This window comes from Asanoa ishikariensis (genome assembly GCF_900107455.1).
GTDB lineage: Bacteria > Actinomycetota > Actinomycetes > Mycobacteriales > Micromonosporaceae > Asanoa > Asanoa ishikariensis.
Genome location: NZ_FNQB01000002.1, coordinates 730,949 through 845,974 on the forward strand (window position 1 = coordinate 730,949; position 115,026 = coordinate 845,974).

Annotated in this window: 104 protein-coding genes and 1 tRNA gene (2 of these 105 only partly in view); 63 read left to right on the plus strand and 42 right to left on the minus strand. The window is 71.3% G+C overall.

Features of this window, described 5'->3' with window-relative positions; translation table 11 throughout:
• Positions 1–400, plus strand: partial view of a hypothetical protein gene (locus BLV39_RS17745; protein WP_090793421.1) — the 3' portion only. 488 nt of this gene lie to the left of the window's left edge; the window shows 400 of its 888 coding nt (coding positions 489–888); its start codon lies off the left edge, out of view; its stop codon occupies positions 398–400.
• 165 nt (positions 401–565) lie between these two features.
• Here BLV39_RS17745 and BLV39_RS17750 read toward each other — a convergent pair whose 3' ends face one another.
• Complete coding sequence (locus tag BLV39_RS17750; protein ID WP_090793425.1) at positions 566–1,153, minus strand: DoxX family membrane protein; 588 nt, start codon at positions 1,151–1,153, stop codon at positions 566–568.
• Positions 1,154–1,576: 423 nt separating this feature from the next.
• On the opposite strand from BLV39_RS17750, the gene BLV39_RS17755 reads away from it, so the two are divergent.
• The 3 genes from BLV39_RS17755 (at position 1,577) to BLV39_RS17765 (ending at position 3,651) form a co-directional block, all read left to right on the plus strand.
• Positions 1,577–2,005, plus strand: a complete 429-nt coding sequence (locus BLV39_RS17755) for a CBS domain-containing protein (RefSeq protein ID WP_176984961.1) — start codon at positions 1,577–1,579, stop codon at positions 2,003–2,005.
• A 283-nt stretch (positions 2,006–2,288) separates the two neighbouring features.
• Positions 2,289–2,792, plus strand: coding sequence for a flavodoxin domain-containing protein (locus BLV39_RS17760; RefSeq protein WP_090797476.1), 504 nt, complete (start codon positions 2,289–2,291; stop codon positions 2,790–2,792).
• A gap of 4 nt (positions 2,793–2,796) precedes the next feature.
• A complete protein-coding gene (locus BLV39_RS17765) occupies positions 2,797–3,651 on the plus strand; it encodes a universal stress protein (protein WP_143049798.1) in 855 nt (284 codons plus the stop codon).
• 202 nt (positions 3,652–3,853) lie between these two features.
• Here BLV39_RS17765 and BLV39_RS17770 read toward each other — a convergent pair whose 3' ends face one another.
• The 3 genes from BLV39_RS17770 to BLV39_RS17780 form a co-directional block, all read right to left on the minus strand.
• On the minus strand, positions 3,854–5,527 hold the full coding sequence (locus BLV39_RS17770) for a GAF domain-containing sensor histidine kinase (RefSeq protein WP_204082752.1): 1,674 nt from the start codon (positions 5,525–5,527) through the stop codon (positions 3,854–3,856).
• A gap of 203 nt (positions 5,528–5,730) precedes the next feature.
• A complete protein-coding gene (locus tag BLV39_RS17775; protein WP_090793432.1) occupies positions 5,731–6,369 on the minus strand; it encodes a response regulator in 639 nt (212 codons plus the stop codon).
• Between the two features lie 3 nt (positions 6,370–6,372).
• A complete protein-coding gene (locus tag BLV39_RS17780; protein WP_176984962.1) occupies positions 6,373–7,209 on the minus strand; it encodes a hypothetical protein in 837 nt (278 codons plus the stop codon).
• Between the two features lie 658 nt (positions 7,210–7,867).
• On the opposite strand from BLV39_RS17780, the gene BLV39_RS17790 reads away from it, so the two are divergent.
• The gene (locus BLV39_RS17790) at positions 7,868–8,869 is read left to right on the plus strand and encodes an Acg family FMN-binding oxidoreductase (protein WP_090793438.1); all 1,002 of its coding nucleotides are present in this window, start codon (positions 7,868–7,870) and stop codon (positions 8,867–8,869) included.
• A gap of 267 nt (positions 8,870–9,136) precedes the next feature.
• Here BLV39_RS17790 and BLV39_RS17795 read toward each other — a convergent pair.
• A tRNA-Arg gene (locus tag BLV39_RS17795) sits at positions 9,137–9,208 on the minus strand.
• A gap of 172 nt (positions 9,209–9,380) precedes the next feature.
• Here BLV39_RS17795 and BLV39_RS17800 point away from each other — a divergent pair.
• Positions 9,381–9,998, plus strand: coding sequence for a hypothetical protein (locus BLV39_RS17800; protein WP_143049799.1), 618 nt, complete (start codon positions 9,381–9,383; stop codon positions 9,996–9,998).
• A gap of 1 nt (position 9,999) precedes the next feature.
• Here the strand turns inward: BLV39_RS17800 and BLV39_RS17805 are convergent, their stop codons facing one another.
• From BLV39_RS17805 to BLV39_RS17815, 3 genes are read right to left on the minus strand one after another with little or no spacing between them, the layout of a single operon-like run.
• Entirely contained in the window at positions 10,000–10,671 is a 672-nt protein-coding gene (locus BLV39_RS17805) for a winged helix-turn-helix domain-containing protein (protein WP_090793444.1), read from the minus strand.
• A gap of 56 nt (positions 10,672–10,727) precedes the next feature.
• Positions 10,728–11,390: a DUF305 domain-containing protein gene (locus BLV39_RS17810; protein WP_090793447.1), complete on the minus strand. Its 663-nt coding sequence runs from the start codon at positions 11,388–11,390 to the stop codon at positions 10,728–10,730.
• Positions 11,391–11,393: 3 nt separating this feature from the next.
• Positions 11,394–12,215 carry a thioredoxin-like domain-containing protein gene (locus tag BLV39_RS17815; RefSeq protein ID WP_090793451.1) on the minus strand — a complete coding sequence of 274 codons (822 nt, stop codon included), beginning with the start codon at positions 12,213–12,215 and terminating at the stop codon, positions 11,394–11,396.
• 96 nt (positions 12,216–12,311) lie between these two features.
• Between BLV39_RS17815 and argS the strand changes: the two genes are divergently transcribed.
• The 3 genes from argS to BLV39_RS17830 are packed head-to-tail and all read left to right on the plus strand — an operon-like array spanning position 12,312 to position 16,671.
• Entirely contained in the window at positions 12,312–13,976 is a 1,665-nt protein-coding gene (gene argS / locus BLV39_RS17820; RefSeq protein WP_090793454.1) for an arginine--tRNA ligase, read from the plus strand.
• An 8-nt stretch (positions 13,977–13,984) separates the two neighbouring features.
• Positions 13,985–15,370 carry a diaminopimelate decarboxylase gene (gene lysA, locus BLV39_RS17825; protein ID WP_090793457.1) on the plus strand — a complete coding sequence of 462 codons (1,386 nt, stop codon included), beginning with the start codon at positions 13,985–13,987 and terminating at the stop codon, positions 15,368–15,370.
• Entirely contained in the window at positions 15,367–16,671 is a 1,305-nt protein-coding gene (locus BLV39_RS17830; RefSeq protein ID WP_090793460.1) for a homoserine dehydrogenase, read from the plus strand. The genes lysA and BLV39_RS17830 overlap by 4 nt, the downstream gene beginning before the upstream one ends.
• Here the strand turns inward: BLV39_RS17830 and BLV39_RS17835 are convergent.
• Positions 16,668–17,162 carry a tetratricopeptide repeat protein gene (locus tag BLV39_RS17835; protein ID WP_090793463.1) on the minus strand — a complete coding sequence of 165 codons (495 nt, stop codon included), beginning with the start codon at positions 17,160–17,162 and terminating at the stop codon, positions 16,668–16,670. The two genes, BLV39_RS17830 and BLV39_RS17835, sit on opposite strands and share 4 nt — an antisense overlap.
• Positions 17,163–17,263: 101 nt before the next feature.
• Between BLV39_RS17835 and BLV39_RS17840 the strand changes: the two genes are divergently transcribed.
• The 9 genes from BLV39_RS17840 to BLV39_RS17880 all read left to right on the plus strand — a co-directional run bounded on the left by BLV39_RS17840 (position 17,264) and on the right by BLV39_RS17880 (position 29,987).
• Positions 17,264–18,271 (plus strand): ArsR/SmtB family transcription factor, encoded by a 1,008-nt coding sequence (locus BLV39_RS17840; RefSeq protein ID WP_090793467.1) that lies wholly within the window; start codon positions 17,264–17,266, stop codon positions 18,269–18,271.
• Positions 18,272–18,335: 64 nt separating this feature from the next.
• Positions 18,336–19,385 (plus strand): threonine synthase, encoded by a 1,050-nt coding sequence (gene thrC / locus BLV39_RS17845; RefSeq protein ID WP_090793471.1) that lies wholly within the window; start codon positions 18,336–18,338, stop codon positions 19,383–19,385.
• A gap of 60 nt (positions 19,386–19,445) precedes the next feature.
• Positions 19,446–22,715, plus strand: a complete 3,270-nt coding sequence (locus BLV39_RS17850; protein ID WP_090793474.1) for an efflux RND transporter permease subunit — start codon at positions 19,446–19,448, stop codon at positions 22,713–22,715.
• A 35-nt stretch (positions 22,716–22,750) separates the two neighbouring features.
• Complete coding sequence (locus BLV39_RS17855; protein ID WP_090793477.1) at positions 22,751–23,977, plus strand: MFS transporter; 1,227 nt, start codon at positions 22,751–22,753, stop codon at positions 23,975–23,977.
• A gap of 31 nt (positions 23,978–24,008) precedes the next feature.
• Positions 24,009–24,857, plus strand: a complete 849-nt coding sequence (locus BLV39_RS17860; protein ID WP_090793480.1) for an SPFH domain-containing protein — start codon at positions 24,009–24,011, stop codon at positions 24,855–24,857.
• Between the two features lie 4 nt (positions 24,858–24,861).
• Complete coding sequence (locus BLV39_RS17865; protein ID WP_090793485.1) at positions 24,862–25,059, plus strand: type II toxin-antitoxin system antitoxin; 198 nt, start codon at positions 24,862–24,864, stop codon at positions 25,057–25,059.
• A 41-nt stretch (positions 25,060–25,100) separates the two neighbouring features.
• Positions 25,101–26,051, plus strand: coding sequence for a homoserine kinase (gene thrB / locus BLV39_RS17870; protein ID WP_090793488.1), 951 nt, complete (start codon positions 25,101–25,103; stop codon positions 26,049–26,051).
• A 239-nt stretch (positions 26,052–26,290) separates the two neighbouring features.
• Positions 26,291–28,372, plus strand: coding sequence for a transcription termination factor Rho (gene rho / locus BLV39_RS17875; protein ID WP_090793492.1), 2,082 nt, complete (start codon positions 26,291–26,293; stop codon positions 28,370–28,372).
• 235 nt (positions 28,373–28,607) lie between these two features.
• Entirely contained in the window at positions 28,608–29,987 is a 1,380-nt protein-coding gene (locus tag BLV39_RS17880) for a nitric oxide synthase oxygenase (protein ID WP_090793495.1), read from the plus strand.
• 122 nt (positions 29,988–30,109) lie between these two features.
• On the opposite strand, the gene BLV39_RS17885 is transcribed toward BLV39_RS17880, so the two are convergent.
• Positions 30,110–31,018 carry a phosphatase domain-containing protein gene (locus BLV39_RS17885; RefSeq protein WP_090797480.1) on the minus strand — a complete coding sequence of 303 codons (909 nt, stop codon included), beginning with the start codon at positions 31,016–31,018 and terminating at the stop codon, positions 30,110–30,112.
• A 159-nt stretch (positions 31,019–31,177) separates the two neighbouring features.
• Between BLV39_RS17885 and rpmE the strand changes: the two genes are divergently transcribed.
• Both rpmE and prfA read left to right on the plus strand, forming a co-directional pair.
• Positions 31,178–31,399, plus strand: coding sequence for a 50S ribosomal protein L31 (gene rpmE, locus BLV39_RS17890; protein ID WP_090793497.1), 222 nt, complete (start codon positions 31,178–31,180; stop codon positions 31,397–31,399).
• Between the two features lie 89 nt (positions 31,400–31,488).
• Positions 31,489–32,577 (plus strand): peptide chain release factor 1, encoded by a 1,089-nt coding sequence (gene prfA / locus BLV39_RS17895; RefSeq protein ID WP_090793500.1) that lies wholly within the window; start codon positions 31,489–31,491, stop codon positions 32,575–32,577.
• Here the strand turns inward: prfA and BLV39_RS17900 are convergent.
• A complete protein-coding gene (locus BLV39_RS17900; RefSeq protein ID WP_090793502.1) occupies positions 32,563–33,066 on the minus strand; it encodes an endonuclease V in 504 nt (167 codons plus the stop codon). The genes prfA and BLV39_RS17900 overlap by 15 nt on opposite strands.
• Positions 33,063–33,758 (minus strand): ATP-dependent Clp protease ATP-binding subunit, encoded by a 696-nt coding sequence (locus BLV39_RS17905; protein WP_176984963.1) that lies wholly within the window; start codon positions 33,756–33,758, stop codon positions 33,063–33,065. The genes BLV39_RS17900 and BLV39_RS17905 overlap by 4 nt, the downstream gene beginning before the upstream one ends.
• 95 nt (positions 33,759–33,853) lie before the next feature.
• Here BLV39_RS17905 and BLV39_RS17910 point away from each other — a divergent pair, with 95 nt between their 5' ends.
• Positions 33,854–35,320 (plus strand): DUF11 domain-containing protein, encoded by a 1,467-nt coding sequence (locus BLV39_RS17910; RefSeq protein WP_090793508.1) that lies wholly within the window; start codon positions 33,854–33,856, stop codon positions 35,318–35,320.
• On the opposite strand, the gene BLV39_RS17915 is transcribed toward BLV39_RS17910, so the two are convergent.
• Complete coding sequence (locus BLV39_RS17915; RefSeq protein ID WP_090793512.1) at positions 35,317–36,864, minus strand: GGDEF domain-containing protein; 1,548 nt, start codon at positions 36,862–36,864, stop codon at positions 35,317–35,319. The genes BLV39_RS17910 and BLV39_RS17915 overlap by 4 nt on opposite strands.
• Positions 36,865–36,916: 52 nt before the next feature.
• Here BLV39_RS17915 and prmC point away from each other — a divergent pair, with 52 nt between their 5' ends.
• Genes prmC through BLV39_RS17935 form a run of 4 tightly spaced genes read left to right on the plus strand, consistent with a single transcriptional unit; the run spans position 36,917 to position 39,768 of the window.
• Positions 36,917–37,831: a peptide chain release factor N(5)-glutamine methyltransferase gene (gene prmC, locus BLV39_RS17920; protein WP_373315265.1), complete on the plus strand. Its 915-nt coding sequence runs from the start codon at positions 36,917–36,919 to the stop codon at positions 37,829–37,831.
• Positions 37,831–38,475: an L-threonylcarbamoyladenylate synthase gene (locus tag BLV39_RS17925; RefSeq protein WP_090797482.1), complete on the plus strand. Its 645-nt coding sequence runs from the start codon at positions 37,831–37,833 to the stop codon at positions 38,473–38,475. The genes prmC and BLV39_RS17925 overlap by 1 nt, the downstream gene beginning before the upstream one ends.
• A 2-nt stretch (positions 38,476–38,477) precedes the next feature.
• On the plus strand, positions 38,478–39,098 hold the full coding sequence (locus tag BLV39_RS17930; RefSeq protein ID WP_090797484.1) for an arsenate reductase/protein-tyrosine-phosphatase family protein: 621 nt from the start codon (positions 38,478–38,480) through the stop codon (positions 39,096–39,098).
• A 10-nt stretch (positions 39,099–39,108) separates the two neighbouring features.
• Positions 39,109–39,768, plus strand: coding sequence for an L-threonylcarbamoyladenylate synthase (locus tag BLV39_RS17935; RefSeq protein WP_090793519.1), 660 nt, complete (start codon positions 39,109–39,111; stop codon positions 39,766–39,768).
• Here BLV39_RS17935 and BLV39_RS17940 read toward each other — a convergent pair.
• On the minus strand, positions 39,689–41,212 hold the full coding sequence (locus tag BLV39_RS17940; RefSeq protein WP_090793521.1) for an SDR family oxidoreductase: 1,524 nt from the start codon (positions 41,210–41,212) through the stop codon (positions 39,689–39,691). The two genes, BLV39_RS17935 and BLV39_RS17940, sit on opposite strands and share 80 nt — an antisense overlap.
• Before the next feature lie 158 nt (positions 41,213–41,370).
• Between BLV39_RS17940 and BLV39_RS17945 the strand changes: the two genes are divergently transcribed.
• The 12 genes from BLV39_RS17945 to BLV39_RS18000 all read left to right on the plus strand — a co-directional run bounded on the left by BLV39_RS17945 (position 41,371) and on the right by BLV39_RS18000 (position 51,154).
• Positions 41,371–41,811, plus strand: coding sequence for a hypothetical protein (locus BLV39_RS17945; protein ID WP_090793523.1), 441 nt, complete (start codon positions 41,371–41,373; stop codon positions 41,809–41,811).
• A 146-nt stretch (positions 41,812–41,957) separates the two neighbouring features.
• Positions 41,958–42,215 carry an AtpZ/AtpI family protein gene (locus BLV39_RS17950; RefSeq protein WP_090793526.1) on the plus strand — a complete coding sequence of 86 codons (258 nt, stop codon included), beginning with the start codon at positions 41,958–41,960 and terminating at the stop codon, positions 42,213–42,215.
• Positions 42,216–42,228: 13 nt separating this feature from the next.
• Complete coding sequence (atpB, locus tag BLV39_RS17955; protein ID WP_090793528.1) at positions 42,229–43,023, plus strand: F0F1 ATP synthase subunit A; 795 nt, start codon at positions 42,229–42,231, stop codon at positions 43,021–43,023.
• Between the two features lie 94 nt (positions 43,024–43,117).
• Positions 43,118–43,342 carry an ATP synthase F0 subunit C gene (locus tag BLV39_RS17960; protein ID WP_089246440.1) on the plus strand — a complete coding sequence of 75 codons (225 nt, stop codon included), beginning with the start codon at positions 43,118–43,120 and terminating at the stop codon, positions 43,340–43,342.
• Positions 43,343–43,376: 34 nt separating this feature from the next.
• Positions 43,377–43,904, plus strand: coding sequence for a F0F1 ATP synthase subunit B (locus BLV39_RS17965; RefSeq protein WP_090793530.1), 528 nt, complete (start codon positions 43,377–43,379; stop codon positions 43,902–43,904).
• Entirely contained in the window at positions 43,901–44,725 is an 825-nt protein-coding gene (locus BLV39_RS17970) for a F0F1 ATP synthase subunit delta (RefSeq protein ID WP_373315264.1), read from the plus strand. The genes BLV39_RS17965 and BLV39_RS17970 overlap by 4 nt, the downstream gene beginning before the upstream one ends.
• A 66-nt stretch (positions 44,726–44,791) precedes the next feature.
• Positions 44,792–46,435 carry a F0F1 ATP synthase subunit alpha gene (gene atpA / locus BLV39_RS17975; protein ID WP_090793536.1) on the plus strand — a complete coding sequence of 548 codons (1,644 nt, stop codon included), beginning with the start codon at positions 44,792–44,794 and terminating at the stop codon, positions 46,433–46,435.
• Between the two features lie 7 nt (positions 46,436–46,442).
• A complete protein-coding gene (locus BLV39_RS17980; RefSeq protein WP_090793538.1) occupies positions 46,443–47,372 on the plus strand; it encodes a F0F1 ATP synthase subunit gamma in 930 nt (309 codons plus the stop codon).
• A complete protein-coding gene (gene atpD, locus BLV39_RS17985; protein ID WP_373315276.1) occupies positions 47,369–48,814 on the plus strand; it encodes a F0F1 ATP synthase subunit beta in 1,446 nt (481 codons plus the stop codon). The genes BLV39_RS17980 and atpD overlap by 4 nt, the downstream gene beginning before the upstream one ends.
• Before the next feature lie 230 nt (positions 48,815–49,044).
• A complete protein-coding gene (locus BLV39_RS17990) occupies positions 49,045–50,268 on the plus strand; it encodes an LCP family protein (RefSeq protein WP_090793544.1) in 1,224 nt (407 codons plus the stop codon).
• A 142-nt stretch (positions 50,269–50,410) separates the two neighbouring features.
• Positions 50,411–50,692: a F0F1 ATP synthase subunit epsilon gene (locus tag BLV39_RS17995; RefSeq protein WP_090793546.1), complete on the plus strand. Its 282-nt coding sequence runs from the start codon at positions 50,411–50,413 to the stop codon at positions 50,690–50,692.
• Between the two features lie 12 nt (positions 50,693–50,704).
• Positions 50,705–51,154: a DUF2550 domain-containing protein gene (locus BLV39_RS18000; RefSeq protein ID WP_090793550.1), complete on the plus strand. Its 450-nt coding sequence runs from the start codon at positions 50,705–50,707 to the stop codon at positions 51,152–51,154.
• A gap of 5 nt (positions 51,155–51,159) precedes the next feature.
• On the opposite strand, the gene BLV39_RS18005 is transcribed toward BLV39_RS18000, so the two are convergent.
• Together BLV39_RS18005 and murA are read right to left on the minus strand one after the other, a co-directional pair.
• Complete coding sequence (locus BLV39_RS18005) at positions 51,160–52,014, minus strand: 3-hydroxyacyl-CoA dehydrogenase family protein (RefSeq protein WP_090793553.1); 855 nt, start codon at positions 52,012–52,014, stop codon at positions 51,160–51,162.
• Between the two features lie 1,456 nt (positions 52,015–53,470).
• Complete coding sequence (murA, locus tag BLV39_RS18010) at positions 53,471–54,799, minus strand: UDP-N-acetylglucosamine 1-carboxyvinyltransferase (protein WP_176984964.1); 1,329 nt, start codon at positions 54,797–54,799, stop codon at positions 53,471–53,473.
• Positions 54,800–54,866: 67 nt separating this feature from the next.
• On the opposite strand from murA, the gene BLV39_RS18015 reads away from it, so the two are divergent.
• The gene (locus BLV39_RS18015; protein WP_090793561.1) at positions 54,867–55,451 is read left to right on the plus strand and encodes a cob(I)yrinic acid a,c-diamide adenosyltransferase; all 585 of its coding nucleotides are present in this window, start codon (positions 54,867–54,869) and stop codon (positions 55,449–55,451) included.
• A gap of 687 nt (positions 55,452–56,138) precedes the next feature.
• Here BLV39_RS18015 and BLV39_RS18020 read toward each other — a convergent pair.
• Positions 56,139–56,960, minus strand: coding sequence for an ABC transporter permease (locus BLV39_RS18020; protein ID WP_090793563.1), 822 nt, complete (start codon positions 56,958–56,960; stop codon positions 56,139–56,141).
• On the minus strand, positions 56,957–57,808 hold the full coding sequence (locus BLV39_RS18025) for an ABC transporter ATP-binding protein (RefSeq protein ID WP_090793567.1): 852 nt from the start codon (positions 57,806–57,808) through the stop codon (positions 56,957–56,959). Before BLV39_RS18025 ends, BLV39_RS18020 begins: the two co-directional genes overlap by 4 nt.
• Before the next feature lie 177 nt (positions 57,809–57,985).
• On the opposite strand from BLV39_RS18025, the gene BLV39_RS18030 reads away from it, so the two are divergent.
• Positions 57,986–59,977 carry a protein meaA gene (locus BLV39_RS18030; protein ID WP_090793570.1) on the plus strand — a complete coding sequence of 664 codons (1,992 nt, stop codon included), beginning with the start codon at positions 57,986–57,988 and terminating at the stop codon, positions 59,975–59,977.
• Positions 59,978–60,019: 42 nt separating this feature from the next.
• Here the strand turns inward: BLV39_RS18030 and BLV39_RS18035 are convergent, their stop codons facing one another.
• The 6 genes from BLV39_RS18035 to BLV39_RS18060 form a co-directional block, all read right to left on the minus strand.
• Positions 60,020–60,709 (minus strand): hypothetical protein, encoded by a 690-nt coding sequence (locus BLV39_RS18035; protein WP_090793574.1) that lies wholly within the window; start codon positions 60,707–60,709, stop codon positions 60,020–60,022.
• A complete protein-coding gene (locus tag BLV39_RS18040) occupies positions 60,706–61,158 on the minus strand; it encodes a hypothetical protein (protein ID WP_090793576.1) in 453 nt (150 codons plus the stop codon). Before BLV39_RS18040 ends, BLV39_RS18035 begins: the two co-directional genes overlap by 4 nt.
• Complete coding sequence (locus BLV39_RS18045) at positions 61,155–63,776, minus strand: FtsK/SpoIIIE domain-containing protein (protein WP_090793579.1); 2,622 nt, start codon at positions 63,774–63,776, stop codon at positions 61,155–61,157. The genes BLV39_RS18040 and BLV39_RS18045 overlap by 4 nt, the downstream gene beginning before the upstream one ends.
• 1 nt (position 63,777) lies before the next feature.
• Positions 63,778–64,491: a hypothetical protein gene (locus BLV39_RS18050; RefSeq protein WP_090793581.1), complete on the minus strand. Its 714-nt coding sequence runs from the start codon at positions 64,489–64,491 to the stop codon at positions 63,778–63,780.
• Positions 64,488–64,748 carry a hypothetical protein gene (locus tag BLV39_RS18055; protein ID WP_090793584.1) on the minus strand — a complete coding sequence of 87 codons (261 nt, stop codon included), beginning with the start codon at positions 64,746–64,748 and terminating at the stop codon, positions 64,488–64,490. Before BLV39_RS18055 ends, BLV39_RS18050 begins: the two co-directional genes overlap by 4 nt.
• A gap of 78 nt (positions 64,749–64,826) precedes the next feature.
• Positions 64,827–65,411 (minus strand): DUF4126 domain-containing protein, encoded by a 585-nt coding sequence (locus BLV39_RS18060; RefSeq protein ID WP_090793587.1) that lies wholly within the window; start codon positions 65,409–65,411, stop codon positions 64,827–64,829.
• Positions 65,412–65,477: 66 nt separating this feature from the next.
• On the opposite strand from BLV39_RS18060, the gene nucS reads away from it, so the two are divergent.
• From nucS to BLV39_RS18085, 5 genes are read left to right on the plus strand one after another with little or no spacing between them, the layout of a single operon-like run.
• Positions 65,478–66,137, plus strand: coding sequence for an endonuclease NucS (gene nucS, locus BLV39_RS18065; protein ID WP_090793589.1), 660 nt, complete (start codon positions 65,478–65,480; stop codon positions 66,135–66,137).
• 37 nt (positions 66,138–66,174) lie between these two features.
• The gene (locus tag BLV39_RS18070) at positions 66,175–67,278 is read left to right on the plus strand and encodes a hypothetical protein (protein WP_090793592.1); all 1,104 of its coding nucleotides are present in this window, start codon (positions 66,175–66,177) and stop codon (positions 67,276–67,278) included.
• Positions 67,275–68,354 (plus strand): hypothetical protein, encoded by a 1,080-nt coding sequence (locus tag BLV39_RS18075; protein WP_090793595.1) that lies wholly within the window; start codon positions 67,275–67,277, stop codon positions 68,352–68,354. Before BLV39_RS18070 ends, BLV39_RS18075 begins: the two co-directional genes overlap by 4 nt.
• Positions 68,347–69,654 carry a hypothetical protein gene (locus BLV39_RS18080; protein WP_143049800.1) on the plus strand — a complete coding sequence of 436 codons (1,308 nt, stop codon included), beginning with the start codon at positions 68,347–68,349 and terminating at the stop codon, positions 69,652–69,654. Before BLV39_RS18075 ends, BLV39_RS18080 begins: the two co-directional genes overlap by 8 nt.
• Positions 69,655–69,659: 5 nt before the next feature.
• On the plus strand, positions 69,660–72,386 hold the full coding sequence (locus BLV39_RS18085; RefSeq protein ID WP_143049801.1) for a tetratricopeptide repeat protein: 2,727 nt from the start codon (positions 69,660–69,662) through the stop codon (positions 72,384–72,386).
• Here BLV39_RS18085 and BLV39_RS18090 read toward each other — a convergent pair.
• Entirely contained in the window at positions 72,355–73,863 is a 1,509-nt protein-coding gene (locus BLV39_RS18090) for an aldehyde dehydrogenase family protein (RefSeq protein ID WP_090793605.1), read from the minus strand. The genes BLV39_RS18085 and BLV39_RS18090 overlap by 32 nt on opposite strands.
• 137 nt (positions 73,864–74,000) lie before the next feature.
• Here BLV39_RS18090 and BLV39_RS18095 point away from each other — a divergent pair, with 137 nt between their 5' ends.
• From BLV39_RS18095 to BLV39_RS18110, 4 genes are all read left to right on the plus strand, one after another.
• Positions 74,001–75,053 (plus strand): alpha/beta fold hydrolase, encoded by a 1,053-nt coding sequence (locus tag BLV39_RS18095; RefSeq protein ID WP_373315262.1) that lies wholly within the window; start codon positions 74,001–74,003, stop codon positions 75,051–75,053.
• A complete protein-coding gene (locus BLV39_RS18100; protein ID WP_176984965.1) occupies positions 75,050–75,922 on the plus strand; it encodes an alpha/beta hydrolase in 873 nt (290 codons plus the stop codon). The genes BLV39_RS18095 and BLV39_RS18100 overlap by 4 nt, the downstream gene beginning before the upstream one ends.
• 50 nt (positions 75,923–75,972) lie before the next feature.
• Positions 75,973–77,754 (plus strand): 3-hydroxyacyl-CoA dehydrogenase family protein, encoded by a 1,782-nt coding sequence (locus BLV39_RS18105; RefSeq protein ID WP_090793611.1) that lies wholly within the window; start codon positions 75,973–75,975, stop codon positions 77,752–77,754.
• A gap of 61 nt (positions 77,755–77,815) precedes the next feature.
• Positions 77,816–78,094 carry a hypothetical protein gene (locus BLV39_RS18110; protein ID WP_090793613.1) on the plus strand — a complete coding sequence of 93 codons (279 nt, stop codon included), beginning with the start codon at positions 77,816–77,818 and terminating at the stop codon, positions 78,092–78,094.
• Here BLV39_RS18110 and BLV39_RS18115 read toward each other — a convergent pair.
• From BLV39_RS18115 to BLV39_RS18140, 6 genes are read right to left on the minus strand one after another with little or no spacing between them, the layout of a single operon-like run.
• Positions 78,085–78,903, minus strand: coding sequence for a serine hydrolase domain-containing protein (locus BLV39_RS18115; RefSeq protein WP_204082751.1), 819 nt, complete (start codon positions 78,901–78,903; stop codon positions 78,085–78,087). The two genes, BLV39_RS18110 and BLV39_RS18115, sit on opposite strands and share 10 nt — an antisense overlap.
• Positions 78,904–78,912: 9 nt before the next feature.
• Positions 78,913–79,728 (minus strand): glycosyltransferase, encoded by an 816-nt coding sequence (locus tag BLV39_RS18120; protein WP_244895842.1) that lies wholly within the window; start codon positions 79,726–79,728, stop codon positions 78,913–78,915.
• Between the two features lie 5 nt (positions 79,729–79,733).
• Positions 79,734–80,579, minus strand: coding sequence for a glycosyltransferase family 2 protein (locus tag BLV39_RS18125; protein WP_090793617.1), 846 nt, complete (start codon positions 80,577–80,579; stop codon positions 79,734–79,736).
• A 13-nt stretch (positions 80,580–80,592) separates the two neighbouring features.
• Positions 80,593–81,882 (minus strand): O-antigen ligase family protein, encoded by a 1,290-nt coding sequence (locus BLV39_RS18130; RefSeq protein ID WP_143049803.1) that lies wholly within the window; start codon positions 81,880–81,882, stop codon positions 80,593–80,595.
• A gap of 50 nt (positions 81,883–81,932) precedes the next feature.
• Positions 81,933–82,865: a Wzz/FepE/Etk N-terminal domain-containing protein gene (locus BLV39_RS18135; protein ID WP_090793622.1), complete on the minus strand. Its 933-nt coding sequence runs from the start codon at positions 82,863–82,865 to the stop codon at positions 81,933–81,935.
• A gap of 45 nt (positions 82,866–82,910) precedes the next feature.
• On the minus strand, positions 82,911–84,182 hold the full coding sequence (locus tag BLV39_RS18140; RefSeq protein ID WP_090793624.1) for a glycosyltransferase family 4 protein: 1,272 nt from the start codon (positions 84,180–84,182) through the stop codon (positions 82,911–82,913).
• Between the two features lie 345 nt (positions 84,183–84,527).
• Here BLV39_RS18140 and BLV39_RS18145 point away from each other — a divergent pair, with 345 nt between their 5' ends.
• The 3 genes from BLV39_RS18145 (at position 84,528) to BLV39_RS18155 (ending at position 93,143) form a co-directional block, all read left to right on the plus strand.
• On the plus strand, positions 84,528–88,211 hold the full coding sequence (locus BLV39_RS18145) for a PQQ-dependent sugar dehydrogenase (RefSeq protein WP_090793627.1): 3,684 nt from the start codon (positions 84,528–84,530) through the stop codon (positions 88,209–88,211).
• A 137-nt stretch (positions 88,212–88,348) separates the two neighbouring features.
• Complete coding sequence (locus tag BLV39_RS18150; RefSeq protein ID WP_239083574.1) at positions 88,349–92,035, plus strand: PQQ-dependent sugar dehydrogenase; 3,687 nt, start codon at positions 88,349–88,351, stop codon at positions 92,033–92,035.
• Between the two features lie 109 nt (positions 92,036–92,144).
• Positions 92,145–93,143 (plus strand): DUF2855 family protein, encoded by a 999-nt coding sequence (locus tag BLV39_RS18155; protein WP_239083573.1) that lies wholly within the window; start codon positions 92,145–92,147, stop codon positions 93,141–93,143.
• Positions 93,144–93,167: 24 nt separating this feature from the next.
• Here the strand turns inward: BLV39_RS18155 and BLV39_RS18160 are convergent, their stop codons facing one another.
• Genes BLV39_RS18160 through BLV39_RS18180 form a run of 5 tightly spaced genes read right to left on the minus strand, consistent with a single transcriptional unit; the run spans position 93,168 to position 97,236 of the window.
• Positions 93,168–93,677 (minus strand): FBP domain-containing protein, encoded by a 510-nt coding sequence (locus tag BLV39_RS18160; protein WP_176984966.1) that lies wholly within the window; start codon positions 93,675–93,677, stop codon positions 93,168–93,170.
• A gap of 43 nt (positions 93,678–93,720) precedes the next feature.
• Positions 93,721–94,593 carry a class I SAM-dependent methyltransferase gene (locus BLV39_RS18165; RefSeq protein WP_090793638.1) on the minus strand — a complete coding sequence of 291 codons (873 nt, stop codon included), beginning with the start codon at positions 94,591–94,593 and terminating at the stop codon, positions 93,721–93,723.
• 15 nt (positions 94,594–94,608) lie between these two features.
• Positions 94,609–95,757 (minus strand): galactonate dehydratase, encoded by a 1,149-nt coding sequence (gene dgoD, locus BLV39_RS18170; protein ID WP_090793641.1) that lies wholly within the window; start codon positions 95,755–95,757, stop codon positions 94,609–94,611.
• The gene (locus tag BLV39_RS18175) at positions 95,738–96,457 is read right to left on the minus strand and encodes a FadR/GntR family transcriptional regulator (RefSeq protein WP_090793643.1); all 720 of its coding nucleotides are present in this window, start codon (positions 96,455–96,457) and stop codon (positions 95,738–95,740) included. Before BLV39_RS18175 ends, dgoD begins: the two co-directional genes overlap by 20 nt.
• Before the next feature lie 8 nt (positions 96,458–96,465).
• Entirely contained in the window at positions 96,466–97,236 is a 771-nt protein-coding gene (locus BLV39_RS18180) for an SDR family NAD(P)-dependent oxidoreductase (RefSeq protein ID WP_244895843.1), read from the minus strand.
• 84 nt (positions 97,237–97,320) lie between these two features.
• Here BLV39_RS18180 and BLV39_RS18185 point away from each other — a divergent pair, with 84 nt between their 5' ends.
• The 7 genes from BLV39_RS18185 (at position 97,321) to BLV39_RS18215 (ending at position 104,224) form a co-directional block, all read left to right on the plus strand.
• Complete coding sequence (locus BLV39_RS18185) at positions 97,321–98,598, plus strand: ABC transporter substrate-binding protein (protein WP_090793648.1); 1,278 nt, start codon at positions 97,321–97,323, stop codon at positions 98,596–98,598.
• Positions 98,595–99,503 carry a carbohydrate ABC transporter permease gene (locus BLV39_RS18190; RefSeq protein ID WP_204082750.1) on the plus strand — a complete coding sequence of 303 codons (909 nt, stop codon included), beginning with the start codon at positions 98,595–98,597 and terminating at the stop codon, positions 99,501–99,503. The genes BLV39_RS18185 and BLV39_RS18190 overlap by 4 nt, the downstream gene beginning before the upstream one ends.
• The gene (locus BLV39_RS18195; protein ID WP_090793654.1) at positions 99,503–100,384 is read left to right on the plus strand and encodes a carbohydrate ABC transporter permease; all 882 of its coding nucleotides are present in this window, start codon (positions 99,503–99,505) and stop codon (positions 100,382–100,384) included. Before BLV39_RS18190 ends, BLV39_RS18195 begins: the two co-directional genes overlap by 1 nt.
• Positions 100,381–101,604 carry a cellulase-like family protein gene (locus tag BLV39_RS18200; protein WP_090793656.1) on the plus strand — a complete coding sequence of 408 codons (1,224 nt, stop codon included), beginning with the start codon at positions 100,381–100,383 and terminating at the stop codon, positions 101,602–101,604. The genes BLV39_RS18195 and BLV39_RS18200 overlap by 4 nt, the downstream gene beginning before the upstream one ends.
• Before the next feature lie 44 nt (positions 101,605–101,648).
• A complete protein-coding gene (locus BLV39_RS18205) occupies positions 101,649–102,422 on the plus strand; it encodes a GNAT family N-acetyltransferase (protein WP_090793659.1) in 774 nt (257 codons plus the stop codon).
• Positions 102,422–102,928 carry a GNAT family N-acetyltransferase gene (locus tag BLV39_RS18210; protein WP_090793662.1) on the plus strand — a complete coding sequence of 169 codons (507 nt, stop codon included), beginning with the start codon at positions 102,422–102,424 and terminating at the stop codon, positions 102,926–102,928. The genes BLV39_RS18205 and BLV39_RS18210 overlap by 1 nt, the downstream gene beginning before the upstream one ends.
• Before the next feature lie 72 nt (positions 102,929–103,000).
• Positions 103,001–104,224, plus strand: coding sequence for an MFS transporter (locus tag BLV39_RS18215; protein ID WP_090793665.1), 1,224 nt, complete (start codon positions 103,001–103,003; stop codon positions 104,222–104,224).
• A 7-nt stretch (positions 104,225–104,231) separates the two neighbouring features.
• Here BLV39_RS18215 and BLV39_RS18220 read toward each other — a convergent pair whose 3' ends face one another.
• Positions 104,232–105,098, minus strand: a complete 867-nt coding sequence (locus tag BLV39_RS18220; protein WP_239083572.1) for a winged helix-turn-helix transcriptional regulator — start codon at positions 105,096–105,098, stop codon at positions 104,232–104,234.
• Positions 105,099–105,198: 100 nt separating this feature from the next.
• On the opposite strand from BLV39_RS18220, the gene BLV39_RS18225 reads away from it, so the two are divergent.
• From BLV39_RS18225 to BLV39_RS18235, 3 genes are read left to right on the plus strand one after another with little or no spacing between them, the layout of a single operon-like run.
• The gene (locus BLV39_RS18225) at positions 105,199–106,008 is read left to right on the plus strand and encodes an ABC transporter permease (RefSeq protein ID WP_143049804.1); all 810 of its coding nucleotides are present in this window, start codon (positions 105,199–105,201) and stop codon (positions 106,006–106,008) included.
• Positions 106,005–107,009, plus strand: coding sequence for an ABC transporter ATP-binding protein (locus BLV39_RS18230; protein WP_090793670.1), 1,005 nt, complete (start codon positions 106,005–106,007; stop codon positions 107,007–107,009). Before BLV39_RS18225 ends, BLV39_RS18230 begins: the two co-directional genes overlap by 4 nt.
• A complete protein-coding gene (locus tag BLV39_RS18235) occupies positions 107,006–107,827 on the plus strand; it encodes an ABC transporter permease (RefSeq protein WP_090793672.1) in 822 nt (273 codons plus the stop codon). Before BLV39_RS18230 ends, BLV39_RS18235 begins: the two co-directional genes overlap by 4 nt.
• On the opposite strand, the gene BLV39_RS18240 is transcribed toward BLV39_RS18235, so the two are convergent.
• Positions 107,813–108,655, minus strand: a complete 843-nt coding sequence (locus BLV39_RS18240) for an SDR family oxidoreductase (protein ID WP_090793675.1) — start codon at positions 108,653–108,655, stop codon at positions 107,813–107,815. The genes BLV39_RS18235 and BLV39_RS18240 overlap by 15 nt on opposite strands.
• A gap of 102 nt (positions 108,656–108,757) precedes the next feature.
• Here BLV39_RS18240 and BLV39_RS18245 point away from each other — a divergent pair, with 102 nt between their 5' ends.
• On the plus strand, positions 108,758–109,120 hold the full coding sequence (locus BLV39_RS18245; protein WP_090793677.1) for a winged helix-turn-helix transcriptional regulator: 363 nt from the start codon (positions 108,758–108,760) through the stop codon (positions 109,118–109,120).
• Here the strand turns inward: BLV39_RS18245 and BLV39_RS18250 are convergent.
• Positions 109,102–109,971, minus strand: a complete 870-nt coding sequence (locus tag BLV39_RS18250; protein WP_090793680.1) for an SDR family NAD(P)-dependent oxidoreductase — start codon at positions 109,969–109,971, stop codon at positions 109,102–109,104. The genes BLV39_RS18245 and BLV39_RS18250 overlap by 19 nt on opposite strands.
• Before the next feature lie 56 nt (positions 109,972–110,027).
• A complete protein-coding gene (locus tag BLV39_RS44820) occupies positions 110,028–112,697 on the minus strand; it encodes a helix-turn-helix transcriptional regulator (protein ID WP_090797493.1) in 2,670 nt (889 codons plus the stop codon).
• A 73-nt stretch (positions 112,698–112,770) separates the two neighbouring features.
• On the opposite strand from BLV39_RS44820, the gene BLV39_RS18260 reads away from it, so the two are divergent.
• On the plus strand, positions 112,771–113,118 hold the full coding sequence (locus BLV39_RS18260; protein WP_090793683.1) for a hypothetical protein: 348 nt from the start codon (positions 112,771–112,773) through the stop codon (positions 113,116–113,118).
• On the opposite strand, the gene BLV39_RS18265 is transcribed toward BLV39_RS18260, so the two are convergent.
• Together BLV39_RS18265 and BLV39_RS18270 are read right to left on the minus strand one after the other, a co-directional pair.
• Complete coding sequence (locus BLV39_RS18265) at positions 113,102–114,358, minus strand: Coenzyme F420 hydrogenase/dehydrogenase, beta subunit C-terminal domain (protein ID WP_090793685.1); 1,257 nt, start codon at positions 114,356–114,358, stop codon at positions 113,102–113,104. The two genes, BLV39_RS18260 and BLV39_RS18265, sit on opposite strands and share 17 nt — an antisense overlap.
• Positions 114,355–115,026: the 3' portion of a polysaccharide pyruvyl transferase family protein gene (locus BLV39_RS18270; RefSeq protein WP_090793688.1), read on the minus strand. The gene runs 552 nt beyond the window's last position; 672 of the gene's 1,224 nt are visible here — the last part of the coding sequence; its start codon lies off the right edge, out of view; the stop codon is at positions 114,355–114,357. The genes BLV39_RS18265 and BLV39_RS18270 overlap by 4 nt, the downstream gene beginning before the upstream one ends.

Sequence of the window (115,026 nt, forward strand, 5' to 3'; positions counted from 1 at the left end):
TAGGCACGACAGGCTGTCGCTCTACGACTCACCGATGGCGGTCGTCGCGCTCGCCGCGGGCGGCGGCGAGCTGCCGGCCGAGGTCGCGCGCATGGGCTCTGCCTCGCCCGATCCCGCGGCGCTGTACGAGATCCTGCGGAAGGCGAACGCCACCATCACGGAGAACGGCGACGGCTCGCTGCACTTCGTGCTCAGCACCCAGGACCAGGGCGGCTCGAACGGGCTGTCCGGCGACATCACCCGCGATGCCGATGGCCGGATCGGCAAAGTCACGCTCACCAGCAACTGGAGCTCGATGCCGAAGATCCCCACCGGCACGATGAGCGCGACACTGGAACTGTTCGACTACGGCGTCGACGTGAAGGTCGAGCGTCCGACCGACATCGTGCCGTCCAAGTAGCGGATCTGCCGGTCCGGCGGGTACTCAGAACGTCTGTCGCGAGCAGCAGCGGGGAGACCACCCGAGCCGACCTCGTTCGTGCGGTTCGTTTGGACACCTCGACCTCCACGACGCGACATGAAATGCCGGACCGCTGGGCGGCGGTCCGGCACGTTTGGGCGGGGGTCAGATCATCCAGCGGTTGCGTTGCACGAGGGGTAGGCGGGCCCAGATGCGGCCGAGGCCCCAGGTGTGTCCGGCGTAGCTGGCGGCGAGGACGACCAGGGCGACTGCGTAGATGAGGTGGTAGTCGGTGATCGGGTTGGTGGAGCCGGATGGCTCGCCGGTCGCGGTGAACCGGTCGAGGGGGAACTCGGCGAGCCACATCATGGTCATGATCAGGGCGCCTGAGACTGCGGCGACGCGTAGGCCGATGCCGGCGATGAGGGCGATGCCGACGGCGGCCATGCCGGTCATGAAGAGTGTGTCGGCCCACCAGGTGCCGGCGATGGATTGGGCGATGGATTGGAATGGGCCGACCTCGACGTGGGAGAGGAAGCCGTTGGTGGGGGATCCGCCGTTGATCCATGCTCGATCGGCGGGGGTGGAGTAGGCGAGGCCGAAGGTCTTGTCGAGGAACGCCCACAGGAACACGAAGCCGGTGGCGATGCGCAGGACTGCCAGGGCGCGGGCGGCGGTAGTGGTCAGCATCGGGCCCGGGGAGGCCGCGTGTTCGAGTGCCGTTGCCCGGGTCGTCGCGGCGTTGGTGGTCATTCTTACCTCCGAGTGGGCTCTGTGTTGACACCCATACCTTCGCCCACGCAACGGGGTTGGCACTCGGGCCAGAACACCCGACCTTGGCGGGACCAACGTCCCGTCCATCCCACGGCCTTCTGTCCAACGGCTCCATGGCTGAGGGCGTGAGCGGAGGAAGAGTGGAGCGACGGGACTGAGGACCCACCATGACGGTCCGTTCGGCACTTCTGCGCTGTCGGCCTCGATCGCATGCTGATGTCGAACGTGACGACAGGTGATCCACGATGGAGGCTCGTTGTGGGTTCGCGTAGGCGCGGAGTTTCTTCGGGCTGGTCTTGCGTTCGGTCAGCCAGGGACTGGTTCGCCAGGCCGAAGGCCCGATCGCACAGGTACCCCACGGGCGCGGGATGCCGCCCACCGATGACCCACGAGGAGGTCGACATGAAGCAGACCTACGCGGCGCGAGGCCGAAAGGTCCCGCCGCTCCTGTCCCGACCGGTGCGGCATGTGATGGGCACACCGCTGGTCTGCGTCGCTGAAGGTACCCGACTGGGCGAGGCGCTGGCGGAGATGGTCCGGCATGGCCTGCGGCACCTCGTCGTCATCGACGGCCTGGGAACCTGCCGGGGCGTAGTGGCTGACCGGACGATCGTGGCCGCATGGGCCCGCAGCCCGGAATCATTGGACAGCCAGACGGTTGGATCCGTGCTGGAGCCCGGCTCGGCGATCATGGACCCGGAGTCTCCGGTCGTGAACGCGGCACGACTCATGCACACAACGCATGTGGACGCCGTCGTGGTCGCCGGCGCCGACCTGCGCCCCATCGGCATCGTGACAGGCAGCGATCTCATCGCATATCTCGCCGTGTGACCCGCACTCCCGTGCGTGGACATTCGGCCCACGACGAGTTGGCAGGCCCGCGACACGGGTCCACCAGGGCCACAGCGCGCCGACCGCAGCGATGGCGCGGTCGCTCGCGCATCTCGATCGGCCCGTCGGTGTTCGACCCGTAGCAGGCGTGCCGTTATCCATCCAGGTCGCGGCGGGTGACCCCGCAGGGCCATCCGGCCCGGCCCGGCGGGACCGTCGCCTCTGGATCGCGGCCCGCGGCGCGATCAGGCTGGACGTGGATGAGGGGTTGGAGGTGGGTGTGATGAGGGTCCTGGTGACCGCCGCTTCGAAGCACGGCGCCACGGTGCAGATCGCCGGCGCGATAGCCGATGAGCTCAGGCTGCGGGGGCATGAGGCCGTGCATCTTCCACTCGGGGAGGCCAGAGTCGAGGAGTTTGACGCCGTCGTGGTGGGCAGCGCGGTCTATATCGGACACTGGCTGAAAGAGGCGACCCAGTTCGTCCGGCAGAACCAGGTCGCCTTGCGTGCGCGCCGGGTGTGGTTGTTCTCCAGCGGACCGGTCGGAAACCTGCCGCGGCCGGACGAACCCGCCGTCGATGTCGAGAAAGTGGAACGGATGACCGCAGCTGCCGGCCACGTCGTCTTCAGCGGGCGCCTGGATCACGACCAGCTCACCTTCGGCGAGAAAGCGATCCTGTCCGCCCTGCGCGCCCCGGAGGGCGACTTCCGGGACTGGGCGGCCATCCGATCGTGGGCCGGATCCGTCGCCGACGACCTCACTTCCGCCGCGATTACGGCGAGGTGAGGACGTGGGACCGACAGTTGCCGTTGGCTTCGGCGGCATCAACGGCTGGTACGCCCTGTCGTGGGCAAGCGACTATGTCGGCAGGACCGGCGGCACGTTGGTGCTCTGCCAAGCGTATGACCCCGCGTCGTCGAATGACGGTGTGTGCCTCCCGACCGGCCCGGTGGGGGACACCGCCGTGGCACAGGGTGTCACGGCGGCGCGCAACCGGCTCGGCGCCGAGCACGTCCGGTTTCGACTGGAACCCGTCCCAGTGGTCGAACTGTTGTTGGATGCCGCGTCAACCGCTGATCTTGTCGTTGTCGGACCACCCGAGGCCAAACCGCGGCCCCGACACCCGAGCACCGTCCATGAGGTCGCCGGTCGCGCCCAGAGGCCGGTGGTCGTCGCGCGTCGAGGCGGCGGCCGCGATCACGGTGCCTTCGCCGGACACGTCGTCGTCGGCGTCGACGGACACAGCCGGGCCGCGCTCGAGTTCGCGTTCGTCACGGCGTCCACGTTGGGCACGCCCTTGGCCGCCGTACATGTGACAGGCGATCGTCGCCGGGACTACTGGTTCGACGAGGAGATGCGCACCACGCACGTCACCGCGCCGCCGGCGGCCTTCGAACTGCTGGCCCGCGAGATCGAGCCGTGGGAGCTCAAGTATCCCGACATCGCGGTCAAGCGCGCCGTCTTTGGCTGCAGTCCGGCGGCCGGACTCATCCGAGCGTCGCGGGGCGCAGCCCTGCTCGTGGTGAGCCGGTCCCGCCGCACGGTCGGAAGCGCTCCGCACGGCGGTGTCGTCGGCCGCGCCATCGAGTCCTCCGACGCGCCGGTCGCGGTGGTCGCCTTGGCCGAGGGAACGCGAGGTGGCTAGCGATTCTGGAGTGCAACACCGGCTGCTGGCCGCTGACGCGTCCGTCTTGCGGCCGGCTCGGATGAGGTCGCGGGCTGAAATGTTTGGCCGGCAGCAAGGACGCGCTGCCCGCACGTGACGCGATCGGTGAAGATGACCCGGCCGATGGCGCCGGTCGCCAGCAGCCACAGGCAGTCGGCGCGTTGCCGGTGGTCCCGGTGGGTCACACCTCGGCGAGCGGGACCGACCAGCACAGCCGGGTTCCGGTCGGAGTGACGTCGCTGACGGTCAAGGTGCCGCCGTGCCGCTCGGCCCGGTGGCGCATGTTGGCCAGCCCGCTGTCCCGGACGGTCTCGCCGAAGCCCACCCCGTTGTCGCGGACCTCCATCGTCACCCCTTCAGCGGCGATCTTGAGATCCACCTCGGCGGTGCGCGCGTGCGCGTGCCGTGCGATGTTCGTCAGCGCTTCGCGCAGGACGGCCACGAGGTCGTCCGCGAGGTCGGGCGAAACCGTGTCTTCGACGAGACCGGCGAACCGCACCGCGGGCTCGAAACCGAGCGCCGGTGCCACCTCGCCCACGACGTCGAGCAGCCGTCCCCGCACTCCGGTCCACGCAGCACCGGGAAGCCGTTGCAGCGCAAAGATCGTGGTGCGGATCTGGCTGATCGTCGTGTCGAGGTCGTCGATCACACCGAGAACCTTGTCACCCACCCGGCCTTGGCCGATCTGCCCCGCGACGCTCTGCAACGAGAGCCCGGCGGCGAAGAGCCGCTGGATCACATGGTCGTGCAGGTCCGCCGCGATCCGGTCCCGTTCGTCGAGCATCGCCGCCCGTTGCTGCTCGGCGCGCGCCTCCGCCAGCTCGATCGCCACAGCGGCCTGGTTGGCGAAGCTGGCCGCCATCTCCACGTCGTCCACGGTGAACGTCGGTCGGCCTTGGCCGCGGGCGGCCCACAGCACGCCGTGGATGCGTGCCGAGCCGTGCAGGGGGACCGCCAAGACCGGGCCGACCTGGACCAGGTCCGACGCCGTCATGGTGGTTTCGGCGGCCTCCGGGTCGGGTAGGCGCAGCGGTTCACCAGTGGTGAACACCTGACCCGACATGCTGCCGGACACCGGTGTGCGGGAGCCCGGCAGCCGGTCCGCGGCTAGGCCGACGGCGACGTCGACGCGGAGCATGCTGTCGTCGTCGGGATCCGGAAAGATGACGGTCACCAGGTCCGCGTCGGCGACGTCTTTGGTCCGCTCGGCGATGTACCGCAGCGGATGGGTGGCCGAACCCTCGGCCGAGAGCAAGTGACGGGTTATCGCCGCAGACGCTTGCAGCCACTCGCTGCGAAGCCGGGCCGATGCGTAGAGCCGGGCGTTGTCGATGGCCACGGCGGCCGTTGCCGCCAGCGCCTTGACCAACTCCTCGTCCTCAGCGCTGAACGCGCCGGATTCGGTCTCCGAGAGATACAGGTTGCCGAAAACCACGTCACGGACCCGGATCGGCACCCCGAGAAAGCTGTTCATCGGTGGATGCCCGGCCGGAAACCCGGTCGATCGTGGGTCGTCGGCGATGCGCCGTAGCCGGATCGGGAACGGATCGTCGATCAGCGCACCGAGCAGCCCCTTGCCCTCGGGCAGGTGCCCGATGACCTCGACCTTGTCGGCCGGCATGCCGCTGTGGATGAACTCGATGAGCCCGCCGCCCTGTGCGATCACTCCGAGAGCGGCGTAGCGGGCACCCACCAGCTCGCGTGCCGCCTCGACAATGCGGCGCAGCGCGGCGGGGAGCCCAAGGTCGCCGATGATCAGCTGGTTGGCGCGGAGCAGCCCACGCAGCCGCCCCTGGGTGGCCATCACCTCTTGGGCCCGCTCGACCAGCTGGCTCAGGAGCTGGTCGAGCTCCAACCTGGGCAGATCCGGAAAAGTCAGAGTATCTTCGCCCGGCTCGCGGTCACGCCCGACCGGTCTTGGATCGTCATGCTGCGAGGCGACGTCTGGTGTGCCGAGGCCCTCATCGTGGGACACCTCTCTTCGTACCACGGAAACCACGCTTTTCACCCGCCCCGATCCGTCGGGCAGTTCGGAGCCGCACCAGACCGTCGGCGCGTTCAGGGATGCTTTCCGATCAGGCGCGTCGCGAGGACGGCGGCCTGTGTCCGCCGCTCGAGCCCGAGCTTGGCCAACAGCCCGGACACGTAGTTCTTTACGGTCTTCTCAGCCAGGAACATCGCGGTCGCGATCTCCCGGTTGGTCAGGCCCTGTGCGATGTATTCGAGGACTCGGCGCTCCTGCGCGGACAAGGACTTGAGCTCGTTGGGCTGTTCCACGCCGTTGCGGATGCGCTCCAGGACCCGTTGCGTCACCGCCGGGTCGAGCATCGACTGGCCAGCGGCGACGCGGCGCACGGCGTCAACGAGGTCGGTGCCGCGGATCTGTTTGAGGACATAGCCGGATGCACCGGCCATGATCGCGGCGAAGAGTGCCTCGTCATCCTCGTACGAGGTCAGGATCAGCCCTTTGATCGAGGAGTCAACCGCCCGGACATCTCGGCAGACGTCGATCCCGCTGCCGTCAGGCAGTCGGGCGTCGAGAATCGCCACGTCGGGCTTGAGGGCTGGGATGCGCCTGACCGCCTCGAGGGCCAGGCCAGACTCGCCGACCACCTCGATGTCGCCCGGGCTCTGTAGGAGGTCAGCGAGTCCCCGCCGCACCACCTCGTGGTCGTCGAGCAGGAATACCCGGATCATCCCTCATTTATACGGGGTCCGGAGCGTATGACCACCATCGCATTTCGCGGCTGCTGCAGGACCGCTCCCGTCGTACGCGCCGCCCGCCTCCGTCGCGACGCCGGGCGACTGTGCACGACGACCACGAGCCAATTGCACGGTCTGCGGTTCGTCGACCGCGGGCACCTGATCCTCCGCGCGTGCGGCGACGGCCAGTCCGGCATGCCAGCCGGGTGCTCGGCCGCGAGCGGGCGGGACGAGGCGGCTGGTGTCATGGCCGCTGCGAACGAGCAACCAGGCGGCCAGTGAGTTGGAGTTCCACATGTCGCCGGTGTGTCGTTCGTCCCGGCCCCACGTAAGGGCGGGCACGGACGGCGCCAGCCGCAGCAGTAGCAATGCTTGGGCGAGGTCGTGACCCACAGACACAGGGCTGTCGACGGCCTCGGCCATGTTCGCGATGACGCCCGTGTGCCAGCGGCGAACTTCGTACCGGAAGGCCGCGAACCGGCCGAGCCGGCGCGAGCCGACCGGGCCTTCCCGCACGACACCCCGGTCGGTGGCCTTGGGACCCCACGCCGGAGTCATCTCGACAACGAACCGGTCGTCGGCGACGTGCACTTCGAGTGCGGAGTGGTAGAGATCTTGAACCGTTCGACGCTCGCGGCGTGCCATGAGCGCCTCGAAGAGCCGGCCGTTCCAGCGCACAACGTGACCACCTGCGCCGAGCGGTAACCAGTAGAGCAACACCTTGGCCGTTCCCGGATGCTGCTTCACCGGATGCGCCCCGGTGGCCGACGGTGCCTCGGTGCCGAGGCCGCGCAGCGTTCGTGCCAGGACGGTCGTTCCAGCCAGCCGAGGCATGGAAGGCTCGTCTGCGTCGTGGCGGGTGGGCATCGGACTGAGGTGGGTCGGCGCTCTGGAGACGAGCGGCATGAGGCGGGCCTCTCTGACGACCACAAGGCCGCCGCCGGCCGCGAGCAACGCGTGCCACCGGGGTCCCGAGCGACGACTCTCACCCTACGCGCTCTCGGCTCGACAAGCGCCGCGGAGGACGACAACTACGCACAGGGCGTGTGGTCCGGCTGCGTGGCAATCGAGCACAACGTGGATCGGCGTAGTGTGAGACCGGGATCGATCTCGCGGCTGCGTGCCTGCCAGCGCGTGGATCGACTCGCCTTCCTCCGCCGCCTGGACCTCGCGGCTACGACCAGATGCACGTTTCCTGGCTGCTGTGGCACGCCCTCACCCAACTCAGGGGAGGACCAACCCATGCACGTCGTAGACGCACAACCGGATCGACACCACGTCATGGACGACGCGGCCCTGCACTGCGCACGCGGGCTGGGCATCTGGGACCACGATCCAATGAGGATGGTGGCCTCGTTCGACATGCTGGTCCTCAACGACATGGACCACTTCCACCTCGTCACGGATGTCATCGATCGCACTCCGAAGACCTTCCCGAGCTCCGCGACTGGGTTTGGCCGACGGCATGACCGACACCGGAAAGAAGTCCACTATGTCCAACGACGCCCTGGCCCAGCCGATCGACGCCCTCGCAGAAGTCCACGCTCTCACCGAGGCAGCCACAACTGCCGGCTATGCGCCGTCGATCCACAACACCCAACCGTGGCGATGGCGGCTGACCGATCGCACCCTGGACCTGTTCACCAACCGCAGCCGCGTCCTGACGGTCACCGACCCCGATGCCCGGCTCGCGACGCTGAGCTGCGGCGTCGCACTCCACCACGCCCGCATGTCACTGGCCGCGCAGGGTTGGCGCGTCACAACCACGTTGATGCCGGAATCCGCCGACCCGGATCATCTCGCCCGGATCCACGTCGACGGCCGGGCCCCCGTCGACCTGCCGGCCACTCTGCACCTGCGGGCCATCCCGCTGCGGCACACCGACCGCCGGCCCGTCCAGGGCGAGCCGGTCGGGCAACAGGAACTGCGGGCCATCACCGCGGCCGTCGAGGCGGAAGGCACCTGGCTGCACACCCTGCGCCCGGAGCAGGTCTTCGAACTGGCCAGCGCCGCCGACCACGCTCAACGCACCGAAGCCGACGAGCCCGCTTGGCGTGACGAGCTCGCCTACTGGACCGGCGGCACCCGCCCAGTTGGCACCGGCATCCCCGACGCCGCCATCCCGACCCGAGCGACCCGGACCACTGTGCCCGGCCGCGACTTCGGCCACCACGGCGACCTACGCGTCAGCGCGGACCATGACAAGGCCGCGGTGTTCGTCATGCTCTACGGCCGCGCCGACGAGCCAACGGACTGGCTGCGTGCCGGGGCGGCGCTATCAGCCGGGTGGCTGACCGCGATCGAAAGCGGCGTGTCCGTGCTGCCGCACAGCGCCCCGGTCGAGGTCCTCGCCACCCGTCAGGCCCTGCGGGTCATGCTCGCCAGCGTCGGCCACCCATACCTGGTCCTGCGCCTCGGCACGACCGACCCGGCCGACGCCGGACCACCGCACGCGCCCCGGCTACCCGCCGACCAGATCATCGAACAGCCGTAGCCGCGGGTCGGCGTTCGACCACGCTGCAGGGGCTGCGAGATGGACAGCGATGCGGGGACCCCGTTGGCTGACGCCGCCTGGCCGTGACGCTTTGGAACTCGATGGTGTGGCCACGACCGCCGCCGCGATGACGAAGCGCTCAGACAGGGCCAAACGCCAGCGGGCTGGGCGGGGGTCCGGGGGCGGAGCCCCACGGCGTGGGGTCTGGGGCTCGGGCCCAAGGCGAGGAATAAGCACAATTTTTGCTCGCTCGCGAGCCGAAAATTGTGCCCCCGGCAGGATTCGAACCTGCGCCACCGCCTCCGGAGGGCGGTGCTCTATCCCCTGAGCTACGGGGGCTCAGCGACCGAGAAAGAGTACCAGGGATCCGACCCTGGGTTGCGCGGGCACCCGGGAGGTGCCGTGTCGGGGGGTCCGAGCTGCTGTTGAAGCTGTCCCTTTAGTGGATGCGCCGGGTGTCAGCCGCCGAGAAACATGTGTCGACCAGGGGACGTTCGGAGGCTGGAGGATCATGCGTTGGCGGCCTGCGCTGGCACTCGCCGCTTCGGTGGTGGGTGTTGCCCTGCTCTCCGGAGCCGGGCCGGCCTGGGCTGATCAACTCGCCGCGGCCCCCGGCGTTGGCGTGGGTCACCCGCCGCCCGCCAGCCCACCGCCGCCGCCGCCGGCCGGCACACCGAAGCTGCCGCCGGCCGACACGGACCCGCCGAGCCCGCCTCCGGCCGAGGTCGATCCGACCGCGTCGGACGACCTTCGACTGGACAAGACGCCGGTGCCACCGCCGCCGCCTCCGCCGGATGGGCTCCGGGCTGGGCCGCGTACCTCCCGCCACACGCTCGCGGACGGCGTCGTCGACGCGGTCCTCAAGGTCGCCACCGTCAGTGCGGTCCGGGTGGTCGATCGCTCGGTGGCGGGCAACGACGACGACGTCCTGCCGACCGGCACCGCGGTCGTGCCCAGCACCGGTCCGTCCGTGCCCGGCACCGGCGGTGGTGCCGACGAAGGCACCGATCCGAAGGCCACCGGCATGGCTGTCGGCAGCGTCCTGTTGATCGGCGTGGGGTTGATGGCCGCCGGCGTCGCCCTGGTCGGCCTACGCAACCGCCGCGACATGGCGGACCACACCCACTAGCTCAGCGGCGCTCGCAGCTCGGCATCGGGTGCAGGACCACTCGGCCCGAAACCCGCCTCGGTAGCTGCCACGTCGCCCAGGTGCCGTCCACGATGGCGTGTGCCGTGCGGTCCGGGCTCAGCCGTCCCAGGAAGTCGCGGGGGAGTGCCGCCGACGGGCCGCCTGGCGCGATCATGAAGCCGATCCGGGTCCGGCCCGCCGGTCCCGAGACCGCCGACACCACGTCGGCGGCCGGGGCCACGCCGCACAGCCGTGCCCGGCCGATCCAGTGGAGCTCCGCCCGGTGGGTGGCCGCTGTTCGGGCGATCAGTGGGTACGCCGTGGTCATCCACCGGCCGACCGCTCCCGCGCACATCGGGCAGGCGCGTTGGGCGGGGTCGCGGGCGATCGCTCCCCACGTCGTCAGCAGGCGGGTCACCCGGGCGGCGGTCAGTCTCACGCCGAGCAGCCCGGTGGCCAGGGCGATTACCGCCCGCCGGGTCCACAGGTCGCCGGGCAGGTCAAGGTCGGCGGGTGCGTGGCCGCGGATGGCGTCGATCAGGGCGGCTTCCTGCGTACGGGTGAGCGCGCGGGAGTCGGCGCGTGGCCCGGCCGCCAGCGCACCGTCGCCGCCGATGCGTTCTCGGCGGCACCAGCTCAGCGCCGAGGCGCGCGGGTCGAGAAGTGCCCCCATGACAGGTCAACGACCGTCATGGGGGCTAGGTAGCGCAATGTAACCAAGAAACTACGCTAAGCGCCGATCTTGGTCAGGATCTGCTGGATGAACTCGAGTTCGGCGCGCTGGTTGTTGGCCATCGACTGGGCCAGCCAGACCACGTCGGTCTCGTTGGTCTCGGCCAGCACGCCCTCGACCATGTGGATGCCGCCCAGGTGGTGCTGCTGCATCAGGCGCAGGAAGAGGTGGTCGAACTCGCTGCCGGTCGCGTTGCGCAGCTTGGTCATGTCAGCGGCGCTGGCCATGCCGGGCATCAGCCCGTCGTGCACGAGGCTGGCGCCGTCGGTCATCCAGCTCATCTGCGGCTGGTGCCCGGTCGGGCCGAGGTGCCAGTCGCGCAGCCAGGTCTGCATCATGCCGATCTGGGCCTGCTGCGCCTGGGCGATCTCGCCGGCCAGTAGGCGCAGGTCGGGCTGCGTGCTCTTGTCGAGGGCCAGCATCGACATCTCGACCGCCTGGGCGTGGTGGCTCGACATGTCACGGGCGAAACCGGCCTCGACCGAGTCCTCGCCGGGGTGGTTGCGCGAGTTCGCGAACCACCCCGCTCCGAAGGCAGCGATCACCACGAGCACGGCCGCGACGACGGCGGACGTGACGACTAGAGCCCTCCGGCGCGGAGGCGCCGGCGAGTACGTGACGTCGTCATCCACCGCGGCGTCGTCATAGGTCGTGCTCATTGATCACTGCCCCTGTGGCTGCTGCTGCTGGAGCTCCCGGGGAGTCGTCCCGGTAGCGGTCACGCCGCCCGAGCAGCCGACGCCAGGTTCGAGACTGGCGTTGAGTCGCAGCGCGCGGATGAACTCGTCGATCCGGTCGTCGCCGGCGTTGTCGACCTTGAGCTGGTAGCCCCAGGCCTGCAGCGAGATCGGCTTGTCGAGCCCCGGGAAGGGGCTCATCATGGTGAACTCCTGACCCCGCACCTTGGACGCGAGCGCGTCGATCTGGTCCTTGGGGAGGTCGGGGCGGTAGGTCACCCAGACGGCGCCGTGCTCGAGGCTGTGCACCGCGTTCTCGTTGGCGATCTGCGCGTCGTAGACGTCGCCCATGCAGTTCTGCCAACTGATGTTGTGGTCACCGGCCACCGGAGGCGCCTGCGCGTACTGGATCGAGCCGCTCTTGTGCGAACGCGTGTTGGTCAGCTTGGGGTCGGACTTGCGGAAGTCGCTGATCCCCGAGATGCCCGCGGCCATCTCCTTGTAGTCCTTCGGACCGACCGAGACGGCGTAGATGCCGTACCCGATGATCGCCGCGGCGATGACGCCGACCGCGCTGAACAGCGCGATCGGGCCCCAGCTGCGGCCCTGGCTGACCTTGACCGGTGTGATCGGCTTGCGGGGCTTGCCCCCGCCACCCGGCCGGGTACCTTTACCGGCGCCTCCGCCACCACCGGAAGGGCGGGCGCCGCGCGCGGCTGGGGGACGACCAGCGCCGGCCGTGGCCTTTTTGGCGGCGGGCGGCGAGGTCTGACGGCTCGAGTCGCCGGCCGGAGTGCTGATGCTCATGGTGCCTCGTCAGTTCGGTCGGTGATGGGGGGATGCATCATCGGGCGCGCAGGGTCGCCACCGAGTGACAGAGTCTACCCCCGCTAGCATGGATCAGTGACTCCCGCCAAGCTCGCCGAGGTCGTGCTCGCCGCTGCCCACGCCGTCTTCACCGGCCGTGGCCTTGATCTGTCCGCCCTGCCCCAGACCACGGCGGTCGAGCGACCTCGCAACCCCGAGCACGGCGACTACGCCTCCACGCTGGCACTTCAGCTCGCCAAGAAGACCGGTGTGCCGCCGCGCGAGCTCGCGTCGGCGATCGCCGAGCAGCTCGGTCGGACGTCAGGTATCAAATCGGTAGAGATCGCCGGGCCGGGCTTCCTCAACATCCGGCTCGACGCCGCCGCCGCCGGGCAGCTCGCCCGTGTGGTGGTCGAGGCAGGAGAGGCGTACGGGCACAGCGACCGGTTCGACGGTCAGCACGTCAACCTCGAGTTCGTCTCGGCCAACCCGACCGGCCCCGTCCACATCGGCGGCGTCCGCTGGGCCGCCGTCGGCGACGCGCTGAGCCGGCTGCTGCGGGCGGCGGGCGCCGAGGTCACCACCGAGTACTACTTCAACGACGCCGGCTCGCAGATCGACCGGTTCGCCCGCTCGCTGCGGGCGGCCGCGCGCGACGAGCCGACGCCGGAGGACGGCTACCGGGGTGCGTACATCGGCGAGATCGCGAACACGGTCGCCAAGGAGCACCCGGAGGCGCTCACCGCGCCCGAGCCGGAGAGCCTGGAGATCTTCCGGGTGGCGGGCGTCAACATCATGTTCGAGGAGATCAAGTCGTCGCTCGTCGACTTCGGCGTGCACTTCGACGTCTACTTCAACGAGAAGCAGCTCCACGACGAGGGCGAGCTCGAGCTGGCGCTGACCCGGCTGCGCGCCGAGGGCCACATCTTCGACGCCGACGGCGCCGTCTGGCTGCGCACCACCGACTTCGGCGACGACAAGGACCGGGTGCTGCGCAAGTCCGACGGCGACTGGACCTACTTCGCCGGCGACTGCGCCTACTACCTCGACAAGCGTCAGCGCGGCTTCGACCGGGTCGTGATCATGCTCGGCGCCGACCACCACGGCTACATCGGCCGGATGAAGGCGATGTCGGCGTGCTTCGGCGACAACCCGGACCACAACCTGGAAATCCTCATCGGGCAGTTGGTGAACCTCGTCGAGAACGGCGAGGCGCTGCGGATGTCCAAGCGGGCCGGCACCACGCTGACGCTGGAGGACCTGGTCGACAGGATCGGTGTCGACGCCGCCCGCTACGCGTTGGCTCGCTACTCCATCGACTCGCCGATCGACATCGACGTCGACCTGTGGACGCGGTCGACGAGGGACAACCCCGTCTACTACGTGCAATACGTCGCCGCGCGCACCGCGAGCGTCGGCCGCAACGCCGCCGAGGTCGGGCTGACCCGCGGTGCCGGCGCGGAGTTCCACCCCGAGCTGCTCGACCACGAGAAGGAGCTCGACCTCCTCAAGTCGCTGGGTGACTACCCGGCCGCGGTCACCGCCGCGGCCGAGCTGCGCGAACCCCACCGGGTGGCGCGCTACCTGGAAGACCTGTCCGGTGCATACCACCGGTTCTATGACAACTGCCGGATCCTGCCCCGTGGCGACGAAGAGCTCACCGACACGCACCGCGCGCGCCTGTGGCTCAACGACGCCACCCGCACCGTGATCGCCAACGGGCTGGGGCTGCTCGGCGTCACCGCACCTGAACGGATGTAACAAGGAACATGAGGGCGCACGAAGCTGGCGCGCTGCACGGGGAGCTCGGCAATCGGGGTCCCGCCTGGCTGCGTACCCCCGATGACGTCAACGCACTGGTGCCACAGCTCTGGCCGCGCGGCGTGGTCCGCGACAGCGACGGAGTGCTGACCGTCAGCGGGCTCAACGTAAAAGACCTCCGCGCGGAGTTCGGCACACCCGCGTACGTGCTCGACGAGGACGATCTGCGGGCCCGGGCCCGCGCGTTCCAGGCGGCGTTCCAAGGGCACGACGTCTACTACGCAGGCAAGGCGTTCCTCTGCCGGGCCGTGGTGCGGGCCATCGACGAGGAGGGGCTGTTCCTCGACGTCTGCAGCGGCGGCGAGCTCGCCACCGCGCTGTCGGCCGGCATGTCGCCCGAGCGGATCGGCTTCCACGGCAACAACAAGTCGGTGCGCGAGCTCGAGCGCGCGGTCGACGCCGGCGTCGGCCGGATCATCGTCGACTCGTTCGACGAGATCGACCGGCTCGCGGCGATCGCCCGGGAGCGCGGCAAGAGGCAACCCGTCCTCGTACGGGTGACCGTCGGCGTCGAGGCGCACACCCACGAGTTCATCGCCACCGCGCACGAGGACCAGAAGTTCGGCTTCTCGGTCGGCGGGGGAGCGGCGTTCAAGGCGGTCTGCAAGATCCTCGACGACGACGTGCTCGACCTGCGCGGGCTGCACTCGCACATCGGCTCCCAGATCTTCGACGCGAGCGGGTTCGAGGTCGCCGCCCGGCGGGTGCTGGCCCTCCAGGCCCAGATCCGGGACGCGCGTGGGGTCGAGTTGCCCGAGATCGACCTCGGCGGCGGGTTCGGCATCGCGTACACGACCCAGGACGATCCGGCCGCCCCGGCGGACCTGGCCGAGCGGATGCTCAAGATCGTCGACGACGAGTGCGAGGCGCGCGGCCTGGCCGTGCCGAAGCTGTCCGTCGAGCCCGGCCGGGCCATCGTGGGCCCCGCGGTGTTCACGTTGTACGAGGTCGGCACCGTCAAGGACGTCGACGGCCTGCGCACCTACGTCAGCGTCGACGGCGGCATGAGCGACAACATCCGCACGGCCCTCTACGACGCTTCCTACTCGGCGACGGTGGCCGGCCGGGCGTCGACCGCCGACCCGATCCTTGCCCGGGTGGTGGGAAAACATTGTGAGTCCGGGGACATCGTGGTGAAGGATGAATTCCTGCCCGCTGACGTGCAGCCCGGAGATCTTCTCGCCGTGCCTGGCACCGGTGCCTATTGCCGGAGCATGGCGAGCAACTACAACCACGTGCCCCGGCCACCGGTGGTCGCCGTCCGCGGCGGCGAGGCACGGGTGATCGTCCGGCGGGAGACCGAAGACGACCTCCTGGCATTGGATGTGGGATGAGTAAGAGTGTGCGCCTGGCCCTGCTCGGCTGCGGCACCGTCGGCACCGAGGTCGTACGCCTGCTGCACGAGCAGGCCACCGACCTGACCGCACGGATCGGTGCACCGCTGGAGATCGTCGGCATCGCCGTCCGGCGACCCGGGCGCGACCGCGGCGACCTGCCGGTCGACCCAGGCCTGTTCACCACCGACGCGCTCGGCCTGGTCAAGCGCGAAGACGTCGACGTGGTGGTCGAGGTGGTCGGCGGCATCGAGCCGGCCCGCACCTGGCTGGTCGAGGCCCTGCGCGCCGGCAAGAGCGTGGTCACCGCCAACAAGGCCCTGCTCGCCGAAGACGGCGGCACGCTGCACGACGCGGCCACCGAGGGCGGCGCCGACCTCTACTACGAGGCGTCCGTCGCCGGCGCGATCCCGCTGCTGCGGCCGCTGCGCGAGTCGCTGCAGGGTGACACGATCAACCGGGTCACCGGCATCGTCAACGGCACCACCAACTTCATCCTCTCGGCCATGGACGCCACCGGCGCCGGCTTCGAGGAGGCGCTGGAAGAGGCGACCGCGCTGGGCTACGCCGAGGCCGACCCGACCGCCGACGTCGAGGGCTTCGACGCGGCGGCGAAGGCATCGATCCTCGCGTCGCTCGCGTTCCACACCCGGGTCGGCGCGGCCGACGTCTACCGGGAGGGGATCACCGCGGTGTCGGCCCGCGACGTGGCCAGCGCCAAGCAGATGGGCTGCACGATCAAGCTGCTCTGCATCGCCACCCGGTCGGTCGACAGCAGCGGGCAGGCCTCGGTCGCCGTGCGGGTGCACCCGGCGATGATCCCCACCAGCCACCCGCTGGCCAGCGTCGGCGACGCCTTCAACGCGGTGTTCATCGAGGCCGAGGCGGCCGGCCAGCTCATGTTCTACGGCCGGGGTGCGGGCGGTGCTCCGACCGCCAGCGCGGTGCTCGGCGACATCGTCGCGGTGGCCCGCAACCACCTCGCCGGCACCCGGGCGGCCAGCGAGTCGTCCTACGCGGACCTGCCGATCCGCCCGATGGGCGAGGCGGTCACCCGCTACCACGTGAGCCTCGACGTCGCCGACCGTGCCGGCGTGCTGGCCGCCGTGGCCGGCATCTTCGCCAAGCACGACGTCTCGATCGCCACCGTCCGCCAGTCCGGCCGGGGCGACGACGCGGTGCTGGTGATCGTCACCCACGGCGCCCCCGACGCGGCGCTGGCCGCGACCGTCGAGGAGCTCCGCGGGCTGGAGTTCGTCCGGGCGATCGCCAGCGTCCTGCGCGTCGAGGGCGGGGTCTAGGGCTCGACCAGCAACCGGGCGTAGTTGGCCATCGAGCGCTGGTAGCGCGGCAGGTGCGGCGCGAGTGCCGCCACCGCGACCGAGACGGCCTCGCGCTCGCGTCCGACGTCCGTCAGCGCGAGCGCCAGCGTCGCGGCCACCGCGTCGTCGAGCTCGTCGTGGCCGGCCTCCCGCTCGGCCGTCAGCAGCACCACGCTCTCCTGTGCCCGACCGATGTTGCGCAGCGAGCTGGACATCTGGATGACCGCGCGGCGCCGCCGGATCCCGGTGAGGCCGGTCTCCAACGCCTCCTGGTAGAGCGGGACGGCCAGGTCGGAGTGCCCGGTCGAGTCCCACGCGCAGGCCCGCTCAAACGCGGCGACCGCACTGCCGGCCGGCAGCTCGTCGGCGAGCTCGCCGATCAGGCGCACGAAGTCGTCCTCGGCGTAGCTGTCGATCGCCGCCCACGCCTCGGCCGTCCGCCGCTCCCAGTCGGTGCTGATCTCCGTCATCGCTGCTCCATCTCGTTGTGCGGTTGTGCGGGCCCATCCTGGGAGGCGCGCTAGCCTCGGCACCAGTGATTCGGCCACGTCCGAATCTCCAAGGAGGAAGCATGGCGGCCACCCTGCGGTTCAGCGCCGCCGACCTGCTGCGCTGCCGCTTCGCGATCTCGCCGGCCTTCGAGACGCTGTCGGCGATCCGGCTGACCCTGCCCGAGGAGTCACCCGGGTGGCACCGGCCGTGGCTCGCCGCGGTCGCAGATCGGGTCGCCGCCCTCGACCTGCGGCCGATCACGCTGCTCCAGCCGCGCCGCGGCTACACGCCCGACTTCCTCGCTCCGCCGCCGACCGGTGCGCTCGCGACGTTCGACGACGAGCTGGCCCGGATCGCGGCCACCCCGCCCGACCGCGTCGCCGCCGAGATCGCCCGGTCGCTGCACGACACCCCGGGCGCGGCCGACAGCGCGATCGGCCGACTGCTGAGCGGTGACCCGGTCGACGTCCGTGCCATGCTCACCGGCCTGATCCGCACGGCGTGGCACGAGCTCGTCGAGCCGTTCTGGCCCCGGGTGCGGGCCCTGCTCGACGCCGACGTCAGCTTCCAGACCAGGCGGCTCGCCGAGGGCGGCCTGGACCGGCTCTTCGCGGAGCTGCATCCGGCCCTGCGCTGGCACGACAACACCCTCGTCCGGGCGCACGGCGACGACGACCATCGCGACCTGGCCGGCGCGGGGCTCGTGTTGCTGCCGAGCGTCTTCAAGTGGGACCAGGTGGTCGTCGTGCTGGACGAGCCGTGGCAGCCCACGGTGATCTACCCGGCCCGCGGCACGGGCGGCCTCTGGGAACAGCGGCCCGGCACGACCAACGCCGCCCTGGGCCGGCTCATCGGGCGCACCCGCGCCGCGCTGTTGACCGGACTGACCGAACCCGCGGCCACGACCACGCTCGCTCACCGGCACGCGCTGGCCCCGGCTACGGTCTCGGAACACCTCACGGTGCTGCGCGACGCCGGGTTCGTCACCGGCATGCGCCACCGGCACGAGATCCGCTACCGGCGCACGGCGTTGGGCACCGCCGCGGTCGAAGCGCCGGACATCCCGAGCGGTGGAAAGAGCCGATAGCCGCGGTGAAGATCACTTAGCGTGTGCCTACGCTAGCCGCGACGCCTGCGACGAGGAGAACGCCATGTGGCGGGGACTGATCGACGCCTACCGGGACCGATTGCCGGTCACCGACGCCACCCCGGTTGTCACGTTGCACGAGGGCAACACGCCGCTACTGCCGGCGCCGGTGCTCTCCGCGCGGCTCGGCGCCGAGGTCTACCTGAAGGTCGAAGGTGCCAACCCGACCGGCTCCTTCAAGGACCGTGGCATGACGGTGGCGGTGTCCAAGGCCGTCGAGGCCGGCAACAAGGCGATCATCTGTGCCTCGACCGGCAACACCAGCGCCTCCGCCGCCGCGTACGCCGCGCGGGCCGGGATCACCTGTGCGGTGCTCGTGCCGCAGGGCAAGATCGCGCTGGGCAAGCTGGCCCAGGCGCTGGTGCACGGCGCCCGGCTGCTCCAGGTCGCCGGCAACTTCGACGACTGCCTCGGGCTCGCCTCGAAGCTGGCGATCGACTACCCGGTCGCGCTGGTCAACTCGGTCAACATCAACCGGCTGCACGGGCAGAAGACGGCCGCCTTCGAGGTGGTCGAGGCGCTCGGCGACGCTCCGGACATCCACTGCCTGCCGGTCGGCAACGCCGGCAACATCGCCGCCTACTGGATGGGCTACCAGGAGGACGAGGCGGCCGGGCGGGCCACCCGTACACCCAAGATGTTCGGTTTCCAGGCTTCTGGAGCCGCGCCGATCGTGACCGGCAGCGTGGTGCGCGAGCCGTCGACGATCGCCACCGCGATCCGGATCGGCAACCCGGCGAGCTGGACCAAGGCGGTCGACGCCCGCGACGAGTCCGGCGGCCTGATCCACGCCGTGACCGACCGGGAGATCCTGGCCGCGTACCGGCTGCTGGCCCGCGAGGTCGGTGTCTTCGTCGAGCTCGGCAGCGCGGCCAGCGTCGCGGGCCTGCTCCAGAGCGCCGAGGCCGGGTTGATCCCGCGTGGCTCGACCGTCGTCTGCACCGTCACCGGGCACGGCCTCAAAGACCCTGAATGGGCCATTTCTACCGCACCTTCCCCCACTACCATCCGCAACGACGTGTTGGTGGCGGCACGGGCATTGGACCTCGCGTAGGCGTCGTTCTCTCGCACCCCGCGCGGAAGGGTGACAACCGGCTACGCCAAAATCTTCCGCATGTCGCTACTCGCCCGGCTCAGTCTTGCCAACCGGGGCCTCGTCGCGCTGATCGCGGTGGTCATCACCCTGTTCGGCGTCTTCACCCTGCCCCAGCTCAAGCAGCAGCTCCTGCCCTCGCTGGAGTTCCCGGGCGCGTTCATCATCGCCACCTACCCGGGCGCTTCACCGGAGGTGGTCGAACAGCAGGTCACCGAGCCCCTGGAGAACAGCATCCAGGGCATCGACGGCCTGTCGAAGGTCAACTCATCGAGCCGTGAGGGTTCGGCGACCGTCCAGGTCGAGTACGAGTTCGGCACCGACCTGGACAACGCCGTCAACCAGATGCAGACCGCGATCAACCGGATCCGCCCGCAGCTCCCCGACAACGTCGACCCGACGGTGTTCGCCGGCAGCACCGACGACCTGCCCGTGCTGGTGCTCGCCGCGACCGTGCGTGACGACGAGCGCGCGCTGGCCGACCGGCTGCGTACCCAGGTGGTGCCCGAGCTCGAGGGTGTCGACGGCGTGCGCACCGTCAACGTCTCCGGCGCCCGCGAGCAGATCGTCAAGATCACGCCCAACCCGGCGAAGCTGGCCGCGGCCAAGGTGAGCCCGCTCGCGCTCGGCACGATCCTGCAGGCCAACGGGGTGACCATCCCGGGTGGCTCGATCACCGACGCGGACAAGACGTACGCGGTGCAGACCGGCGGCCAGATCGACTCACTCGACGCCCTCAAGGACCTGTATCTGCCGGCCACGCCCCCCGCGCCGCCGGCCAGGCTGGGCGACGTCGCGGACGTGGTCGAGGACCTCGCCCCGGCGACCTCGTTCACCCGCACCAACGGCACCGCCAGCCTGGGCATCGAGATCTTCGGGACGCCGGACAGCAACGCCGTGGAGATCTCCCACGCCGTCCGCGACCAGCTCGGCGATCTCGGCACGACGGTCAACTCCGAGCTGAGCGTGGTCTTCGACCAGGCGCCGTTCGTCGAGTCGTCGATCGACAGCCTGACCACCGAGGGCCTGCTCGGCCTGGTGATGGCCGTGATCGTGATCCTGGTCTTCCTGCTCTCGGTGCGCTCCACGCTGGTCACCGCGGTCTCGATCCCGCTGTCCGTGCTGGTCGCGCTGATCGTGCTCTACCTGGGCGACTACTCGCTCAACCTGCTCACCCTCGGCGCGCTGACCATCGCGGTGGGCCGGGTGGTCGACGACTCGATCGTCGTCCTGGAGAACATCAAACGACATCTGGCGTACGGCGAGGCCAAACGCACGGCGATCCTCACCGGTGTGCGCGAGGTGGCCGGTGCGGTGACCGCCTCGACGCTGACCACCGTCGCGGTGTTCGCGCCGATCGCCCTGGTCGGCGGCTTCGTCGGACAGCTCTTCGCGCCGTTCGCGATCACCGTCACGGTCGCGCTGCTCGCCTCGCTGCTGGTCTCGCTCACCGTGATCCCGGTGCTGGCGTACTGGTTCCTGCGCCCGGCCGGTGCCGGCGCCGACGACGAGCGGGTGCGCGCCGCGGCCGAGGCCAAGGAGCGCGACAACCCACTGCAGAAGGCGTACGTGCCGGTGATCCGGTTCGCGACCGTGCGCCGGTGGACGACGGTCGGCATCGGCCTGGTCGTGCTGTTGGGCACGTTCGCGCTCGCCAGCCGGCTGGAGACCAACTTCCTCGACGACAGCGGTGGCAACACCCTGTCGGTGAGCCAGGAACTGCCGCTCGGCAGCGGGCTGGCGCAGACCGACCAGGCCGCCGCGAAGGTCGAGACGATCCTGAAGGGCACCGACGGTGTCGAGTCCTACCAGGTCACCGCGGGCGGGTCCGGGCTGCCGTGGGAAGGTGCGGCCGGCGGCCGCACCGCCACCTACTCGCTGACCCTGCGCGAAGGTGTCGAGTCCAAGGACGTCGAGGCCAAGCTCCGCGACGAGGTCGGCAAGCTGACCAACGCCGGCGAGTTCACCTTCGGCAACAGCGGCGGCGCGGCCGCGGACCAGCTCGCCGTCGTGGTCCGCGCGTCCGACCAGGACGCGCTGGCGGCCGCGGCCGAGCAGGTGCGGGCCGCGGTGGCCGGCACCGCCGGCGTGGTCGACGTGCAGACCGGGCTGGCGGAAAGCTCGACCCGCTTCGACGTCGTGCTGAACAGGTCGTCGGCCGCTCGCTACGGCCTGAGCGACGCGTCGGTCGGCCAGCTCATCGCCGGCGCGATGCGCGGCGCACCGGCGGGCCAGATCTCTGTCGACGGCCAGCGCGTGGACGTGGTGATCCAGGCCGGCACGGCACCGGCCACCATCGAGGAGCTCAAGGCACTGCCGGTCGGCCCGATCCGTCGGGGCGTCCCGGTGACCCTGGGCCAGGTGGCCACGGTGCAGTCGGTCGACGGCCCGGTGGCGATCGACCGGATCGACGGCGAGCGCAGTGTGACCGTCACCGGCACGGCGACCGGGTCCAACCTGGGCAAGACGACGGCCGACCTCACGAAGACGCTCGACGGGCTGAGCCTGAAGGGTGGCGCGACCTGGGAGATCGGCGGCGTCAGCGCCGAGCAGGCCGACGCGTTCCAGCAGCTCCTGCTCGCGGTGCTCGCGGCCATCGCGATCGTCTTCGTCATCATGGTGGCCACCTTCCGCAGCCTCGTGCAGCCGCTGATCCTGCTGGTCTCCGTGCCGTTCGCGGCGACCGGTGCGATCGGCCTGCTGCTGCTGACCGGCACCCCGCTGGGCGTGCCGGCCCTGATCGGCATGCTGATGCTGGTCGGCATCGTGGTCACCAACGCGATCGTGCTGATGGACCTGATCAACCAGTACCGCGAGCAGGGCATGAGCGTGCGCGACGCGGTGGTCGAGGGCGGCCGGCGCCGGCTGCGCCCGATCCTGATGACGGCGGTGGCGACGATCTTCGCCCTGCTGCCGATGGCGCTCGGCCTGACCGGCGAGGGCGGCTTCATCTCGCAGCCGCTGGCCGTGGTCGTGATCGGTGGCCTGATCAGCTCCACGTTGCTCACGCTGGTGCTGGTGCCGACGCTGTACACGATGGTCGAGGGCACCAAGGAGCGGATCCGGCTGCGCCGGGCCGGCCCGGGTCCCGACCCGTCGTCGAACGGGCACGGGCCGAAGAACTTCGACGACGTGGCGCCCAACCAGGTCGCCACGCCGGCCGGCTCGCCGCTGCAGCGCACCGCCGACCCGGACCCGAGCCGGCCCTCGGCGGCGCTCCTCGAGGGCACCGACCAGTTCGAGGTGCTGCGGCTGCCCCGCAACCGGCCCCGCCCGCCGAGCGAGGACTGATCATCGGGAGCGGCGCACGACGCTAACGTCTGCTCGTGCGTCCGCTCCTTTCACTCCTGTTCCGTTACCCGGACTTCCGCCGGCTCTTCGTCGCGGAGCTCGTGGTCTTCGGGTCCGACTGGTTCGTCATGGTGCCGTTGCTGGTGCTCCTGCCGGAGCTGACCGGCAGCGGCACCTGGGGCGCCTTCGTGCTGGCCGCCGACACCGGGATCACCGCGCTGGTGCTGCCGTACGCCGGGACGATCGCCGACCGGCTGGACCGCAAGAAGGTCATGGTCACCGCGAACCTGGCCTGCCTCGGCGTCCTGCTGCTCCTGCTGTTCGTGCGCAGCGCCGGCACCGCCTGGCTGGCCATCGCCGTGGTCGGCGGCGTGGCGGTGGCCAAGGGCTTCTACTCGCCGGCCGCGTCGGCGTCGCTGCCCAATGTGGTCCCACCCGAGCAGCTCGGCCTGGCCACCACGCTGGCAGGCTCGGCGTGGGGCACGATGGCGGTGGTCGGCGCCTCGCTCGGCGGCATCCTGACCGCGGTGTTCAGCCCGTACGCCTGCTTCTGGATCGCCGCCGCCGCTCTGGTCGGCGCCGCGCTGCTGGGCAGCCGGATCCGCGGGCCGCTGCAGGTGCCGCGGGACGCGGCCGAGCCGCCGGCGCGCGCGTTCGCGGCCATCGGCGAGGCGTTGCGCTACATCGGCGGACGGCCGACGGTGCGGGCGCTGGTCACGGTGAAGTCCGCGGTCGGCCTCGGCAACGGGGTGCTGACCGTGTTTCCGCTGCTGGCCGCCGTCTACGGGGTCGGCCCGATCGGTGCCGGCCTGCTCTTCGCCCTGCGCGGGCTCGGTGCGCTGGTCGGCCCGTTCGCGCTGCGGCCGCTGCTGACCCGGCGCGCGCTGCTGTTTCCGGGGCTGGCCCTGTCCATGTCGACCTACGGGCTCGCGTACCTGGGCGTCTCGGTCCTGACCTGGTTCCCGCTGGTGCTGGTGCTGGTGTTCCTGGCGCACTTCGCGGCCGGCAGCAACTGGACGATGTCCAACTACGCGCTCCAGACCGAGGTGCCGGACCGGCTGCGTGGCCGGGTGTTCGCGACCGACCTGATGCTGGCGACGCTCTCGATCTCGATCAGCCAGCTCGGCGTGGCGGCGGCGGTGGACACCCTCGACGCGCGGGTCATCCTGGCCGGCTGTGGCGCGGTGACGCTGCTGTACGCGGTCGGCTGGTGGCTGGCCACCCGACGGCTTTCGTTGACGAGCGCTCCTGCGGTATCGTAGTGATATCACTCTGATACTAGGGAGGGCATCCATGGAGAAACGTGCGTTCCGGCTGCCGGGTTTCCTCGCCCTGCTGCTGGTGGTCGTGCTGGCCGCGGTCGCGGTGGTGCTCGCTGTGGCGCTGCCCGGGCCGGCAACCGCCGCCGTGGCCGGCGTCCTGGGCCTTATCGTCGTGCTCGGCGCGACTGGGTTCGTCGTGGTCAACCCCAACGACGCGCAGGTCGTGCAGTTCTTCGGCCGCTACGTCGGCTCGATCCGGGAGGCCGGCTTCCACTGGACCTGGCCGCTGACCGCGCGGCGGCGGATCACCCTGCGGGTGCGCAACTTCGAGACGCAGAAGCTCAAGGTCTCCGACGCCGACGGCAACCCCGTGGAGATCGGCGCCGTGGTCGTGTGGCGGGTCGTCGACTCGGCCAACGCCGCGTTCGGCGTCGACGACTACGTGCGCTACGTGGCGGTGCAGGCCGAGGCCGCGGTGCGGCACATGGCCACCACCTATCCCTACGAGGCGCACGAGAGCGGTGCGACCAGCCTGCGCGACAGCGCGGTGGTCAGCGAGCAGCTCACCGCGGAGTTGGCGGACCGATTCACGCTGGCGGGCGTCGAGGTGCTCGAGTCGCGGGTGACCCACCTGGCGTACGCGCCGGAGATCGCCCAGGCCATGCTGGCGCGCCAGCAGGCGTCCGCCATCGTGGCCGCCCGCTACAAGATCGTGGAGGGTGCGGTCGGGATGGTCTCCAGCGCGTTGGAGAAGCTCAGCGAGCAGCACGTGGTCGAGCTCGACGAGGAACGCAAAGCGCAGATGGTGGCCAACCTGCTGGTGGTGCTCTGCGGCGACCGGGCCGCGACGCCGGTGGTCAACGCCGGCACGCTGTACTGACGGCATGGCCGAGCGCAAGAAGCTGCTGTTGCGGCTCGATCCACAGGTGTACGACGCGTTGGCTCGGTGGGCCGCGGACGACCTGCGCAGCGTCAACGCCCAGATCGAGTACGCGTTGCGACAGGCGCTGCGCGCGGCCGGCCGGCCGATCCGGCCCGCGGCGGAGGCGGAGCCGGAATTCCGCTCTGTGGACGATTCCTGACCCGCCGTTTGTCGTCGGTGGGTGGACCTAGAGTGCGGGGCATGGGTGTGACCTTCGTCGACGGTCCCGTGAAGGTGCGAGTGCCGGCGACCAGTGCCAATCTCGGTCCGGGTTTCGACGCGCTCGGCCTGGCGCTAGGCCTGCACGACGACGTGGCCGCATGGGTCACCGACGGCGGCTGGCACGTCGACGTGGCCGGTGAGGGTGCCGGCGAGCTACCGACCGGCGCCGACCATCTCGTTGCCCGCGCGATGGCGGCGACGTTCGAGCGGCTCGGTGGCCATCCGCCCGGCGTGGCGATCGAGTGCGTCAACCGCATCCCGCAGGCCCGCGGGCTGGGTTCGTCGTCGGCGGCGATCGTGGCGGGCGTCCAACTCGCCCGCGCACTCGTCAAGGACGGCACGACGATCCTCGACGACGCGGGCGCGCTGGCGCTGGCGGCGGAGTTGGAAGGCCATCCTGACAACGTCGCGCCCTGTCTGCTCGGCGGGTTCGTCATCGCCTGGTCCGACGAGACGTCCGGCGGGTTCCGCGCGGTGCGGCTGGCGCCCGACGAGCGGGTCCGGCCGACGGTGTTCATCCCGACCGACCGCGGGCTGACCGCCGAGGCGCGGGCGGCATTGCCGGCGTCGGTGCCGCACCACGACGCGGCTTACACCGCCGGGCGGGCGGCGCTGCTGGTGCACGCGTTGACCGCGGCCCCAGACCTGCTCTTCGCGGCCACCGCCGACAAGCTCCATCAGGGCTATCGGGCGCCGGGCATGCCGGGGACGGCCGCGCTCGTTGATGAGCTGCGTGGTCGAGGCGTGGCCGCCGTGGTCAGTGGGGCTGGGCCGACGGTGTTGGCGCTGACCAGGCCGCCCGAAGACGGCGATTTGGGAATAGGTTGGCGCGTCATCGAGTTGGCGATAGACGTAGTCGGCGCCAGGATTGGTTCAGGTAGACTCGGACACGCCGAGCGGGCCCCTGTTGCCGCAGGTCGGAAGAGTTGATTACGCTCTAGACCTAGCACAGCCGCGAAGCGTGCGATCTGCGGGGCGGCGCATCCCCGAAGCTATCGACGGTCGATCCGTCAATTTCCTGCCTCGGCTTACGCCGCACCACCTGAGCCCGCGATGAGTTGGCGTGCGAAACCCCGTGACGCGTCAAGCGAGGCGGGTGCACCGAGGCCGCCCGGCCACCTGATCTACCCATACCTGGGCAGCCCCGGCCTATCGAGGGAAGGAATCCATTGAGCGACACCACCGACGTGACGTCGGATGTCTCCAACGTCGCTGACGACGCCACGACCACCGGCACCCGACGCCGGCGGGGCAGCGGTCTGTCCGCGATGCTCCTGCCGGAGCTGCAGAGCCTGGCCGCGTCCCTCGGCATTTCCGGCACCGCCCGGATGCGTAAGGGCGAGCTGATCACCGCGATCTCCGAGCGCCAGAACGGTGCCCCGGCCGGCAGCACGCCGCGACCGCGGGCCGAGTCCGAGGCCAAGGCGTCGGAGAAGGCGGCTCCGGCCGGTTCGGCACCCTCGGGCGCTCCGGCGGCTGGCTCCGCGTCCGCACCGGCTACGGCGGGTGTGGCCGCCGCACCGGCCTCCGCAGGCGCCGCTGTCGCGACCATCGAGGCGCCCGCCGCCACCGTGGCCGCCGAGGGCGGCCAGCGGTCCCGACGCACCCGCGCCACCGCGTCCGCGTCCGCCTCGACGTCCGCCCCGGCCGAGCCGAAGGTCGACGGCGAGGAGCGCGACGACCGTGACTCGCGGGGTGACCGTGACTCGCGGGACACCCGTGACCGCGGTGACCGCCACGAGCGCACCGACGAGCGGTCCAGCCGCAACGACCGTGGCGGTGACCGCGGCAGCGACCGTGGCGACCGCGGCGAGCGCAATGACCGGAGCGAGCGCAACGACCGCGGCCAGCAGCGCGACGGTCGCCGGGGCGATGGCCACGGTGACGGCCGCCGCGACGCTGCGCGCGACGGCCAGCGTGACAACCAGCCCACTGGCCAGCGCGACGGCGGTCGTGACCTCGACGGCGACGACGACGACGAGAGCGGCGGCCGGCGGAGCCGGCGCAGCCGGTTCCGTGACCGCCGGCGTGGCCGTGGTGAGCGTGCCGAGGGCGATGCTGGTCGCGAGACGACCCGCGAAGGCGGCCGCGAAGGCCGTGACCCGCAGGTCAGCGACGACGACGTGCTCGTGCCCGTCGCCGGCATCGTCGACGTGCTCGACAACTACGCGTTCGTCCGCACCACGGGCTACCTGTCCGGCCCCAACGACGTCTACGTCTCCATGTCCCAGGTCAAGAAATACGGCCTGCGGCGCGGCGACGCGGTCACCGGCGCTGTGCGCCAGGCCCGCGACGGCGAGCAGCGGCGCGACAAGTACAACCCGCTGGTCCGGCTCGACACGGTCAACGGCATGGACCCGGAGGAGGCCAAGCGCCGCCCCGAGTTCTACAAGCTGACGCCGCTCTACCCGCAGGAGCGCCTGCGGTTGGAGACCGAGCCGCACATCCTGACGACGCGGGTCATCGACCTGATCATGCCGCTCGGCAAGGGACAGCGCGCACTGATCGTGTCGCCCCCCAAGGCCGGCAAGACGATGATCCAGCAGGCGGTCGCCAACGCGATCACCCGCAACCACCCTGAGGTGCACCTCATGGTCGTGCTCATCGACGAGCGCCCCGAAGAGGTCACCGACATGCAGCGCTCGGTCAAGGGCGAGGTCATCTCGTCCACGTTCGACCGTCCGCCGCAAGACCACACCACGGTCGCCGAGCTCGCCATCGAGCGGGCCAAGCGGCTGGTCGAGCTCGGCCATGACGTGGTCGTGCTGCTCGACTCGATCACCCGCCTCGGCCGCGCCTACAACCTGGCGGCCCCGGCGAGCGGCCGGATCCTCTCCGGCGGCATCGACTCGACGGCGCTGTACCCGCCGAAGCGCTTCCTCGGCGCGGCCCGCAACATCGAGAACGGCGGGTCGCTGACCATCATCGCCAACGCGCTGGTGGAGACCGGTTCCATGATGGACACGGTCATCTTCGAGGAGTTCAAGGGCACCGGCAACGCCGAGCTCAAGCTGGACCGGAAGATCGCCGACAAGCGGGTGTTCCCCGCCATCGACATCCACCCGTCCAGCACGCGTAAGGAAGAGATCCTGCTCGCGCCGGAGGAGCTGGCGATCACGCACAAGCTCCGCAAGGTGCTGCACTCGCTCGAGTCGCAGGCCGCGCTGGATCTTCTGCTCGACCGGCTCAAGCAGAGCCGCACCAACATCGAGTTCCTGCGCCAGATCGCCAAGTCGACACCGGGAGAGTGACCCGGGTCGCGTCCGCGGCCTGAAACCGGCCCTACCTTCGCAGGTGGGGCCGGTTTCATGTTTTCCCAGCCCAATGGGTGTCTCGCGCACGGACCAACTGGTCGCACAAGGTGTCCGATCCAGGCATGACCCCAGGTGAAACTCTGCTCACACTGCGCACCGGGAGCTGCCCCCCGACTGCGGCGGCACCACCGTGCGCGTGTGCTGTGAATACGTCATCAATCTGGGAGGCGCGATGACGACACCTGGGTACCGTGACGTGCCCCCGCAGTCCTGGGATCCGAACGCCCCGGTCGACTTCGCGGAGGCCGAGGACTTCCTGCGGATGTGCTACGGCGACAACAGCAAGCTGGGGTCGGTGGAGCCCCGGCTCGCCGTCGTACGGGCCCAGATCGCGGCGACCGGCACCTACGTGCACACCCCGGACGAGCTCGCCTACGGCGCCCGGGTCGCGTGGCGCAACTCCAGCCGGTGCATCGGCCGCCTCTACTGGCGCAGCCTGGTGGTGCTCGACCGGCGCCGCGCGCGTACGCCCGAGGAGATCTTCGCGCTGATCGTCCGGCATCTGTGCATGGCCGGCGGCACCGCGGCGGCCAACCGCGAGCCGGGCGCCATCCGCCCGGTGATCTCGGTGTTCCCGCAGGCCCAGCCGGGGCGCCCGTACGCGCGGATCTGGAACGAACAGCTCATCCGCTACGCGGGCTACCGCGACGTCAACGGCGGCGTGACCGGCGACCCACGGGTGGTCCGCTTCACCGAGTCGATGCGCGACCTGGGCTGGCGCGGCAAGGGCGACGCGTTCGACGTGCTCCCGGTCGCGATCGAGACACCGGCACACGGGGTACGGCTCTTCGAGCTCCCCGAGCGCGCGGTGCTGGAGGTGCCGCTGGCCCACCCGGAGTTCGGCTGGTTCGCCGAGCTCGGCCTGCGCTGGCACGCGGTCCCGGCGATCTCCAACATGCGGCTGACCATCGGCGGCGTGCACTACCCACTGGCGCCGTTCAACGGCTGGTACATGGGCACCGAGATCGGCGCCCGCAACCTGGCCGACCCGGACCGCTACAACATGATCCCGGTGGTGGCCCGCCTGATGGGCCTCGACACGTCCAAACCAGGCACCCTCTGGCGCGACCGCGCCCTGGTCGAGCTCAACCGCGCGGTCCTCTGGTCGTTCGAACGCGCCGGCGTGAAGATCACCGACCACCACACCGAGTCGGACCGCTTCCTGGCCCACATCCGCAACGAGGCCAAAGCGGGCCGCGAGGTCCCGGCCGACTGGAGCTGGATCGTCCCACCGATGTCCGGCGGAGCGACCGGGGTGTTCCACCGCTACTACCACGAGGCCGACGAACGCCCGAACTTCTACCTCGACCCGGAAGCCCGCGCCCTGGGCGTCCACGGCCACCGCGCCCACACCGCGACCGAGGACCCCACCCCCCCGACCCAAACCCGCCGCGAGCCGGCAACCGCACCGCAGGCGCCGGCCACGGCCAGCCCGTCCCTGACCACCCCGACCCCACCGCGGCGCATCCCGACCCAGCCCGTCCCACCGGCGGCCCCAACCCGGGTAGCCCCGTCCCCAACCCTCCGCCCAGCCTGCCCGGTCCGGCACTAGCGGACGCCCGGCCCTTGCTTCGCATTGAGGGCGCCCGGCCGCGGGCCTGGCGAGCGGAGCGGTCCCTCGCGGGAGGAACGGTCCGCACCACCGCGGACCCGAGTAAGAACGACCTTGATCGGCTAGAAATCGCCTTCGGCGACCTGGAAGACCGTGAGCCCCAGGTCTCGCCACATCTTCACTACGTGTTGGCGGTCGTCGAAGACGCCGACGACGCGGTAGTCGGCCGCGATCTCGCTCTGGAAGATGTCGCGTTTGACGACCGCGTCGCGGCGGGTGTCGCCGTAGGCGCGCATGTGCAGGGCCAGATAAGGCACCGCGACGTGGGCGGCGAGCCAGCGCTCGGTGTCGGCGCGGGCGCTTTCCTCGCGGCCCGTGCAGTAGATGACTCCGTAGCCCGCCGCGTGCATGGCGCGGACGGCCGCGATCACCGCGTGGTGGGGCTCGTCCTCGGCGACCAGGTGCAGGTCCAGGTGGTGGCGGTCGCCGAGCAGGGCGACCGTGCCGTCGATGTCGACCAGGACGATCTCGGGGGCGTCCGCGGGCGGCTCGTAGCGGTCGGTCGGCGGCGCGGCGGCCACCGTCGGCACCGGCAGGGGCAGGGTGCGGCCCGCCAGGTAGCGCTGGTGCATCGACCGGATCGCCGCCTCGCCGACCTGCTCGTCCTTGGGGCGGGTGGCGTCGCGGCGGACGCATTCGTCGACCGGCACATCAGTGAAGTCCCGGACCTCGAAGGTGGCGCCGTGCCGGGCCGCCAGTCCGGCCCAGTCGCGGGCGAGCCGGGGGATCAGGTTGGTGTCGTCGACGCAGACATCGACGCCGGCCTGGAGGAGGCTGTCGACCAGGGTGAACGAGGCGACCGAGACCTGGCGCTCGGTGCGGTCGGTCAGCAGTGGCTCGCCGTGCAGCATCCGGCGCAGGTCGTCGCGGTTGACCCGGACCACCCAGGGCTGGAGGCTCCGGGCGAAGGTGGTCTTGCCGGACGCGGGCAGGCCGCGGGTGATGATCAACCTGGGCGCTCGGTGCGGCATGGTGTCAATCATGGCCCACGGGAATGCGCACCTTGGGGGCCGCGTTACACCGGTCGGACCAGTGCATGGCAGACTGGTCAATCGGCCAAGGTTCCGGTTCACGTCCATGAAAGCTCAGCGACGGGCGACCCGGCGACCATCGATTGAAAGGACCGAGGCGTGAAGCCTGACATCCACCCGCAGTACGTGACCACCGCGGTCACCTGTTCCTGCGGCAACACCTTCAGCACCCGCAGCACCGCGAAGAGCGGTCAGATCCACGTCGAGACCTGCAGCGCCTGCCACCCGTTCTACACCGGCAAGCAGCGCGTTCTCGACACCGCCGGCCGCGTGGCCAAGTTCCAGCAGAAGTACGCCAAGGTCCAGGCCAAGAAGAAGTAGCGACGCCGACGGCGCCCCCCTCGCGGATTCAGCGGGGGCGGGCGCCGTCGTCTGTTCGGGGCAGGCACGGCCAGACCTAAGGGGCACAGATGAGCGTGGATCGACTCGCGGGGCTGCTCGACGAGTACGGCGAGCTGGAGAAGCGGCTCGCCGACCCGGCGATCCACGCCGACCAGAACACGGCCCGGCGGGTCGGCCGCCGGTTCGCCGAGCTGACACCCATCCGCAAGGCCAACGACGAGCTCGAGCAGACCCGGGCTGACCTGACCGCCGCGCGCGAGCTCGCCGCCGAGGACCCGTCGTTCGCCGGCGAGGTGGATGCGATCGCGGCCACGCTGCCGGTGCTCGAGGAGCGGCTCGCCGAGTTGCTCGCGCCGCGCGACCCGCACGACGCCAAGGACGTGATCCTCGAGATCAAGGCGGGCGAGGGCGGCGAGGAGTCGGCCCTGTTCGCGGGCGACCTGCTGCGGATGTACTCCCGCTACGCCGAGCGGCACGGCTGGGTCACCGAGGTGATCGACGCGCAGGACTCCGACCTCGGCGGCGTCAAGGACGTCTCGCTGGCGGTCAAGACCAAGGGCGTGCCCGAGGGCGGCAACGGCGTCTGGTCGCGTCTCAAGTGGGAGGGCGGCGTCCACCGGGTGCAGCGGGTGCCGGTCACCGAGTCGCAGGGACGGATCCACACCTCGGCCGCCGGCGTGCTGGTGCTCCCCGAGGCGGAGGACGTCGACGTGAACATCGAGCCGGGCGACATCCGGGTCGACGTGTTCCGTTCGTCCGGCCCGGGTGGTCAGTCGGTCAACACCACGGACTCCGCTGTGCGCATCACCCACCTGCCCACGGGCATCGTGGTGAGCTGCCAGAACGAGAAGAGCCAGCTCCAGAACCGCGAGCAGGCGATGCGGATCCTGCGCGCCCGGCTGCTGGCCGCGGCCCAGGAGCAGGCCGACGCGGCCGCGTCCGACGCCCGCAAGGCGCAGGTGCGCACCGTCGACCGCTCCGAGCGGATCCGCACCTACAACTTCCCGCAGAACCGGATCAGCGACCACCGGATCGGCTTCACGGCCTACAACCTCGACCTGGTGCTGGCCGGCGACCTCGACGGCGTGCTGGACGCGCTGACCGAGGCCGACCGGGCCGCCCGGCTCGCGGGGGAGACCGAGCTATCCCGGCACTGACCGGGCCAGCCGGTCGACGCGGCGCAGCGCGTCCGGGATCCGGTGTGCGCCGGCCATCGCGCCGACCAGCGCGGCGGCCTCTTTGACGGTCATGCCGGCCGACGTCACGTAGAGCGGCCGGGCGCCGCTGCCCCGGACCACCGGCACGGCGTGCGTCGCCGATCGGAACGCGGTCTTCGCGACACCCACCACGGGCCGGCCCGTCTCGGCGTGCACGCGAGCCCCGAGCCCCGGGCGCCCGTCGGGGTCTAGGTCGACGTAACCGTCCACCACCAGCACGTCGACCGGCGCCGTCGTGGCCAGCACCGCGCGGATCGCCGGGAGCTCACGTTCGAAGAAGAATCCCGGCTTGTACGCCGGCACGGTGTCGACGCGGGCCGACAGCTCCTCGACGAGCGTGGCGAAGCGTGGCTCCGTAGCGACGACGAGGGCGGCGTGGGCGCCGCCCTCGTCCGGATAGTGCGCGTCGACCGCGCCGTAGCGGGTCACCCCTTGATGCGGTGCGCAAGGCCGACCAGGGCCGTGCGCACGGTTTCCCTGGTGCGGTCGTAGGTGAAGCCCGCGTCGTGCAGCACCCGGCCGGCCGCCGTGTCCGGCATGCGCAGCAGGCCGAGCAGGATGTGCTCGGTGCCGACGTAGTTGTGGCCCAGGTCCAGCGCGCTCTGGGTGGTCTCCTCCAGTAGCTGCTTGGCCGAGGCGGAGAACGGCACGTGCTCGGGCACCGTCTCGGTCGGGCCGGGCAGGCCGGCGGTGACCGTGTCGGCCAGCGCCGCCGGGTCGGCGCCGAGCGCCACGACCAGTTTCGCGGCCAGCGCCTCGGTCGCACCGAGCAGCGCCACCAGCACGTGCTCGGGCTCGACCGACGGGTTGCGCCGGTCCCGCGCCAGGGCCTGCCCGGCGCTGACGACCTCGGCGGCCCGGGCCGTGAACCGGGAGAACCGGTTCGTGCCGCGCTGTTGCGCGGCCTGCTTGGAGACGCCCATGGCGTCGCCGATCTGGCTCCAGGACGCACCGGTCTGGCGGGCCGCCCGGACGAAGTGGTCGATGAGCTGGTCACCGAGGTCGCCGAGGGCACGCGCCCGGGACCGGGCCTCGCCGACCCGGGCCACTGGGTCCGCGTCGGGCAGGTCGCGGTCGAGTTGCGCGATGAGGTCGTCGACTGAGATGTCGAAGGGTGCCATGCCGTCAAGTGTGTGTTGACGCAGCGGCATCGTCAAGGCTGAGTTGACGCTGGATTCCGGAACTTTCGTCCCTTTATGGGGTTAATGTGGCGGGTGTGAAGGGGTTTCGGCTCGCCGTCGCGGCCGCCGTCGTGCCGCTCGGGCTGCTGCTCATGCTGCCGGGGCTCACCCTGGCGGCGCCGGCCCCGACACCGACCGGACCGACCGCGACACCGACCGGACCGACCCCGACCGGACCGACCCCGACACCGAGCGCCGTCGTCCTGCGCAAGCTGCCTCCGCCGACGCCTATCCCGACCACCGTGGACGTCGCCGTGACCGGCAAGGTCGTGCCGGCGGCGGTCCGGCCCGGGCAGGACGCCACGTTGAGCTTCACCGCCCGCAACGAGGGGATCCTGCCGGCGGGCGACGTGCGGGTGGCGGTGCCGCTGCCGGCCCAGATGACGGTCGTCAAGGCGACCGCGAGCCAGGGTACGTTCGACGGTCTGCTGTGGAGCGTCGGGGCGCTGCCCGTGCACAAGGCCGCGACGCTGACGCTGGTGGTGCGCGGCAGCACGCCCGCGTTCGTGACCGCGACGGCGGCCCTCGTCGGCTCGACGCCCAGGGACGGCGACACGCGCGACGACCTGGCCACCGCCGCGCTGCGCGTCGCACCGCCGGCCGGGATCCGTGCGCCCCGCGCCGACCTGGTGCTCAACGCGCGGGTCGCACCGGAGCTCACCGGACCGGGCGACCCGGTGACGTACGCGGTGACGGTCGCGAACAAAGGCCCCGACCCGGCGACCGACGTGGAGGTGGCAGATCCGGTGCTGACCGGCACCTTCCTCGCGTCATCGGTGTCCGCCGGCCAGGTGGTCGGGATGCCGGTGCTGACCGGTGGGCCGGCCACCGCTGCCCGCTGGCGGGTCGGCACGCTGGCGCCGGGTGCCAGCGCGACGTGGGGGATCCGGACGCTGGCGACGGTGGGCGTCCAGGGCGACCCGGCCGTGCTGGTGACCCAGAGCGGTGCCGAGGACCCGGTCGGCGGCGACACCGTGGCCCGGGCGGTGCCGAAGGTGAATGCCGCGGACCTCGCGCTCACCCGCGACGTCAGCAACAGCACCCCGAGCTTCGGACAGGAGGTCACGGTCACCGTGACCGTGAGCAACGCCGGTCCGGACCTGGCCCGCGGCGTGACCGTCAACGACCCGTTCGGCGCCGAGCTCGTGTTCGCGTCGGCCTCGATGGAGGTGGGCGACTACGACGACGGCCGTTGGGCGATCGGTGACCTGGCGGCCGGCGCCGCGGCGACGCTGACCCTGCGGGCGCGGGTCGTGGTGGCCGGGCCGATCAGGAGCCGGGCGACCGTGGAAGGGAAGCCGGGCGACCCGGACAGCGCCAACAACGTGGTCGAGACCCTGCTGGTCGCCGGCAGCGACTCGCCACCACACCTGCCGGTCTTTCGGACCGGACTCCCACTGCCGTACACCCAGATCCGGCTCTCCACGATGGAGGCGACGGTGGTCGGCGGCCTGATGATGATGTTCGGCCTGGTCTTACTGCTGCACCTGCGTCGCGCCTAAGAGGCCGCCCGCGGGCGGCGTTTGGCCCGCAGCATCTCCCGGTCCGCGATCTCGAAGGCCTGGCCGAGTGCGTCGCGCAGCGCCGGGCCTGATCCGTTGACCTCGGCGAAGCCGACGCTGACGCCGACCGGTGTGCCCGGGACCAGGGCGTGCCAGTCCTCGGCGCCCACCGCGACCGCGATCCGGCGAGCCACCTCGGCCGCCTCCGCCATGCCGGCGCCCGGCAGGACCACCACGAACTCGTCGCCGCCGTAGCGGGCCACGAAGTCGCCGCGCCGCATCACCCGGTGGATCACCCCGGCGATCCGTTGCAGCACCAGGTCGCCGGAGTGGTGGCCGTGCTCGGTGTTGACCGCCTTGAAGCCGTCTAGGTCGCAGACGCCGATCACGGCCCGCTCGCCCCGGGCGACCATGGCGGCCACGTAGCGCTCGAGCTGGCGGCGGTTGGGCAGGCCGGTCAGCGGGTCGGTGAGCGCCTCGCCCGCGTATTGCGCGGCGGTGCGCCGCAGTTCCTCGCGCTCGATCTGTGCCGCGATGCCGTCGACGTAGACGGTCTGCAGCCGGTCGCTGCGCTGGGCGGCCAGCCGGAACGCGTGCCGGTCGGCGCGGTGGGCGGCGGCGTGGTCACCGGCCACCGCGAAGGTCAGGCTGCGCAGCCGCTCGGGCTCGGCCGCGCCCAGGGTCTGCGGGGAGATGGTGATCGTGCCGAGCCGGGCCAGTGCCTCGATGGGTCGGCCGGCCGCGATCGCCACGCAGACGTCGCCGAGTTGGCGCAGGTCGCGGGCGCGGGCACCGTCGCCGCCGGCGGCCAGCAGGGCGAACACGTCGACCCGGTTGTCGATCTCCTCGCCCAGGGCGCCCCGGCGGGCGGCCGCGTAGCCGTAAGCGGTCACCGTGGACGGTCGCAACCGGACACCGCCGTCGGCGTCGAGGAACCGGCACAGGTCGACGCCGATGTCGCGGAGCACCCGCAGGCAGCCGTCGGAGTCGCCGGAGTGGTCGAGGGCGACCGCGTTGCGCAGCCGGATGCCGGGCGCCGCGAACAGCTCCTCGGGCAGCCCGGCGGCCGTGCCGAGCTGCCGCGCCCGCTCGATCGCGCCCAGCGCGTACCCGTGGAAGCTCAAATAGGAATAGGCCATCGCCAGGTCGTGCCAGCCCCAGGCGGTGTCGCCGTCCGGGTCCTGCACCCGGCCCAGGTAGCTGGCGCTCTGCACGAAATGGGTGACGCAGCGGTCGAGGGCGCCCTGTTGGTGTGCGGCGAGCGCGGCCAGGGCGTGGGCATGGCCGAGGATGTACGGGTCGCCGGCCTCGCGGGCGCACTCCAAGGCCTGGTCGACCGCGGCAGCATATTCAGCGGTGCGGCCGAGGTTGAGCACCGCGGAGAGCCGCTGGACCAGCGCGTCCGCGCGGGCGTGTGGCTCGTTGGTGGTCTCGAGCACTTGGTCCAGGACCAGGCAGGCGTCGGCCGATCGGCTCCGCATCATCAGTGAGCGAGCCTGCCGCAGCGCGTCAACCTGGTCGGGGACCCGGTCGAGCCAACCCACCGAGTAACCCCCTTCTGCAACCTTCGTGTGGTCGAGCGTCAATGATTATCGCGTGACGGGCCGCAGACAACAGCCGACCGAAGGGACGACCATCCGCGTGGCACCAATGATCGCCGATGCCACCGGCAGATTGGTATCCGCGGGGGTCGAATCCCCGCGAAACGACGCCGAGCTGCTGGCGGCCTTCGTTCTCGGCGTGTCGCGCGGTCGCCTGCCGATGGTCGACCGGTTCACCGCCGAGCAGGCCGACGCGTACCGCCGGCTGGTCCAGCGACGGGTGGATCGGGAACCGCTGCAGTACGTCATGGGTACCGCGGCCTTCCGCTACCTCGAGCTCGAGGTCGGCCCAGGCGCCTTCGTGCCCCGGCCGGAGACCGAGCTGCTCGCCGGTTGGGGCATCGACGTGGCCCGGGCGCTGCCCGCACCGGTGGTGGTCGACCTGTGCGCCGGGCCCGGTCCGATCGCGTTGTCGGTGGCGACCGAGGTGCCAACGGCGACCGTGTACGCGGTCGAGAAGTCGCCCGCCGCCCTGGAGTGGCTGCGCCGCAACGCCGCCGGCCTGGCACCGGACACCCACGTGGTGTCCGGCGACGTGGCCGACCCGGAGCTGCTCGGCGATCTGCGCGGCCGGGTGGACGTGCTGCTCAGCAATCCGCCGTACGTGCCGGCGGGTACCCCGGTGCCGCCGGAGGTGGGCCGGTACGACCCGGAGACTGCCGTGTTCGGCGGCACCGACGGCCTCGACGTGGTCCACCCCGTGATCGCCCGCGCGGCCGAGCTGCTCCGCCCCGGTGGGGCGCTGGCGATCGAGCACGACGAGGAACACGCCGAGGCGCTACCGGAGCTGCTGCGCGCCGACGGCCGGTTTGACCGGATTGACCGGCATGTGGATCTCACCGGCCGTCCACGATTCACCACTGCCCGCCGGAATCAGGCAGCGTCGGCGTGGCAGACTGGCTCACCGTGATGCTCTATGACTGCCGGTCGATCGGGGACCGTGACAAGGGGATCGCCGCGGCGATCGAGGCGGTCAAGTCCGGCGAGCTGGTGGTGCTCCCGACCGACACCGTCTACGGGCTGGGCGCCGACGCGTTCACCCCGCACGCCGTGTCCCAGTTGCAGACCACCAAGGGCCGGGACCGCAGCATGGCCCCGCCGGTGTTCGTCGGCTCCCGCCACACCCTCGACGGCCTGGTCTTCTCGCTGCCGCAGGCGGCACGCGACCTGGTCGAGGCATTCTGGCCCGGCCCGCTGACGATCATCATCGAGCACTCGCCGACGCTCCAGTGGGACCTCGGCGAGACCGGCGGCCAGATCGCCGTTCGGATGCCGCTGCACCCCGTGGCGCTCGAGGTGCTGCGGGAGACCGGCCCGATGGCGGTGCTCGCCGCCAACAAGGCCGGCCTGCCCGCGCCGACCACTGCGGAAGAGGCCCGCGAGCAACTCGACTACGCCGTCCGCGTCTACCTCGAGGCCGGCCCGAGCGCCGACCCGGTGCCGAGCGCGATGGTCGACGTGACCGGCAGCGTGCCCCGGCTGCTGCGGGCGGGCGGCATCCCGATCGAGAAGCTGCAAGACGTGGTGCCCGGCCTGGCCGGTCCGGGGATGTGACCGTGCCGCCGTTCACCGTCCTGCACATCTGCATGGGCAACATCTGCCGGTCGCCGATGGCCGAGCGGCTGCTCGCGCTCGCCGTCCAGCAGCGGCTGTCCCGCGTGCCGGCCGGCACGGCGACCACCGGCGCGGACGCTCTGGTGCTCAGCCACAGCGCCGGCACCGGAGGTTGGCACGACGGCGAGGAGATGAACCCGCCGGCGGCCCGCCAGGTGCGCGCCCGCGGCGGCGACCCGGCCGGCTTCGCCGCCCGCAAGCTGCTGTCGGAGCACATCGACGCGGCCGACCTGGTCCTCACCGCGACCGCCGACCAGCAGGAGTACGTGGTCGCGCTGCGCGCCGACGCCGAAGAGCGCACGTTCGTGCTCGGCGAGTTCGGCCGCCTGCTGGCCGTGGTCGACCCCGCGGCGCTGCCGGACGGCGGGCTGAACCCCGACGGCGTCTACGCCCGCGGCGTGGCGCTGGTCCAGGCGGTCAACGCCGCACGCCGGGGTGCCGCCGCACTGCCCGCTGACGACCTCGACGATCCGTGGGGGCGCGGCGACCAGACGTTCAGCCGGGTGGCCGACGAGATCGAGGAGACCATCGTCCCGCTCGCCCGCCTGCTCATTCCGTCCTGAGGGGACTGACATGGTCAACGCCCGTTGGCTGGCGCCGGGCTCCGCGTCCGGGCTGCTGCGGCTCGCCGACGCCGAAGACGTCGCGGCCGTGCTCGCCGGTGGTGGCCTCGCCGTGCTGCCCACCGAGACCGGCTACATGCTGGCCGCCGCCGCGACGATCGAGTCGGCCGTGCTCCAGGTGTTTCGGGCCAAGCGGCGCGACCTCGCCCACCCGATGCACATCGCCTGCGCGTCACTCGAGATGGCGGCGCACTTCGCGGTGCTCACGCCCGACGCCCGCAAGGTGATCGGCGCCTTCACGCCCGGCCCGCTGACGGTGGTGGTCGAGCAGAGCAGCGAGCTTCCCGACCGGTTGGTGACGCACGAGGGCACGGTCGGCATCCGGGTGCCGGACCACCCGGCCACCCTTCAGGTGATCGCCGCCGCCGGCGTGCCGGTCACCGCGACGAGCCTCAACCCGTCCGGCGCGGAGTCCCGCCCGGTCGACGCCGACGTGCTGGCCGAGCTCGACTGGTCGACCGACCAGGAGGTGCCGGTGGTGGTCGACCACGGCGCGATTCGGCACACCCTGGCCTCGACGCTCGTGGCGCTCACCGGTCCGGACGGTCCGCGGGTGCTCCGTGAAGGCCCGGTCTCGGCGGCGCAGGTGCGGGAGATCCTGGGTCGCTAGGGTTTTCGGCGCCCCGCGCGATGTTGCGGGCCATCCCGCCGAAGATCATCGCGTGGAACGGCGAGACCGCCCTCCAGTACGCGTGCCCGGCCAGCCCGCGCGGCAGGAACACCGCCCGCTGCCGGTAGCGCGACCCGTTCGGGCCGTCCGGCTCGGCGCGCAGCTCCAACCAGGCCCGGCCCGGCAGCTTCATCTCGGCGCGCAGCCGGAGCAGCTCACCCGGCACGATCTCCTCGACCCGCCAGAAGTCGAGCGCGTCGCCGACGTAGAGCCGGTTAGGGTCGCGCCGGCCGCGCCGCAGCCCGACGCCACCGACCAACCGGTCGAGCCAGCCCCGCACCTCCCAGGCGAGCGGGAACGAGTACCAACCGTTGTCGCCGCCGACCCCCTCGATCACCCGCCACAGCATCGCCGGGGTCGCGGCCACCTCGCGCTCGCGCACGTCCGTGTAGACGCTGCCGCCGGACCACCGCGGGTCGGTCGGCAGCGGGTCGGCCGGCGAGCCGGCGCCGGACCAGCGGGTCTCCACGTCGAAGTCGCGCACCTTGTTGAGCGCCAGCTGGACCGCGCGGTCGAAGCCGATCAGCCCGTCCGGCGGGTCGGGCACGTACTCGGCGATGTCGTGCTCGTGTGCCACGGCCTCGTGGATCAGGCTTTCCACCAGTGGCCGGGCGATCGCGTTGGGCACCGGGGTGACCAGGCCGACCCAGTGCGAGGAGAGCCCCGGGGTCAGCGGCCGGACCGGCACGATGATCCGGCGGGGCAGGCCAGCCACCTCGGCGTACCGCTGCATCATCTCCAGGAACGTCAGCACGTCCGGGCCGCCGATGTCGAAGCCCCGGTTGACGTCGGCCGGCAACGTCGCGGCGCCGATCAGGTAGCGCAGCACGTCGCGGACCGCGATCGGCTGGATCCGGTTGCGCACCCAGCGCGGGGTGACCATCGCCGGCAGCCGTTCGGTGAGATAGCGGAGCATCTCGAACGACGCCGAGCCCGAGCCGAGGATGATCGGGGCGCGCAGCACCGCGGTCGGGGTGCCGCTGGCGAGCAGGATCCGGGCGACCTCGGCCCGCGAGCGCAGGTGGGCGGAGACCTCGTCGCCCGGCGGCGGCTCAGGGCCGCCGAGGTAGACGATCCGCCGCAGGCCCGCCTCGCCGGCCGCCGCCGCGAAGGCGTTGGCGTTGGCCCGGTCGAGGGCCTCGAAGTTGGGCCGGCCGAGCGAGTGGACCAGGTAGTAGGCGACGTCGACGCCGTCGAACGCGGCGGGCAGCGAGTCGGGGTCGCCCAGGTCGCCCTTGGCCACCTCGACCCGGTCGGCCCAGGGCACGTCGCGCAGCTTCTCCGGCGAGCGGCTCAGGCAACGGACCTCATGGCCGGCGTCGAGCAGGCGGGGGACCAGCCGGCCGCCGATGTAGCCGGTCGCGCCAGTGACTAGGCATTGCACGCCTCTCACTATGCGGGTCGGTGCGGTCGTCCGCTTGGTATCCGGATCGTCACCCAGAGTTCGTCGCGAGTTTTCCGGACCCGCCGAAATTGTCCGGCTCTTTCCGAATCGGCTACACCTTTCGGACACCTGGCGCGACGCACGTAGACTCCGACGCGATGTCGACGACCTCTGCCCGTACCCCTGACGCGGCCGCACCCGATGCGGACCGCAACTGGCGGCTGCGCCACCTGCCACCCATCCTGATCGTCGCCGCGGTGATGACCGTCGGCGCGGCCGTTCTGGGCGGTGTGCTCGCGGGCGGCGTCGGCGCATGGGCCGCACCGCTGGGTGTGCTCGTGGCGACCGCCAGCTTCCTCGCGTCCACGTTGGCGATCGCCTGGGCGGACAAACTCGACTCCAAGCTGGTCATGCCGTTCGGCATGGGCGTTTACGTAGCCAAGTTGAGCCTGCTCGGCGGCATCATGCTGGTCGTCGCGACGACGGGCTGGGCCGGCATCAAGCCGCTCTCCGCAGGCATCGTGGCCGGCGTGTTGGCGTGGACAGCGACCCAGATCTGGTGGATCGTGACCGTGCACGCGCCAAAGTTTCGGCGTTAACGCGACCCCTGGGTGACCCCACATCGCGGGTCGGAGGAGTAGCGTGAGCGCAGAGGCAGAACCATCATCCCATTCCCCCCGCGCAGCCTGAGCGTGCGGGGGTCGAGTCTTCGCCTCCCTCTACCGGCTGATACGGTTCCCGCGTCATGGCCGGTGACCCACCCTCGCAACACTCCGACAAGGACCCCGACGCAACGCCGACGGGGGCCGACCTCGGCTGGACTGCGCTGTCCTACCTCATAGGTGGGATGTTGGTGTGGGGCTTCATCGGCTGGCTGATTGACCGTTCGGTGCATACCAACGGCGTGATCACCGGCATTGGCGTGGTGATCGGATGCGCTGGCGGGATCTACCTGGTCATCAAGCGGATCGGGACCCCACCACCGGGGTCCGGAAGTTCATGAGGGAAGGGACGCGGTGATCGGACAGGCGGTCGCTCTCAAGAGCGACGTTCCGTTTCCACCTGAGGTAGGCGACTTCTACCTGCCCTCGATCGTGCCGTGGGGTGGGCTCGACTCGCTGTGGTTCACCAAGATCACGGCGCTGGTGTGGGTCAGCACCGCGATCATCATCATCTTCTTCACCCTGGCCTACCGGAAGCCCAAGCTGGTTCCCGGCAAGGCGCAGTGGATCGCCGAGTCGACGTACGGCTTCGTGCGCAACAACATCGCGATCGAGATGCTGGGCGCTCGCGGTGTGCGGTTCGCTCCGTACCTCGCGACGCTGCTGCTCTTCATCGTCTTCAACAACATGTGGAGCATCGTCCCGGTCGCCCAGATCTCGCCGAACTCGCACATCGCGTTCCCGGCGTTCCTGGCGCTGATCAGCTACGTGCTCTTCAACTACGTCGGCATCAAGAAGTTCGGGTTCCGCAAGTACATGCGCAACTCGCTCATCCCGCCGGCGCCGTGGTTCGTGCTGCCGATCCTGATCCCGATCGAGTTCTTCTCCACCTTCCTGGTGCGGCCGTTCTCACTCGCGGTCCGGTTGTTCGCCAACATGTTCGCCGGGCACATGCTGCTGCTCGTCTTCACCCTCGGTGGGTTCGCCATGCTGCAGGCGAACACCGCACTGGCACCGATCTCGGTGCTGTCCTGGTTGATGACCATCGCGCTGACGCTGCTCGAGCTGCTGGTGATCTTCCTGCAGGCCTACGTCTTCACCGTGTTGACCGCGAGCTATATCCAAGGCGCGGTCTCGGAGGAGCACTGATCCCCGCCCCTCGGGTAGGTGGTCCACCGTTTCGCACCAACAGTTGTCCGTCCCGCGTGATAGTCACGCGTGATAACCAGGAGGAACCTCAGCAATGGACATCGCCGCAGTTGAGGGCAGCGTTGCCGCCATCGGTTATGGCCTCGCCGCCATCGGCCCGGGCATCGGCGTCGGGCTGATCTTCGCGTCCTACATCCAGTCGACCGCTCGCCAGCCCGAGTCGTCCCGCATGACCCTGCCGTTCGTCTGGATCGGCTTCGCCGTGGTCGAGGCGCTCGCGCTGTTCGGCATCGCGTTCGGCTTCATCTGGGCCGGCTGACCCCGCTGACCCGGCTGAATCCCAGGAGGTTTCCATGAACCTAAGCGCAGCAGTCGAGCACAGCCCGATCCTGCCGCTCTGGCAGGAGATCGTGGTCGGTAGCGTCGCGTTCGCGGTGCTCTGCTTCGTGCTCATGAAGTTCGTCTTCCCGCGCATGGAGGAGACCTTCAAGGCTCGGGTCGACGCGATCGAGGGCGGTCTCAAGCGGGCCGAAGAGGCCCAGTCCGAGGCCAACAAGCTGCTCGAGCAGTACAGGGCGCAGCTGGCCGAGGCGCGCACCGACGCCGCGAAGATCCGTGACGACGCGCGTGCCGACGCCGAGGAGATCCGTCAGGAGATCCAGGTGCGGGCCCGCGAGGAGTCCGACCGCATCATCGCCGCCGGGCGCGAGCAGCTCAACGCCGAGCGTCAGCAGATCGTTCGCGAGCTGCGGGCCGAGGTGGGCACGCTGGCCGTCGACCTGGCTGGCCGAATCGTCGGTGAGTCCCTCGCCGACGAGGCGCGCCAGCGTGGCACCGTCGACCGGTTCCTGTCCGAGCTCGAGTCGACCGGGAGTCGTTGATGCAGGGCGTCAGCCGGGAGTCCTTCCGCGCCGCCGCGGATCGGTTGGACTCGTACGCGACGTCGGCGCCCGCCGCCGACATCGCGACGACCGGTGACGAACTGCTGTCCGTGGCCGACGTGCTGCGCCGGCAGCCGCGGCTCCGGCGAGCGCTGTCGGACCCGGGCCGCGACGGGCAGGACCGGGCGGAGCTGATCCGCTCGCTGCTCGCCGGCAAGGTCGGCGACGAGACGCTCGAGCTGGCCAGCACCTTGGCCGGCGGCGGCTGGTCGGCCGCGTCCGAGTTGCTCGACGCGGCCGAGCGGTTGGGCGTCGAGGCGCTGCTGGCCAGCGCCGACCGCGCCGACGACCTGTCCGACGTCGAAGACGAGCTGTTCCGTTTCGGGCAGGTCGTCGACGGCTCACCGGGACTCTCCGGTGCGCTCTCCGACGTGGTCGCGCCGCCCGCCCAGCGGGCCGAGCTCGTCAAGGCCCTGCTGGACGGCAAGGCCAAGCCGGTCACCGTTCGACTGGTCGAGGTGGCGCTCGGCGGCTTCGGCGGACGGTCCTTCCAGTCGGCATTGAGCCGCATGGTGGAAATGTCCGCGGATCGCCGCGATCGCCAGGTCGCTTATGTCACCGTTGCCGCACCTCTGTCCGATGACGAGGAGCGCCGACTGGGCACAAAGCTGTCGCAACTGTACGGTCGAGACGTCAGCGTCAAGCAGACGGTCGATCCGCAGGTGCTGGGCGGCATGAGCGTGCTTGTCGGCTCCGACCTCTACGACGGCACGGTGCTGCGCCGGCTCAACGACACCCGCAAGGCGCTTTCCCAGCGCTGATTTCCCGCCCGCTTAGACCCTGACACCGCACCGGTAACTCCCGGGCCTGAATAGAGGAAGCAGAGGATGGCCGAGCTGACCATCTCGTCGGAGGAAATCCGCGGCGCCCTTGAGCGCTACGTCTCCTCCTACAGCGCCGAAGTCTCCCGCGAGGAGGTCGGCACCGTCGCCGACGCCGGTGACGGCATCGCACACGTCGAGGGCCTGCCCTCGACCATGGCCAACGAACTGCTGGAGTTCGAGGACGGCACGCTCGGCGTGGCGCTCAACCTCGACGCCCGCGAGATCGGTGTCGTCGTCCTTGGCGACTTCGCCGGCATCGACGAGGGCCAGCGCGTCAAGCGCACCGGCCGCGTTCTGTCCGTGCCGGTCGGGGACAAGTTCCTCGGCCGCGTGGTCGACGCGCTCGGCAACCCGATCGACGCTCTTGGCGAGATCGAGAACGAGGGTTTCCGCGAGCTCGAGCTCCAGGCGCCCAACGTGGTTTCCCGCCAGTCGGTTTCCGAGCCGATGCAGACCGGCATCAAGGCGATCGACGCCATGACGCCGATCGGCCGTGGCCAGCGTCAGCTGATCATCGGTGACCGCAAGACGGGCAAGACCACGATCGCGCTCGACACGATCCTCAACCAGAAGGCCAACTGGGACTCCGGCGACCCGAAGAAGCAGGTTCGCTGCATCTACGTCGCGATCGGCCAGAAGGCCTCGACCGTGGCGTCGATCAAGGGCATCCTCGACGAGGCCGGCGCGATGGAATACACCACCATCGTCGCCTCGCCCGCGTCGGACCCGGCCGGCTTCAAGTACATCGCGCCCTACACGGGTTCGTCGATCGGCCAGCACTGGATGTACGCCGGCAAGCACGTGCTGATCGTCTTCGACGACCTGTCGAAGCAGGCCGAGGCTTACCGCGCCGTGTCGCTGCTGCTGCGCCGCCCGCCGGGCCGCGAGGCGTACCCCGGTGACGTCTTCTACCTGCACTCCCGCCTGCTGGAGCGCTGCGCGAAGCTCTCCGACGAGCTGGGCGCGGGTTCGATGACCGGCCTGCCGATCGTCGAGACGAAGGCCAACGACATCTCGGCCTTCATCCCGACGAACGTCATCTCGATCACCGACGGCCAGATCTTCGTCGAGCCCGACCTGTTCAACCAGGGCGTGCGGCCGGCCATCAACGTCGGCACCTCGGTGTCGCGGGTCGGCGGCGCCGCGCAGGTCAAGCCGATGCGTAAGGTCGCCGGCTCGCTGCGGCTCAACCTCGCGCAGTACCGCGAGCTCGAGGCGTTCGCCGCGTTCGCGTCGGACCTCGACCGGGCTTCGCGCTCGCAGTTGGACCGCGGCGCCCGCCTGGTCGAGCTGCTCAAGCAGCCCAACTACTCGCCGGTTCCGGTCGCCGAAGAGGCGGTCGTGATCTGGGCGGGTGTCGAGGGCAAGCTCGACGACATCGCGGTTGGTGACGTGCGGCGTTTCGAGGCCGAGTTCCTCGACTACGTGCGCCGGCATGACAAGGCCACGCTCCAGGCGATCGACTCGGGTCAGTGGGACGACGACATCTCGGGCGCGCTCGACAAGTCCATCAAGGACTTCAAGGCGAACTTCCTGGCCCGGGGCGAGACGACCACGGTCAACGAGGTGCCGGCCGACGCCACCGAGGGTGACCTCGAGAGCGAGTCGGTGACCCGCTACACCGATCAGCCGGCAGAGAAGGCGTAGGCACCGCATGGCGGCCCAGGTACGCGTCCTTCGCCAGCGCATCCGCTCTGCGAAGGGCATGAAGAAGATCACCAAGGCGATGGAGCTCGTCGCGACGAGCCGCATCGCCAAGTCGCAGGCAAGGGTCGCGGCGTCGCTGCCGTACGCCCAGGCGATCACGGGTGTGTTGTCGGCGCTGGCGTCCAACGCCAGCATCGACCACCCGCTGCTCACGCCGCGCCCGCAGGTGCGTCGGGCCGGGGTGCTGCTCATCACCAGTGACCGGGGCCTGGCCGGCGGTTACAGCACCAACGCGATCCGGACCGCCGAGTCGCTCATCGCGCGGCTGCGCGAAGACGGCAAGGAGCCGGTGCTGTACGTCATCGGGCGCAAGGGCGTCGGTTACTACAAGTTCCGGCAGCGGCCGGTTCAGGCGAGCTGGACCGGCTTCTCGGAGCAGCCGACGTTCGAGGACGCGAAGGCGGTGGGTGACACGCTGATCGAGGCGTTCACCCACGGTGCGGACGACACCGACGACGGGCCGGGCGCTGACGCGGTCACCGGCGTCGACGAGCTGCACATCGTCTACACGCAGTTCAAGTCGCTGCTGACGCAGGCACCGGTCTCGCGGATCATCGGCCCGATGGAGGTCGAGGAGCGGCCCAAGTCCGAAGGGCTGCTGCCGGCGTACGAGTTCGAGCCCGAGGCGGAGGCGCTGCTCGACGCGTTGCTGCCGCGTTACGTCAACACCCGCATCTACGCCGCCCTGCTGGACTCGGCGGCGAGCGAGTCGGCGGCGCGGCGGCGGGCGATGAAGAGCGCGACCGACAACGCGGAAGACATGATCAAGACCTACACGCGCCAGATGAACTCGGCGCGCCAGGCCGGGATCACCCAGGAGATCAGTGAAATTGTCGGCGGCGCGAACGCGCTGGCCGCGGCGGGAAGTGAAGCCTGATGACTGCGACTGTTGAAACTGAGACCACCACGGCGAGCGGCCGTGTCGTCCGGGTCATCGGCCCGGTCGTCGACGCGGAGTTCCCGCGCGACGCGATGCCCGAGATCTACAACGCCCTGCACGTCGAGGTGAAGCTGGCCGGGGGCGACAAGACGCTGACCCTCGAGGTCGCGCAGCACCTGGGCGACAACATGGTGCGGGCGATCTCGATGCAGCCGACCGACGGTCTGGTCCGGGGTGCCGAGGTCAAGGACACCGGCGCGGGCATCTCGGTGCCGGTCGGTGACATCACCAAGGGCCACGTCTTCAACACCATCGGCGAGGTGCTCAACCTCAAGGAGGGTGAGAAGTACGAGGTGACCGAGCGGTGGCCCATCCACCGCAAGCCCCCGGCCTTCGCCGACCTCGAGCCGAAGACCGAGATGCTGGAGACCGGCATCAAGGTGATCGACCTGCTGACCCCGTACGTCAAGGGCGGCAAGATCGGCCTGTTCGGCGGCGCGGGTGTGGGCAAGACGGTGCTCATCCAGGAGATGATCACCCGTGTCGCCCGCAACTTCGGTGGCACCTCGGTGTTCGCCGGCGTCGGCGAGCGCACCCGTGAGGGCAACGACCTCATCACGGAGATGACCGAGTCCGGCGTGCTCCCTCAGACCGCGCTGGTGTTCGGCCAGATGGACGAGCCGCCGGGCACCCGGCTGCGCGTCGCGCTGTCCGCGCTGACGATGGCGGAGTACTTCCGCGACGTGCAGAAGCAGGAGGTGCTGCTCTTCATCGACAACATCTTCCGCTTCACGCAGGCCGGTTCCGAGGTCTCCACGCTGCTGGGCCGCATGCCGTCCGCGGTGGGCTACCAGCCCACCCTGGCCGACGAGATGGGCCAGCTCCAGGAGCGGATCACCTCGGTCCGTGGCCAGGCGATCACCTCGATGCAGGCGATCTACGTGCCCGCCGACGACTACACCGACCCGGCGCCGGCCACCACGTTCGCCCACCTCGACGCCACCACCAACCTGGAGCGGTCGATCTCCGACAAGGGCATCTACCCGGCGGTCGACCCGCTGGCGTCCTCGTCGACCCTGCTCGCGCCGCAGTTCGTGGGCCAGGAGCACTACAACGTCGCGTCCGAGGTCAAGCGGATCCTGCAGCGTTACAAGGACCTGCAGGACATCATCGCCATCCTCGGCATGGAGGAGCTCTCCGAAGACGACAAGGTGACGGTGCAGCGGGCCCGCCGGATCGAGCGGTTCCTCTCGCAGAACACCTACGCCGCGGAGCAGTTCACCGGCGTGCCCGGTTCGACGGTCCCGATCAAGGAGACCATCGAGGCGTTCAAGAAGATCTCCGAGGGCGAGTACGACCACTTCCCCGAGCAGGCGTTCTTCATGTGCGGTGGGCTCGAGGACCTGGAGCGCAAGGCCGCAGAGCTGATGAAGGACTGAGCGTCCTAACTCACAGCGATCCAGGCACCCCGGTGGGTGCCTGGATCGTTGCGTTTTGCCACCGTGATGTTGCCGCTCTGTAAACGTTTTGGCCCGTTTTCGCATGGCGACGGACCGGGGCGCACTTGTCCAGCGATGAGATATAGGCTCGCGGGCGCAACGGCGGGCCCCCCTGCACACGTCTCCTCTTCGGAATGCGGCACTCGGGGGATCGACGACAAGGAGTTCTGATGGCGAGAAGGTCGGGCAGCGGTTCATCGGGCCGCTCGACCGGGCGCGGTGCGACCGGAAAGGCCACACCCGGCGCCGCCCCGCCGGACTTCGGCGCACCTGCATCCGGTGCCAAGTCGCGCAAGCGGTCTGGCATCCCGCGCTGGGCCCGGTGGTGCACCGTCCTCGGTGCGATCCTGATGGTCGCCAGCGGCGGTCTGCTGGTCACGTCCGAGGCGCTGCTGGCCCGCTACGAGGGCGCGGTCGTCCAGGAGGACCTCTTCGGAGACGGCGCCAAGGTCGAGGCCAAGAGCGACATCAAGGGCCCGCTCAACATCTTGCTGGTCGGCATCGACCCCCGCAACGCGACGACGTTGCCGCTGGCGGACTCGGTCATGATCATGCACATCCCCGCGGGTCTCGACCGGGGCTACCTGTTCTCCCTCCCGCGCGACACGCTGGTCGACATCCCGCCGTTCCCCAAGTCCGGCTACCGCGGCGGTCGCGAAAAGCTCAACGCGGCGATGTCCCACGGGGCACGGGTTCAGGGGGGTGGCAAGCCCGACCGGGCCAAGGGTTTCGAGCTGCTGTCGAACACGATCTCCGACTACACGGGCATCAAGCGCTTCGACGCCGGCGCGATCGTCAACTTCGCCGGCTTCAAGAAGATCGTCGACGCGATCGGCGGCGTGACCATGTACGTCGACGAGGCCGAGGTGCTCTCCGAGCACCTGCAGCCCAACGGCAAGGCCCGGCCGAAGCGCGACTGCGACAACTGCGCGCACCCCTACTACGGACCGCAGGCCCGCTACACCAAGGGCACGCACAAGTTCCAGGGGTGGCAGGCGCTCGACTACGTGCGGCAGCGCTACACGGTCGACGGTGGCGACTACGGCCGGCAGCGGCACCAGCAGCAGTTCGTCAAGGCGATGGCGCAGCAGGTGCTGAGCAAGAACGTGATGACCGACCTGCCCAAGCTCGACAAGGTGCTCCGGGCGGCCGGTGAGTCGCTGGTGTTCAGCGGCCGGGGCAACAGCGTCGCCGACTTCGGCTTCGCCCTGAAGGGCATGCGGCAGGACTCGATCACGATGATCAAGCTGCCCGGCGGCGGGGTCAACGAGAACGGCAAGTACGCGGGTGAGGCCCTGCAGCCCGTGGCGAAGGACTTCTTCGCGTCCATCCGCAACGAGACGACAGACGCCTTCATCGCGTCGCACGCGGAGCTGGTCAACCGCGACAAGTGATCGACCTCTCGCCTGGGGTGCCTCCTGACACAGGAGGCACCCCAGGTCCGTTGAGAGCGGCTGGGCCGATTAGACTTCACTTCAATTCCACCGCGACACCGGGCGATCCCCCGCCCCGGTCCGGCGTCGAAGAGGAGCCATAGTGGCAAATCAGCTCCATGTCGAGCTCGTATCCGTCGAAGAGAAGGTGTGGACCGGCGAAGCCGAGATGCTCGTCGCCCGCACCACCGAGGGCGAGCTTGGTGTGCTGCCGGGCCATGCGCCGCTCCTGGGCCAGTTGGCCGAGCCGAGTCAGATCCGCATCAAGATCGACGGCGGCCAGACACTCGCCTACGACGTAGCCGGCGGCTTCCTCTCAGTCACCGAGACCGGCGTCACGGTTCTCGCGGAGAGCGCGACGCCAGCCGAATCCGCGACTCGCTGACGGAGCGGGCCGATGCAGATCATCGAGTGGATCGTCATCGGCCTCCTGCTGTTCCTGGTCACGATCGTCCTGTTGATCGCCCGCCGGGCCGTTTACGCCCGCGCCGGCGGCACCATCCGCTGTGACCTGCGCGTCTCGACCATGCTCGTCGGCCGAGGCTGGTCGCCGGGCTTCGCCCGGTTCGTCGGCGACGAGCTGCGCTGGTACCGGCTCTTCAGCATCGCTCTGCGCCCCAAACGCGTGCTGACCCGGAGCGGGCTGGCCGTCGAGAGCCGCCGCCTTCCGGAGGGGCAGGAGCGGCTGATCATGCCCGCCGACTGGATCATCCTCCGCTGTGTGGGCCACCAGGCTCCGGTCGAGATAGCGATGGCTCTTTCCACGGTGACCGGCTTCTCCTCCTGGATCGAGGCGGGGCCTCCGGACTACCAGAGCCCCCGCCTGTCGATGCCGCCGGCCGCCTAGGCTCTTCAGCTCTCGTAGTCGTAGAAACCCTTGCCGGTCTTCCGGCCCAGGTCGCCCGCGATCACCATGCGCTGGAGCAACTCCGGCGGGAAGAACTTCTCGTCAGCGGTGTCCGTGTAGATGTTCCGGGCCGCGTGCAGCATCACGTCGACGCCGGTCAGGTCGAGCGTGGCCAGCGGGCCCATCGCGTGTCCGAAGCCCAGCCGGCACGCGGTGTCCAGGTCCTCGGCGGAGACCACACCGGACTCGACCAACTTGATCGCCTCCACCGCCAGCGCGGCGATCAGCCGGGTGGTGACGAACCCGGCGACGTCGCGGTTGACGACCACCACGGTCTTGCCGATCTCCTCGGCGAACGCCTTCGCCGTGTCCAAGGCTTGATCCGATGTCTTGAAACCGCGGACGAGCTCACAGAGCTTCATCATGGGTACGGGCGAGAAGAAGTGCGTACCCACGACGTTCTCCGGCCGTTGCGTGGCCGTGGCGATCTGGGTGACCGGAATGGCCGAGGTGTTGGTAGCCAGCACGGCGTCGGCCTTGCAGATCTTGTCGAGCTCCCGGAACACGTCCTGCTTGATGTCGAGCCGCTCGAACACGGCCTCGACCACGATGTCGGCGTCACCCGCGGCGCCCAGGTCGGTCGTCGTGGTGATCCTCGCGAGCGTCGGCTCCACGTCGTCGCCGCTGATCGTCCCCTTGGCCGCGAACCGCTCCAGCGACTTCCGGATGTTGGCGACCCCGCGCCCGGTGGCCGCGTCGTCCAGATCCCGCAGCGTCACCTCCCACCCGGCCTGCGCCGCCACCTGGGCGATGCCAGAACCCATAAGCCCGGCCCCGATGACCGCCAGCCGACCCGCCATGCCGCACTCTCCCTTGAGTCGTCATCTGTATCTCCCAAGCAACTTAGTCGCCTTGGTGAACGATCGGTCAGCTCACGGCTGTGACCGAGTCCACGCCGCGCCCGGTTTCCGACTGTCAGACTGTGGCCATGCCAGTTCGGTGAGCGGCGGGGGGCCGGGGATGGGTGGGAAACCGACGAACGAGGGTCCCGACTTCGGTCTGCTGGTTACGGTCGCCTTGATCGGCACCGAGGCCGATGCTGGTGAGATCCGTCGTCGCCTGACCGCTAATGGGATCCGCTCTACCGTGGCTCCTGGGTCTGACGGGCGGACCCGGATTCTGGTCTTTCGCGAGAACGCGGCTCATGCGCGGAGGTTGGTGGGTGGCGGGGCTCGGGACGCTAGCGCTGATTGATCTTTCGCCGTCCCACGATCGGTCGCCCTTGGTTTCTTCGCTGCGGTCCTGGCTTGGTCGCGGTTTTGGGCGGGGGAGGGTGTTGTGGGCACCGACAGGCCGCAGAGAGCGCGACCTCTATTGTCGGTGCCCACAACACCCTCCCCCGCCCTGACCTAGTTCGGCCTTGGGCGCCTTTGGCGCCGGGTTTGGTGGGACACAGTCCATTGGCTGATCCTCGCGGTGGGATTTAGCCGCGCCACCGAATCAACCAGTCCGCCGCCAATCACGGCGTCGGCAGTGCCGGCCCGCGCCAGGACGCCCGGCAGCAAGACCAACGTGCCGGTCAACTGGGCGACGGACCGGCGACCGCGCCGGCCCGACGCGCTAGCAACGGGTCACCGACGCCCGCCGCCGCGCGCTAGTCAACCCGGATGCCGGACTCTTCTCGCTCATGATGCCCAACACGCGATCCTGATGGCGCTCGTGTGGCGGGCCGAGGTCGAGGGCTACGGGGCGAGCTTCAGCGCGCCGGCCATGATCAGCCGCCGGGGTTGTCGCTGCTTCGGCCCCGGAGCGCCCGAGCCGCCCGAGAGCCCTGCCTATTGGTGGAGGTGGCGCCCCAGCCTCGCTGGGGCCCACGTCTTCTTACATGTACGCACATGCAAATACATGTCCGCCCCGGCCGAAGGTCCACGCGGCCAGCGACACGGCCGCCGTGCCCGACACGCGCGGCGGTCGGTCGGGCGTGGCTAGGCAGGCCAGCGTTGACTGGCCAGAGGCCCGCGCGGCCAGCGACACGCCCGCCGTGCCCGACACGCGCGGCGGTCGGTCCGGCGTGGCTAGGCGGGCCAGCGTTGCTGGCCAAAGGCTCGCGCGGCCAGCGACACGCCCGCCGCGCCCGACACGCGCGGCGGTCAGTCGGGCGTGGCTAGGCGGGCCAGCGCTGCTGGCCAAAGGCTCGCGCGGCCAGCGACACGCCCGCAGTGCCCGACACGCGCGGCGGTCGGTCGGGCGTTTCTAGGCAGGCCAGCGTGGCTTGCTCTGATCGCGTGATGCGCGTACTGCTGGCGGCGTTTGGGGTTAGAAGGAGAACTGGGGGTCTTCTGGGGCTGGTTCGCGGTGTACTTCGACGCCTAGGGCGGCCAGGTCGCCCACGAAGTCGGGATAGCCGCGGTCGATGTGGTGGACGTGGGAGACCTCGGTGACGCCGTCCGAGCAGAGGGCGGCTATGACCAGGCCTGCGCCGGCGCGGATGTCGGTGGCTCGGACTGGGGCGCTCGAGAGGCGTTCGCGGCCGCGTACCACTGCGTGGTGGCCGTCGGTTTTGATGTCCGCGCCTAGCCGGGCCATTTCGTTGATGAACATGAAGCGGCCGTCGAAGATGTTCTCGGTGACCAGCGAGGCGCCGTCGCTGACCGAGGCCAGGCCGATGGCCATCGGCAGCAGGTCGGTCGCGAAACCCGGGAACGGCAGCGTGACGATGTCGACGGCCTTGGGGCGTTCGTCCATGCGTACGCGGAATGCCCCTTCTTGGGCCTCGACCACGCCGCCGGCGGAGACGAGCTTGTCGAGCGCGATCTCCAGGAACGCCGGGTCGACGCCCGTCACCAGCACGTCGCCGCGGGTCATGGCGGCGCCGAAGGCCCAGGTGCCGGCCACGATGCGGTCGCCGACGGTGGCGTGCCGCACCGGCGTCAGGGCCTCGACGCCCTCGATCCGCAGCGTCGAGCTGCCGACGCCTTCGATGCGGGCGCCCATCGCGATCAGCATCTGGCAGATGTCGACGATCTCCGGTTCGCGCGCGGCGTTGTCGATCTCCGTGCTGCCCTTGGCCAGGACGGCGGCCATGACCAGGTTCTCGGTGGCGCCGACGCTGGGGAAGTCGAGCCAGATGGTCGCGCCCTGCAGGCCCTGGGGGGCCGACGCGATCACGAAGCCGTGCTCGCCCGAGATCTCCGCGCCCATCCGGGCCAGGCCCGCTACGTGCATGTCCAGCCCGCGGGAGCCGATCGCGTCGCCGCCGGGGTGGGCCACCCGCACGTAGCCGCGCCGGGCCAGCAGCGGCCCGAGGACGGCGATGGACGCGCGGAGGCGGCGTACGAGGTCGTAGTCGGCCTCCGTGCCCGGCTCGTCCGGCACGTCGATGGTGACCACGACTGATGGCGCCGGCCCCTCGCGCCCCGCCGGCACCTCGTCAGCCGTGATCTCCACCTGACACCCGAGCCGGCGGAGCACTTCCGCCATGATCGCGATATCGGTGATGCGCGGCACGTTGGTGAGCACGCTGCGCCCCGGAGCCAGCAGCGTCGCCGCCATCAGCTTGAGCGCTGAGTTCTTGGCGCCGACCACGGCTACCTCGCCCGCCAGTCGTGCGCCGCCTTCGACCTGGATCAGATCCACGTCGGCCATCGTAGGAGTGACTGTCGGTGTCCCGGCCTCGAGGTCGTTCCGCGAGGGCGTCCGTAGGCTGTTCGTCATGGCCGTCCACCTCACCCGCATCTACACGAAGGCCGGCGACACCGGCTCGACCCGACTGGTCAACAACGAGCAGGTGGCGAAGACCCACCCGCGCATCACCGCGTACGCCGACGTCGACGAATGCAACGCGGCGCTCGGCGTGGCGCTCGCGCTGGGCGACCTCGCCGCAGAGGTGCGGGAGGTGCTGGGGCAGATCCAGAACGACCTGTTCGACGTGGGCGCCGACCTGGCGACCCCGGTGGAGCCCGAACCGGCGTACCCGCCGCTGCGGGTGACCGAGGAGTACGTGGAGCGGTTGGAGGGCTGGTGCGACGAGTTCAACGACAAGCTGTCCAAGCTCGACTCCTTCGTCCTCCCGGGCGGCACTGCGGGAGCCGCGCTGCTGCACGTGGCACGGACGGTCGCCCGCCGCGCGGAACGTGCCGCTTGGTCGCTGATCGCGGAGGATCCCGACCGAACCAGCACGCTCCCGGCAAAGTATCTCAACCGGCTCTCGGACTTGCTGTTCATCCTGTCAAGAACAGCCAATCCCGGCGGTGATGTGCTCTGGGTCCCTGGCGGGGGCGCTACCAGGAAAAACTGACGATCCTGGATAGCCCCAGATGGCCGATTCGGGCTGGCCTGGGCTCGCTTTCCTCCGGCCGCGGCTGGCTCGCCGCATAGGAGATCGACTTGGGTCGGGCGGGTCTCGGCCATCCCTGCCGTCTGGGACGGTCTATGCCATCAGGAGATCGATCTGTGCGGGCCTTGCCGTTTGCGACCGTTCGCGGCCCGAGGAGGTCGCAGCCGGCCCGCCTAGGCCTATGAAACCCCCGCGCGACCTTTCTCTGCCTAAGCCGAGCGAACCTGGCTTGGCTCGTCGGCTTGGGAGCACTCCTCCGGGTTCCGGACCGACCGCGCGCCATTGCATGGCGACGGCGCCCTCTTGCCGTGCCGCGCGCGCCCTGAGGGCGCCGAGCGACCGCGCCATCGCGTGGCGACGGCTCCTCTTGTCGTGCTGCGGGCGCCCTGGGGGCGCCGAGCGACCGCGTGCCATCGCGTGGCGACGGCGTCCTCTTGCCGTGCCGCGCGCCCTGAGGGCGCCTTCTCGACCTGGCCGAGCGTCACCCCGATCCCGCAGGGCGGCCCGGGGTCGCCTCTCCCTGGTCGAGGCCTGGGGCCGTCGCGCGGCGATGGCCTCCGTTCGTGCGGTCCACGTCTGGGCGCCGTTTGGACCCTGCGGAGGATCGCCCTGGCCGGAAAACCCGGGGTGCCCGGTCCAGAAGTGGGCCTAGCCGTCGCGCTTGGTTGTCCAGCGGAAGGTTGTGATGCAGAGGATCAGGCCGATCACGCACCAGGCGCCCAGGATCAGCGCGACCTTGCCTAGCTCCCAGGTGCCGCCGGGTTCCTGGGAGGCGAAGGAGTCCGGTAGGAAGACCGAGCGGAGGCCCTGGCACATCCATTTCAGCGGGAAGATCGCGGCGACGTGTTGCATCCAGGACGGGAGGCTGGTGAAGACGAAGAACACGCCTGAGATGAACTGGAGGATCAGGGCGACCGGGGTGACCACCGCGGGCGCGCTGCGGGCGGTGCGGGCCACCGACGAGAACGCGATGCCCAACAGCGTGCAGGCGGAGATGCCCAGGAGCGCTACCCAGAGGAAGGTCAGCCAGCGGGCGGCTGTGCTCGGTAGGTCCAGGTCGAAGAAGAGCGCCGAGACCGCGAGCAGGATCGCCGTCTCCACCACGCCGACGATGAGGACCATGATGATTTTGCCGGCGAAGTAGACCCACTTGGGCATCGGGGTGCCGCGTAGGCGCTTGAGCACGCCACGGTCGCGCTCGGCCGGGATCTGGATCGCGAGGCTCTGGAAGCCGACGGACAGCAGCCCGGTCGCGATCATGCCGGTGATGAAGTATTGGGTGAAGTTGACCCCGCCACCGATCTCGCCAGAGAAGATCGACGCGAAGATCACGATCATGATGGCCGGGAAGGCCATCGTGAAGACCACGGCCTCGCGGCTGCGGGCGAACTGCTTGACCTCGAGGCGACCCTGCCGCAGGCCGAGCGCCAGCGGACCCGGCGCGGCCGGCGTTTGCGTAACAGCGGTCATCGGTGTCCGATCATCGTCAGGTAGACGTCTTCGAGGGTCGGCCGGGTCACGGTCAGGCCGGGGACCTCGCCTCCGTAGCCGGCGGCGATCTCGGCGACCAGCGCCGTCGGTGTGGAGGTCTCCTTGCGCTCGACCGTGCCCTCGGCCGTGCGCCACGACACGGTTGCCGCCGCGTTCTGGCGGTCGCCCAGCGCCTGCGGCGTGGAGACGGCGACCAGCGAACCGTCGGCGATGACGGCCAGCCGGTGGGCCAGTGCCTCGGCCTCTTCCAGGTAGTGGGTGGTCAGCACGATCGTCGTGCCGGCCGCGGAGAGGTCGCGGATGAGATCCCAGAACTCCCGCCGGGCCTCCGGGTCGAAGCCGGTCGTCGGCTCGTCGAGGAAGAGCAGCTCCGGCCGGCCGACGATGCCCAATGCCACGTCCAGCCGGCGCTTCTGACCGCCCGACAGGGTGTGGGTGCGCGCCCTCGCCTTGTTGGCCAGGCCGACCCGCGCGATCACCGCTGCCGGGTCGTCGGGGCTCGGGTAGAACTGCGCGAAGTGGTGCACGACCTCACCGACGGTCAGGTCGTCGAACTCGCCGGTGCCCTGCAGGACGATGCCCACCCGGGCCCGCCAGGCCCGGTCGGCGTGCTCGGGGTCGGCGCCGAGCACGCTCACCGTGCCACCGTCGCGGTGCCGGTAGCCCTCGAGGATCTCGACTGTCGTGGTCTTGCCCGCGCCGTTGGGGCCGAGTAGCGCGAACACCTCGCCACGGCGAACTTCCAGGTCGACGCCCGCCACCGCGACGTTGTCGCCGTAGGCCTTGCGTAGGCCACTCACCGCGATCGCGGGCTCCTCCTGCGTCATGACGGACATGATGCCCTTCGCATTCGCGTACGGCCTCCCCGGGTCAGTTGGTTGTGGGTAACTTCCGCCTGTGGATAACTCAAAATGATCTCCACGGGCCGTCCACACTCGCTTGCATGCGCCGTCACCCCGGGGAAACGCCCGAAAAGTGGTTAAACGCCGCCTTACACTGCGGCCATGGAAGGCCGCCTGCCGGAGCGCGACCGCCCGTGGGTGATGCGCACCTACGCGGGGCACTCGTCGGCGACGGCGAGCAACGCGCTGTTCCGCCGCAACCTGGACAAGGGCCAGACGGGCCTGTCGGTGGCGTTCGATCTGCCGACCCAGACCGGCTACGACCCGGACCACCCGCTCGCCGCGGGCGAGGTCGGCCGGGTCGGCGTCCCGATCTCGCACCTCGGCGACATGCGGGCCCTCTTCGACGGCATCCCGCTGGCCGAGGCCAACACCTCGATGACCATCAACGCGACCGCGATGTGGCTGCTCGCCCTCTACGTCGTCGCGGCGGAGGAACGTGGCGCGGCCGGTGCGGAGCTGTCCGGGACCACGCAGAACGACATCGTCAAGGAGTACCTGTCCCGCGGCACCCACATCTTTCCGCCGGGTCCGTCGCTGCGGCTGACCACCGACATGATCGCCTGGACAGTGGCCAACGTTCCGCGGTGGAACCCGATCAACGTCTGCTCCTACCACCTGCAGGAGGCCGGCGCCACGCCGGTGCAGGAGGTCGGCTTCGCGCTCGCGACAGCGGTAGCCGTGCTCGACGCCGTGCGCGACTCCGGTCAGTTGTCGGCCGAGCGGATGGGCGACGTGGTCGCGCGCATGTCGTTCTTCGTCAACTCCGGCGTGCGGTTCGTCGAGGAGATGGCGAAGATGCGCGCCTTCGTGGCGCTGTGGGACGAGATCACCGCGAGCAGATACCAGATCGACGACCCCAGACAACGGCGCCTGAGGTACGGGGTGCAGGTCAACTCTCTCGGCCTCACCGAGGCCCAGCCGGAGAACAACGTGCAGCGCATCGTGCTGGAGATGCTCGGTGTGACGCTGTCCCGCTCCGCCCGTGCCCGGGCCGTGCAACTCCCGGCCTGGAACGAGGCGCTGGGCCTGCCGCGTCCGTGGGACCAGCAGTGGTCGCTGCGCATGCAGCAGGTGTTGGCCCTCGAGTCCGACCTGCTCGACTATCCCGACCTGTTCGACGGCTCGCCTGTCGTGTCCGCGTTGGTCGACTCGATCGTGGCGGGTGCGCGCCGCGAGCTCGAGGCGATCGAGCGCCTGGGTGGCGTGGTCGCCGCCGTCGACTCGGGCTATCTCAAGGCCGAGTTGGTGGCCTCGCTGGCCGAGCGCCGCCGGCGGATCGAGTCGGGCGACGAGGTGGTGGTCGGGGTAAACCGCTACGTCGACACGGAGCCGTCGCCGCTCACCACGACCGGCGCCGATCACGTCGAGCTCGTCGACCCGGCGGTCGAGGCCCAGGCCGCGGCGGCGGTGCGCGAGTGGCGCGACGCGCGGGACCAGGCGGCGGCAGCAGCCGCGCTGGCCGGTCTGCGGCGCGAGGCGGCCGGCACCGGCAACCTCATGCCCGCCACCATCGCGTGCGCACGGGCCGGGGTGACGACCGGCGAGTGGGCGGGGGTGTTGCGCGAGGTGTTCGGCGAGTACCGGGCACCGACCGGCCTGTCGGCCGCACACGCCGGCGGCGCGGACCACTCAATGGTCGAGGTGCGCGAGCGCGTCCTGCGCACCGCGGCGGACCTGGGCGGTGGCCGGCTGCGGTTGCTGGTCGGCAAGCCCGGTCTCGACGGTCACTCCAACGGCGCCGAGCAGATCGCGGTGCGGGCGCGGGATGCCGGCTTCGAGGTGATCTACCAGGGCATCAGGCTGACACCCGAGGAGATCGTCGCGGCGGCGGTGGAGGAAGACGTCGACCTGGTCGGCTTGAGCGTGCTCTCCGGCTCGCACCTGGCCGCCGTGCCGGCCGTGCTCGACGGCCTCCGCGCGGCCGGACGCGCCGACCTGCCCGTGGTCGTCGGGGGCATCATCCCGCCCGCCGACGCCGACAAGCTGCGCGCGGCCGGCGTCGCCCGCGTCTACACACCGAAGGACTACGCCCTGACCGCGATCGTCGACGACCTCGTCGAGGTCATCCGCACTGCCAACGCCCTGACCTGAGCCGGTTGGGACGGCCCGCGAGCTGGGTTCCGGGGTTGCGGGTCAGGCCAGGGCGATGATCAAGGCGCTTAGGGCGGTCAGGCCGCCCAGGACGATGAGGGCTACCCCGCCGGTGTCGAGGCGGGCCGACCAGCGGCGGCGGGCCCAGCGGGTGGCGATGGGAATGCCGGCGAAGGGAGAGGCGAAGTACGCGAGCCAACCCACCAGGCGCAGGACGCCCGCGACAGGGAGGTCGAGGGTGGCCAGGGCCGCGAGGGCGCTGGCCAGGGTCGCGGTGACCGCTGTCGCGGCCGCACCCAGGAAGGGGAGGAGAGGGGGCACCAGGGCGGGCAGTTTTCCGTTGTCACCGAGTGCGATCCGAGGTGGGCCGCCGTGGATTCGGTGGGCGACCCGGGCGAGCATGGCGACGCTGGCGTCGTCGTCCATGTCCAGCGGCGGCTGGGCGGTGGCTGGCGCGGGCTCCGGCGCGGCGCCGGGGCGGTGGCCGGGCCAGACGCGGGTGCGTTGAAGGTCGGACCAGAGACGCTCGGCCTCACGGTCCACCTCGACGACCGCGGACGCCGCCGCCGCAGCCCGGCGGTCCGTCTCCTTCGCGTCCTCCTCGGCGCGACGTAGCTCGGCGGCCGCGGCGGCCATCCCGTCGTGGTACGCCCGTTCGGCGACCGCCAGGTTCGTGGCCCGGCGCGTGACAGTCGCGGCGAGCTCGCTCATCAGGTTGCGGTAGTCGGTCATCGCCGGCCCGCCCTGCTGGCACCCGGCGCGACGGCTGGGTCCAGGCCGATCAGTCTGTCTGGGCGGCTGTCGTCCGCGGCTTGGGCCGAGCGGCTGCCGGGCGAGGTGGCATGCCGGCGGGAGATGAGGCTGCCGTTCATCGGACCGGCGTAGCCGGCCTGGGCCGAGCGGTTGTCGGGCCGGATGGCATGCGGGCGGGAGACGAGGCGGCCGTTCATCGGGTCGTCCAGGCCGGCTTGGGCTGAGCCGGTGTCGGGCCGGATGGCATGCCGGCGGGAGCCCAGGCGGCCGTTCCTCGGGTCGTCGTGGCTGGCGTGGGCCGCGCGGCTGCAGGGCGAGGTGGCATGCCGGCGGGAGACGAGGCGGCCGTTCCTCGGGCCGGCGTGGCCGGCGTGGGCCGAGTGGGTGTCGGGTCGGATGGCATGCGGGCGGGAGACCAGGTGGTTCATCGGGTGCCGCCTGCGGCGTTGTCGGAGTTGGCCGGGTCCGTGAGGCGGGTGCCGCGGTTCTGGGCCGGCAGGGCCGTGGGGCTGGCGGCCAGACGGTCCGCCGGGATCTCGTACGGGACGATCACCTGGGGGGCTCGGTCGGAGCTGCGGTCGAAGAAGAGGGCTCGGCGTTCACGGGGGTACCAGGTCGGCCCGCCCGGCTGCGGCGACAGCGCCGACAGGTCCGTGCCGTGCACGTCGAGCGCCACCCAGCCGCCGATCGGGTCCGTTCGCGAGCCCGGGCCGCCCAGATCGTCGCGGAGGCGGGCTACCGTTCGCCACCAGCCGAGGACGTGGATTCCCTGTTCCGCGCCTCGGCTCAGCAGCGGCTTCAGATCGATACCCGGCGGGCGGGCGTCCCAGGCGAAACCGATCACCACGTGCTGGCCCACGACGTCCGTCGGCGAGTCGAGTGCCGCGCTGAGCTCGGCCACCAGCTCACCCACCGTGCAGCGGTCGAAGAAGCGTCCACCCGGCAGAGCGGCGCACAGCGTGGCTGCGGCCCCGGCCACGCCCTCGTCCAGGCAGACCACGCTGAACGACGGAGAGCCGGCCGACAGGGACAGAGCCGCCGCGGTCAGGATGGCCGTCGCTTCCGTGGCGCGGGTGCCGAGTACGGCCAGGTTGCGGCCGGGCGCCCGGGTCAGCGGGAACACCGCGGGCCGGGCGCCGACGTCGATGGTCTCTCCGAGCACGGCCGACGACGACAAAGACGACGGCGCCGGCAGCAGTGGCACCGCGTCGCCGTCGAAGAGGCGTGGGGCCGGGCTGTCGGGCGGGCGGTGCGCCCACATCTCGTGCTGCAGGGTCCGCCACAGGGCGCGGTCGCTGGCGTCGGGTACGCGTACCACCTGGTTCGCCGGCGTCACCCCCGAGTCGGCGTTGACCACCGCCGTGAAGCGGGGGATCGTCTCCGCGGCCAGGTTGGTCTCGGCCAGGATGCGGCGGGCCTTGGGCAGGGCCACCCGCAGCGTGAACTGCGCGACCAGGCCCGCCCGGCCCCACAGCGCCTCGATGCCCGAGACGTCCTGGGATGCCAGCACCAGGTGGATGCCCTGCGAGCGGCCGCGTCGGGCCAGGTCCTCCAGCAGGGTCACCGCTTCCGTCGTCACCGCGTCCCGCCCGGTGAGCAGCACCTGGAACTCGTCGATCACCGCGACGATGCGGGGCCAGCGGGAGTCCGGGTCCTCGGCGCGCAGCTCCGCGAGCTTGGTCGCGTCGAAGCGTTTGGCCGCGGCGGCCCGGACGCGTAGTTCGTCGCCCAGGTGGCGGAGCAACGCCAGGCCGAACTCCCGGTCATTGTTGATATTCACCCCGACCAGGCGTACGTGCGGCAGCCAGCTCTCGTCCCGCGCGCTCGGCGCGAACCGCGCGAACGAGACGCCCTCCTTGAAATCGAGCAGGTAGAGCGCCAGTTCGTCGGGGGAGTAGCGGGCGCACAGGGCGCCCAGCCAGGCGTACACCAGGTTGGTCTTGCCCGAACCCGACGGGCCACCGATGAGCGCGTGCGGCGGGTCGTCGCCCAGCCCGAGTGACACCAGCGAGGAGCCGCCGAGCGACGTGCCGACCGGAGCCGACACCTCGTCCGCCGCACCGCAGGTCCAATAGGACTCGGGCAGCAGCTCTTCGAACGTCGCCGCGGGCGGGCCCGAGGTCGCCGCGGCCGCTACCGCGCGACAATGGGTGGCGATCTCCGACGCCGACGGCGGCCTGTCCAGGGTGATCGGCAGGTCCGCCACCGCTTGCGAGACCGCTCTGCCCGACGTGACGGAAACCCGCACGACCGTCGGTGCCGACGGCAGCGGCAGGCCCCGACCGACCACGTGGATGCCGCACGGCGGGCCGAGCCGCACGACCCGGTCGAGCTGCGCCCGCGCGGCCGGCGTCAGCTCGTCCGCCGTCGCCGCGTCGCCGAGCAGCACCACCACGGACCACGGCGCCGGGCGGGGCGACAGAGCGGCTACCGTCGTGTGGCCAGCCGCCAGCACCAGAGCGTTGAGCCGCTGGATCTCGTCGACGAGCTCGTCCAGCGCGGCCGCCAACCCGCCGGGGCCGACGAACCGCACCAGCGACGCGGCACCCAGCGGCGCGAAGCCGGACAGCGTCCCGCCCAGCCGCTCCGGGTCGTACACGGTCAGCCGCACCCATCCAGGCGCGGCAGCCGTCAGCACCCGCAGCAACACGGTCCGCACAGCGGCGTCTACATCGGACGCGGGGCCGGTGAACCACAGATGACCGTGGTCGAGCAACGGCACAAGCGCGGGCAGCACGACCTCGCAACCGGGCGCGGACACCGTGCCGAGCCGGACCTGCGTGTGGTCCGAGGAAAAAGAAGCCAGCTCGTCCGCCAGCCGCCGCGCCGCCGCGCCGAAGTCCGCCTCGATCGCCCGCCGCGCCCGCTCCCGCTGCGCGCCCAGCCCGTTCACGCAGGCCAGGTGCGCGTCCCGGACCGCCCGGAGCCGGTCCAGCGCCGCCGCCCGCCGGGACTCCGCTATGGCCGACGCCGTGCGGGCCTGGCCGCGCGCGACGGCCAGCGACGCACGTACCTCGGCTACCAGCCGCGACCGCGCGCTCGCCATGTCAAAGGTCCTCGATCGAGGCGCCGGTCATCGAGAGCACCGCCGATACCAGCACCACCCCGACCGCCGCCACGTCCGCGGGATGCGCCGAGACCGGATCACCCGGCAACCGCAGCGCCTGGGACACCAGGGCGGCGCCGTCGGGTGCGGGCAACCCAGGCAGCAGGCGGGGCAGCAGCGCGAGGCCACCCTCGCGAAGCGGCGCAGGTGCGACCACCCCCAGATACCCGGCGGTACGCGCGCCGAGCGCGAACCCGACCGAGGACGGCGCCACGACCAGCGACCGCCGCAGGGCCACCCGATCGACCCGGGACGCGGCGCGAACCGCGGACACCAAGACGGCGGACACCGACAGCCGGTCGTCGACAGCCGGCCGCGCCACACCCACGAGCCCGGTCAGCACGTCGACCCGGTCGGCCCACGGACACGACCCGGCGGTCACGACCGATGACGAGGCGATGGGCACCACGCCGACGGACGCGAGATACCGGGACAGCTCGTCGCCGGCGCGGCCCAACGCACCCGCCGCCGCGTCGAGATGGGAGGTCGCGGAAGCCAGCAGCAACGCGGGCGACGGCGCCGAGCTGGCCGACAGCGTCGCCGCCAGCAACGTGGTGGCCGACCGCAGCCGTTCCGACGCCACGTCGACCTCCACCACAGGCAGGTCCGAACGCAGCGTCACCATCCGGCTGGCAAGGGCCGAAAGCAGGCTCACAGCGCCGCGGCGTAGGTCTGGGCCTGCTCCATCGCGCCCAGCGTCGCGGTCATGCAGTCGTCGAGCTCGGTGGAGGCCTGGGCGAGGGCCGAACGTGCCGCCGCGACCGACTCGTGCGCGCTGCCGTCGACCGCCGCCGCCAGGCTGGCCTGGGCCGCGTCGAGCTTGTCGTTCGCGGCGCGGACGGCCTCCTGTCCTTCTTGGACATGTGCCATCGCGACGTCGATGGCGGCCTTGACCTCGGCAACGCTCGCCACGGTTCCCCCTCCACGCAGCATCGAACCGATGACGCTACGTTATCGGGGGAATGCGAGAGGTGAGCGCGCCGCGCCGACTCAAGCCGCGCGTTGTCGGCGGGCGCCGCGTCGGCGGACCGCCCAGATGAACAGCACGACCAGCCCGACCAGGAACAGCAGGATCAGGATCGGCAGGACCAGCGCGACCACCGACATCACCACGCTGATCACGTCTTCGACCGTGCTCGCCACCGGCGCGCCGACTCCGGCGGTGCCGACGTTGATCACCGGCCGGGCGGTCGCCTTGATCCCGTGGACGACCAGGGCGAGCACCACCCCGACGGCCACCGGCACCCACTGGTTGGACCCGAAGAAGCCGCCCGGGTCGGCCACCGTCGCGCTGCTGGTGCCCGCGCCGAACGCGAGACCGCCGGCGGTCGGTCGGACCACCGTCTGCACCACGTCGTTGGCCGAGTCGAGCACTGGCACCTTGTCGGCGACCACCTCGATGGCGAGCAGCGCGCCGAGGATCAGGATCACCCAGCCGTTGCCGAGCCAACCCCAGCCGGCGGGCAGTGAGATCACGTCGGTGTAGCGGGACAACACCCCGATCGCGAGCAACGGGATGTACGCGTTGAGGCCGGCCGAGGTCGCTAGGCCCGCGCCGGTGAGGGCTTCCAGCACGACCTCAGCATGGCACCACCAAGCCACCCGCATCAGGACCCGGGAGCCACCCCCTAGGGTGGAGCGGTGCGTCTAGTCATCGCCCGGTGCTCCGTCGACTATGTCGGCCGGCTCTCGGCTCACCTGCCCACGGCCACCCGGCTGCTGATGGTCAAGGCCGACGGCTCGGTGTCGGTCCACGCCGACGACCGCGCCTACAAGCCGCTCAACTGGATGAGCCCGCCGTGCCGCATCCAGGAGGAACCCGGCGTCTGGCGGGTGGTCAACAAGGCCGGCGAGGAGCTGCGGATCACCCTGGAGGAGATCTTCCAGGACACGTCGTACGAGCTGGGTGTCGATCCTGGCCTGGTCAAGGACGGCGTCGAGGCGCACCTCCAGGAGTTGCTGGCCGCCAACCCGACCACCTTCGGCGAGGGCTACACGCTGGTCCGGCGCGAGTACATGACCGCGATCGGCCCCGTCGACCTGCTGTGCAAGAACCAGCAAGGTGGATCGGTCGCGGTCGAGGTCAAGCGCCGGGGTGAGATCGACGGCGTCGAGCAGCTCACCCGCTATCTCGAACTGATGAACCGGGACCCGCTGCTGGCCCCCGTGACCGGCATCTTCGCCGCGCAGGAGATCAAACCGCAGGCCCGGGTGCTCGCCGAGGACCGGGGCATCCGCTGCGTGGTCGTCGACTACGACAAGCTGCGCGGGATCGAGCGCGACGAGCTGACGTTGTTCTGACTTCCGTCCGGTGCACCGCTGATGACAGGCTGTACCGGTGAGTGATGTCGAGATCGGACGGTTCGTGCGGTCGGCCACCGCCGTACACCGGGCTGGTCGTGATCTTCAGGACGCGCTGGCCGCGGGCGAAGGGCACGACGACGCGGCGGACCGACTGGCCCGCTCGATCGAGAGTGGACTGGCGGACCTCAAAAGAGTCGAGACCGGCTTCTTCGAGGCACCCGCGCACGAGGCCGAGCGCACGACGACCGACCCGGAGACCCTGCTCGCCGTCGTCGCGGGTCAGCTCCGGCTCGGCGAGGTCGCCCTGGCCGCCGGCGCGGCAACCGGCGAGACCGAGCAGACCACACCGACCCTCGACACGGCCCTCGCCGACCTGCGAAGCACCACCCTCACCCTCGACGAGCCGGCCCGGCACCAAGCCTTCGCACAGAGCCGGCTGGTCTCGCACGACCTCCCGGAAGCCGTGGAAACCCTCCGCGAGCGGCTCGGCGGCACCCTGGACGCGATCGCCACCGGCACCGCCGACGTGGTCGCCGGCCCGCTGAAGAGCATCGCCGGCAAGGCACCCGCCCAGTGGAAGGAAGCCTGGGACAAGGTCAGCAAGCAGCTCTTCCTCGACAACATCGGCGGCCGGCTCGTCCGGCTCGGGCTGCGTGCCCTCTCCGCCGCCCTCGACGCGCTGCGCCGGTTGGTCGACGCGACCTGGCTGGAGACCGCGCGGGACCGGCTCGTCGCGCTGGCCGACCGGGCCGGCGAGGCCGGTGCCGGCGCCGCGTTGCTCGGCGGGGTCATCGGGGCCGAACGCGCCCGGGAAGAAGCCGACACCCTGCTCACGGCCACGGGGCTGGACCTGGGCCGGCTCGACGGCGGCACCGAGGCACTGGCCGCGCTCGCCGACCGGTTCGACAGCGTGATCGGCAAGCTGGCGCTGGCCCAGGCCGCCGTCGGCGGGATCTTCGTGGTGCAGGGTCATTTCGGGCTGGCCGTGCCCTGGCTGCCGCTCGCCCTGCTCGGCGCCGAGCTGCTGATCGGTGCGGTCGCGGTGGTGCTGGCGATCGACTACATCGACACCACGGTCAGCGTCGGTCGGGTCCGCGGCGCCCGGCTGATCCTCCAGGACGCCGCGCGCACCGCATGAGCGGCCAGTGGTTCGCCATCCAGGTCCAGCAGGAGATCACCGAGCTGGCGCAGGTCGATGAGGCACTGCGGCGGGAGGAGCGGTTGGGCACGACGACCGCGGCGGTACGCGACGACTTCGCGCTGCTGCTCCGGGACCGGGTCCGCGACCTCGAGGACCTGACCGACGGCGACTGGGCCGGTCTGGACCTGCTCCGGGCCCGCCGGATCGCGCCGGTGAAGGCGGCCGCGCTGGCCGTGCTGGAAGGCATCCTGCTGCGCGGCCACCCGTTCTACCGAGCCGTCACCGTGGCGGCCGAGACCCTGCTCGACGCGCTGGTCGAGGCCACCGGGATCGGCCGCGGCGTGCTGCTCTCGGTCGCCGACGGCGAGCGCTTCGAGCGGATGGCCGGGCTGGTCCGGATGCGCTTCCCGGACGTCGACGTCTGGGGCCTGCCGATCCTCGTGCACGAGCTGGGTCACCTGGTCGCCGACGCGCTGCCGGAGCCCGGCGACCGCAACGCCCGGCCGGTGCTGTTCCACCTCGACCGCGAGGACGACCGGCTGCTCGGCGAGCTGTTCGCCGATGTGTTCGCCACCTGGGCGCTGGGGCCCGCCTATCCTTGCGCGGTCATGACGCTGCGCGCCCGCCCCGACCGGTTCGACGACGCGACCTCCACCCACCCCTCCTGGGACCGGCGGGTGTGGACGATGGTCGCGGCCCTGCGGGCGACCGCCGAGCTCGCCACCGACCCGCTGACCGCGGCCGGGCACCGCCGGGGTGCCGACCTGGTCGCCCGGCGCTGGTCGACCATGAACGGCCTCGCCAACGAGCCGCCGCCCCGCGCCGAGCGCGACGCCCGCGGCCTGGTCGACCTGCTCGATCGCAACGCGCCGGCGCGGCTGCGCTCCGACCCGCTGGGCGGCCTCGACGCGCTGGTCGCGGCGCTCGACGCCGGCACGCCCGCCAAGGGCAACCCGGTCGACGTGGTGGCCGCGGCGTGGCGCTGGCGGCTGGCCCACCCCGAGGCGAAGCCGGCGAAGTTGCGAAACGTCAGCGCCACCGCCCTGCGTGCCCTGGACCCCGCCGATGCTTGACCTGCTGGCGGTGCGCCTGGCCGAGTTGCGCGACGACGTCGGCAAGGTGAAGCGCGTCGCGGACCTGGCGGAGAGCCGGCACAGCCGGCTCGACGGCATCCGCGGGATCCGCAAGGAGATCCGGGACGGCCTGCTCGACGCCCGGGGGTTGATCCTGGACTACCGGCGCGGCGCGGACGCACCGGAGCTGGAGGTGCTCGGCGACCTCGACGCGCTGCTGATCGACCTGGACCGCAAGGTCGACCAGGCCGGCGTGATGCTCGACCAGCTCAACGGCTCGATGATCCGGCTGATGAACATCGACACGCTGAGCGTCCGGTGCGACGCGATCAGCACCGAGGTCGACCGGGTGGAGGCGGAGTCTCGCGCCGGCACGATGGATCGGGCCGCCGCCTGGGCCGCGGTCGACGAGCTCATCGACACGACGGCGCGGCGGTTGTTCGCCGACTACGTCGACCTGCTCGGCGGGCTGACGCTGCGCGACACCGGCCTGGACGACCGGGTCAGCGAGCTGACCGACCGACTGCTCGAAGAGTTGGCCGCGCCGTTGCGCTCGGTGCCGGCGCGCCCGGCCGAGCTGGTCGGTGCCCAGTCAGTCGGCGACCTCGTGATGCTCTGGTTCCCCGAGTGGACGATCTGGGACGTGCCGCTCTTCGGCCACGAGGCCGGCCTGGCCTGGGGCCACACGTCCCAACTCGCCCGTGGGCTGCTCGGCGAGAGCCCCACGCCGGAGCGGCGCGGGCTGGCGGCCGACGCCTACGCCGCCTACGCGCTCGGACCGGCGTACGCCTGCGCCGTGCTGTTGCTCCGGATGCGCCCGCGCAGCGCGTCCGATATGGACCGGGCCTACGTCATCCTCGAAGTGCTGCGCGCGACGAGCGGCGACGGCATGGCCGCCGCGGTGATCCAGGAGGTCGCCGACTGCTGGCGCGGCGCGGTCACGCAACGGGGTGCCGACCCGGAGCCGGGCCGGCGGGCCGAGCTCGACGCGTTCGTCGCGGAAGCGCTCGGGACCCTGCGCAACATCGGCGTGTTTCCCGGTTTCGACTCGATGCAGTGGGCGAAGGAGGCGGCTGGGCCACACGCGGCAATCGGCCAGGGCACCGGCGGCGAAGCGACCGCGCGCGGGCGGCTCAACGCCGCCTGGGCGGCGCGGCTGATGCTCAGCGATCCACACGACGCCGACGCGGTGCACCAGATCGCCGAGGCCGCCCGCGCGCTGCCGTGGCCACGCAAGACGGGACCTGCCCGGGAGCGCCAGTCGGGCCGGCCTGGCCAGGCGCCGTACGGAAAGCGGTGAGCCCGGTGACGAACGAGCTGCTCACACGGGCCTGGGCCGCGTACCACGCGGGCGACTTCGCGACGGCGCGGCAGCGCGCCGACGAGGCCGCCAGCCAGACCGACCCCGCGACCCAGGGCGTGGGGCTGACCCTGCGCGGCCTGTGCGAGGCCCGGGTCACGAAGGCGGACGACGGGTTGTTCGCCGCGGCCGCCGAGCGGTTCGCCGCCGCCGAGCGGCCCGACGGGCGGCGATACGTGGCCGCGTACGGCATCGCACTCGCACTCAGCGGTCGGTTGGCCGAGGCCGAGCCGCCGCTGCGCCGCGCCCTGATGCTGGAGCTGGCCGGCCCGGACGTCTGGCGGTGCCTGGGCCGGGTGCTCGTCGGCCGGGACCGCACGGCCGCCCGGCGCACGATGGCCGCCGCGGCCCGCGCCTTCCCGACCGACTGGCTGATCGCACTGGAACGGGCCGAGCTCGGCACCGGTGACCGGGCGACGGTCGCCGAGGCCTGGGCGACGGCCGGTGCGCTCAGCTTCGCCGCCGGCCGGGCCGACGTGGCCGTGTCCGCCTACGGCAAGGCGGTCGACCGGGCCTCGAAAGACCTCCACCTGCTGCTGGAGAAGGCGAAGGCGTGCGCCGCGATCGGTGCGCTCGACGAGCTGAACGCGACGATGGACCGGGCGGTCGCGATCAACGCGGACACCGCCGAGTTCGTGCCGTTGATGGTGCAGACCGCCGACTGGACGATCGGCACCGCACCGGACTCGGCGATCGCCCTGCTGGACCGGGTCATCGAGCTCGAACCCGAACACGCCCGCGCGTACGCCCTGCTGGGTTCGGCCCGGCGCCGGCTCGGCGACGACGCGGCGGCCACGGAGGCGTACGACCGGGCATTGGCACTCGACCCGGACGACGCGTACGCGCTGGGCAGTCGCGGCCAGATCTGGCTTCTGCAGGGCCGGCACGACGACGCGGTCGCCGACCTGGAGCGGGCGGCCACCCTCGAACCGGGCACCGGATGGATCCGGTTCAGCGCGGCGGAGGCCTACTACGTGCGCGCGCAGGCCGGCCGGACCGACGCCGACATCGACCGCGCCATGGCGCACGCGGACGCGGCCCTGGCGATCGAGCCCGGCGACCCGGCCGCTCTGCGGCTCATCGGCTACGCGCACTGGTTGCGCCGCGACAGCGACCCGGCCGACGCGGTGGAAGCGATGCGGGCGGCCCGCGCCGCCAACCCCGACGACCCGCAGATCGCCTACGAGCTGGGCCTGCTGCTGTACGACTCCGGTGCGTACGAGGAAGCACTGGCCTGTGCCGAGCAGGCACACGCCGGCCTGCCCGACTCGCCACTGGTGCGGCTGCTGCGTGGGCAGCTCTTCCGGGCCACCGGCGCGACGGAGCGGGCCATCGAGGACCTGGAGGTCGCGGCCCGCGCACAACCCGACCTCGTGGATGCGCAGGCCGCGCTGGGGGAGGCGTACCGGGTCGTCGGCCGGTTGGCCGAGGCCCTGACCGCGCTGACGGCGGCGATCGAGGTCGAGCCCGACGACGGCTGGTCGCTGGCCAGCCGGGGCGCGGCGCGGCAGGCGCTTGGTGACGCCGACGGCGCGCTCGAAGACCTGCGCCGCGCCATCGGCCGGGGCGCCGAGCCCAGCTTCGCGGTGTGGTGGCTGCGCGAGGCGTTGCGCGACACCGTCGACAGCGACGACCTGGTCGCGGAGATCGGCGCGGCGGCGGCGGGCTATCCCGACGACCCCGACGTGCAGGAGGTGTACGCCGACGCACTGCAGGACGCCCGCCGCTACGCCGAGGCCGCGGCGACGGCGGAGCGCGGCCTCGTCGGGCGACCCGACCACGTCGGCCTGCTCCGCTCGTTGGGTTGGGCGCAGTCGGCGCTCGGCGAGCAGGCCCGCGCGGTGGAGACGCTCGAACGGGCGGCCAACGTCCGGCCGGACGCGACCACGCTGACCGACCTGGCCACGATCGTGGCGCGCGGGGACGACGTCGCCGAGGCGCTGCGCGCCATCGACCGTGCCCTCGCTGTCGAGCGCACGTCCGGGCTGCTCCGGTTGCGCGCGGAGGTGTTCGGCGGGCTGGCCGACTGGCCGGCGTCCCTCGAGGCGGCCCGCGCGGCGGTGGCGGTCGAGCCGGTCGACCCTTGGGCGCACTGGGCGTTGGGCCGTGCGCTGCGCTACGTCGACGGCGGTCGACCGCAGGAGGCGCTGGCCGCGTTCCAGGCGATGCGCGAGCAGGAGCCGGACAATCCGATGGGTCCGCAGGGCACCGGCGACATGCTCTGGGCGCTGGGGCGGCGGGCCGAGGCCGAGACCGACTACCGCGCGGCGATCGAGCTCTACGAGCCGTTCGGCGAAGAGGATTCGTGGACCCGGCATGGCATCGGTTGGTGTCTGCACCGGCTCGGCCGGTATCCGGAGGCGGCCGACTCCTACCTGATGGCGCTGCCGACCAGTGACGAGCGGTCCGCGCTGCTGTTCGACATCGGCCTCAACTGGCTGGCCGCTCGCGAGGATATGCGCGCGGCCGACGCCTACGAGCAGGGCATCGGCGTGCTGCCGGCGATCTCGGCGGCCCGGGCACCGGCGACACTGGCGGTCGCCCGGGACGACCTGCGGACAGCCGTGACCACCGGTGTCGTCGCCGACTCGCCACAGGTCGCCGAGCTCGTCGACCGACTGGCCAAGGAAGGCGTGGCGGCTACCGACCGGAGCGGCCGTACATCAGCTTGACCGCTTTGACGATCCGGGCGACGTGGGCCGGTGTGCGCTCGAAGGTCATCGCCTTGAGGGCCGACGGGCCGCGCCGGGTCGTGATCGCCTTGGAGCGGGAGAACTCGCGCAGACCGTCGTCGCCGTGGGTGCGGCCGAAGCCGGAGTTGCCGACGCCGCCGAACGGCAGCGACGACATGCCGATGAAGGTGATCACCGAGTTGACCGAGGCCATGCCCGTGCGCAACCGGCGAGCCGTGGCCACCGCGCGCCGCTTGCCGAAGACCGCGCCGCCCAGCCCGTACGAGGAGGCGTTGGCCAGCCGGACCGCCTCGTCGACGTCGGCGACCTTGCTGATGGTCAGCGTCGGACCGAACGTCTCCTCGCGGATGGCCGCCGAGTCCTCGGGCACGTCGACCAGGATCGTGGGCTTGACGAACGGTGGCTCGACCGCCTCCCGCCCGCCGAGGACCGCCCGGCCGCCGCGGGCCAGCGCGTCGTCGATGTGCCGCCGGATGATGTCGATCTGCTTGGGCATGGTGATCGGCCCGATGTCGAAGCCGTCGCCGTAGCCGACCTTGAGCGCGCTGGCCCGGCGCACCACCTCGGCGACGAAGGTGTCGTAGACCGGCGCGACCGCGTACACCCGCTCGATCGCCAGACAGGTCTGACCGGCGTTGGTGAGCGCGCCCCAGACGCACGCCTCCGCGGCGGCCGCGACGTCGGCGTCGTCGTCGACGATCAGCGCGTCCTTGCCGCCGGCCTCGATCAGCACCGGCGTCAGCGTCTCGGCGCAGGCGGCCATCACCTTCTTGCCGGTGGCGGTGGAGCCGGTGAACGCCACCTTGTCGACGCCACTGTGGCACAGCGCGGCGCCGACCTCGCCCGGGCCGTGCACGATCTGCAGCACCGGCTGCTCGGGCACCACCTCGGCGAACGTGTCGACCAGCCACTGGCCGACGGCCGGCGTGTATTCGCTGGGCTTGAAGACGACCGTGTTGCCGGCGGCGAGCGCGTAGGCGGCCGTGCCGAGCGGCGTGACCACCGGATAGTTCCACGGCCCGATCACCCCGACCACGCCCATCGGCAGGTATTCGAGGTGCGCGGAGAACTCGGCGAGCGTGAGTCGGCCGCGCACCCGGCGTGGGCCGAGCACGCGCTTCGCGTTGCGGGCGGCCCAGTCGATGTGGTCGATCGCCGCCGCGGTCTCCACGATCGCCTCGGCGACCGGCTTGCCGCCCTCGCGGCTGACCAGGCCGGCGACCTCTTCGACGCGCTGGGCGAGCAGGGCGCGCCAGCGCAGCAGCCGGGCGCGCCGGCCGGCGTGGCCGAGCCCGACCCACCAGGCGGCGGCCTCGCGGGCGCGCTCGACGGCGCGGGCGACGTCGTCGGCGTCGGAGACCGGGAACCGGCCGACCTCTTCACCGGTCGCGGGATTGGTCGAGACGAGTGCGCCGTCCTCGACGACAGGCACGCCGGCGGCCCGGGTAGCGGTCATGCGGCGAATACTAGTCGCGAGAGTTACTCGCGGGTAGGTGTTAGCAAGGGACCCTTCCTATGCGGAAAGCGTTAACAAGGGGCCCTTCCTTCTTGTGTGGGCGCACCACACAGCGGAAAGCCGGGTGTGGCGGCATCATGTGCGCCATGGAGCACCAGCAGGTGCGCGTGCACGCGCGCGGAATCGACCAGAACGTCCTCGTCGCCGGACCGGCTGACGGCCCGCCGGTGCTGCTGATCCACGGCAACTGCTCGTCCGCCGACTTCTGGCGGCCGCTGCTCCGCCACCTGCCGCCCAACCTGCGGATCGTCGCGCCCGACTTGCGCGGCTACGGCGCGACCGAGGCGGCGCCGGTCGACGCCACCCGCGGCCTGGGCGACTTCGCGGACGACGTCGCGGCCCTGATCCCCGAGCTGTTCGCGCCCGACGCCAAGCCCCTGGTGGTCGCGCACTCGATGGGCTGCGGCGTGGCGATGCGGCTGCTGGTCGACCACCCGGACCGGGTCGCCGCCATGTTGCTGGAGGCGCCGCTGTCGCCGTACGGCTTCGGCGGCACCAAGGATCTCGTCGGCACGCCGACCACGGATGACTTCGCCGGGACCGGTGCGGGCACGGCCAACCCCGACTTCGTCGCCCGGCTGGCCGCCAAGGACCGCGAGGGCGACGCCCCGACCAGCCCGCGCAACGTCATGCGGACCGCCTACGTCGCCGACCCGGCGTCGCTCGGTGCCGACGAGGAGCTGCTGCTCGACACCGTGCTCTCGACGGTGATCGGCGACGACAACTACCCGGGCACGTCGAACGCCAGCCCCAACTGGCCCGGCGTCGCGCCCGGTGACCGGGGCGTGCTCAACACCATGGCGCCGAACCACTTCCGGATCGCCGACGAGCTCGTGGCCGTCGCGAGCAAACCGCACATCACCTGGGTACGCGGTGACCAGGACGCGATCGTCTCGGACACCTCGCTGTTCGACCTGTCGTACCTCGGCTCGCTGGGCGTGGTCCCGGGTTGGCCCGGCGCCGAGGTGAGCCCGCCGCAGCCGATGGTCGGCCAGACCCGGGCGGTGCTCGACCGGTACACCGAGAACGGCGGCAGCTACCGCGAGGTGGTCTACGCCGGCTGCGGCCACTCGCCACACCTCGAGCGCCCGGCCGAGTTCGTCGCCGAACTGCTGGAGCTGCTGCCGTGACCGCCTACCGCGCGGATTCGATAAACGTCGACGGCGGCGACCTCGCGGTCGGGGTCTGGGGCGACGACGGCCCGCTGGTCGTGGCGGCGCACGGGATCACCTCGCACCACCGCGCCTGGGCGCTGGTCGGCGAGGACCTCGGTGCCGACCACCGGTTCGTCGCTCCCGACCTGCGCGGCCGAGGCCACAGCCGGGACCTGCCGGCGCCCTACGGCATGGCGCGGCACGCGGCGGACCTGGCCGAGGTGATCCAGGCGTACGGCGGAACGGCGGTCGTGGTGGGCCACTCGATGGGCGCCTGGGCGGCGGTCGAGCTGGCCCGGTCGTACCCGATGCTGGTCGACCGCCTCGTGCTCGTCGACGGGGGCCCGGCGATGCCGCCGCCCCCGGGTGTGCCGGCGGATCCGAGCCCGGACCAGGTCACCGCCGCGATCGTGGAGACGGTCGGGCGGGCGTACCAGCGGCTGACCATGACCTTCCCGGACCGCGCCGCCTACGTCGCGACCTGGCAGGCCCACCCGTCGTTCGCCGATTGGTCGCGGACGATGGCCGAGTACGCCGAGTACGACCTGGTCGAGGTCGACGGCGCGCTGCGGCCGGCGTGCCACCTGGAAGCGGCGCTGCGGGACGCGCGGGACCTGTTCGCGTGGCAACCGGTGCCGCCCGCCGCCCTGCCGGTGCCGGCCGTCTTCCTGCGCGCCGAGCGGGGCATGCTCGACCAGCCGGACCCGATGATCGCGGCCGAGGAGGCGACCCGCGCGTTTCCCGGCATCGCCGAGCGGGAGGTGCCCGGCACCAACCACTACACGATCGTGCTCGGGCCCAAGGGCGCCGCCGAGGTCGCGGCCGAGGTGCGAAACACCGACTGACGGGCATGGCAGACTGACCCTGACCTTATGGATCGTTAGGGGAGCGCTGCGTGTCGCGGGAGATCAACACCGTCGGAGTTGTCGGACTCGGCACGATGGGCGCGGGCATCGTCGAGGTCTTCGCGCGCAGCGGGATCGACGTCGTCGCGGTCGAGGTCACCGAGGAGGCGGTCGAGCGGGGCCAGGCGACACTGGTCGGCTCGATCGACCGGGCGGTGGCCAAGGGCAAGCTGACGCCGGCCGCGCGCGACGAGATCTTCGCCCGGGTCGGCTTCGCGGTCGGCTTCGACGCGCTGCACGACGTCGACCTGGTCATCGAGGCGGTGCCCGAGCAGCTCCCGCTCAAGCAGCGGATCTTCGCCGAGCTCGACCGGGTCTGCAAGGCGGACGCGATCCTGGCCACCAACACCTCGTCGCTGTCGGTCACCGAGATCTCCGTCGCCACGAGCCGCCCCAACCAGGTCATCGGCGTGCACTTCTTCAACCCGGCGCCCGTGATGAAGCTGGTCGAGATCGTCCGCACCGTGGTCACCGCGCCCGAGGTGGTGGCCGACGTCGAGGCGCTCTGCGTCCGGCTCGGCAAGACCGACGTGACGATCAACGACCGGGCCGGCTTCATCGCCAACGCGCTGCTCTTCGGCTACCTCAACCAGGCCGTGTCGATGCTGGAGGCGCGCTACGCGACCCGCGAGGACATCGACGCGGCGATGCGGCTCGGCTGCGGGCTGCCGATGGGTCCGCTGGCGCTGATGGACCTGATCGGCATCGACACCGCGTACGAGATCCTGGACACGATGTACCGCCGGGGCGGACGCGACCGCCGGCACGCTCCGGTCCCGCTGATCAAGCAGATGGTCACGGCGGGCCTGCTCGGCCGCAAGACCGGGCGGGGCTTCTACACGTACGAGGGTCCGGGCTCGCCCAAGGTCGTGGCCGACGAGCTGACCGCTCCGTCCGCGGCCGCGGCGCCCGCCTCGGTGCAGATCGGCACGATCGGCGTGGTGGGCTCCGGCGTGATGGCCCGCGGCATCGTCGAGGTGGTCGCCCGGGCCGGCTTCGACGTGGTCGCGGTGACCCGGGGCGAGCCGAAGACCACGGCGCTGGCCGAAGCGGTGCGCGGCTCGCTCGCCAAGGCGGTGGTCAAGGGCAAGCTGACCGAGGACGACCAGGCCGCGGCGCTGGCCCGGATCACCTGGTCGCACCGGCTCGAGGACCTCGACGACGTCGACCTGGTGATCGAGTCGGTGGTCGAGGAGCTCCCGGTCAAGAAGGCCGTGTTCGCCGCCCTCGACGAGATCTGCAAGCCGGGTGTGGTGCTCGCCACCACCACCTCGTCGCTGCCGGTGATCGAGATCGCGATGGCCACCCAGCGCCCGGCCGACGTCGTCGGCCTGCACTTCTTCAACCCGGCGCCGGTGATGGCGCTGGTCGAGATCGTGCGCACCATCCGCACCGCGCCGGAGACCACCGCGGCGGCGGACGCGCTGGTGACGGCGCTGGGCAAGACCGGCGTGCACTGCGCCGACCGGTCCGGTTTCATCGTCAACGCGCTGCTCTTCCCCTACCTGAACGACGCGGTCCGGATGCTCGAGGCGTCGTACGCGTCGGCCGACGACATCGACTACGCGATGAAGCTCGGCTGCGGCTACCCGATGGGCCCGTTCGAGCTGCTCGACACCGTCGGCCTCGACGTGGCGCTGGCCATCCAGCGCGAGCTCTACCTGGAGCTGCGCGAGCCGGGCTTCGCTCCCGCCCCGCTGCTGGAACACCTGGTGACCGCGGGCTACGTGGGACGCAAGGCCGGCCGCGGATTCCGCGACCACACGCACTAATGCTTAACCTTGAGGTGTGAGCCCGCGTCGCAACCGCCCGAAGCCCGATGACGGGCGTCCGATGGACGACGAGTCGCTGCGGCGCGGCGGTTCGATCGAGGGCGACCGGCACGGCGACTGGATGGTGCGGCTGATACCCGGCGGGGCCAGCGCGAAGGTCTATCGCTGCCCCGGCTGTGACCAGGAGATCCAACCCGGCACCGCGCACGTCGTGGTGTGGCCGGCCGACGAGCGTGGCGACCTGACCGACCGCCGGCACTGGCACAGCGGCTGTTGGCGAGCCCGCGACCGGCGGGCGCCCGGAGTGATTCGGTCGCGCAACGCCCCGCGTTACGGCTGACCGAACTCGGCCAGCACCGCGTCGGAGAGGGCCGGCCAGAGCGGGTGCGCCCACTCGCCGAAGTTGCGGTCCGTGAGGCAGGCGCAGGCGAGCCCGGCCACCGGGTCGACCCAGAGGAACGTGCCGGTCTGGCCGAAGTGCCCGAAGGTGGCGGGCGAGTTGTTCGCACCCGTCCAATGCGGGGTCTTGTGCGACCGGATCTCGAAGCCGAGCCCCCAGTCGTTGGGGTCCTGCCGGCCGTAGCCCGGCAGCACCCCGGACAGGCCCGGGAACGCCACCTTGGCCGCCTCGCGGGTCAGCGCCGGTGCGATCGTCGGGGCCAGCAGCTCCCGGGCCAGCGTCGCGAGGTCGCCGACCGGACCGGTCACCTTCGCCGCCGGCGAGCCTTCCAGCACCGTGTCGGCCATGTCGAGCTGGTCCAGCACCAGGTCGATCATCAGGTCGGCGAAGCTGCCCTCGGCCCGCTCCGCCACGAACTCGGCGAGCACCTCGAAGCCGCGGTTCGAGTAGATCCGGCGCTGGCCCGGCTGGCCCATCACCTGGTCGTCGCCGAAGTTGAGGCCGGAGGCGTGTGCCAGCAGGTGGCGCACGGTCGACCCGGGCGGTCCGGCCGGGTCATCGAGCGAGACGAGCCCGTCGTCGATCGCGGCCAGCACGGTCAGCGCGGTCAGCGGCTTGGTCACCGACGCCCAGGGCAGCTCGACCTCGGGACCGGTGCGGGCCAGGACGCCGCCGGAGTTGACGACGGCGACGGCGACGGTGTCCACCGGCCACGATTCGACCAGGGCTAGGGCTTGCGAGTCGGGCACACCGCAACGCTAACGGGTCGACTCGTCGCGGGCCCAGGCGGCGCCTTCCGGGGTGCGCCTGGCCCGCCGCTCGGCCAACAGCGTCAGCGCGGCGTAGCAGGCGCCGGCCGGCCACAGCCAGGGTCGCGGGAGCACCACGTCGACGAGCCAGGACGCCTTGCGCGCCGGACGGACGGCGACGGCGGCTCCGGCAGCGCGCAGCGCGGTGTTCGCCCCGCGCACCCGGCCGAGCCGGCGCAGCAGGTCCTCGGTGCGGGTCGGGGTGGCCACCACCGACGGGACCTCCGCGACCTCGCGCTTCTCGCCGTCCGCGAACAGCGCGTCGAGGAAGAGGTCGTCGGCGAACAGGTCGGGGAACTCGTCGAACCGCGCCCGGGCGTCCTTGGACAGCACGATCGCGCCGCGGCCGAACAGCGCGTCCCGGAATGCCGGCAGCCGCCCGTTGACGGCGAAGTAGGCCCGGACCAGCAGCGGCCGGCCCTTCGTGTCCAGCACCCGGCGGGGCGCAGCCGCGATCACCCCGTCGGCACCGGAGACGCGCGCGGCCAACGCCCGCGCCCCGGCGGCCGAGAGCGGGATGTCGGCGTCGAGGTAGATGCGGGGGAAGCTGGTCGCGGCCGCGTCGCCGGCGTTGAGGGCGGCCGGCTTCGAGGCGCGCTCGACCTCGACCACCCGCACGCCGGGCACGGACCGGGCCACGTCGGCGGTGTCGTCGGTGCAGCCGTTGGCCGCCACGACCACGTCGAACTCGCCAGGCTCGGCGCCGTCGAGCAGGTGGCGCAGCGTACGCCCGATGACCGTGGCCTCGTTGTGTGCGGCCACCACGATGCTCACCACGGCGCGCGCCCGGTGATCGCGCGGCGGACCCGCTTGGAGAGGGACCGGCCGCGCTGCCGCCAGCCGGAGTACTCGCGCAGGTCGAGCGAGGCGGCCTGGACGACGTACGCGGACCGCTTCATCTGCTCGGTCCACTCGGCGACCGTGCGCACGCCGGTCTTCTGCGCGGACAGCGGCCGGCGCGCCATGAAGTCCTCGTCGGTGTGGTAGATCGTGCGCGGGCTGCGCGGGTCGTCGAGGTGGTCCTCGGGCAGGAACGGGTAGACCCAACCGTTGACGAAGCCGAGCCGGGCGGCCCGCAGGCACCAGCTCGTGAACGAGTCGCCCTCGGCCAGCGGGCCGGTGCGCTCGACCATCGCCCGCTTGAGCAGGTATCCGCTGCCCTGCACCCAGTGGTTGCGCATCAACCGATGTCCGCCCGCATACGAAGCCAGCTTGCGGTCGACCAGCTCCTGGCGGACGTCGGACTCCGGGAAGCGCCAGGTGCCGATCACCCCGAACTCGGGGACGTCCTCGTGCGCCCGGCGGAGCACGTCGAGCCAGGACTTGTCGGGCAGGCAGTCGTCGTCGACCTTGCTCAGGTAGTCGCCGGTCGACTCCGCCCAGAGCCAGTTGGTCGGCTCGCGCAGGCCGGCATTGGTCGGGCTGTGGTGGAACCGGTGCACTCGGGGGTCGTGCCGGAACTCCTCGACGGCGGCCAGGGTCGCCTCGTCGCTGCCGTTGTGCCAGAGCCAGACCCGCGCGTCGTCGGTGCGACTGTCGAGCAGGTGCGGAAGCGACAGGCGGACATACTCCGGCCGGTCGTACGTGATCATCAGGATGTCGATGCCGCCGGACATCTGCGCGTCTCCTCTAGTTGAGCCGGTGTGCCCGGGTCAGGCGCCACATCGCGCCGGCCAGGCCGAGCAGCAGATGCATCGTGAACAGGTAGGTGGAGAAGTAGAGCGCGTCGAAGGTGAACGCGGTCACGGCCATCACGCCGATCGCGACGGCCAGCACCGCGGCCAGGTCGCGGTCACTCTCGCTCTTGGCGAACCGGCGGACCCGGGCGGACACGAAGACGCCGGTCAGGAACAGCACGCCCAGCCCGACCGTGCCGACGATGCCGGTGGTGACCACGGTGACCAGCCACTGGTTGTCGAGGAGCTGGTAGAGCTCGGGCAGCCAGGTGCCGACCCCGCGACCGAACCAGGGCCGCTCCTTGATGAACGGCGCGACGTAGTCGTAGTCCTCCAGCCGGCCCTGCACGCTCGGGTCGCTGCTGCCCGCGAAGAGCAGCGACCGCAGCGCGCCCAGCAGGCCTGGCTTGCCGACCTGGATGATCGCGGTGAGGAAGGCGCCGGCCACCAGCACGTTGAGCGTGGTGCGCAGGGGCCAGACCAGGATCAGCAGCAGGATCGCCGCGGCCAGGGCCAGCACGCCGGTGCGGGACAGCGAGATCGGGATGACCGCGGCGACGACCATCGCGATTCCGGCGAAGATCTGTCGTTCCCGACGGGTCGCCGCGAACCGGGCATAGTGGATGGCCACCACCAGCGCGACCACCATCAGCACGCTGAACTCGATGTAGTGGCCCGCGGTGCCGGCCACCCGGACCAGGCCGCCGCCGCCCCGGTCGTCGAAGCCGACCAGGTCGCGCTGGAACTGGAGCACCGGCGGCAGCTTGAGGTAGCCGGTGAAGTCCTGGCGGAAGGCGAACTGGGTCAACGCGAACAGCGCCATCACCGCGGAGCCGTAGCAGAGCCAGCGCAGCACGGTGTCGATCCGCTCGCGGGTCAGCACACCGTCGCACGCGGCCAGCAGCAGACCGCCGGCCGCGAATGCCATCAGCACCGTGCGGTCGGCCTGGTTGGCCTCCAGCGGGTCCAACCCACGGGCCTGGCCGGCGATGTACGAAGTGGCCATGGTGACGAAGTAGAACGCCAGCGCCCAGCGCATCGGCTGTTGGCCGCGGGTGACCAGGGACGGGTGGAAGCGGGTGAGCGCCCACCACACGAACAGCAGCAACCCGGCGACCACGCCGGGCCGGCCCAGCGTGGTCAGCGGCGGGAAGATCAGCCGGGCGGGCAGGAAGTACATCGCGAAAATGGTGAAGCTCACCCAGGCGGTCGCGTCCCGGAACTCGATGACGCTGGGTGTCACGCCGTCGTAGACGGTCGCCGTTCTCCGCGCGGATAGATAGGTCTGCACTATTACTGGTCGTCGTTGTCAGGCCTGGGCGTCCGCACAGCGGTGAGCAGGATGGTGTCGTCGGTGTCGGGCGTCCGCACGAAGTCGGCCGAGACCTGCTGGGGCGTGGTGGAGTGGCCGTTGGCGGTGACCGGCGTGCTGTTGATCCGGATCACCTGGGTGGCGTCGACAGGCTCCTCGTCGATGGGATCGGCGACCGGGACCGGTTTGTTGAGCGGCCCGACGGGCTTGGCCAGCGGCGGCTGCGGGCGGCGCTGCTCGACCGAGGCGGAACCGGCGGTCGCGTTGGCCCGCAGGCCGACACGGGCGTTGACCTGCTTGGTGAGCTTGCGCCGGGCGATCGCGTCGTAGGCGACCACGGAGGCGGCCATCAGCAGCAGGCCGACGGCGAGCACGACGATCTGCGCGCGGAGCACGTTGGACCGGGACGGCGTCACGTTCAGGCCGGGGTCGAGCACCTGAGTGCTGATCTCCTCGCCGGCCTTGGGCTTGTATTTCGCCTGCTGCCCGACGACCTCTTCGCTGATCAGCTTGGTGACGGCCTCGACCGTGGCGAGCGCCTTGGCGCTGCTCTCGCTGGAGATCTCGACGGTCATGATCGAACTGCGGGTGACCAGGGTGATCTCGTAGTCGTTGTCGCCCCCCGCGGCGACAACCTTCTGCCGGGACTCACCGGACGACACGGCGATCTGCACCGCCTGCGCCATCTGGGTCTCACCGATGCGCAGCCACGGGTTGCCCGGAGCCGGCGTCGCACCGTTGGCCGGGGTCGCCGCCGACGTGGTCGGGGGAACCAGGATCACGGTCGCCGTCGTGTTGTATTCGGGCTGGATCGCGCTGCCTAGCGCGACGGCCGCGGCCAGCGTCACGATGACGACCGGAACCGCGACGTACCACCGCCGGATGACGAGCTTGAGGAGGTCAAGGAGGTCCATGGAAAGGCCCTTTGATCGAATGCGGCGGAAAGGGGCGTCAGGTCGTCAGGAGACCGACTGGTTGGTATCACGCGGGATCACCGGTAGGTTGCCTCTCCCCACCGGTGAATCTGATTTGTAACCTTTTCGCGTCTGACGCAGCAACCGATCCCACAGTCGGATGTACGACTTGGCCTGGTGATCCCAGGCAAGCTGGTCGACGAACCGGGCTCGGGCGATCCGGCTCATCGTCGTGCGCGCCGCGCTGTCGCTCAGCAACAGATCGAGCGCCTTGGCGAGCTCGTCCGGCGCGCCGGACGGCACGTAGAGCGCCGCGCCCTCGGCGGTGCGCCGGGTCTCCAACAGGTCGACGGCGACCACCGGGAGACCGCGGGCGACGTATTCGACTGTCTTGGCCATCGTCGACAGGTCGGCCATCTTGGTCGGCGGGTCCGGCTGGATCGCGAGCGTCGCGGAGTTGAGCAGGGCGTCGACCTCGTCGGCCTCGAGCCAGCCGCGGAACTCGACCACGTCGTCGAGCTTGCGGGCGGTGGCCAGCTCGCGCAGGCCGGGCAGGCACTCGCCGTCGCCGGCGACCACCAGCTTCCAGTCGGCCGCGCCGCGCAGGCCGATGAGCTGTTCGGCGGCGAGCACGGCGGCCTCGACGTGGTCCTGCGGGTTGATGACGCCGAGGTAGACGATGGTCTGGCGGCCGGCCGGGCGGGGTCGTTCGGTGTAGGCCACCTCGGCGATGGCCGGGCCGTTGCGGACCACGACAACCTTGTCGGGGTCGACGCCGCCGCGGCTGATCGCCAGGTCGCGGTAGGACTCGTTGGTCGAGACCACGGCGGTCGCCCGGCGCCAGGACATCCGCTCGAACCACCGCAGGACGGCCAGCACCCGCGGGTTCGGGGTGTCCGTCTTGCACTCGTAGAGCTCGGGGCTCAGGTCGTGGTGGTCGAAGACGAACGGGCGGCCCAGCGCGCGCATCAGCAGCGCCAGGACCCAGAAGACGTCCGGCGGGTTGCACGCCTGCACGGCGTCGACTCGGGTGCGCACCATCAGGCCGAGTAGCCGGGCGGTGACCGCGAGCAGGGCCCAGGCGAACTCGAAGGCGAACGACAGCACCCCGGCCCCGGCGAGCGGCTGGCGGAACGACCGGATGGCGGTCGACCGGCTGCCCGGCAGCGTGGTCAGGCCGGCGGGGCCTCGCGGGCAGATCACCGTGACCTGGTAGCCGGCTTCTTCCAGCGCCAGGCACTCACGGATCACCCGTCGGTCTCGTTCGACCGGCAGGTTCACCACGACGATGACCACATGCCCCCGCGATTCGGTCATCTCCACCTCTGGCTACTGTGGACAGTGCTGTGCACTCCCTTAAGGGAGAGTTAACACAGGCGACGATGCTCTATCCGAACCACGCGTGGCAAGGGTGACCGAAGGTCAACCTGGTGTCGACTTCACTACATGTCGATGGCCGATCGGTCTATTGCTCGTCGGAGAATCGGACCTTACTTGCTGGCGGGTCGGTCGGCCAAATCCCTGATGTGCCACCGGATTCTTCGGGTGCGCCGGATTTGATGCCAAAGGCCCGTCGCGAATCAGACATCGCCTCCCCTTGATCTGGTCGCTAGCCTGTCCGCCACGTATGCGTGCAGGTAAATCTTGGGGGAGGTGGCGCGGATGACGCGCCCACGACGTCCGCTGCGGACGATGTTGGCCGTGGCGCTGGTCGCCGGGGGGCTCAGCGCGCTCGCACACGCGCAGCCCGCGGCTGCGACCACGCTGCCGACCGGGTTCCAGGAACAAATCGTGTTCAGTGGGCTCAACCAGCCCACCAACATCGAATTCGCGCCGGACGGCCGCGTCTTCGTCGCCGAGAAGGGCGGCCGGGTCAAGGTCTACGACAACCTCGCCGACCCGACCCCGACGGTGTTCGCCGACCTGTCGACCAACGTGTTCAACGTCTGGGACCGCGGCCTGCTCGGTCTCGCGCTGCCGCCGGACTTTCCGGCGAACCCCTACGTATACGTGCTTTACACCTATGACGCGCCACCCGGTCAGACCGCGCCGTACTGGAACGACAACTGTGGCGACGCCAACAACGGCCAGTGCGTGGTGCAGGGCCGACTGTCCCGGTTGCAGGCCGCCGGCAACGTGATGACCGGCAGCGAGCAGGTGCTCATCACCGATTGGTGCCAGCAGTTCCCCAGCCACTCGATCGGCGACCTCAAGTTCGGCGCCGACGGCATGCTCTATGTCACCGGCGGCGACGGCGCAAGCTTCAGCGCCACCGACTACGGCCAGCTCGGCACTCCGCGCAACCCGTGCGCCGACCCGCCGTCCGCGGTCGGCGGCGTGATGAACCCGCCCACCGCCGAGGGTGGCGCGCTGCGCTCGCAGGACGTGCGCTCGACCGGCGACCCGACCAGCCTCGACGGCGCGGTACTGCGGCTCAACCCGGCCACCGGCGCGGCCGCGGCCGGCAACCCACTGTCCGGCTCGGCCGACGCCAACGCCCGCCGGATCGTCGCGCACGGCCTGCGCAACCCGTTCCGGATGACGATCCGTCCCGGCACCAACGAGGTGTGGGCCGGCGACGTCGGCTGGAACGTGTGGGAAGAGGTCAACCGGGTGACCAACCCGACCGCGGGCGTCACCAACTTCGGCTGGCCCTGCTATGAGGGCATGGGCGTGATGGGCTCCTACGACGGCGCCAACCTCAACCTGTGCGAGTCGCTCTACACCGCGGGCGGGCACGCCCAGCCGTACTACACGTACAACCACACCGGCGCGGTCGTCCCGGGCGAGAACTGCGGCAACGGCGGCGACGCGATCAGCGGTCTGGCGTTCTACCCGACCAGCGGCGGCAACTATCCGGCGGCGTACGCGGGCGGGCTTTTCTTCGCCGACTACTCCCGCAACTGCATCTGGGCGATGAAGCCGACCAGCCCGGGCGGGCTGCCGTCCACGGCCGCGATCGAAGCCTTCGGGCAGGCCGCGGCCGGCCCGGTGGACCTGGCGATGGGGCCGGGCAACGAGCTCTACTACGTCGACCTGGGCGGCACCGTCCGGCGGATCCGCTATTTCCCCGGCAACCAGCCGCCGGTGGCCGCGTTCAGCGCCACCCCGGTGGCGGGCCAGCCGCTGCGGCTCGACTTCGACGCCGCCGCCTCGACCGACGCGGACCCGGCCGACCAGGGCCGGCTGACCTACGCCTGGGACTTCACCAACGACGGCTCGACCGACGCGACCGGGGTGACCACCAGCTTCACCTACCCGGCCTCGGGCAGCTACACGGCGAAGCTCACGGTGACCGACACCCTCGGCGCCGGTGACACGCACCTCGTGACCATCCAACCCGGCCGCACCGCGCCGGTGGCCACGATCGACACCCCGGCCGCGTCGACGACCTGGAAGGTGGGCGACCAGATCGGCTTCACCGGTCACGGCAGCGATGCCGAGCAGGGCACCCTGCCGGCGTCCGCGCTGTCGTGGCGGCTGCGGATGCACCACTGCGAGAGCGTCGGCAACTGCCACGTGCACGAGGTGCAGCAGTGGGCCGGCGCCGCGGGCGGCACGTTCGTCGCGCCCGACCACGAGTATCCGTCCTACTTGGAGCTCGAGCTGACGGCGACCGACGCCGACGGGCTGAGCAACACGGTGTCCCGCCAGCTCGACCCGAAGACGGTCGACCTGACCTTCCGCAGCAACCCCGCGGGCCTGTCGCTCAACGTCGGCGCGTTCACGGGCCCGACCCCGTTCACCCGCACCGTCATCCAGGGCTCGACCAACACGGTCAGCGCGCCTTCGCCGCAGAGCGCGGGCGGGTCGGTCAACACGTTCGCGAACTGGTCCGACGGTGGTGCCAACAGCCACGTGATCACCGCGCCGACCGCGGCCGCGACCTACACCGCCACGTTCACCAGCGTGGCCGGCTGTGCCGACAGCTTCGGCTACGTCTGCACCACGCAGACCGGCCAGCCGTTCGCCGCGGCCGACGGCGCGGTGCTGCCGCTGACCGGTGACGACGCGGTCACGCCGGTCTCGCTGCCGTTCCCGTTCCGGTTGTACGGCCAGGAGTACGGCAGTGCCTGGGTGTCCACCAACGGCTTCGTCTCGTTCGCCGACCCGGGTCAGGCGGGGCTGGTCGCGGTCAACAGCGCCCTGCCGAACAGCAGCGCGCCCAACGCCGCGGTCTACCCGTTCTGGGACGACCTGGTGCAGCGCGCCGACTCGACGGTGCGCACCGGGGTGAGCGGCACGGCGCCCAACCGGAAGTTCACCGTGGAATGGCGCAACAGCGGCTACTACGGCTCCAACTCCGGGCGTGTCCGGTTCTCCGCCGTGTTCGGTGAGGACGGCAGCATCACGTACCACTACGCCGACCTGTCCACCGCAGACCGCGAAGAGGGCAACTCCGCCACGGTCGGCATCGAGGACGGTTCGGGCACGGTCGGGCTCGCGTACTCCGTGGACCAGCCGGTCCTGCGCGACGGCACCACGGTGACGTTCTCGCCGCCCGGTGGCACGCCGCCGCCGACCACCGGCACCATCTCCGGCGTGGTCAGCGCCAACGGGAGCCCGTTGGCCGGTGCCACGCTGACGCTGTCACCGTCCGGACGCACGGCGACCAGCGCGGGCAACGGTTCCTACCAGTTCACCGCGGTGCCGGCGGGCGCCTACACGGTTTCCGGCACGGCGCCGGGCGGCTTCACCGGCTCCTCCCCGGTGACCGTGACGGCGGGCGGCGCGCACACCGTCAACCTGACGCTGACCGGGCCGCCGCCGAGCTCCGGCGACTACACCAAGACGACGCAGGCGCGACCGTACGTGTCCACGGCGGACGGCACGGTGCTGCCGGTGACCGGTGACGACGCGGTCGGCCAGGTCACGCTGCCGTTCGGCTTCGAGTTCTACGGCCAGCAGCAGACCACCGCCTGGGTGTCGACGAACGGCGTGCTGTCGTTCGTGAACCCGGGCGGCGCGACGCCGGAGAACACCGCGCTCCCGACGGCCGCACTGCCGAACGCGGCCCTATACCCGTACTGGGACGACCTCGTGCAGCGCTCCGGCAGTGTGATCCGCACGAAGGTGGTCGGCTCCGCGCCCAACCGGCAGTTCGTCGTCGACTGGTTCAACACCGGTATGTACGGCTCGTCGTCGGCGCGGATCTCGGCGCAGGTGGTGCTCTCCGAATCCGGTGAGATCGCCTTCAACTACGCCGACCTGGCGTCGTCCGCGCGAGAGCGCGGCGACTCCGCGACGGTCGGCATCGAGGACGCGACCGGCGCCAACGCCGTGCAACACTCCCTCAACCAGGGCGTGCTGAACAACGGTGAGGCGATCGTGTTCACGCCCAACTGAATGCCTCATGGCCCTGACCGGACGGGCAAATAGGCCCGTCCGGTTAACGGGACCGGTCAGGAAGCTGACGATCGGATGTCACGCGACGCGTGAACATGTGATGTCGTCGTCATCCGCATCGCGGGATGGAGCAGAGCGTGTCGTTGAGCGTGCGCCGGTTTTTGGCCGGCCTGCTGACGTTGGTCTTGGGCGCGCCCCTGACCGTGGGCGCGCTGGCCGCGCCGGCCGCGGCCGGCCCGCCACCGGCCGGCTTCACCGAGCAGGTGGTGATGACCGGCCTGAGCAGCCCCACGAAGCTGGTCTTCGCGCCCGACGGGCGGATCCTGATCGCGCAGAAGAACGGCGTCATCAAGATCTACGACAGCCTCTCCGACACGACGCCGACGGTCTTCGCCGACCTGAGCAGCGAGGTCTTCACCTACGGCGACCTGGGCCTGCTCAGCATGGCCGTGCCGCCGGACTTCCCCGACTCGCCCTACGTCTACGTCAGTTACACCTACGACGGCCCGATCGGCGGCAGCGCGCCGACCTACAACGACCAGTGCGCGGTGCTGGGTGACTGCGTCGTCAGCAACCGGGTCTCCCGGCTGCGGATCGCCGGCAATGTCATGACCGGCAGCGAGCAGGTCCTGCTCCACGACTGGTGCCACGTCTACGAGACGCACGCCGTCGGCAACGTCGGTTTCGGTCCCGACGGCGCGCTCTACGTCAGCGGCGGCGACGGCGCGTCTCCGTCCTTTCCCGACTACGGCCAGCGCGGCGCGGTCACCAACCCCTGCGGTGACCCGGGCGCCCCGGTCGGCGGCACGATGACCCCGCCGACCGCCGAGGGCGGCGCGCTGCGCTCGCAGGACGTGCGCACGCCGGGCGACCCGACCGGCCTGTCCGGCACCTTCATCCGGGTCGACCCGGCGACCGGCGCCGCGCTGCCCGACAACCCGATGGCCGGCAGCTCGGACCCCAACACCCGCCGGATCCTGGCGTACGGCCTGCGCAACCCGTACCGCTGGGTGTTCCGGCCCGGCACTTCCGAGGTCTGGTTCGGCGACGTCGGCTGGCGGCTCTGGGAGGAGATCGACCGGCTGCCCGACCCGCTCAACGGCCCGGTCGAGAACTTCGGCTGGCCCTGCTACGAGGGTGACGGCCGGATGAACGGCTACGACTCGCCCAACCTCTCGCTCTGCGAGAGCCTCTACGCGCAGGGCGCGAACGCCGTCGTGCAGCCGCAGTACACCTACAACCACGCGGCCGCGGTGGTGTCCGGCGACGGCTGCCCGACCGGCGGCTCGTCGCCCAGCGCGCTGGCGTTCTACCCGACCAGCGGCGGCAACTACCCGGCCACGTACCAGGGCGCGCTGTTCTGGGGTGACTACGCACGGCAGTGCATCTGGGCCATGCTGCCGGGCGCCGGCGGCGTGCCCGACCGCGACCACATCGTGCCGTTCACCTCGACCGCGGCGACGCCGGTCGACCTGCAGATCGGCCCGGACAAGCGGCTCTACTACGTCGACCACAGCGGCGGGACGATCCGGCGGTTCAACTACAACACCGGCAACCAGCCCCCGACCGCCGCCGTGACCGCGACGCCGGCCGCCGGCAACGCCCCGCTCACGGTCAGCTTCGACGCGTCCGGCTCGACCGACCCCGACGCCGGCGAGGTCCTCTCCTACCAGTGGGACTTCACCGACAACGGCTCGTGGGACGCGGCGGGGGCGACCGCCTCCTACACGTACGGGAGCACCGGCACCTACACCGCCCGGCTGCGGGTCAGCGACCTCGCCGGCCTGTCGGCGGAGAAGACCGTGCAGATCCTGGTCGGCACCGGCGCGCCGACGGCCGTGATCGACACGCCGGCCAGCAACCCGAACTTCAAGGTCGGCGACGCGGTCTCGTTCAGCGGGCACGCCACCGACCCGCAGCAGGGCACCCTGCCGGCCTCGGCGCTGCACTGGCAGTTGCTGATGCAGCACTGCTACGCGGCCGACAACTGCCACACGCACAACGTGCAGGAATGGGACGGCGTCTCGTCCGGGACGTTCAACGCGCCCGACCACGAGTATCCGTCCTATCTGGAGCTCAAGCTGACCGCCACCGACAACGGCGGGCTCACCCACACGGTCACCCGCCGGCTCGACCCGCGCAGCGTCGACCTGACCTTCACCAGCAACCCACCCGGGCTCCAGCTCAGCGTCAACGGCGTGCTCGTGACGACGCCCGCGACGGAGACGGTGCTGGCCGGCTCGACGAACTCGGTGAGCGCGCCGACACCGCAGTCCGGCTACGCGTTCCAGAGCTGGTCCGACGGCGGCGCGGCGACGCACGTGATCACCGCGCCGAGCACGGCGACCACGTACGGCGCGACCTTCACGTCGACACACGAGGGCGGCGACGGCTACGAGATGAGCGACGCGACCGGGCAGCCGTTCGTGGCCGCCGACGCGACGACGCTGCCGATGGCCGGTGACGACGTCAAGCAGCAGGTGTCGCTGCCGTTCGCGTTCCCGTTCTACGGCGTACCGCAGAACAACGTGTGGGTGACCAGCAACGGATTCCTGTCGTTCGCCGACCCGGGCCAGGCGGGGCTGATCGCGGTCAACAGCGCCCTGCCCAACGGCAGCGCCCCCAACGCCGCCATCTACCCGTTCTGGGACGACCTGGTGCTGCGGGCGGACTCGTCGATGCGCACCGAGACCCTCGGCTCCGCACCGGACCGGCGCTTCGTGGTGGAGTGGCACAACGTCGGGCACTACGGCTCCAACTCGGCGCGGCTGTCGGTCAGCGCGGTGCTGCACGAGTCGGGCCGGATCGACTTCAACTACGACGACCTCAGCAGCGCCCGCGAGGACGGCAACTCGGCGACGGTGGGCATCGAGGACCCGGCCGGCTCGACAGCGCTGACCTACTCGTTCAACCAGGCGAACCTCGACAACGGCAAGCGGGTCTCGTTCACGCCAGCGGGTTCCGGGTCCGACGACCCGCCGCCGGCACCGACCACGGGCACGGTCAGCGGCGTGGTGACCAACGCGGGCACGGGCAACCCGATCGTCGGCGCGGCGGTGACCCTCACACCGGGCAGCGGCTCGACCACCACCACGAGCGGCGGCGCCTATCAGTTCGGCGCGGTGGCTCCGGGCACCTACACGGTGACCGCGACCTCGGCGGGCCAGTCGGCCTCGAAGTCGGTGACGGTGAGCGCCGGTGGCACGGCCACGGCCAACCTGGCGCTGGGCAGCACGGCGCCGCCACCTAGCGGCGGCTACACCAAGACGACCCAGACGCGGACGTACGTGCCGGCGACCGGCGGCACCGACGTCGCGCTCACGGGCGACGACGCGACGGCCCAGATCGACCTGCCGTTCCCGGTGCCGTTCTACGGCCAGGCGAAGTCGCAGGCCTGGATCTCGACCAACGGTTTCGTCTCGTTCGCCGAGCCCGACTGGGCCCAGCCGGAGAACGTGGCGATCCCGGCGACGGCTCTGCCGAACGCGGCGGTCTACCCGTACTGGGACGACCTGGTGATGCGCGCCGACAGCACGATCCGCACGAAGGTCAGCGGCTCGGCGCCCAACCGCGAACTGACCGTCGAGTGGAACAACATCGGCCAGTACGGCTCGGCGTCGGCCCGCGTCTCGATCGAGGCCATCTTCGGGGAGAACGGCACCATCGTCTTCAACTACACGAGCCTGGCCGCGTCGAAGACCCGCGAACGCGGCGACAGCGCCACGGTGGGCGTGGAGAACCCGACCGGCACGGCCGCCATCCAGCACTCGCTCAACCAGGCGGTCCTCGCGGACAACCAGGCCATCGTCTTCACCCCGAACTGAGGGCTTGTCCGGAGCGGCCCAGGGTCTCTACGGTCGCTGGATGGCTCCCTCGTGGACGTTCGCTGTTGATCGTGAGGATTTGACCCGCACTACCGTCGTCGATGGGCCCGTGCCTGAGCTCGGCGACGGTGCGGCGTTGTTGCGGGTCGACCGGGTCGGGATGACCGCCAACAACGTGACCTATGCCGTGCTCGGTGAGTCGTTCGGCTACTGGCGGTTCTTCCCGCCCGAGCATCGCGGTGTCGAGCCCGGCTTGGGCCTGGTGCCGCTGTGGGGGTTCGCCGACGTGGTCGCCTCGACGGTCGACGGGGTCACCGTCGGCCAGCGCGTCTACGGCTACCTCCCGCCGGCGACCCACCTCGTCGTGCGGCCCGACCGGGTCGACGCGAGCGGCTTCCGGGACGCCAGCGCGCACCGGGCCGGGCTGCCCTCGCCCTACAACGCCTACCGGTTGACCACCGGTGACGGTGCGTACCAGGCCGACGAAGAGGATCTGCTGGTGCTCTTCCGGCCGCTGTTCTACACCTCGTTCATGCTGGCCGACTACCTGGCCGACAACGACTTCTTCGGCGCGACCACGCTCGTGCTCTCGTCGGCGTCCAGCAAGACCGCGTACGCCGCCGCGTTCGAGCTTCACGGTCGTGGGCCGCGGGTCGTCGGGCTCACCTCGCCGGGCAACGTCGCCTACACCGAGTCCCTCGGCTGTTACGACGACGTGCTCACCTACGCCCAGGTCGAGACGCTGACGCCGGTCCCGACCGCCTACCTTGACCTCGCGGGTGCGCCGGCCACCCGGGACGCGCTGCGCGAGCACCTCGGCGACCACCTGGTCCGCGACGTCGCAGTCGGGCTGACCTACCAGATTCCCAACGCGGGGTCCGCCGGCGAGTTCTTCTTCGCACCGACGCAGATGCGCAAGCGCGGCGAGGACTGGGGTCGCGACGAGCTCGAGCGCCGGTTCGGCGTGGCCTGGCGCCGGTTCGTCGACGCGCTCGGCGGCCGGGTCGAGGTGCGGGTCGGGGACGGCCCCGACGCGCTGCGCACCGCCTGGCTCGACGCGCTCGCGGGCCGCATCCCGGCCCAGGTCGGCCAAGTCCTGCGGCTGTGAGTCGCGCGGTGCCTCCGCGCCAAATCACCCAGCCTTGACCCGTTCGGTGAAGGCGGCCAGGTTGGTCAGCGCCCGCGCGATCCGTTCGTCGAGGGTCAGCGTCTCCTCGTAGCGAGTCATCAGGAGCTTCGGCTGGCGCTTGCCGCGCAGATAGAGCGAGCAGGCCAGGTCGGAGCACAGGTATTCGCCGACGGTGTTGCCGTTGCGCCCGGCGGGCCCGGCCAGCGGCGCGACGAACAACGCCACACCGGAGGCGCCATGGCCGGTCAAGCACACCTTGCACATGCTCGACCGGGAGAACGCCGACCTGCGGGGCTCCGGCCGGCGAAGCATGACGCCGGTCGGCCCGGTCTCGCCGGGCACCACCAGCAACGCCCGCAACGGCGCCGACGGGTCGGTCCAGCCGAGAAAGTCGAGGTCGGCCCAGGGCACGGCACCGTCCGCGAAGCCGGCCGGCAGCCGGATCCGGCCCGCCTCGCCCTTGCTGCAATTGACGAACGAGCCCCGGATGGCTTCCTCTGTCAGCGGTTCCACGTCAGCGAAACTAGCGTTGGCCCGCCACCCGGTCACCCGGTTTTCAGCCCCGGTCGGCGACCTGCACCTGGCTCTGGGCGAGCGAGCGGCGGTGCCAGATCGGCACCGGCAGACTCTCCGCCACATCCAGGACGTTCTGGTCCGTCGTGACGGTGAAATCGTGCCGGGCCAGCAGGTCCGCCATCGCGCTGGGTGTCCAGGTCGACCGCCAAGGCTCGCGGGTGAAGACGCTGGTCTGGCCGGCGGACCGGGAGAGCGCCCGACCCACCAGGGAGCCGAGCTTGAGGAACGGCACGGGAAGCTGGAAGTTGACGACCAGCCGGCTGCCCCGCGCCGAGCAGGCCGCCACCGCCGCGACCGTGGCCTCGACCTCGGCCGGGGTGAGGTAGGGGACGACGCCCTCCCAGATCCAGGTCGTCGGTCGGTCGCCGAGGTGCCCCGCCGCGGCCAGGGTCCGGCTCAGGTCGTCGGTGCGGAAGTCGACCGGAACGTACGTCGGGGGTCGGCCGCTCAGCACGGCGGCGCGGGATCGCTTGTCCTGCTGCGAGGCCGGCTGGTCGACCTCGAACACTTCGACGCCCGCGAGCTCCGGCATCCGCCAGGCGCGGCCGTCCAGCCCCGCACCGAGGATGACCACCTGCTGACCGAGCCGGGCCCGCACGGCGTCGTCGATGGCCACACTCCGCGGCACCATCAGCTCGGTGATCGCCTTGACCGTTTCGAACGCGACGCGGGTGCGCCATTCCTTGGGCGCGCGGCCGTCGCGTACCCAGACCACCGCTTCGCGCTCGTCGGCGCGCAACAACGCCAGCGCGGTCGGGTCGCTGAACCGGTCCGGCGCCACCAGACCGTGCGCGGCGGCGCGACCCTGGCACACCAGCACGGCGGTGCGGCTCGCCCGCGGAGTCTCGGCCATCACCTCGACGTTACGTCACCATTCGGCGAACGACCCGTCGTCGTGGCGCCAGATCGGGTTGCGCCAGGCGTGTCCGGCCGCGTCGGCCTGTCGGACCGCCTTCTCGTCGATCGTGATGCCGAGGCCGGGTGCGTCCCACCTGGCGATGTGCCCGTCGACGATCCGCAGCGGCTCCGGGTCGGCCACGTAGTCGAGCAGGTCGGCGCCGCCACGGTGGTAGTGGATGCCCATGCTCTGTTCCTGGATCAGGAAGTTGGGCGTGGCGAACGCGACCTGAAGGCTGGCCGCCAGCGCGATCGGGCCGAGCGGGCAGTGCGGCGCGAACAGCGCACCGTAGGTCTCGGCGAGCGCGGCGATCCGGCGTACCTCGGAGATGCCGCCGGCGTGCGACAGGTCCGGCTGCACGACGGCGACGCCGGCGGTCAGGGCGGGCAGGAAGCCGGCCCGGTCGTAGATCCGTTCGCCGGTGGCCACCGGGATCGCTGTGCGGGCGACCAGATCGGCGAGCAGGTGGGTCTGCTCGGGCACCAGCGGCTCTTCCACGAGCAGCGGCCGCAGCGGCGCGATGGCGGGCAGGATCATCCGGGCCGCCGGCAGGGTGGCCCGGCCGTGCAGGTCGACCGCCACGTCGCGGTCGTCGCCGAGCGCGGCCCGGGCGGCGGCGAGGCGCTGCACGATCCGGTCGATCTCGCCGCTGGTGGGCACGGGGGAGAGCCGGCCGCTCGCGTTCATCTTGACCGCGGTCATCCCGGCCTCGACGTGTGCGGCCACCGCGTCGGTGAGCTCGCCGGGCTCGTCGCCGCCGATCCACGCGTACACCCTGGCCTTGTCCCGGACCGCGCCGCCGATCAGGGCGTGCACCGGCGCGCCGTAGGTCTTGCCGGCGATGTCCCAGAGCGCCTGGTCGAGACCCGCGACGGCGCTGGACAGCACCGGACCGCCCCGGTAGAAGCCGCCCTTGGACAGCACCTGCCAGTGCTGCTCGATCCGCAGCGGGTCCTCACCCAGCAGATACTCGGAGAGCACCTCGACCGCGGCCCGGACCACCTCGGCGCGGCCCTCGACCACCGGCTCGCCCCAGCCGACCAGACCCTCGTCGGTGGCTACGCGGACGAACAGCCAGCGTGGCGGTACGAGGAAGGTCTCAATCTTGTCGATCTTCAAGGTGGTTCCTCTCCAGCCGGGCCACGTCTTCGATGGCCTGGTCGAGCAGTTTGCGCATGGCGCGCGCGGCCTGGGCGGGGTTGTGTCGTCGGATCCCGTCGACCACTGCTTTGTGGCTGGGCACCGGATCGCGGGGTCCGTCCGTGCCGTGCACCATCCGGTCGCGTTCGGCCAGACCCGTCTCGATCACCACCTCCATGCGCTGGATCAGCTCGTTGTGGGTGGCGGCGAGCAGCGCGCGGTGGAAGGCGAGGTCGGCGGCTACCGCGGCGAGCGGGTCGGCGCCGGCGGCGGCCATGTCGGCCAGCGCGGCGTCCAGCGCCGCGAGGTCCGCCTCGGTCGCGCGGGAGGCGGCCAGGCTGGCCGCACCGGGCTCGACGATGCTGCGTAGCTCGTGCAGGTCGTCGAAGAGGCCCGGCCCGGGGGAGCGGGCGAACTGCCACCGGAGCACGTCGCCGTCGAGCAGGCTCCAGGCCGAGCGCGGGCGCACGAACGTGCCGCGCTTGGGCCGGGCGTCGACCAGTCCCTTGGCGGCCAGCACGCGCAGTGCCTCGCGGAGCACGGTGAGGCTGACGTCGAACTCGCTCTGCAGCGCGTTGAGGTCGAGGATCGCGCCCTCGGGAAGCTGACCGGTGAGGATCCGCTGCGCGAGCACCTCCACCGTCTGGCCGTGCACGCCACGCGCCGTGTACTGCTGCATTTCTCCCCCTAGGCCGATGCTTTGGTGGCGGTCCAACCGCCGTCGACCACCAGGCTCGCGCCGGTCACGTAGGCCGCTTCGGGTGAGGCGAGGAACGCCACCGCGGCGGCCACCTCGTCGGGCGTGCCGAACCGCTTGGCCACCGTCTCGGCCACGCTGCTCGCGCGGTCCTCCGCGGACACCCAGTCCCATGCGGCGGTCATGATCGGTCCAGGTAGGACGGTGTTGACCCGCAGCGCCGGACCATACTCCACGGCGAGCTGCCGGGCCAGGGCCGTCAGGCCGCCTTTGGCCGCCGCGTACGCCGGGCGTCCTGGCAGGCCGACCAGCGCGTGCACGGACGAGACCACGACGACGCTCCCGTCGTGCGCGGTCAGGTCGGGCAGCAGCGCCTTGACGCCGAGGAACGTGCCCGTCAGCGTGACGGCGATCTGCCGGTTCCAGGACTCGAGGCTGGTCTCACCGGCCGGCCGGACGTCCACTGTGTACGCGTTGCTGACCAGGACGCTGGCCGGCCCGAACTCGTCACGCGTGGTAGCCGCGACCTGAGCCCAGTCGGCCTCGTCCGCGGCGTCCGCCAGCACTGCTCGCGCCTGCCCGCCGGACGCGCGGATGACCGCTGCCACCTCGTCGGCCGGCCGCACGTCGGTGAGCACCACGGCGGCGCCCTCGGCAGCCAGCCGTTGCGCGCAGGCCGCACCGATGCCGGCGGCCGCACCCGTGACAATCGCGGTGCGACCTGCGAAGCGACCCGCCATGCGCCAAACCCCCTCGGTCACGAAGTCTTCATTAATTACGAAGATATGTTGACAGCCCATTGACTGTGATGCAACCTCTTGGAAACAAGACCCAGGAGGCTTCGCATGAGTTCTGCCCCCTTCAGTCGCCGCGGGTTCCTCGCCGGTATCGGCGGTGTCGGTGCTGCCTCGCTTCTCGGTGCATGCGCTACCGGGAGTGATGACAGCGTCGGTGCCGCCTCCTCGACGCTGACCCTTCAGTCTTCGCTTTCCGACCCGGATCCCAAGGCCGCGCTCACCAAGGTGGTCGAGGGCTACGGCAAGACCCCGGTCACCCTGAACACCATCGCGATCGAGTCGTTCCGGGCGCAACTGCCCACCTACCTCAACTCGGGCAACCCGCCGGACGTGCTGACCTGGTACGCCGGCTCGGTGGCCCGTGACTACGCCAGCAAGGGTTTCCTGCTCGACGTGTCGGACCTGTGGACCGGCAGCGGAGCGTGCGCCAACTTCTCGCCCGCGCTGAAAGAACTGTCCACTGCGGACGGCAAGCAGATCTTCGTGCCGACCAACTACTACTGGTGGGGCGTCTTCTACCGGAAGTCCGCGTTCCAGGAGTGGGGCGTGCAGGTCCCGACTACCTGGGACGAGTTCATCGCGGTCTGCAAGACGATCAAGAGCAAGGGCGTCGCGCCGATCAGCATGGGCACCGGGTCCACCCCGTGGGTCGCGTCCGGCTGGTTCGACTACCTCAACCTGCGGATCAACGGCGCCGAGTTCCACCGCGAGCTGCTGGCCGGCAAGCACTCCTTCGACGGTCCTGAGGTCAAGACCGTGATGGACCACTACCGCCAGCTCGTCGAGTACATCGACCCCAAGGGCCGGTCGTACTCGTGGCAGGACGCGGTCACCCCGCTGACCTCGAAGAAGGCCGGCATGTACCTGATCGGCGCCTTCATCACCTCCGGCGTGCCGAGCGATGCCGTCGACGACCTCGACTTCTTCCGGGTGCCGATCATCGACCCGAGCGTGCCGGTCGCCGAGGAAGCACCGACCGACGGCTACTTCGCGAGCGCCAAGTCGAAGAACACCGCGGGTGCCAAGGAGCTGCTGTCCTACCTCGCGTCCGCGCCGGCCCAGCAGCAGTTCATCCAGCTCGCCAAGTCGTCGAACCTGCCCACGTCGCAGGCGGTCGACACGACCACCTTCGCGCCGCTGGTGCAGAAGGGCATCAAGCTGCTCAACGAGAGCAAGGCGATCACCCAGTTCTTCAACCGGGACTCCAGCGACGAGCTCCAGACCACGGCCGACACGGCGCTGACCAAGTTCCTGGACAAGCCCGGCGACGTCAACAAGATCCTGGCTGAATGGCAGGCGTCCGCGAAGAAGGTCCTCGGGTCGTGACCTCGGTGACGGCACCACCACGGCGCAGGCGTGCGGGCCTGCGCGCCGTACCCAAGGTGGTCTGGCTCTTCCTGCTGATCCCGGCATTGGTCGAGGTCGGCATGGTGTTCTGGCCGGCGGTCAACAGCTTCTACCTGTCGTTGACCGAGTGGAACGGGCTGGGCGCTGCCCAGCCCGTTGGGCTCGACAACTTCAAGAACCTGTTCGCGGACGAGATCTTCCGCGGTGCGCTGTGGAACAACGTGATCTGGGCCGTCGGCTTCGGCGGGCTCTCGGTGCTGGGCGGGCTCGCGCTCGCGGTGGCGCTCAACCGGCCCCGCCGCGGCGTCGGCCTCTACCGCAGCGCGATCTACCTGCCGATGGTCTTCTCGCTCGCGGTGACCGGCCTGTTCTGGCGGGTGCAGTACCAGCCGGACGGCACCATCAACACGTTGCTCGGCGCGATCGGCCTCGAAAGCGTCGAGCGGCAATGGCTGGCCGACCCGGACACCGCGCTCTACGCGGTGCTGATCGCCGCGGTCTGGCGCCAGGTCGGCTACGTGATGGTGCTCTACCTGGCCGGGCTGAAGAGCACGGACCCGACGCTGGACGACGCGGCGGCGGTGGACGGTGCCGGTGCGTGGCAACGGTTCCGCTTCGTCACCTGGCCGCAGTTGCGGGGCGTCAACACGGTGGTGTTCGCGGTCACCGTGATCGACTCGCTGCGCACCTTCGACATCGTCTGGGCGATGACCCAGGGCGGCCCGTACCACTCGTCCGAGCTGCTCAGCACGTACATGTTCCAGCAGGGCTTCACGTTCCTGAACCTGGGCTACGCGTCGGCGATCGCTGTGGTGATCTTCGTGCTCGCGCTGATCTTCATCATCACGTACCTGGTCCGGGCCACCAAGGAGGAGATCGCCTGATGTCCACCGCGACCCTGACCCCCGCGCCGGCCAAAGCGTCGAGCCCGCCGCCGGCCAAGCCCAAACGCCGCCGTGGCTGGGTCTTCCACGCCGTCATGGCGCCACTCACCCTGCTCTGGGTGGCGCCGATGGTGTTCGTCGTCGTCCTGGCGTTCCGGTCGTTCGACGACATCGCCGCCAACGGCACCGCCGCCTGGCCGGTCTCGTTCGGCCTCGAAGGCTTCCGCGAGGCACTCGGCCGGGGCACCATGGGCCGGGCGCTGTGGACCAGCGTCCAGGTGACCGTCCCGGCCGTGATCCTCAGCCTGCTGCTCGCGTCGTGGGCGGCGTACGCGCTCGCCCGCTTCCACATCCCCGGCCGGCGGGCGATCCTGCTCACGATGCTGGCCGGCAACCTGTTGCCACCGCAGATCCTGCTGATCCCGGTGTCGCGGGTGATGGAGTCGCTGGGCATCTACGACACCCTGTTCGCCCTGGTCACCATCCACGTCGGTTTCGGGCTCGGCTTCTACACCTTCGTCCTGCACGGCTTCATGCGGTCGATCCCGGAGGAGCTGACCGAAGCGGCCCGGATCGACGGCGCCGGCCCGGTGCAGATCTACGCGCGGATCATCATGCCGCTGTGCCGGCCGTCGCTGGCCGCCCTCGGCGCGCTGGCCACGACGTGGATCTTCAACGACCTGATCTGGGCCATCACCGTGTTGCGCACCGAGGCCAAGCTGCCGGTCACCGCCGCGCTGCTCAACCTCCAGGGTGGGTACGTCAGCAACTGGAACGTGGTCGCCGCCGCCTCGGTGATCGCCGCCGTGCCCACCGCCATCGTGTTCTTCACCTTCCAGCGCCACTTCGTCTCGGGCCTGCTGATGGGATCGAACAAATGACGACGCCGATGACCATCTCGTTGTGGGACTTCACCTGGTACACCCGCACCGGGCCGGGGGAGCCGTTCGCGGACCTCGGCGAGGCGTTCCGGCAGGCGGTCGACCGCGGCTACGACACCGTGCGCGTCTGCGCGATGCCGTACCTGCTGTTCGGCTCCGGACTCGACACCTCGGCGTTGCGGTTCGCGGGGCTCGGCGGCGAGTTCGGGCAGCGCACCCGGTGGTACGACGTGCGGCCCGGCCCTCCGGTCGATGGCCGGGCGCACCTGCTGGAGCTGTTCCGGCAGGCCAAGGCGCACGACTGCCGGATCATCGTGTCGAGCTGGGAGTACCAGCAGAGCCCGTCGTTCGGCGTCGACGACGCGTGGCACCGCGCCATGCAGGCGGTGCCACGTGCTTCGCGCACCGTCGCCCTGGCCGACGCGCACGCCGACCTGGTCGACTTCGTGCGCGCCGCAGGTCTCGACGATGTGATCGCGTTCTTCGAGCTGCACAACGAGGTGCAGCACAGCGGGCTGCACGCCGGCGAAGGTGTGATCGGCCTGCGCGACTCGCTGGAGCTCGGGATCGACCGGTTCAAGCAGCGGCACCCGTCCGTGCCGGTGACGGTCAACTACTCCCGGGTGCCAGTGGGCGAGATGCGCGGGCTGCCGCGCAACATGGACGTCGCGGTCTTCCATCCCTACGTGTACGGGGTGCTGGGCCAGCTCTACGACGAGTTCGCGCTGCGCGACACGTCCCGGCCCTTCCCACAGGACCGTGCGTTCGCGGAGCTGCTGCGCGACGATGCGCCGAAACTCGAGGACTGGCGGCCGCCCGCGTCGTGGAAGAGCGAGGCGACCATCGTGCCGCACCGCGAGATCTACACCCACGACTGGTGCGACCCCGCCAAGTGGGACCGGTGGTTGTACGACCGCTATTCGGAGCACCGGCACGCGATGCGGCAGACCATGGACACCTGGCTCGCGGTGGCGGCCGACCACGCCGCCGCGCGGGGCATCCCGCTGGTGTTCGGTGAGGGCTGGGTCGGCTACACGCCGCTGCACGCGAACTTCGAGGAAGGTCCGGTCGGTGCGGAGATCTGCGCGCACGCGGTGCGTACGGCCCGGGATCTCGGCGCGTGGGGGACCGTGGTCTGCTCGAACGCGGCACCGCACCACCCGATGTGGCAGGACGTGGCGCTCCAGCGCCGGCTGAACGCCGAGTTCCGGGGCGCCTGAAACCGGGTTGCCGGGCGCCGGGGTCGTTGACATGCTCCGGCGTGATGACTGACGAACTCCTGATCCAACACGACCGGCAGGTACGCGGCACGCTCGCGGAGCGATTGCCCAAGTCCTGGAACGCGCAGTGGGACGGCCCGGTGCTGCTGGCGCGGACGCCGTTCCGCTCGATGGCCTTCGCCCAGCACCTGGACGACCTCAGCGTCGCGGACCTGGACGCGGTGATCGCCCGGGTGCGCGACCGCGGCGTGACGGTCGAGTGGAAGACCTACGGGCACGACCGGCCGGACCTCGTCGAGCGGCTCCGGCTGGCCGGCTTCGTGCCGGAAGACCAGGAGACCGTGCTGATCGGTCTGGCGGCCGACCTGACCGGCGCCGGCGAGGCCCCCGACGGCGTGTCCATCCGGGCCACGACGGACCCGGCGGACCTGCGCCGGATCGGGGCGATGGAGTCGCAGGTGTGGGGCATCGACCTGTCGTCGCTGGCCGACGACCTGCGCGACCGCATCGAGGCCACGCCGGACGACGTGGTCGTCTTCGTGGCGGAGGCCGACGGCGAGGTGGTGTCGGCGGCCTGGATGCCGATCTTCCCGGGCACGGAGTTCGCCGGGCTCTGGGGCGGCTCGACCCTCCCGGCCTGGCGGCGCAAGGGCATCTACCGCGCGCTGGTCGCGCGCCGCGCCCGCGTCGCCACCGAGCGCGGCGTCCGGTACCTCATGGTCGACGCCTCCGACAACAGCCGCCCCATCCTTGCGCGACTGGGCCTGCGTGCGGTCACCACCACGACGCCGTGGGTCTGGACCCCGGTCGCCGAGTGATGCGCACCATCACCAGCGATCGGCTCCTGCTGCGTCCCTGGCAGGACGACGACGCCGACTTCCTGCTCGACCTCGAGTCGCGCTGGGAGGTCGTGCGTTTCCTGGGCCCACACCCGGTCACCATGAGCACGCGCGACCAGGCACTGGCCTCGATCGCCCGCCGCAAGGCGGCCGGGATCTGGTTGATCACCGCCGTCGGCGACGGCCGCCGCCTCGGCAACCTCCTGCTCAAGCCGATCCCGCTGTCGGCCGGCGAAGCGGGACCCGACGAGGTCGAGATCGGCTGGCATCTCCACCCGGACGCGTGGGGGCACGGCTACGCCACCGAAGCCGCCGCAGCGGTCATGGCGGACGCCTTCGATCGCGGTCTGCCGCGGATCATCGCGGTGACCATGCCCGAGAACCACGTCTCGCAGGCGGTCTGCCGGCGACTCGGCATGACCCACCTCGGCCGCACGACGCGGTACTACGACACCACCAAAGAGCTCTTCGAGAAAACCCTTTGACGGCACCGATAATCTGATCCTCCGTACCTCGAGTCGGTGGGGGCCCTGCCTCCACCACACTCGGGAGTACCGATGCGCCGGGCGCCTGCCCTCTCTTTTCTCCTGGTCACCGTCTTCGTCGACATGCTCGGTCTGGGCATCGTCGTGCCGATCGTGCCCGCCCTGATGCTCGAGCTCACCGGGCGGTCGGCCGACGCCGTCGTCTGGTCCGGGCTGCTCGGGTCGACCTTCGGCCTCGCACAGTTCCTCACCGCGCCGCTGCTGGGCCGGCTCGCCGACCGGTACGGGCGCCGTCCCGTCCTGCTCACCGCGCTCGCCTGCCTCGGCCTCGACTGGGTCGGGCACGCGCTCACCCCGACGGTCGGGCTGTTGCTCGCCTGCCACGCGCTCGCCGGTGCCTGCGCGGGCACGACCACGGTCGTCAACGCGTACGTCGCCGACGTCACCCCGCCGGACCGGCGCGCGCACGCCTTCGCGCTGGTCGGGTCCGCCTTCGGGCTCGGCTTCGTCGCCGGGCCGGTGATCGGCGGCCTGCTCGGCGCCGTCGACCCGCGGCTGCCGTTCTGGGCCGCGGCCGGCCTGGCCTTCGCCAACGTCGCCTACGGCGCTCTCGTGCTGCCGGAGTCCCGCCCCGGCGACCGGACGACACCGCTGAGCCTGCGTGCGGCCAGCCCGTTCGCGGCCATCGCGGCCGTGGCGCGCCGGCCCGTGCTGGGCCGGCTGATGCTCGCCCGGTTCTGCGCCGACGTCGCCCGGATGACCCACCAGGCGATCTGGACCTTCTTCGTGACCCACCAGTTCGCCTGGAACACGGTTCAGGTCGGCGTCACGATGTCCGCGGGCGCGGTCGCCGGCGCCGTCTTCCAGGCGCGGGCGGTCGGGCCGATCGTCGCCCGGCTCGGTGACCGGCGCGCGGCCGTCGTGGGCAGCCTGTGCGGCGCGCTGGCGTTGGCCGGCACCGCGTTCGCGACCAGTCCGGCGGCGATCTACGTGCTGCAGGCCGTCGGCGTGCTCGGCGCGGTCGGTGCCGCCGCCGGACAGTCCTGGCTCGCCCGCGTCACGGGGGCGGACGAGCGGGGCACCGTCAACGGCGCGCTGACCGGCGTCGCCGCCGTGGCCGAGACCACCGTGCCGCTGGTTGCCGGTGCGGCGTTCGCCTGGTCGCTGACCCACGCGGCGCCGGGTTTGGTCTTCGCCGTCGCCGGCGCGTTCGCCGCAGCCTCCACGTTCCTCCTGACCCGAACGAAGGAAGGCCCCCTTGTTAACGCTTTCCGCAGCGGAAGGGACCCTTCCTAACGCCTCGTCATAGCTCGCGGCCGACGGCGAGCGCCTCGTCGACCGCGGCCGGGATGTCCGTCACCGGGAAGATCGTGTGGCGGACCACCCGGTCGCGGTCGGCGACCAGGACCAGGCGCTTGAGGCGCTGCTGTTGGGCGATCCGCACCGTCGGCAGCCGCAGCGCGGCCGTCAGGACAAGGTCCACATCGGACAGCAGCGGGAACGGAATCTCTTCCTCGGCCGCGAACGTGGCCTGCTCCTCGGGACGCTGGGTGCTCACCCCGTGCACGGCGACGCCGGCCGCCTCGAACGCCGGCAACCGGTCGCGGAAGAGCCGGTTCTCCAGGGTGCAGCCGATCGTGCCCGCGATCGTGTCCCACCCCGCCGGGAGGGGGTTCGGGCGCCCGGTCGCGGGATAGGCGAACAGCACGGTCGGCGCCGGCTCGAGTACGTCGCGCTCCGGTCCGGCCGAGGACGGCAGCGACAGCGGCGGCACCCGGGTGCCCAGCAACGAACGGACCCGTTCGTGCTCGGCACCAGCCGGCGGCGCGGTCGCGGTCAGGGTGCCGTCGCCGAGCAACCAGCGGTCGGCCCAGTCCTGCATGCCGACCAGCACCGGGAGGAAAGCCTCGCCGCGCGCGGTGAGCCGGTACTCGTAGCGGGTCGGCCGCTCCTGGTAGGGCAGGCGTTCCAGCACCTCGTGCTCGACGAGGTGGCCCAGCCGCTCGGTCAGCACGCGCCGGGACACCGACAGCGCGGCGACCAGCTCGTCGAAGCGGTGCTGGCCGCGCGCGACCTCGCGCAGCACCAGCAGGTTCCACCAGTCGCCCATCACCGCGGCGCCTTGCGCGATGCCGCACGCCTCGTCGACGGCACGTACCCGAGCGGTCACCGCTGCCTCCCTCACGCATCAGATCTGTACATCTTCAGCGCCAGCCACTAAGTTCCCAAGTGAAACTGACTAAGTTCCACGTTAAAACTTGGGAGCGACCTTGGCCACCGCCCTGCCGACGCTGCGGCGTAACTGGCTGGTCACCATGCGGGCGTACCAATGGACCTACTTCGTCGGCACGCTGGCCACCGGGATCCTCACGGTCGGCCTCGCCTACCTCGCTTTTCACGCCATCGGGGGCGGCCGGGCCGGCGGCGGGTTCGCGGCCGCCGCCGGCACGGCGGACTACCTCGGCTACGTCACCGTCGGCGCCGCCGCCTCGATGTTCAGCGTCCGGATGGTGCTCTGGGTGGCCAAGGCGCAGATCACCGAACAGCGCGAGGGCACCCTGGAGAGCCAGGTGCTGGCGCCCGCCCGGCGACTGCCGTACCTCATCGGGGTCGGTCTCCAGGCCCTGACCACGACGGTGGTCGAGGTGGTCGTGATGCTGGCCTTCGCGATCATGATCGGTGTACGCCTGCCGGCGCCCGACCCGGTCACCCTGCTCGCGGCGTTCGTGGCGGCGTCCGTGGCGGTCTTCGGGATCTCCGTGCCGCTCAGCGCCATCATGATCAGCGTTGGCGAGGCGCACATCACGCAGAACACGCTGTTCGTCGCGATGGGGTTGCTGTGCGGGTTCACCTTCCCGCCGGGATACCTGCCCGACCCGTTGCGCTGGCTCGGCGAGGCGCTGCCGATCACCTCCGCGCTGCGCGCCCTGCGCGCCGCGACGCTCGAGCACGCGCCACTGTCGGCCGCCGCGCCGGACCTGTTGCTCTGCCTGGCCCTGGGCCTCGCCTACCTCGCCGTCGGGCTCCGCCTGCTCGGACCCGCGGAACGCATCGCTATCCAACGTGGAGGGTCAGCGTGATCGTCACGCAGGAGCTGCGCAAGACGTTCCCGGGGCAGCGCAAGCTGTTCCGGCCGGCCGGCCCCGCGACCGACGCGGTCGACGGCCTGTCGCTGTCGATCCCGCCGGGCGCGGTGACCGGCCTGCTCGGGCTCAACGGCGCCGGCAAGACCACCACCATCAAGGTGCTCGCCACGCTGCTGCGCCCCACCTCGGGCTCCGTCACCGTGGACGGTCTGGACGTGGTCACCCACGCCCGCGAGATCCGGCGCCGGATCAACCTGATCGCCGGTGGCGAACGCATGGTGTACGCGCGGCTGACCGGCCGCGAGAACCTCTGGTACTTCGGCCAACTCTACGACGTGCCGCGCGCTGTGCTCAACACCCGGATCGACGAGCTGCTGGAGCTGGTCGGGCTGACGGACGCGGCCGGCACGGTGGTCGAGCGCTACTCGCGCGGCATGCGGCAGCGGCTGAGCATCGCCCGCGGCCTGATCAACGCGCCCGCGTACCTCCTGCTCGACGAGCCGACCCTCGGCCTGGACGCGCCGATCGCGCGTGACCTGCGCGCGGTGGTGGCGAACCTCGCCCGCGACGGCGTCGGCGTGCTGCTCACCTCGCACTACCTGGCCGAGGTCGAGCAGCTTTGCGGGCACGTCTACGTGGTCGACCGCGGCCGGCTGGTCGCGCAGGGCAGCCCGACCGCGCTGACCGCGGGCACCCGCCTGCCGCACACGGTGGAGCTGACGCTGGCCGAGCACGCACCGGCGGTCAGCGCGGCCGTCGCCGCGCTGGGTGCCGAGTTCGAGGTCGGCGTCGACGCGGAGGAGCGGCCGACGTTCCTGCTGCGCAGCCCCGAGGACCTGGCCGGCGAGCTGGCCACCGCGGTGGTCCGGGCCGGCGGCGCGATCGTCCGGCTGGAGGTCAACCCGCCGACGCTGGAGGACGCGATCCTGGCGATGGCCGGGGCATCGCCAGCGGTGGGCGCTGAAAGCGGGAGGGCCGCGGTGGCCGCGCGATGAGGGCCGCCCTGCGGGTGTTCGCCGCCGAAGGCCTCAAGCAGCACCGCCGGATCTTCGGCAGCAAGCTGGTCGTGTTCTCGATGCTGCTCTGGCCGGTGCTGACGCTGGCGACCACCTACTACACGGTGCTGCCGGTGACCGAGGCGCCCGGCGCGGCGGACCGGTGGCCGCTGGTCGCGCAACCCGGCCGGCTGCTGGCGTTCCTGGCCGCCGGCGCGCTCGCGTACACCTTCTTCTTCTCGCTCGTGCAGTCCGCCTGGCACTTCTCCTGGGAACGGGTCAGCGGCACGCTGGAGGCGATGTTCCTGACGCCGGCCAGCCGGATGGCGCTGGTGCTGGCCAACGGTTCCAGCGCGCTGGTGCAGAACGCGTGGCTGTTCGGCTGCTTCGGTATCGCGGCCGCGGTCGCCACCGGCACGCTGCACCTGGCCCACCCCGGAATGCTCGCGGTCGCCGCGCTGGCGCTGCTGGTGCCCGCGGTCGCCTGGGGCGCCTTCCTCAACAGCCTGTTGATGTTCAGCCGCGACTCGGCCTTCCTCTACACGCTGCTCGACGATCCACTGTGGTTCATCGCGGGCGTACGCCTGCCGCTGTTCGCGCTCCCGGTCTGGATAACGGCGATCGGCCTGGCCTTCCCGCTGACCACCAGCCTGGTCGTGCTCCGCGGCGCGCTGCTCGACGGCAAGGACGTCGGCGACCTGGCCGGCCAGTTCGCGTTCCTGGCCGGCCTGTCGGCGGTCCTGCTGGGCCTGACCGCGCTGCTGCTCCGGGTGGGGGAGCGGCACGCCCAACGCACGGGCTCGCTACAGCTCTTCTGACCGGAACACGGCGGCGTTGCGCCTGGCCCAGTCGCCGAACCCACCCGCCGCGCGGCCGAGGATCTCTGCCACGTGTGGGCTGACCCGCTGCTCGGCCTCGGTCGGCGTGCCCAGGATGGCCAGCGTGCCGTCGACCACCGGCGCGGGCATGAAGCCGAGCATCCGCTCCCGGGCCGCGTCGGGCGAAAGCTCGACGAACCGGATCGGCTCGCCCAGCGCGGCACCGATGGCCGCCGCCTGCGCGCGCGGTGTCATCGCGGCCGGGCCGGTGAGCTCGTAGGTCCGGCCGCCGTGCCCGTCTTCGCGCAGCACGGCGGCGGCCACCTCGGCGATGTCGGCCGGGTCGAGCACCGGCAGTCCGACGTCACCGAACGGAGCCGTGACGGTGCGCTCGGCCCGGACGGACGCGGCCCAGCCGAACGCGTTGGAGGCCAACCCGGCGGCCCGCAACACCGTCCACTGAAGACCGGAAGACGCGATGGCGGCCTCGATGGTCAGCAACGGCGCGTACGAGTCCGACCCGGGCCGGGTTCCCACCGCCTGCGAGGAAAGCAGCGCGATCCGGCGCACCCCGCCGGCCTTGGCGACCTCGAGGATCGCCTCGATGTCCAACCCGGCACCGGCCCCCGGCACCAGCAGGAAGAGGGCAGTCGCCCCGTCCACCGCCGGCTTCAGCGTTTCCGGCCGGAACAGGTCGGCGGGCACGTGCCGCACTCCGTCCGGCGCCGGTGTCGCCCGGGACACCGCCGTCACCCGCTCGCCCGCGTCGGTCAGGGCCCGCACCAGCGGGCGGCCGACGTTGCCCGTCGCCCCAGTCACCACGATCATCGAAAGCTCCCCGATGTATTGCCCATCCGCACCTCGTGCGCGGTGGCCGGGCGACGCTAACATCGCGGAGATAGTAGGTACCTAGAGGAAAGTGACTATCGCATGCAGCCCAGCGCCGCGCCGGAACAGGCCTGCCCCATCTCCCCGGTGGTCGACATCGTGTTCAGCCGGTGGACGACGCCGATCCTGTGGACGCTCAACTACCACGGGCGGCAGCGCTTCGTGGAGCTGGAACGGCGGATCACCACGATCACGCCGAAGGTCCTCACCCAACGCCTGCGCCAGCTCGAACGCGACGGCCTGGTGATCCGCACGTACCACGCGGAAATCCCACCCCGGGTCGAGTACGAGATCAGCGACCTCGGCCGGACCTTGGCGCCGTTGTTCGCCCACCTCGCGGACTGGGCCACCACACACCTCGACACCGTGGCCGACGCCCGGGTGGCCTACGACGGCACGCGCTGAACCAACGACCCCGGCGCCGGGAGACCGAAGACGCGGCGGCGAATGGCGTCCTGGAGGCGGATGGGCAGCCAGCCGGCGATCATCGCGAGCAGGCGCACGTCCTTGCCCACCAGATAGCGCGCGCGTGGGCGGCGGGCGGTGAGTGCCTTCGACACCACGCGGGCGACCACGACCGGCGGGCTGCCGGCGCGTTCCCGCGCCATCGCGGTGGCGACCATTCCGGTGTACGAGGTCGCATAAAGGTCCCGCAGCTCCGGTGGGAACTCGTCGACCGCCCGGCGGGCACCCTGCTCGACCTTGTCCACCGCTTCGGTGTGGATGCTGGCCGGCGCGATCAGCACGACCCGCACCCCGAACGCGGCGACCTCCTGACGCAGCGACTCGGTCAGCCCGGCCAGGGCCGCCTTCGACGCGCCGAGCGGTCCGCCGAACGGCAGGTTCATCCGGTCGCCGATCGAGCCGATCACCACGATCCGGCCGCGGGCCTGGCGCAACAGCGGCAGAAAGCCCTGGGTGACGGCGACCTGGCCGACCACGTTGACCTCGAAGATGTGCCGCAGCGCGTCGAGCGGCACCAACTCGACCGGCCAGGCGACGCCGATGCCGGCGTTGTCGACCAGGCCCGCGAGGCCGGCCGCGCCGACGTGCTGCTCCACCGCCACGACGGCGGCCTTCACCTGCTCGGGCCGGGTGACGTCGAGGATCAGTGGGGTGGTCTCCGATGGCGCGTCGCCGTCGCGGCGTATACCGGCGAACACGTGCCAGCCGGAGCCGGCCAACTCGCGGGCGGTGGCCCGGCCGATGCCGGTCGACGCACCGGTGACCACCACGTGGGGTTTCGTGCAGTTCATGGCGCCCAGCCTGGGCGGGCGAACGGCACCGGCGAATCTGTCAGGTGACTGGTCGCTCAGTCCAGGTCGATGCCACGCAGCTCATGGCGGTCGGAGATGCCCAGCTTCGGGAAGACCTTGTAGAGGTGGTAGCCGACCGTGCGCGGGCTCAGGAACAGCCGTGCGCCGATGTCGCGGTTGCTGAGCCCGCCCGCTGCCAGCCGCGCCACCTGTAGCTCCTGCGGGGTGAGCCGGGCGAGCAGGCTGGCCCGGTCGGCCGCGGCCGGCACGGTCTCTCCGGTCGCACGTAGCTCCGCGCGAGCCCGTTCCGCCAACGGGCGGGCGCCGACCTGCTCGAACGTGCGCAACGCGGACCGCAGCGGTTCCCTGGACTCCGCGCGGCGGCGGACGCGGCGCAGCCACTCGCCCCACAGCAGTTGCGTCCGCGCCAGCGTGAGGGGGCGGTTGGCCTCGCGCAGCAGCCCCAGCGCCGCCCGGAAATGCGGCTCGGCGTCGTCGGTGAGCAGCGCCCGGCCCTGCTCGACTAGCGCGTCGACCACCGGACCGGCCTGTCCCCGGAAACGGGCCTCGTAGCGGTCCAGCACCGGTCGGGCGCGTTCGGGCACACCGGCGCGGGCGGCGGCCTCGACCCACTCCGGCGGCGCGAGGTAGGCGAAACCGAGGTGGTTCCGTAGCCGCTCGGGCATGGCCTCGAACCGCTCCAGCGCCGCTCCGTGGCGACCGTGTCGCATGTCCAGCATGGACAGTGCGAGGACGGCCATCGCGCCGTTGGCCCGGTGCTGCTGGGCACCGCGGCTCGCCGCTTCCTCGGCCCAACCGGCGCACCGCTCGTCGTCGCCGGTCAGCGCGCACACGCGGCTGACCAGGGTGCGCAGGTTCGCCGCCGAATGCTCCTGCCCGGTGTCCGCCGCGATCCGGACTCCTTCCAGACCGGTGCGGAGGGCGTCCTGGAGCCGGCCCAGCGCGAGCGCCGCCTGAGCCCGGTTCAGCAGGAGGTGGGGCAGCCCGCCGATCAGCCCCCGCGTCGTCGCTTCGGTGAGGAGCCGGCCGCTGAGCTCGAAGGCCTCCTCGTCGGCGCCCACGAACATGCGCAGGAAGGCTACGTGGGCCCGGGTTCCGGCGACGGCGGTGTCGATCAGCTCCGGGCGTACCGTGCGGACGGCGGGCAGGAGGGCTTTTGCGGCGCGGCCGTCGAGCAGCTCACCGAGCAGCGCCGTGGCGGACAGCAACGGCCACAGCGGGTCGGCCGCCGGCAGCGGCAGTGTGCGGATCAGCTCGATCACCCGGGTCAGGTCCGGCGCCTGGTCCGCGAAGAACGCCATCCGCACCGTCTCGACCAGCATCTGGCCGGCCTGGCCGGGATCCGTGTCGTGGATCAGTGCCGCGCCCTCGGTCACCATTCCCGCCGCGCGCACCGGCGTACCGTGCTCGAACTCGACCTTGGCCCTGACCCAGGCGGTCAGCGCCGCGGTCCGCGGGTCGGTCGGCAGGTCCGCCGCCTCGGCGGCGAGCGTGGCGGCCCGGTCGAGCTGGCCCGAGTCGCGCGCCCGGGTCGCGGCGGAGGCGAGTCGCCGTCCGCGCTGACCGGGGTCCGCCGTCAGCCTGGCGGCGCGTTCGTGTGCCGCCGCGCTGGCCGCGTAGCCGCCGCGCAGTCCGGCCCGCTCCGCCGCCTCGGTCAGTGCGTCGGCGGCGACCTGGTCGAATCCGGTGGCCGCGGCGGCCAGGTGCCACGCGCGGTGGTCCCGCTCCTCAGGTGCGGTCAGGACGGCGGCCAACGCGGTGTGTGTGGCGAGCCGGTCGGTCACCGAGGAGCGGCCGTAGACGGCGGTGCGGACCAGCGGATGCCGGAACTCCACCGCGGTGCCGCTGAACCGCACTAGCTCGGCGTGCTCGGCCGGCGCCACGTCGGCGAGGTCCGCTCCCAACCGGGCGGCGGCGCGCAGGACGACGCGGGGCGTGCCGGTGCCGTCGGCGGCGGCGACCAGCAGCAGCCGCTGGGTCGCCGCGGGGAGGCGGTCGGCCTGGTCGCCGAAGGCCGCGACGATGCCGGTCGGTCGTGCGCCGTCGCCCCGGGCGAGCTCGATCAGCGCCAGCGGGTTGCCGTCGGCCTCGGCCAGCACCCGCTCGCGCGCCTCGGCCGGCAGGTCGGCCGCCCGCGCGGCGAGCAGGGCGGCCGCGTCGGCGCCGGAAAGCCGGGCGAGCCGCATGGTCGGCAGGCCGGTCGCCACCGCGTCGTCGCGGGCCGCGAACAGCAGCACCACGCCCTCGGCATCGAGTCGCCGGGCCGCGAACAGGAGCGCGTCCGCCGACGCCCGGTCGAGCCACTGGAGGTCGTCGACGAGACAGACCAAAGGCGCTGCGGTGGCCAGTTCGGACAGCAGGGTCAGGGTGGCCAGACCAGCCAGGAACCGGTCGACACCGGGCGCCTCGGCCAACCCGAACGCCGCCCGCAGCGCGGCCCGCTGCGGCTCCGGGAGCGCGTCGACCTGGTCGAACGCGCCGCGCAGCAGCATGTGCAGGCCGGCGAACGGCAACTCGGCCTCGGACTCGACGCCGGTGCAGCGCAGCACCCGCAGGTCGGGCGCGGCGGTGGCGGCCCAATCGAGCAGGGTCGTCTTGCCGCTGCCCGCCTCGCCCTGGATCAGCAGGGCGGCGCTGCGCCCAGCGCGGGCGCCGCCGAGCAGTCGGTCGAGCTCCGCGAGCTCTGTGGCGCGTCCAACCAGCACGATCTTCAACCTATCGCCGGGACCGGTCACCCGACGGATTCGGGCTCGGCCCCCGGCTACCTATCGTTGCGGAATGTTAGGTTCCGAAGATCGAGGCGAGGCTCTGCGCGACGACCTCGCACGGCTGCGCCTGCTGGCCCAGGCGCCCGAGTTCCCCGCGGGCACGGCCACGCTGTCGACGGCGTCCCTGACCTTCGCCGCCTCGCTGGAGGTGTGCCAGGCGCTGGCCGCCCGGCTGGCCGACGCCGGCGTCGCGGAGCACGCCCGGCTGATCCGGCACACCGCCACCGCGCTGATGATTCCGGCGCCGGAGGCGTCGGATGCGGCGGCGGTCGCCGAGCTGCGCCGCCTGCTGGGTGACCTGTCCCTCCTGCTCGACGGAGCACGGACCACTGTGGAGGGTCTTACTCCATCGGGGTGAGGTCGGCGGGGGCGCGCAGCGACTTGCGGCGGATGCGGCGGACCGTGCCGACCGTCGACTGGAGCTTTTCCTTTGCCGACAGGTTGTCCCGCCACATCCGGGCCATCGGCAGGTGCCGCGTGCGCGGGGTCATCAGGCCCGCCGCGCGCAGCGTGACCATCCGGCCCCAGACCGCGCCCCGGGCGCGCAGCAGGTTCGGTTGGGAGGCGGGCAGCAGCTCCGGACCGACCTGCTCCAGCACCAGGGCGCCGGCGGCGATGGCGGCCTCGATCAGTTTCAGGCCGCGCTCCGTGCGGGCCAGGACCAGTGAGCGGCCCGGGTCCCCGGCTGTCGGCCGGTACCAGGGGTCGCCGACCGCGACGTCGGCGAACTCGCCGGTGTGGTCGGCGCACAGGTAGCAGCGCCACTGGCGGTGCTTCTGGAGGATGTCGCCCCAGGACTGCTCGTACGTCAGCGTGCGCTCGTCGGTCTCACCGGCGACACCCGTGCGGGCGTTGCCCGGCCAGCCGTTGCCCCGGTAGGCCACGTGCGAGATGGTCGACGGGTCGTCGACGCCCATCACCTTGAGCATCTCCAGGGTGCCCTGGGTCGACGGGGTGCCCGCGCAGAACACCGCGATCGTCAGGCCGACCTTGCGGTCGAGCTCCGGCCGCTCGCGCCGGGCCATCGAGACCGCGGCCACGTCGCACGGCTTGCCGATGAACACGCTCGGGGTCTCGCCCGCCTCGACCAGGTCGAGCCGTTCGCACGGGCTCGCCGGCGCGTACCGGGAGCCGGCGTTGGCCAGCAGCTCGTCCCGGCTGCGGGACAGCCGCGCCTCGTTGAGGTAGGGCACGTCGGCCCGCGCGCCGATGTGCAGCGCGCCGGTCATGCCCTCCTGCTCGATCAGGAAGGCCGAGAGGGCTGTCGCCACGCCGCCGCTGGAGCCGGCGAAGCGGATCTCCGGGTCGGCCGCGTATCCCTCGTACACCCGCAGGACCGGACCCCAGGCGGCGCGGAGGTCCGCGTACTCGCCGGGGCCGGCCTCGCCCGAGTCGTGCTCCAGCTTGACGCCCGGGCAGCACGACAGCGCCGCTGCCGCCCCCGGGCCGCGGACCGACACCAGTGGCAGCGGCCGGCGCCCGTACTCCAGGACATCGCCCATCCGCACCTCGTCGGGCGCCAGGTACGCGCAGACGCCGCAGCCGGTGCACAGCTTCTGCTCCGCGACATCGTGCACGTCGCGCGGCGACCGGCTCATGCGGCGGCCCGGGCCAGGGCGACGATCTCGTCCATCTGCTCTCCCGCCCGGTGGACCGCCACCGGCACCCGTTCGGCCAGCTCCGCCGCGGCGGCGGAGCGGTTGGACCAGGACTTCCACAGCGTGTCGAGCAGCTCGTCGTTGCCGAGCGTGCGGGCGTCGGCGACGTGCCGCTCCTGCCCGACAGTCGCGAACACACCACGAGCCTTGAGGCTGTACGCGAGGATCGCGGCCGGCACCGCGGAGGACAGCGCCGCGATCGTGGCGTGCATCCGCATCCCGCAGAACCACGCCGTGCGGCTGATCACCCACTTGGTCTGGTGCGGGTCGAGCCCGCGCGGGGTGATCGCGATCCGGTCGCCGTACATCGCTGCCAGGTCGGCCCGCAGGGCCTCGCTGGTGGCGGTGTCGTCGTCGGTGCCGCCGGCCGCCAACACGTGCGGCACGATGATGACGCGGGTGTTCGGCTCGTCGAGCACGCGCTCGCAGATCTGCCGGGCCACCCGGCCGCCGTCGCCCGCCAGCTTGAACTGCGCGATCCCCTCGGCCCGCGACATCAGGCCGCTGACGTTGATGCCCATCACGGGTCCGTCTGCGGCCGCGAACCAGGCGGCGAGCTGGTCGAACGCCGCACCCTCGGGCGCACGCGGCTCCAGGCCGAAGGCCAC

Coding starts and splice junctions, on each gene's coding strand:
- BLV39_RS17750 (WP_090793425.1), bottom strand. CDS start 1,153: ATGACCACCAACGCCGCGACGACCCGGGCAACGGCACTCGAACACGCG.
- BLV39_RS17755 (WP_176984961.1), top strand. CDS start 1,577: ATGAAGCAGACCTACGCGGCGCGAGGCCGAAAGGTCCCGCCGCTCCTG.
- BLV39_RS17760 (WP_090797476.1), top strand. CDS start 2,289: ATGAGGGTCCTGGTGACCGCCGCTTCGAAGCACGGCGCCACGGTGCAG.
- BLV39_RS17775 (WP_090793432.1), bottom strand. CDS start 6,369: ATGATCCGGGTATTCCTGCTCGACGACCACGAGGTGGTGCGGCGGGGA.
- BLV39_RS17780 (WP_176984962.1), bottom strand. CDS start 7,209: ATGCCTCGGCTGGCTGGAACGACCGTCCTGGCACGAACGCTGCGCGGC.
- BLV39_RS17790 (WP_090793438.1), top strand. CDS start 7,868: ATGTCCAACGACGCCCTGGCCCAGCCGATCGACGCCCTCGCAGAAGTC.
- BLV39_RS17800 (WP_143049799.1), top strand. CDS start 9,381: ATGCGTTGGCGGCCTGCGCTGGCACTCGCCGCTTCGGTGGTGGGTGTT.
- BLV39_RS17805 (WP_090793444.1), bottom strand. CDS start 10,671: ATGGGGGCACTTCTCGACCCGCGCGCCTCGGCGCTGAGCTGGTGCCGC.
- BLV39_RS17810 (WP_090793447.1), bottom strand. CDS start 11,390: ATGAGCACGACCTATGACGACGCCGCGGTGGATGACGACGTCACGTAC.
- BLV39_RS17815 (WP_090793451.1), bottom strand. CDS start 12,215: ATGAGCATCAGCACTCCGGCCGGCGACTCGAGCCGTCAGACCTCGCCG.
- lysA (WP_090793457.1), top strand. CDS start 13,985: ATGAGGGCGCACGAAGCTGGCGCGCTGCACGGGGAGCTCGGCAATCGG.
- BLV39_RS17830 (WP_090793460.1), top strand. CDS start 15,367: ATGAGTAAGAGTGTGCGCCTGGCCCTGCTCGGCTGCGGCACCGTCGGC.
- BLV39_RS17835 (WP_090793463.1), bottom strand. CDS start 17,162: ATGACGGAGATCAGCACCGACTGGGAGCGGCGGACGGCCGAGGCGTGG.
- BLV39_RS17840 (WP_090793467.1), top strand. CDS start 17,264: ATGGCGGCCACCCTGCGGTTCAGCGCCGCCGACCTGCTGCGCTGCCGC.
- thrC (WP_090793471.1), top strand. CDS start 18,336: ATGTGGCGGGGACTGATCGACGCCTACCGGGACCGATTGCCGGTCACC.
- BLV39_RS17850 (WP_090793474.1), top strand. CDS start 19,446: ATGTCGCTACTCGCCCGGCTCAGTCTTGCCAACCGGGGCCTCGTCGCG.
- BLV39_RS17860 (WP_090793480.1), top strand. CDS start 24,009: ATGGAGAAACGTGCGTTCCGGCTGCCGGGTTTCCTCGCCCTGCTGCTG.
- BLV39_RS17865 (WP_090793485.1), top strand. CDS start 24,862: ATGGCCGAGCGCAAGAAGCTGCTGTTGCGGCTCGATCCACAGGTGTAC.
- thrB (WP_090793488.1), top strand. CDS start 25,101: ATGGGTGTGACCTTCGTCGACGGTCCCGTGAAGGTGCGAGTGCCGGCG.
- BLV39_RS17880 (WP_090793495.1), top strand. CDS start 28,608: ATGACGACACCTGGGTACCGTGACGTGCCCCCGCAGTCCTGGGATCCG.
- BLV39_RS17885 (WP_090797480.1), bottom strand. CDS start 31,018: ATGCCGCACCGAGCGCCCAGGTTGATCATCACCCGCGGCCTGCCCGCG.
- prfA (WP_090793500.1), top strand. CDS start 31,489: ATGAGCGTGGATCGACTCGCGGGGCTGCTCGACGAGTACGGCGAGCTG.
- BLV39_RS17905 (WP_176984963.1), bottom strand. CDS start 33,758: ATGGCACCCTTCGACATCTCAGTCGACGACCTCATCGCGCAACTCGAC.
- BLV39_RS17925 (WP_090797482.1), top strand. CDS start 37,831: ATGCTCTATGACTGCCGGTCGATCGGGGACCGTGACAAGGGGATCGCC.
- BLV39_RS17935 (WP_090793519.1), top strand. CDS start 39,109: ATGGTCAACGCCCGTTGGCTGGCGCCGGGCTCCGCGTCCGGGCTGCTG.
- BLV39_RS17945 (WP_090793523.1), top strand. CDS start 41,371: ATGTCGACGACCTCTGCCCGTACCCCTGACGCGGCCGCACCCGATGCG.
- BLV39_RS17950 (WP_090793526.1), top strand. CDS start 41,958: ATGGCCGGTGACCCACCCTCGCAACACTCCGACAAGGACCCCGACGCA.
- BLV39_RS17960 (WP_089246440.1), top strand. CDS start 43,118: ATGGACATCGCCGCAGTTGAGGGCAGCGTTGCCGCCATCGGTTATGGC.
- BLV39_RS17965 (WP_090793530.1), top strand. CDS start 43,377: ATGAACCTAAGCGCAGCAGTCGAGCACAGCCCGATCCTGCCGCTCTGG.
- atpA (WP_090793536.1), top strand. CDS start 44,792: ATGGCCGAGCTGACCATCTCGTCGGAGGAAATCCGCGGCGCCCTTGAG.
- BLV39_RS17980 (WP_090793538.1), top strand. CDS start 46,443: ATGGCGGCCCAGGTACGCGTCCTTCGCCAGCGCATCCGCTCTGCGAAG.
- BLV39_RS17990 (WP_090793544.1), top strand. CDS start 49,045: ATGGCGAGAAGGTCGGGCAGCGGTTCATCGGGCCGCTCGACCGGGCGC.
- BLV39_RS18000 (WP_090793550.1), top strand. CDS start 50,705: ATGCAGATCATCGAGTGGATCGTCATCGGCCTCCTGCTGTTCCTGGTC.
- BLV39_RS18005 (WP_090793553.1), bottom strand. CDS start 52,014: ATGGCGGGTCGGCTGGCGGTCATCGGGGCCGGGCTTATGGGTTCTGGC.
- murA (WP_176984964.1), bottom strand. CDS start 54,799: ATGGCCGACGTGGATCTGATCCAGGTCGAAGGCGGCGCACGACTGGCG.
- BLV39_RS18015 (WP_090793561.1), top strand. CDS start 54,867: ATGGCCGTCCACCTCACCCGCATCTACACGAAGGCCGGCGACACCGGC.
- BLV39_RS18020 (WP_090793563.1), bottom strand. CDS start 56,960: ATGACCGCTGTTACGCAAACGCCGGCCGCGCCGGGTCCGCTGGCGCTC.
- BLV39_RS18025 (WP_090793567.1), bottom strand. CDS start 57,808: ATGACGCAGGAGGAGCCCGCGATCGCGGTGAGTGGCCTACGCAAGGCC.
- BLV39_RS18030 (WP_090793570.1), top strand. CDS start 57,986: ATGGAAGGCCGCCTGCCGGAGCGCGACCGCCCGTGGGTGATGCGCACC.
- BLV39_RS18035 (WP_090793574.1), bottom strand. CDS start 60,709: ATGACCGACTACCGCAACCTGATGAGCGAGCTCGCCGCGACTGTCACG.
- BLV39_RS18040 (WP_090793576.1), bottom strand. CDS start 61,158: ATGAACCACCTGGTCTCCCGCCCGCATGCCATCCGACCCGACACCCAC.
- BLV39_RS18045 (WP_090793579.1), bottom strand. CDS start 63,776: ATGGCGAGCGCGCGGTCGCGGCTGGTAGCCGAGGTACGTGCGTCGCTG.
- BLV39_RS18075 (WP_090793595.1), top strand. CDS start 67,275: ATGAGCGGCCAGTGGTTCGCCATCCAGGTCCAGCAGGAGATCACCGAG.
- BLV39_RS18080 (WP_143049800.1), top strand. CDS start 68,347: ATGCTTGACCTGCTGGCGGTGCGCCTGGCCGAGTTGCGCGACGACGTC.
- BLV39_RS18090 (WP_090793605.1), bottom strand. CDS start 73,863: ATGACCGCTACCCGGGCCGCCGGCGTGCCTGTCGTCGAGGACGGCGCA.
- BLV39_RS18095 (WP_373315262.1), top strand. CDS start 74,001: ATGTGCGCCATGGAGCACCAGCAGGTGCGCGTGCACGCGCGCGGAATC.
- BLV39_RS18110 (WP_090793613.1), top strand. CDS start 77,816: ATGGACGACGAGTCGCTGCGGCGCGGCGGTTCGATCGAGGGCGACCGG.
- BLV39_RS18125 (WP_090793617.1), bottom strand. CDS start 80,579: ATGTCCGGCGGCATCGACATCCTGATGATCACGTACGACCGGCCGGAG.
- BLV39_RS18135 (WP_090793622.1), bottom strand. CDS start 82,865: ATGGACCTCCTTGACCTCCTCAAGCTCGTCATCCGGCGGTGGTACGTC.
- BLV39_RS18140 (WP_090793624.1), bottom strand. CDS start 84,182: ATGACCGAATCGCGGGGGCATGTGGTCATCGTCGTGGTGAACCTGCCG.
- BLV39_RS18145 (WP_090793627.1), top strand. CDS start 84,528: ATGACGCGCCCACGACGTCCGCTGCGGACGATGTTGGCCGTGGCGCTG.
- BLV39_RS18165 (WP_090793638.1), bottom strand. CDS start 94,593: ATGGCCGAGACTCCGCGGGCGAGCCGCACCGCCGTGCTGGTGTGCCAG.
- BLV39_RS18175 (WP_090793643.1), bottom strand. CDS start 96,457: ATGCAGCAGTACACGGCGCGTGGCGTGCACGGCCAGACGGTGGAGGTG.
- BLV39_RS18185 (WP_090793648.1), top strand. CDS start 97,321: ATGAGTTCTGCCCCCTTCAGTCGCCGCGGGTTCCTCGCCGGTATCGGC.
- BLV39_RS18195 (WP_090793654.1), top strand. CDS start 99,503: ATGTCCACCGCGACCCTGACCCCCGCGCCGGCCAAAGCGTCGAGCCCG.
- BLV39_RS18200 (WP_090793656.1), top strand. CDS start 100,381: ATGACGACGCCGATGACCATCTCGTTGTGGGACTTCACCTGGTACACC.
- BLV39_RS18205 (WP_090793659.1), top strand. CDS start 101,649: ATGACTGACGAACTCCTGATCCAACACGACCGGCAGGTACGCGGCACG.
- BLV39_RS18210 (WP_090793662.1), top strand. CDS start 102,422: ATGCGCACCATCACCAGCGATCGGCTCCTGCTGCGTCCCTGGCAGGAC.
- BLV39_RS18215 (WP_090793665.1), top strand. CDS start 103,001: ATGCGCCGGGCGCCTGCCCTCTCTTTTCTCCTGGTCACCGTCTTCGTC.
- BLV39_RS18235 (WP_090793672.1), top strand. CDS start 107,006: ATGAGGGCCGCCCTGCGGGTGTTCGCCGCCGAAGGCCTCAAGCAGCAC.
- BLV39_RS18240 (WP_090793675.1), bottom strand. CDS start 108,655: ATGATCGTGGTGACTGGGGCGACGGGCAACGTCGGCCGCCCGCTGGTG.
- BLV39_RS18245 (WP_090793677.1), top strand. CDS start 108,758: ATGCAGCCCAGCGCCGCGCCGGAACAGGCCTGCCCCATCTCCCCGGTG.
- BLV39_RS18250 (WP_090793680.1), bottom strand. CDS start 109,971: ATGAACTGCACGAAACCCCACGTGGTGGTCACCGGTGCGTCGACCGGC.
- BLV39_RS18260 (WP_090793683.1), top strand. CDS start 112,771: ATGTTAGGTTCCGAAGATCGAGGCGAGGCTCTGCGCGACGACCTCGCA.
- BLV39_RS18265 (WP_090793685.1), bottom strand. CDS start 114,358: ATGAGCCGGTCGCCGCGCGACGTGCACGATGTCGCGGAGCAGAAGCTG.